85 protein-coding genes and 1 pseudogene are annotated in these 99,386 nt (G+C 70.8%); 47 read left to right on the top strand and 39 right to left on the bottom strand.

What is annotated here, in order from left to right; all coding sequences use genetic code 11:
- The 6 genes from ABZT06_RS39685 to ABZT06_RS39660 all read right to left on the bottom strand — a co-directional run.
- On the bottom strand, window positions 1-1,190 hold a 1,190-nt coding region (locus tag ABZT06_RS39685; RefSeq protein WP_355752424.1), incomplete at its 3' end, for a glycosyltransferase family 39 protein.
- A gap of 71 nt (window positions 1,191-1,261) precedes the next feature.
- Complete coding sequence (locus tag ABZT06_RS39680) at window positions 1,262-2,335, bottom strand: NlpC/P60 family protein (protein WP_355752422.1); 1,074 nt, start codon at window positions 2,333-2,335, stop codon at window positions 1,262-1,264.
- Between the two features lie 44 nt (window positions 2,336-2,379).
- Complete coding sequence (locus ABZT06_RS39675) at window positions 2,380-2,862, bottom strand: poly-gamma-glutamate biosynthesis protein PgsC/CapC (protein WP_355752420.1); 483 nt, start codon at window positions 2,860-2,862, stop codon at window positions 2,380-2,382.
- The gene (pgsB, locus tag ABZT06_RS39670) at window positions 2,859-4,349 is read right to left on the bottom strand and encodes a poly-gamma-glutamate synthase PgsB (RefSeq protein ID WP_355752418.1); all 1,491 of its coding nucleotides are present in this window, start codon (window positions 4,347-4,349) and stop codon (window positions 2,859-2,861) included. The genes ABZT06_RS39675 and pgsB overlap by 4 nt, the downstream gene beginning before the upstream one ends.
- 15 nt (window positions 4,350-4,364) lie before the next feature.
- Entirely contained in the window at window positions 4,365-6,629 is a 2,265-nt protein-coding gene (locus ABZT06_RS39665; RefSeq protein ID WP_355752416.1) for a HAMP domain-containing protein, read from the bottom strand.
- A 296-nt stretch (window positions 6,630-6,925) separates the two neighbouring features.
- Window positions 6,926-8,269 carry a hydrolase gene (locus ABZT06_RS39660; protein WP_355752414.1) on the bottom strand — a complete coding sequence of 448 codons (1,344 nt, stop codon included), beginning with the start codon at window positions 8,267-8,269 and terminating at the stop codon, window positions 6,926-6,928.
- A 794-nt stretch (window positions 8,270-9,063) separates the two neighbouring features.
- Between ABZT06_RS39660 and ABZT06_RS39655 the strand changes: the two are divergent.
- Window positions 9,064-9,809: pseudogene (locus ABZT06_RS39655) on the top strand (transposase); the annotation flags it as partial.
- A gap of 299 nt (window positions 9,810-10,108) precedes the next feature.
- On the top strand, window positions 10,109-10,387 hold the full coding sequence (locus ABZT06_RS39650; RefSeq protein ID WP_355752412.1) for a type II toxin-antitoxin system Phd/YefM family antitoxin: 279 nt from the start codon (window positions 10,109-10,111) through the stop codon (window positions 10,385-10,387).
- 66 nt (window positions 10,388-10,453) lie between these two features.
- Here ABZT06_RS39650 and ABZT06_RS39645 read toward each other — a convergent pair whose 3' ends face one another.
- A complete protein-coding gene (locus ABZT06_RS39645; protein WP_355752410.1) occupies window positions 10,454-11,440 on the bottom strand; it encodes an ABC transporter permease in 987 nt (328 codons plus the stop codon).
- 123 nt (window positions 11,441-11,563) lie between these two features.
- On the opposite strand from ABZT06_RS39645, the gene ABZT06_RS39640 reads away from it, so the two are divergent.
- The 8 genes from ABZT06_RS39640 (at window position 11,564) to ABZT06_RS39605 (ending at window position 18,620) form a co-directional block, all read left to right on the top strand.
- Entirely contained in the window at window positions 11,564-12,193 is a 630-nt protein-coding gene (locus tag ABZT06_RS39640) for a TetR/AcrR family transcriptional regulator (protein WP_355752408.1), read from the top strand.
- A gap of 132 nt (window positions 12,194-12,325) precedes the next feature.
- Window positions 12,326-12,628, top strand: a complete 303-nt coding sequence (locus ABZT06_RS39635; RefSeq protein ID WP_355752407.1) for an urease subunit gamma — start codon at window positions 12,326-12,328, stop codon at window positions 12,626-12,628.
- An 11-nt stretch (window positions 12,629-12,639) separates the two neighbouring features.
- The gene (locus tag ABZT06_RS39630) at window positions 12,640-12,951 is read left to right on the top strand and encodes an urease subunit beta (protein ID WP_055523895.1); all 312 of its coding nucleotides are present in this window, start codon (window positions 12,640-12,642) and stop codon (window positions 12,949-12,951) included.
- Window positions 12,944-14,665 (top strand): urease subunit alpha, encoded by a 1,722-nt coding sequence (locus tag ABZT06_RS39625; protein WP_355752404.1) that lies wholly within the window; start codon window positions 12,944-12,946, stop codon window positions 14,663-14,665. The genes ABZT06_RS39630 and ABZT06_RS39625 overlap by 8 nt, the downstream gene beginning before the upstream one ends.
- On the top strand, window positions 14,665-15,342 hold the full coding sequence (locus ABZT06_RS39620) for an urease accessory UreF family protein (protein WP_355752402.1): 678 nt from the start codon (window positions 14,665-14,667) through the stop codon (window positions 15,340-15,342). Before ABZT06_RS39625 ends, ABZT06_RS39620 begins: the two co-directional genes overlap by 1 nt.
- Window positions 15,343-15,436: 94 nt before the next feature.
- Window positions 15,437-16,114, top strand: a complete 678-nt coding sequence (ureG, locus tag ABZT06_RS39615) for an urease accessory protein UreG (RefSeq protein WP_355752400.1) — start codon at window positions 15,437-15,439, stop codon at window positions 16,112-16,114.
- The gene (locus ABZT06_RS39610) at window positions 16,102-16,929 is read left to right on the top strand and encodes an urease accessory protein UreD (protein ID WP_355752398.1); all 828 of its coding nucleotides are present in this window, start codon (window positions 16,102-16,104) and stop codon (window positions 16,927-16,929) included. Before ureG ends, ABZT06_RS39610 begins: the two co-directional genes overlap by 13 nt.
- A 77-nt stretch (window positions 16,930-17,006) precedes the next feature.
- Entirely contained in the window at window positions 17,007-18,620 is a 1,614-nt protein-coding gene (locus tag ABZT06_RS39605) for an alpha/beta hydrolase (protein ID WP_355752396.1), read from the top strand.
- A gap of 54 nt (window positions 18,621-18,674) precedes the next feature.
- Here ABZT06_RS39605 and ABZT06_RS39600 read toward each other — a convergent pair whose 3' ends face one another.
- The 7 genes from ABZT06_RS39600 to ABZT06_RS39570 all read right to left on the bottom strand — a co-directional run bounded on the left by ABZT06_RS39600 (window position 18,675) and on the right by ABZT06_RS39570 (window position 27,165).
- Complete coding sequence (locus ABZT06_RS39600; protein WP_355752431.1) at window positions 18,675-19,697, bottom strand: NAD(P)-dependent oxidoreductase; 1,023 nt, start codon at window positions 19,695-19,697, stop codon at window positions 18,675-18,677.
- 74 nt (window positions 19,698-19,771) lie between these two features.
- Window positions 19,772-20,491 carry a lysophospholipid acyltransferase family protein gene (locus ABZT06_RS39595; RefSeq protein ID WP_355752395.1) on the bottom strand — a complete coding sequence of 240 codons (720 nt, stop codon included), beginning with the start codon at window positions 20,489-20,491 and terminating at the stop codon, window positions 19,772-19,774.
- A 156-nt stretch (window positions 20,492-20,647) separates the two neighbouring features.
- A complete protein-coding gene (locus tag ABZT06_RS39590) occupies window positions 20,648-21,892 on the bottom strand; it encodes a SpoIIE family protein phosphatase (protein WP_355752393.1) in 1,245 nt (414 codons plus the stop codon).
- Window positions 21,893-21,950: 58 nt separating this feature from the next.
- Window positions 21,951-24,401 carry a SpoIIE family protein phosphatase gene (locus tag ABZT06_RS39585; protein ID WP_355752391.1) on the bottom strand — a complete coding sequence of 817 codons (2,451 nt, stop codon included), beginning with the start codon at window positions 24,399-24,401 and terminating at the stop codon, window positions 21,951-21,953.
- A 94-nt stretch (window positions 24,402-24,495) separates the two neighbouring features.
- A complete protein-coding gene (gene rocD / locus ABZT06_RS39580; protein ID WP_355752389.1) occupies window positions 24,496-25,716 on the bottom strand; it encodes an ornithine--oxo-acid transaminase in 1,221 nt (406 codons plus the stop codon).
- Complete coding sequence (gene ddaH, locus ABZT06_RS39575) at window positions 25,713-26,525, bottom strand: dimethylargininase (RefSeq protein WP_355752387.1); 813 nt, start codon at window positions 26,523-26,525, stop codon at window positions 25,713-25,715. The genes rocD and ddaH overlap by 4 nt, the downstream gene beginning before the upstream one ends.
- Before the next feature lie 154 nt (window positions 26,526-26,679).
- Window positions 26,680-27,165, bottom strand: coding sequence for an Lrp/AsnC family transcriptional regulator (locus tag ABZT06_RS39570; RefSeq protein WP_355752385.1), 486 nt, complete (start codon window positions 27,163-27,165; stop codon window positions 26,680-26,682).
- Window positions 27,166-27,243: 78 nt separating this feature from the next.
- Between ABZT06_RS39570 and ABZT06_RS39565 the strand changes: the two genes are divergently transcribed.
- The 4 genes from ABZT06_RS39565 to ABZT06_RS39550 are packed head-to-tail and all read left to right on the top strand — an operon-like array spanning window position 27,244 to window position 31,283.
- Window positions 27,244-27,993, top strand: a complete 750-nt coding sequence (locus tag ABZT06_RS39565) for a LytTR family transcriptional regulator DNA-binding domain-containing protein (protein ID WP_355752383.1) — start codon at window positions 27,244-27,246, stop codon at window positions 27,991-27,993.
- 2 nt (window positions 27,994-27,995) lie between these two features.
- Window positions 27,996-28,355 carry a hypothetical protein gene (locus ABZT06_RS39560; RefSeq protein ID WP_355752381.1) on the top strand — a complete coding sequence of 120 codons (360 nt, stop codon included), beginning with the start codon at window positions 27,996-27,998 and terminating at the stop codon, window positions 28,353-28,355.
- Between the two features lie 13 nt (window positions 28,356-28,368).
- The gene (locus tag ABZT06_RS39555; protein WP_355752379.1) at window positions 28,369-30,081 is read left to right on the top strand and encodes a cation acetate symporter; all 1,713 of its coding nucleotides are present in this window, start codon (window positions 28,369-28,371) and stop codon (window positions 30,079-30,081) included.
- The gene (locus ABZT06_RS39550) at window positions 30,078-31,283 is read left to right on the top strand and encodes a histidine kinase (RefSeq protein WP_355752377.1); all 1,206 of its coding nucleotides are present in this window, start codon (window positions 30,078-30,080) and stop codon (window positions 31,281-31,283) included. The genes ABZT06_RS39555 and ABZT06_RS39550 overlap by 4 nt, the downstream gene beginning before the upstream one ends.
- A 3-nt stretch (window positions 31,284-31,286) precedes the next feature.
- Here the strand turns inward: ABZT06_RS39550 and ABZT06_RS39545 are convergent, their stop codons facing one another.
- From ABZT06_RS39545 to ABZT06_RS39515, 7 genes are all read right to left on the bottom strand, one after another.
- Entirely contained in the window at window positions 31,287-31,463 is a 177-nt protein-coding gene (locus tag ABZT06_RS39545) for a membrane protein (protein WP_007380401.1), read from the bottom strand.
- Between the two features lie 13 nt (window positions 31,464-31,476).
- Window positions 31,477-33,282 carry a protein kinase gene (locus tag ABZT06_RS39540; RefSeq protein WP_355752375.1) on the bottom strand — a complete coding sequence of 602 codons (1,806 nt, stop codon included), beginning with the start codon at window positions 33,280-33,282 and terminating at the stop codon, window positions 31,477-31,479.
- 27 nt (window positions 33,283-33,309) lie between these two features.
- The gene (locus ABZT06_RS39535) at window positions 33,310-34,683 is read right to left on the bottom strand and encodes a PASTA domain-containing protein (RefSeq protein WP_355752373.1); all 1,374 of its coding nucleotides are present in this window, start codon (window positions 34,681-34,683) and stop codon (window positions 33,310-33,312) included.
- A gap of 68 nt (window positions 34,684-34,751) precedes the next feature.
- Complete coding sequence (locus tag ABZT06_RS39530; RefSeq protein ID WP_355752371.1) at window positions 34,752-35,702, bottom strand: cytochrome c oxidase assembly protein; 951 nt, start codon at window positions 35,700-35,702, stop codon at window positions 34,752-34,754.
- A 115-nt stretch (window positions 35,703-35,817) separates the two neighbouring features.
- Entirely contained in the window at window positions 35,818-36,843 is a 1,026-nt protein-coding gene (locus ABZT06_RS39525) for a 6-phosphofructokinase (protein WP_355752369.1), read from the bottom strand.
- 197 nt (window positions 36,844-37,040) lie between these two features.
- Window positions 37,041-37,769, bottom strand: coding sequence for a glutamine amidotransferase (locus ABZT06_RS39520; RefSeq protein ID WP_355752367.1), 729 nt, complete (start codon window positions 37,767-37,769; stop codon window positions 37,041-37,043).
- Window positions 37,770-37,785: 16 nt separating this feature from the next.
- Window positions 37,786-39,024, bottom strand: coding sequence for a MurT ligase domain-containing protein (locus ABZT06_RS39515; RefSeq protein WP_355752365.1), 1,239 nt, complete (start codon window positions 39,022-39,024; stop codon window positions 37,786-37,788).
- A 112-nt stretch (window positions 39,025-39,136) separates the two neighbouring features.
- Here ABZT06_RS39515 and def point away from each other — a divergent pair, with 112 nt between their 5' ends.
- A complete protein-coding gene (gene def, locus ABZT06_RS39510; protein WP_355752363.1) occupies window positions 39,137-39,682 on the top strand; it encodes a peptide deformylase in 546 nt (181 codons plus the stop codon).
- Window positions 39,683-39,746: 64 nt separating this feature from the next.
- Here def and ABZT06_RS39505 read toward each other — a convergent pair whose 3' ends face one another.
- Window positions 39,747-40,391 (bottom strand): TetR family transcriptional regulator, encoded by a 645-nt coding sequence (locus tag ABZT06_RS39505; protein WP_355752361.1) that lies wholly within the window; start codon window positions 40,389-40,391, stop codon window positions 39,747-39,749.
- A gap of 172 nt (window positions 40,392-40,563) precedes the next feature.
- On the opposite strand from ABZT06_RS39505, the gene ABZT06_RS39500 reads away from it, so the two are divergent.
- On the top strand, window positions 40,564-41,790 hold the full coding sequence (locus ABZT06_RS39500) for an acyl-CoA dehydrogenase family protein (protein WP_355752359.1): 1,227 nt from the start codon (window positions 40,564-40,566) through the stop codon (window positions 41,788-41,790).
- 93 nt (window positions 41,791-41,883) lie between these two features.
- On the opposite strand, the gene ABZT06_RS39495 is transcribed toward ABZT06_RS39500, so the two are convergent.
- From ABZT06_RS39495 to ABZT06_RS39475, 5 genes are all read right to left on the bottom strand, one after another.
- A complete protein-coding gene (locus ABZT06_RS39495) occupies window positions 41,884-42,120 on the bottom strand; it encodes a DUF6213 family protein (protein ID WP_355752358.1) in 237 nt (78 codons plus the stop codon).
- A 25-nt stretch (window positions 42,121-42,145) separates the two neighbouring features.
- A complete protein-coding gene (locus ABZT06_RS39490) occupies window positions 42,146-43,531 on the bottom strand; it encodes an NADP-dependent succinic semialdehyde dehydrogenase (protein WP_355752356.1) in 1,386 nt (461 codons plus the stop codon).
- Between the two features lie 71 nt (window positions 43,532-43,602).
- Window positions 43,603-44,061, bottom strand: coding sequence for an NUDIX domain-containing protein (locus ABZT06_RS39485; protein WP_355752355.1), 459 nt, complete (start codon window positions 44,059-44,061; stop codon window positions 43,603-43,605).
- Complete coding sequence (locus ABZT06_RS39480) at window positions 44,058-45,596, bottom strand: ATP-dependent DNA ligase (protein WP_355752353.1); 1,539 nt, start codon at window positions 45,594-45,596, stop codon at window positions 44,058-44,060. The genes ABZT06_RS39485 and ABZT06_RS39480 overlap by 4 nt, the downstream gene beginning before the upstream one ends.
- A 29-nt stretch (window positions 45,597-45,625) precedes the next feature.
- Window positions 45,626-46,561 carry an NAD(P)/FAD-dependent oxidoreductase gene (locus tag ABZT06_RS39475; RefSeq protein WP_355752351.1) on the bottom strand — a complete coding sequence of 312 codons (936 nt, stop codon included), beginning with the start codon at window positions 46,559-46,561 and terminating at the stop codon, window positions 45,626-45,628.
- Between the two features lie 64 nt (window positions 46,562-46,625).
- On the opposite strand from ABZT06_RS39475, the gene ABZT06_RS39470 reads away from it, so the two are divergent.
- The 3 genes from ABZT06_RS39470 (at window position 46,626) to ABZT06_RS39460 (ending at window position 49,850) form a co-directional block, all read left to right on the top strand.
- Window positions 46,626-47,198: an XRE family transcriptional regulator gene (locus ABZT06_RS39470; RefSeq protein WP_355752349.1), complete on the top strand. Its 573-nt coding sequence runs from the start codon at window positions 46,626-46,628 to the stop codon at window positions 47,196-47,198.
- A 92-nt stretch (window positions 47,199-47,290) separates the two neighbouring features.
- Window positions 47,291-48,952 carry a phospholipid carrier-dependent glycosyltransferase gene (locus ABZT06_RS39465; protein ID WP_355752347.1) on the top strand — a complete coding sequence of 554 codons (1,662 nt, stop codon included), beginning with the start codon at window positions 47,291-47,293 and terminating at the stop codon, window positions 48,950-48,952.
- A 61-nt stretch (window positions 48,953-49,013) separates the two neighbouring features.
- Window positions 49,014-49,850, top strand: coding sequence for a prephenate dehydratase (locus ABZT06_RS39460; RefSeq protein WP_355752346.1), 837 nt, complete (start codon window positions 49,014-49,016; stop codon window positions 49,848-49,850).
- Window positions 49,851-49,863: 13 nt separating this feature from the next.
- Here the strand turns inward: ABZT06_RS39460 and ABZT06_RS39455 are convergent, their stop codons facing one another.
- Window positions 49,864-50,352, bottom strand: coding sequence for a helix-turn-helix domain-containing protein (locus tag ABZT06_RS39455; protein ID WP_355752430.1), 489 nt, complete (start codon window positions 50,350-50,352; stop codon window positions 49,864-49,866).
- Window positions 50,353-50,575: 223 nt separating this feature from the next.
- Between ABZT06_RS39455 and ABZT06_RS39450 the strand changes: the two genes are divergently transcribed.
- Together ABZT06_RS39450 and ABZT06_RS39445 are read left to right on the top strand one after the other, a co-directional pair.
- Window positions 50,576-52,018: an aldehyde dehydrogenase gene (locus ABZT06_RS39450; protein ID WP_355752345.1), complete on the top strand. Its 1,443-nt coding sequence runs from the start codon at window positions 50,576-50,578 to the stop codon at window positions 52,016-52,018.
- Between the two features lie 117 nt (window positions 52,019-52,135).
- Window positions 52,136-52,330: a hypothetical protein gene (locus ABZT06_RS39445; RefSeq protein ID WP_355752343.1), complete on the top strand. Its 195-nt coding sequence runs from the start codon at window positions 52,136-52,138 to the stop codon at window positions 52,328-52,330.
- A gap of 163 nt (window positions 52,331-52,493) precedes the next feature.
- On the opposite strand, the gene ABZT06_RS39440 is transcribed toward ABZT06_RS39445, so the two are convergent.
- A complete protein-coding gene (locus ABZT06_RS39440) occupies window positions 52,494-52,922 on the bottom strand; it encodes a hypothetical protein (protein WP_355752341.1) in 429 nt (142 codons plus the stop codon).
- Window positions 52,923-53,013: 91 nt separating this feature from the next.
- Entirely contained in the window at window positions 53,014-53,487 is a 474-nt protein-coding gene (locus ABZT06_RS39435; protein WP_355752339.1) for a DNA starvation/stationary phase protection protein, read from the bottom strand.
- 255 nt (window positions 53,488-53,742) lie between these two features.
- On the opposite strand from ABZT06_RS39435, the gene ABZT06_RS39430 reads away from it, so the two are divergent.
- From ABZT06_RS39430 to ABZT06_RS39410, 5 genes are all read left to right on the top strand, one after another.
- Entirely contained in the window at window positions 53,743-54,711 is a 969-nt protein-coding gene (locus ABZT06_RS39430) for an NADPH:quinone oxidoreductase family protein (RefSeq protein WP_355752338.1), read from the top strand.
- The gene (locus ABZT06_RS39425) at window positions 54,708-55,889 is read left to right on the top strand and encodes an acyl-CoA dehydrogenase family protein (protein WP_355752336.1); all 1,182 of its coding nucleotides are present in this window, start codon (window positions 54,708-54,710) and stop codon (window positions 55,887-55,889) included. The genes ABZT06_RS39430 and ABZT06_RS39425 overlap by 4 nt, the downstream gene beginning before the upstream one ends.
- Window positions 55,886-56,968: an acyl-CoA dehydrogenase family protein gene (locus ABZT06_RS39420; RefSeq protein ID WP_355752334.1), complete on the top strand. Its 1,083-nt coding sequence runs from the start codon at window positions 55,886-55,888 to the stop codon at window positions 56,966-56,968. The genes ABZT06_RS39425 and ABZT06_RS39420 overlap by 4 nt, the downstream gene beginning before the upstream one ends.
- A gap of 181 nt (window positions 56,969-57,149) precedes the next feature.
- Window positions 57,150-58,007 carry a phosphatidylinositol-specific phospholipase C/glycerophosphodiester phosphodiesterase family protein gene (locus ABZT06_RS39415; RefSeq protein ID WP_355752332.1) on the top strand — a complete coding sequence of 286 codons (858 nt, stop codon included), beginning with the start codon at window positions 57,150-57,152 and terminating at the stop codon, window positions 58,005-58,007.
- A 131-nt stretch (window positions 58,008-58,138) separates the two neighbouring features.
- Window positions 58,139-58,333, top strand: coding sequence for a hypothetical protein (locus tag ABZT06_RS39410; protein WP_355752330.1), 195 nt, complete (start codon window positions 58,139-58,141; stop codon window positions 58,331-58,333).
- Window positions 58,334-58,335: 2 nt separating this feature from the next.
- On the opposite strand, the gene ABZT06_RS39405 is transcribed toward ABZT06_RS39410, so the two are convergent.
- The 4 genes from ABZT06_RS39405 to ABZT06_RS39390 all read right to left on the bottom strand — a co-directional run bounded on the left by ABZT06_RS39405 (window position 58,336) and on the right by ABZT06_RS39390 (window position 61,680).
- Window positions 58,336-59,574 (bottom strand): phosphodiester glycosidase family protein, encoded by a 1,239-nt coding sequence (locus ABZT06_RS39405; RefSeq protein WP_355752328.1) that lies wholly within the window; start codon window positions 59,572-59,574, stop codon window positions 58,336-58,338.
- A gap of 76 nt (window positions 59,575-59,650) precedes the next feature.
- Complete coding sequence (locus ABZT06_RS39400; protein WP_355752326.1) at window positions 59,651-60,034, bottom strand: DUF779 domain-containing protein; 384 nt, start codon at window positions 60,032-60,034, stop codon at window positions 59,651-59,653.
- A 67-nt stretch (window positions 60,035-60,101) separates the two neighbouring features.
- Window positions 60,102-60,248, bottom strand: a complete 147-nt coding sequence (locus tag ABZT06_RS39395) for a hypothetical protein (protein ID WP_355752324.1) — start codon at window positions 60,246-60,248, stop codon at window positions 60,102-60,104.
- A 265-nt stretch (window positions 60,249-60,513) separates the two neighbouring features.
- Window positions 60,514-61,680: a bifunctional class I SAM-dependent methyltransferase/NUDIX hydrolase gene (locus ABZT06_RS39390; protein ID WP_355752322.1), complete on the bottom strand. Its 1,167-nt coding sequence runs from the start codon at window positions 61,678-61,680 to the stop codon at window positions 60,514-60,516.
- 113 nt (window positions 61,681-61,793) lie between these two features.
- Between ABZT06_RS39390 and ABZT06_RS39385 the strand changes: the two genes are divergently transcribed.
- The 9 genes from ABZT06_RS39385 to ABZT06_RS39345 all read left to right on the top strand — a co-directional run bounded on the left by ABZT06_RS39385 (window position 61,794) and on the right by ABZT06_RS39345 (window position 73,403).
- Window positions 61,794-63,494, top strand: coding sequence for a cellulase family glycosylhydrolase (locus ABZT06_RS39385; protein ID WP_355752320.1), 1,701 nt, complete (start codon window positions 61,794-61,796; stop codon window positions 63,492-63,494).
- A gap of 158 nt (window positions 63,495-63,652) precedes the next feature.
- Entirely contained in the window at window positions 63,653-65,704 is a 2,052-nt protein-coding gene (locus tag ABZT06_RS39380) for a discoidin domain-containing protein (protein WP_355752318.1), read from the top strand.
- Window positions 65,705-65,729: 25 nt separating this feature from the next.
- Window positions 65,730-66,320 carry a TetR family transcriptional regulator gene (locus tag ABZT06_RS39375; protein ID WP_355752316.1) on the top strand — a complete coding sequence of 197 codons (591 nt, stop codon included), beginning with the start codon at window positions 65,730-65,732 and terminating at the stop codon, window positions 66,318-66,320.
- A gap of 63 nt (window positions 66,321-66,383) precedes the next feature.
- Window positions 66,384-66,731 (top strand): VOC family protein, encoded by a 348-nt coding sequence (locus tag ABZT06_RS39370; RefSeq protein ID WP_355752314.1) that lies wholly within the window; start codon window positions 66,384-66,386, stop codon window positions 66,729-66,731.
- Between the two features lie 54 nt (window positions 66,732-66,785).
- Window positions 66,786-69,161, top strand: coding sequence for an excinuclease ABC subunit UvrA (locus ABZT06_RS39365; RefSeq protein WP_355752312.1), 2,376 nt, complete (start codon window positions 66,786-66,788; stop codon window positions 69,159-69,161).
- Between the two features lie 218 nt (window positions 69,162-69,379).
- Window positions 69,380-70,465 carry an S-(hydroxymethyl)mycothiol dehydrogenase gene (locus ABZT06_RS39360; protein ID WP_355752310.1) on the top strand — a complete coding sequence of 362 codons (1,086 nt, stop codon included), beginning with the start codon at window positions 69,380-69,382 and terminating at the stop codon, window positions 70,463-70,465.
- Window positions 70,466-70,625: 160 nt separating this feature from the next.
- Window positions 70,626-70,988: a bifunctional 3-phenylpropionate/cinnamic acid dioxygenase ferredoxin subunit gene (locus ABZT06_RS39355; RefSeq protein WP_037710117.1), complete on the top strand. Its 363-nt coding sequence runs from the start codon at window positions 70,626-70,628 to the stop codon at window positions 70,986-70,988.
- Complete coding sequence (locus ABZT06_RS39350; RefSeq protein ID WP_355752308.1) at window positions 70,985-72,145, top strand: FAD-dependent oxidoreductase; 1,161 nt, start codon at window positions 70,985-70,987, stop codon at window positions 72,143-72,145. The genes ABZT06_RS39355 and ABZT06_RS39350 overlap by 4 nt, the downstream gene beginning before the upstream one ends.
- 109 nt (window positions 72,146-72,254) lie before the next feature.
- Entirely contained in the window at window positions 72,255-73,403 is a 1,149-nt protein-coding gene (locus ABZT06_RS39345; RefSeq protein ID WP_355752306.1) for an aromatic ring-hydroxylating dioxygenase subunit alpha, read from the top strand.
- Here the strand turns inward: ABZT06_RS39345 and ABZT06_RS39340 are convergent.
- Window positions 73,391-74,137 (bottom strand): IclR family transcriptional regulator, encoded by a 747-nt coding sequence (locus ABZT06_RS39340; protein WP_355752428.1) that lies wholly within the window; start codon window positions 74,135-74,137, stop codon window positions 73,391-73,393. The two genes, ABZT06_RS39345 and ABZT06_RS39340, sit on opposite strands and share 13 nt — an antisense overlap.
- A 208-nt stretch (window positions 74,138-74,345) precedes the next feature.
- Between ABZT06_RS39340 and betA the strand changes: the two genes are divergently transcribed.
- The 6 genes from betA (at window position 74,346) to ABZT06_RS39310 (ending at window position 84,411) form a co-directional block, all read left to right on the top strand.
- Window positions 74,346-76,016 carry a choline dehydrogenase gene (betA, locus tag ABZT06_RS39335; protein WP_355752303.1) on the top strand — a complete coding sequence of 557 codons (1,671 nt, stop codon included), beginning with the start codon at window positions 74,346-74,348 and terminating at the stop codon, window positions 76,014-76,016.
- 184 nt (window positions 76,017-76,200) lie between these two features.
- Entirely contained in the window at window positions 76,201-77,670 is a 1,470-nt protein-coding gene (locus ABZT06_RS39330) for an aldehyde dehydrogenase family protein (protein ID WP_355752301.1), read from the top strand.
- Window positions 77,671-77,690: 20 nt separating this feature from the next.
- Window positions 77,691-78,779 (top strand): glycine betaine/L-proline ABC transporter ATP-binding protein, encoded by a 1,089-nt coding sequence (locus tag ABZT06_RS39325; protein WP_355752299.1) that lies wholly within the window; start codon window positions 77,691-77,693, stop codon window positions 78,777-78,779.
- Window positions 78,779-80,788 carry an ABC transporter permease subunit gene (locus tag ABZT06_RS39320; protein ID WP_355752297.1) on the top strand — a complete coding sequence of 670 codons (2,010 nt, stop codon included), beginning with the start codon at window positions 78,779-78,781 and terminating at the stop codon, window positions 80,786-80,788. Before ABZT06_RS39325 ends, ABZT06_RS39320 begins: the two co-directional genes overlap by 1 nt.
- Before the next feature lie 13 nt (window positions 80,789-80,801).
- Window positions 80,802-81,767 carry an ABC transporter substrate-binding protein gene (locus ABZT06_RS39315; protein WP_355752295.1) on the top strand — a complete coding sequence of 322 codons (966 nt, stop codon included), beginning with the start codon at window positions 80,802-80,804 and terminating at the stop codon, window positions 81,765-81,767.
- Between the two features lie 205 nt (window positions 81,768-81,972).
- Window positions 81,973-84,411, top strand: coding sequence for an FAD-dependent oxidoreductase (locus ABZT06_RS39310; RefSeq protein WP_355752293.1), 2,439 nt, complete (start codon window positions 81,973-81,975; stop codon window positions 84,409-84,411).
- A gap of 29 nt (window positions 84,412-84,440) precedes the next feature.
- Here ABZT06_RS39310 and ABZT06_RS39305 read toward each other — a convergent pair whose 3' ends face one another.
- Complete coding sequence (locus ABZT06_RS39305) at window positions 84,441-85,232, bottom strand: IclR family transcriptional regulator (protein WP_355752291.1); 792 nt, start codon at window positions 85,230-85,232, stop codon at window positions 84,441-84,443.
- A gap of 32 nt (window positions 85,233-85,264) precedes the next feature.
- Complete coding sequence (purU, locus tag ABZT06_RS39300) at window positions 85,265-86,137, bottom strand: formyltetrahydrofolate deformylase (RefSeq protein WP_355752289.1); 873 nt, start codon at window positions 86,135-86,137, stop codon at window positions 85,265-85,267.
- Window positions 86,138-86,397: 260 nt separating this feature from the next.
- Between purU and ABZT06_RS39295 the strand changes: the two genes are divergently transcribed.
- Window positions 86,398-88,002: a metallophosphoesterase family protein gene (locus ABZT06_RS39295; RefSeq protein ID WP_355752287.1), complete on the top strand. Its 1,605-nt coding sequence runs from the start codon at window positions 86,398-86,400 to the stop codon at window positions 88,000-88,002.
- Between the two features lie 7 nt (window positions 88,003-88,009).
- Here the strand turns inward: ABZT06_RS39295 and ABZT06_RS39290 are convergent, their stop codons facing one another.
- A complete protein-coding gene (locus ABZT06_RS39290) occupies window positions 88,010-89,572 on the bottom strand; it encodes an FAD-dependent monooxygenase (protein WP_355752285.1) in 1,563 nt (520 codons plus the stop codon).
- 50 nt (window positions 89,573-89,622) lie between these two features.
- Between ABZT06_RS39290 and ABZT06_RS39285 the strand changes: the two genes are divergently transcribed.
- Window positions 89,623-90,345, top strand: a complete 723-nt coding sequence (locus tag ABZT06_RS39285; RefSeq protein ID WP_355752283.1) for a TetR/AcrR family transcriptional regulator C-terminal domain-containing protein — start codon at window positions 89,623-89,625, stop codon at window positions 90,343-90,345.
- 432 nt (window positions 90,346-90,777) lie between these two features.
- Window positions 90,778-91,875, top strand: a complete 1,098-nt coding sequence (locus ABZT06_RS39280) for a LacI family DNA-binding transcriptional regulator (RefSeq protein WP_355752281.1) — start codon at window positions 90,778-90,780, stop codon at window positions 91,873-91,875.
- 125 nt (window positions 91,876-92,000) lie between these two features.
- On the opposite strand, the gene ABZT06_RS39275 is transcribed toward ABZT06_RS39280, so the two are convergent.
- Window positions 92,001-95,600: a LamG-like jellyroll fold domain-containing protein gene (locus ABZT06_RS39275; RefSeq protein ID WP_355752426.1), complete on the bottom strand. Its 3,600-nt coding sequence runs from the start codon at window positions 95,598-95,600 to the stop codon at window positions 92,001-92,003.
- 397 nt (window positions 95,601-95,997) lie between these two features.
- Between ABZT06_RS39275 and ABZT06_RS39270 the strand changes: the two genes are divergently transcribed.
- The 3 genes from ABZT06_RS39270 to ABZT06_RS39260 all read left to right on the top strand — a co-directional run bounded on the left by ABZT06_RS39270 (window position 95,998) and on the right by ABZT06_RS39260 (window position 99,375).
- Complete coding sequence (locus ABZT06_RS39270) at window positions 95,998-97,017, top strand: LacI family DNA-binding transcriptional regulator (protein ID WP_355752279.1); 1,020 nt, start codon at window positions 95,998-96,000, stop codon at window positions 97,015-97,017.
- A 133-nt stretch (window positions 97,018-97,150) separates the two neighbouring features.
- A complete protein-coding gene (locus ABZT06_RS39265) occupies window positions 97,151-98,398 on the top strand; it encodes an extracellular solute-binding protein (RefSeq protein WP_355752277.1) in 1,248 nt (415 codons plus the stop codon).
- 20 nt (window positions 98,399-98,418) lie between these two features.
- Window positions 98,419-99,375 carry a sugar ABC transporter permease gene (locus ABZT06_RS39260; RefSeq protein WP_355752275.1) on the top strand — a complete coding sequence of 319 codons (957 nt, stop codon included), beginning with the start codon at window positions 98,419-98,421 and terminating at the stop codon, window positions 99,373-99,375.
- Window positions 99,376-99,386 lie beyond the last annotated feature (11 nt).

Here is a 99,386-nt window from a genome sequence, read left to right as displayed (position 1 = left end):
TACTCCGATCGGAAGAGCGCGAGCCCGCCGCCGGCCAGTGCGGCGAGTGCCGGGGCGACGACGGCCGTGTAGTAGGCGTGGTTGCCGTTGGAGACACCGAACACCAGGGCGTGCATGGCCAGCCAGCCACCCCACAGCGCAAAACCCGCGCGCGGCAGGTCGGTTCGCGGTTGCCCGGCGCGCCAGACGAAGCCCAGGACGGCGGCGAGCACAGCGAGCGGCAGGAACCAGGCGACCTGCGGGCCGACCGTGTGGTTGAACAGCATGTCCCAGCCGGTGTTGCCGGTGGTGCGGCTGGCCGCGGTGCCCGCGACGGCGCCGAACGCGGTGGCATCGCTGCTGAAGCGGCTCAGGCCGTTGTAGCCGAAGACCAGGGCGAACGGATTGTTGTCGGACGTTCCGTCGAGGTACGGCCGGTGGGCGGCCGGTGTCACCCAGGCGATCAGTATCCACGCGCAGGAGACCGCCAGCGCGACCGCACCACCCACCAGGAGCCGCACAGCCCGCTTCAACGCCGTGCCGGGCGCGGCGAGTTGGTACACGGCGGCAAAGACCGGCAGCACCAGCCACGCCTGCAGCATCTTCGTCTGGAAGGCGAGCCCGACCCAGATCCCGCAGGTGACCAGCGGCAGCAGCCGCTCGGTGCGCACCGCCTTCTGCAGCGCTCCGGCGGCCGCCACCAGGAGCAGGGTGAGCGCGGTGTCCGGGATGGTGGCACGGTTGAGGGCCACGGTGACCGGGGTGAGGGTGAGCGTCAGCGCGGCGATCAGCGCGGCGAACGGACCGGCCCAGGCCCGCACGATCCGGTGCAACAGCCATACGGTGAGCACCCCTTCGACCACATGCGGAAGCGCGGCCGCCCAGGTGTGCGGGCCGAAGAGCCAAACGGAGACGGCGTCGGGCCAGAAGGCGCCGGGCAGCTTGTCGATGCTGATCGAGCCACTGGCGTCGACACCGCCGAAGAAGAACGCCCGCCAGCCCCCGGCCATCGACCTTATCGCCGCACCGTAGTAGGGGTGGAGCGCGGCGTGCCCGATGCCCCAGGAGTACATCACGGTGGCGAGGGCCAGCACCGCGGCGAGCGCCGGGCGCTCCCAGCGCGGGGCGTCTTCCGGCCGGCCGGAGCGTCGGCTCGCCGCCCGGCGGCCTCGGTGCGCGCCGGTGGGCTGGACGGCGGGGATGGCGGTCATGGCGGTGGTCCTCGGATCAGCAGGTCAGGTGAGGCGGCGGTGCACAGGCGGCGGAATCACGGGCAGCCGGCTCACAGGCGGCGGGCCGCCCGGAAGCCGCGGGCGTAGAAGTCGGTGCCGTCCAGCAGCGCGTGGCCCGACAGATCGCCCATGGTCGGGCCGTTGGCGGCGGAGCGGCTGGAGTAGAAGCGGTGCCGGCCCTCCTCGTCGAGGCCCATGTACATGCCGACGTGGTCGATGAAGTCCGGCCGGTCCTTGATGATGGCGAAGAAGACCAGATCGCCGGGTTGCAGGGCGTCCAGGTCGGTGGCCTGCCGCGTGCCGGTGTGGGGGATCACCAGGTGGCCTGGACCGTCTGCGGCGATGGCGAAGGCACGGCGCGGCAGACCGGTGCCCTTGGTGTTGGTGTTGTGCAGGGGGATGCCCATGCGGTAACCCCACACCAGACGCTGGAAGCCGGAGCAGTCCACACAGCCGTAGCGGTCGTTCTCCGGCTGCACGCGCGTGCCGTCCGTGAAGGTCCAGCTGATGCCCAGATAGTCGTAGAAGTCGGACTTCTCGTCGTAGTAGGCGAAGTCCAGCGGGTTCTTGACCCCCTCGTTGCGCGGGCCGAAATGGGCGGTGCCCGCGACGCGCACGCCGGTGGCGTTGTGCTTGTCGGGCGCCCCGGCGCTGCTGTACTCGAACGCCACCGCGAAGACGTCCGGGCTGGTGTCGCCGAGCGCCTTGCGGAACCAGGCCTTGAACGAGGCGGACTTCTCCATGCCGCGCTGCCACTCGTGCGGCAGCAGCCGCACCCAGGCGTCCGTGGTCACCTTGGCCTCGGTGGTGCGCGGCTCGCTGAAGCTGCGGGTGGGCCCGGTGAGTACGGCCGTACGGGCGCCGTCGGTGAAGGTGGCCAGCGTGCCGCCGTCGGCGGCACGGACCACGGTGCGGTCGGGGTCGGACAGGCGCTCGAAGGTGTGGGCCCCGGTGGGCCGGGTGCTCGCGCCGTCGGCGGCCGTACTGGCGCTGTCGTCGCTGCCGTTTCCGAGGTGGTCCCAGGCGTACCCGCCCGCCACCCCGGCGGCCGCGACGCCCGCGATGGTCCCGAGCACGGCGCGGCGAGTCGGGCTGCTGCGTCTGCTGACGGGGTTGGAGTGCATGGCCGATCCTCCTGGAGGTGTGAGGTGAGAGGGGGTTGGGCAGGTCAGCCGGTGGGCAGTGCGCCCATCAACAGGCCGGAGACCAGCACCACGTACGTGGCCAGCGTCACCGCCGTGGTCGAGATGACCGTGGCCGATATGGGCTGCCGGACCATCTGGTAAGAGACCAGGCCGGGGACGATGAAGCCAAGGGTCTGTGACGTGTACAGCAACGGGAACTCGTGGTTGAGGGCGAGCATCACGGTGGTCTGGATCACCACCGCGCACAGCACCACGGCGGCGAACAGCCGCTTGCCGTAGAGAATCACCGTGCGCTGCAGCAGCTTCGTCATGAAATACGTGGCCGCCGCCACACCGACCATCAGCCCGGCCATCCGCACGTCGGTGACGAGTGTGAGGGCGATCCAGCCCGGGGTGATCATTCCCCCGGGGGAGAGGTTGGTGGTCAGATAGCAGATGAGCGAGAAGACCAGCCCGAGGGCGATCCCGAGTGCGGCGGTCTGTGCGTTGAGGTGGGCGGGGATCACGGGTTCCTCGTGGCCTGGGGCGAATCGTAGGAGTGGAGCGGGTCGTAGGAGTCGTGGGGGTGGTAGGGGTCATCCGCGGCGCTCTGGTCGTCGGACCTGCCGTGGCGGGTGGCGTACCGGCGGGCGAGGTCACGTTGTTCGGGGATGCGGAAGGCGTACGTCGGTGTCTCCAGCGGTGCCACCCAGTTGTACGGCTCAGGCTCGGGCGGCCGGGCCACCGAGACCCGCGGCCGGGGCAGCGCGATCTGCATGGTCTCCTGGTCCAGGCCGTCGCCGTCGGGAATGGCGTCGAACGGGTCCTCGGACTCGTCCAGCAGCAGCTCGGCGAGGCATTCCAGGAACCGCTCGCCCTGACCGTGGATGTTGCCGATCGCCACCAGCGAGGAGGACGGGCCGAGTTCCGCGAGCATCGCCGCGGTCAGCTCCTCGGGGTCCCGGCGGTCGCCGCCGAGATCCACGACTCGCCCGGTGAAGCCGTCCGGAATCGCGTCGCGGGCGCTCTTGGTCGGGTGGCCGATCAGGAACACCGTCTCGGCGCCGAGATCGGGGACGATCGTACCCATCTGACCGTTGCGCTCCACCCGGTCCGGGCGGCAGTTGATGACCACGCCGATCGGCCGTCTGATCGCGCCCAGATCCTCCAGCTGCTTCACGTTCATCAGCGTGGACTCGGGATCGTTGGCCGCGAAGACGTTGGCGAACCGCAGCCGCTTGCCCTCGGGGGTGATGTAGCGCTCCACCGACAGCACGCCCGGGTCGGGCGGTGCGTCCCACATGCCCTGCATCGCGGTCTGCCGCTCCACGCCGAGCAGTTCGGCGACGGCGAGTGCGATCGCCACGTTCTCCTTGAAGGTGAACCAGCTGAAACCGCGCAGTTCGGCGTCGGTCACCGACTCCGGATCGACCGCGATCAGACGGCAGTTCCGCTTGTCGGCCTCCTCCTGGAGGATGTGCAGCCGGTCCTTCTCCGCCGTCACGCACACCCCGCCCACCGGCATCGAGCGGGAGAGCGAGCGGGCGACATCGTCCAGCGTGGGCCCCATCTCCTCCAGATGGTCCTCGCGGACATTGCACAGCACGCCGATCGTGGAACGGATCAGCTTCTCCTGATTGATCTCCTGCAGCGCCGGCATCACCGCCATGCACTCGATCACCAAGGCGTCCGGCCGGTAGGTCGCCGCCCGCCGTACGATGCCGATCTGCTCGACGACGTTGGCGATGCCGAACTTGCGGTACACCGGTTCCTCGGTGGCGTCCGGATGGATGAACCGGGCCGCGGTGCCGGTCGTCTTGGCCACCGTGACCAGGCCGCCGCCGCGCAGCGCGCCCGCGCACAGCCGGGTGATGGAACTCTTGCCGCGGATGCCATTGACCAGCACCCGCGTCGGTATCTGCTCCAGCGACGCGAAGTGCCGCCGCTGCTCCAGGATTCCGGCGATCCACAGCCCGGCGCAGCACAGCACGACGATGACATAGAGGAAGAGCAAACCGATTCCGTCCTTCTACCGCTGGAGGGTGTTCTCGCGCAGGGGCCGGGCAGGCCCGGGGGCGTGGCGGGACCTGGCCGCCCGGTCGCGTTCCGCCAGTGCCTGGCGGATCAGCTCCAGGCTGCGGGTGACCGAGCCGATCTCGTCGTGGTTGACCGGATGCAGCACGGTACGGCGGTCTCCGCCGGCGAGCCGCTCGACGAGTACGGCAACCGCGCGCAGCGGCCGGATCACCACGACATGAAGCCAGCCCAGACAGGCCGCGCTCACGGCGAGGCCCAGGATGCCGGCGAGCATGGTGCGCTGTTCGGCCTGCACCGCGGGGATCTGGAGCGCTGCCGCGGGCTCCGCGGTCACCACGTGCCAGCCGAGGCGGGCCGTGGGGCCGCTCTGCGCCAGGGGCGCGGCGGCATCGACCGAGGGGCCGGAGGAGGTGAGGTGCACGGCCGAGGTCGCCGTGCCCGCGGTCCCCGGGGCGCTCTGGGTGGCGCGGGCGAGACGGGTCAGGCCGGCGTCGGGCAGCGACTGGAAGGCGCGGTAGCCCACGCTTGCCGCCAGCACCTTCTCCTCGCCGTCCGTCACCCAGACGCTGCCCAGTTTCGGCCTGGGCAGGATGGAGTTGAGCGCCTTCACGTCGATCTCGCCGAACAGGACCACCCCGGCCGCCTCGGCCTTGCCCTTGACGGGCCGGACCTGGGCGTAGGCGGCGATCGCCGGAATCCGGCCCGAGGTGTTGACGGTGGTGATCCCGCCGCCGACGGGCACATGGACGCGGGTGCGCCACGGGGTGCCGCCCACCCTCAGGGTGATGCCGCCCGAGCGGTCCAGGAGATACAGCGAGCGGTACTGCCTGTGGTCGGCGAGGGAGTGTCGCAGAGCCTCGGTCTGGGCGGCCCGGCTCCGGCCCGGCAGGCTCGCGGCCACGGTGCTCAGGTCGGTGTACGACTGGTCGAGGGACTGCCGGATCCGGTTCGCCACGATCTCGGTGCGCGCCTGTTGGTCGGCGAGGACCGCGGCCGGAACCGCGGTCTCGGCGTCCGCCCGGTTCAGCAGGAAGATCATCGGCAGCCCCCAGCAACCCACCACGACCACGCAGACCGCAGCCAGCACCCGGTAGCCCGGCCCGCGACGGGCCGGGAACTCCTGCGGGCCGCTCTCGCCGACCAGTTGCCGGCGCAGTGAGTCCAGTGCCCGCCCGATCCGGGCCAGTTCTCCGAAGCCGTGCACCGGAACCGGCCGGGACAGATCCGCCGACGCGGTCGACCCGTCCCCGGTCGCGCCCCGGGCCACGCGGCCGGCGGACAGATACAGCCGCAGCAGTGGCCGCTGCACGGACAGGTACAGCGTCAGCCCGAGCAGCAGCGCGACTCCGGCCAGCGCTCCGGCGGCCCCGAGCGCGAAGCGCGAGTAGTCGGCGGTGGAGGCCGTGGCGGGCACCGCTCGGGCAGTGAGCACCACCAGACCCAGGTCGTCGGTGTCGCCCGGACCGGTCGACGAGGCAACCTGGGCCCAGCCGGCCACGGTGTGCCGGCTGCCGGTGGTGGCTCCCCGCAGGCTTCCGGAGGCGTCGGTGCCGGCCCCGGATTCCCGCACCGCGCGGGCGGCCGCAGCGGACAGGCCGCTGTCGGCGGCTGCCTGCGACACCTTGCCATGGGCCGCGGTGGCGAGTGGCGTGCCGCTCGCGTCCACCACTTCGACGGTGCGTCCGTCGCCGTACGCGGCGAGGGGCGGGAGCGCTTCGGAGACCACCAGCAACCACTGCCGCTCGGGCCGGTCCGGGGCCTGGTACTGGTCCTGGTCGGGCTCCTCCTGCTGTGCGGGCAGCGTGATCCTGGCGAAGTACAGCAGTCGCCGGGTACCGCCCGACGTCACCAGACGGGGCGGGACTGTCCGGGACCCGGACGCCGTCCTGACGACGTCCACCGCGGCCAGTGGCACCGTCTGGCCGCCGGCCGCCAGTAGTTTGCCGGTGCGCCGGTCGAGCAGCGCACCGCCGAGGACCGACTTTCCGGCAGAGGTCAGCGCCTTGAGCGTGGTGGAGGGGGTCGATGCGCTCGTCGCCGGGTACCCGCTCGCGGTACGGCGAACCGTGCTCGCCTCGGTGTCGATCGCGGTGCGCAGCGACTGCGCGGTGTCCGCGGCGATCTGCTGCTCCTCGTCCGACACGGCCTGCGGGAGGCCCCCCGTGCGGAGACCGCCGAGGCCGATCACGGTCAGGACGGCGACCACCAGCAGGAGTACGACAAGTGAGGCTGTCGGCGGGCGAACCCCGCCAAGCATCGGCATATCGGCGCGGCGGCGAATGCGGTGTCGGCGCGGCGCCCGGGGTGCGGAGGGCAGGGGGAGGTCCTTCCTCAACTGGCGTCGAGCGCCCAAATGTTCGATAGAGCGAACATCCTAGCCGCCGCCTGTCACGTAACCATCACACTCTCACCTCATGTGACGTACATGTTAATTCGAATTCACGGGAACACCGGGCGGCGGCGACGCCTACCACCCCGGCATGCGGAAGGGCCGGCCCCGCAAGCAGACCCGGCCCTTCGAACGCGCGGTGAGCTGTCCGGTCAACTCTCCCGTCAGCGGACGAAAGAGATCTCCGGGTACTTGGAGGAAGGACCGTCGAGCAGGGTGCTGTGCTTGCGACGCAGCGTCTGGTCGAAGAAGGCGGCGAGATAGACGCGCTGGACCTGGACGGCCCGGGCCGGGTCGATCGTGCCGTACTGCTGCTCGATCTGAGACTTGGACAGCCCGAGCAGGCCCGCCTCCTGCGGCACCATCCACTCCTGGTCGCAGAACGACAGGTGCGCCGCGCCCTTGAGCTTGATGTCGACCCGGTACCCCTTCAGGTGCGACCACATCGTGCGCCACGATGCGTCGTTGTTGCGGTTGTGGGTGCCGGAGCTGAAGAGCATGAACGGGCGGTCCAGGTCCTTGCTCGGCGCCGTTCCGAAGAACTGGCCGTCCAGGTTGGCACCGGCGCCGATCCGCTTGTCGAGCTGCATGGCGGTCGGGACCGCCCCACCGCCCAGCGACCAGCCGAACATCCCGATACGGGACATGTCGACCGACTGCTTCAGCCCGGCGGGCAGCGTCGCGTGGCCCGCGTCCGGGTTGCCGCCAGTGCTGATCTTGCCGAGCTGGTTGATGACGAACTTGATGTCGGCCGCGCGTATCTTGAGCGTGTCGGAGGAGTGTGTGCCCGGCGGCATCCTGTTGAGCTCGAGCCGGTTGCCCGGGAACTGCACCTCGTTGGCGTCGTGGGTGTGGTCGACGGTGACGACGAGGTAGCCGCGGCTGGCGAGATCCTGGGCGAGCGCGGTGCCCTGTGCGCGGTCCGAGTGCAGCCCGGTCGAGTACAGCAGGACGGGCAGCTTGCCGAGCGAGGTCTTCACCGGGGCGAGGACATGGCCCGCGGTCTTGGGCAGGGTCACCTGCTGCGGCGACATCCCGTGCGTGGTGAGGTAGTGGGCCCCGGAGATCGACGGCATCCACGGCGCCTGATAGTGCCCGGACGTGGCGGTGGCCGGATACCACAGCGACACCATCACCTCGCGCTTGCCGCCCACGTACGGATCCGTACGGGACGAGTCGACGAGATGCAGGCCGACCATGCCCACGCTGTTCGGCCCGGTCGGGGCGGGCATCTTGAGCTGCAGAGCGGACGCGGCCGTGCGGCTGGAGGCGGCCGCCTCGGGGCGTACGGACTGCTTGGTCAGCGGCGCCTCGTCGTTCTCGGGCGCCCAGTTCGTGTCCGGGTCGGGCTCGTCGGGCGAGAACCCGGTGGCCGTAGGCGTGGCCGACGTCTTCCCGGCGGCCATCGCCGGCGTCATCCCCACACCCAGCGCGACGGCCAGCACACTCGCCGAACCGACCGCTCTTGCGACGGCTCTACGACGGGGCCGCGGACGGCGGTGTTTCATGAAACCCCCTTGTTGGTCGGCGATCGCAGAACGCGCGATCGACTGCCGCACACCGTATCGCTGCGGCGACGGGCGGACTCACGCACCCGGGATACGGACAGGGTGACCTCACATACGGCACGCGGGCGCCTGGGCGTACCTCAAGCTGATCTGCCGCAACAGCCCTGGTCCCCGCAAGCCCATCCCCGCCCGAGGTCCTCAACGACCACTCGTGCCTGAACCCACCGGGCAGCCTCGCCGACGTGAACGACGCCCCGAGCCGCGGCACGCGTGTACGACGGTTTCACACTGCTGGACCTGCGGCTGGCGATCTCCGCGTGGCTCTGACGAGTGCGCTTCGCACATACGCGGTCACGAGCTTCGACGGTGTTAGGTGACGTCGGCGGTCTTAACGCTCGCGCTCGTGCATACCGGACGCCTTGGCTTGTCCTTCGGCCTTCGTCAGTCCGGGTGCCTCTTCGTTTTGGCTTCGTGAGCCGAGAGTTCTTTCGGTGTGCCCAGGAAGTCAGGACCGCAGCCCACTGGAAGACGCTGGGCCACCATGGCGGACGGCCTCCTGTGCTGTAGCTGCCGCGCCAACTGTCTGGCTTTGGAGGGGACCGGAGACCCAGTAGGTACCCCCAGCGGCGGGCTGCATGCCAGGGGAACAGTTGCTGCAGGCAGGGCTCGGCATAGGCGGCTCCCAGCAACTCCAGCCCGCCGGATTGATCGAATGGTCCCTCGAGCTTGATCACTCGCGCCTTCGTTTGATCCTTTGCTCCGGCACAGAGGGGATCAGCGCGAAGGCCGTGGTCGTGAGTCTGGTGCATCAGGGTGTCCTACGGGATGCGTTCGCGGAACTGCCACGCTTCCGGACGGAGTTGTACGCGTGTCGGACCGCGCGGGGCGACCGCTGTTTCGAGTTGTGCGACGCGTTGCTGTGCATCGACGGGCCGGTGCGGACGCTGGCCGATCTGGCCCTCGCACCGGAACATCGCCGCGGGCACGGGGCTCTCTGAACGGCGGTCTCAACCAGGGGTGGATCGACGTGGCCGGCTGCGCCGCACACTGGCCTCGCTGCCGCTGCCGCTGCCGCTGCCGCTGCCGCTGCCGCTGCCGCTGCCGCTGCCGCGGACAGCGGACGGCCGGATCGTGCTGGCCGCGGACGTCTCGCCGTGGCTGCGGCCGGACGCCAACACCTGCCCTGACCGGACCTTTTGCCACACCTTCGGCCGTTGCGGGCAAAGCACCAGATGATCCCAGGCTGGCCCAACTCGGCGTCGCGGCGCTGGAAACCGGCCGAACCTCCTGGACGGCGTTGCTGGACGCGGTCCGCCTGGGCCCCGGCGCCGACGTCGCCGCCGTGACCACGGTCCGACTCCGCGAGGTTGTCGAACGGCTCGTCGCCGCCGGCCAATGGAAGCCCGGCGACCCCAACGTCCTGGTCGTGCTGGACGCCGGACACGACGCGCCCCGCATCGCCCACCTGCTGAGCGACCTGCCCGTCGAAGTCCTGGGCCGACTGCGGTCGGACCGAGTGATGCGCCGACCGACGCCCACGCAGGATGCCCACCACGGCTGCCGACATGGAGGCTGGGTGGAGATCCGCCCAGCCTCCGGTGCGTCGACGGGCAAGCACCCGCCCGGCCGGAGTTCTCCACGGGGCCGGTCGGAGGGGGGCGTTCCGCCGCACCGGAGACCTGCCAGGATTCAGTGCGACCGGATAGCTCTTCGTCTCACCTCGTCTCACACATTTCTCACGGACGAGAGCGCCCGGCAGCACACGAGAGCCCCTGACCTGGAACTTTGATGTCGTCACAGACCACGGTGAACCAGATGGACGCCCCGTAAGCTAGGGGTATGGCCTACGAGATTCCGGTGACGCAAGCCAGGGCTGAGCTCGCCGACCTGATCAACCGGGTGGTGTACGGCGGTGAGCGCGTCGTCGTCACACGGCACGGAAAGCCGCTGGTCGCCCTCGTCTCCGCCGCCGACCTCGAGCGGCTGGAGGAGTTGCGGGAGCACGTGGAGGAGCCGGTGATCAGCGCGGTCTCCACCGTGCGGGAGGTCGCGTCCGCTTCTCGCGAACAGCAGCGGTTCGGAATCGCGGCGCATCACCGGGGAACCGGCCCGGCGTAGCGGCCCCCGTGGAGACGCGTGTGCCCCCGGCCGTCGGGGCCAGGGGCACGGCAGATCGGGGGCCGGTCAGCCGACGGGGGCGAGTTCGCGCTCGTCGGCGGCGGACGTGGCGTTCTTCGCCCGCGACTTCAGTGCGTTCCCCAGCAGTACGGCACCCAGGCCCAGCACGGCCCACCAGGTGAGCGTCAGGGCGGGCCCGGTCGCCGCCGCGCCGTCGAAGAAGGACACCGAGCGCAGCAGGGTCGCGCTCGCGCCCGGCGGCAGCCACTGGCCGATCGTGCCCACCGGCACGGGCAGCAGCCGCGGGGCCGAGGTCGCTCCCGAGAACGGGTTGCCGAGGAACATCACGAGGAACGCCGCGACCCCGATCCCCGCGAAGCCGAACAGGGCGGCGAGTCCCGCGACGGCCGCGCTCACCGCCAGCGTCGCCAGGGCGAGCGTCCCCGCCTCCGCCCACCAGTTCCCGGTGAGGGCGCCGAGCCAGCTGTGCGCCAGGGCGGCCGCGATGACGCCCACCAGCGCGGCGCAGAGGACCAGCGCGGCCGCGGCCCGCAGACCGCGCAGTCCGAGCAGGGTCACCAGCGCGCCCGCGATGATGCCGCTCAGCGTCAGCGGCAGCACCGAGGAGCTCAGGACCGCGCCCCTCGGGTCGGAGGCCGGGGCCGGGACGACGTCCACGGTCCTCACTTCGGCGCCGCTCGCGGCGGCCTGCCGGGTCACGGCCTGCTGGAGGAGCTGGGCCACGACCGGGCTCGCGGCCGACGCGGTGAGCAGCTCGGAGCCCTGTGCGGTGACGACGACCGCGCCGTATACGGTCCGGTCCTCGATCGCCGCCCGAGCGGCCCTCTCGTCGGCGTAGCGGTGGATCTCGAAGGCGCCCTCGTGTTGCCGGAGCTGTTTCTCCACCTGAACGGTCGCGGCGGCCGGCCCGGCCACGCCGAGCGGCAGGTCGCGAGGGGCGGTGCGGGCGGCGGGCCAGGCGAAGGCCCACAGGGCCAGGGTGGCGAGCAGCGGCACGAGGACGACGACCGTGATCATGCGGCGGGTGGACATGGTGGTCCTCTCCGGAGCCGACGCGGCCCCGCTAAAAAGAAGGATCGTTCGTTTTTGTTCGCCCACACCGTCTCGCCGTCGTCCCGTCTTGTCAAGAAGGAATGTTCGTTTTACTTTGAGGGCATGGCTCGCGTATCCCAGGCACACCTCGACGCCAGGCGTCGGCAGATCCTCGACGGCGCTGCGGTCTGCTTCGCCCGCAACGGCTTCCACGCCACGTCCATGCAGGACGTCCTGAAGGAGGTCGACCTCTCGGCCGGGGCCGTGTACCGCTACTTCAGCGGCAAGGAGGAGTTGATCGGAGCGATCGTCGAGGAGGTGCTCGGCCAGGTCCACGAGAGCTTCGAGGAGGCGGCCCGCAACAGCCCGCCCCCGCCTCCGGACCGCCTGGTGGCGTCGGTGCTCGGCCGCGTCCTCGCCACCAAGGAGTCTCTGACCGTGGACGGGCGGCCGGCGTTCCCGCGGCTGGTCGTCCAGGTGTGGACCGAGACCCTCCGCAACGACGAGCTCGCGGCCGTCCTGCGCGAGGGCTACGGCGCCGTGCGGGAGGCCTGGACGCGGATCGTCGGGGCGTACCAGGACGCCGGGGTGATGCGGTCGGACGTGGCTCCGGAGTACGTGGCCCGCACGATGATGGCGGCCGCGATGGGCTTCCTCGCGCAGCAGGCCCTGTTCGGGCCGACCCCCGCCGGGGTGCTGGGCGACGGTCTGCGGGCACTGATGAGCATGCGGGACGAGGCCGACACACGCTGATGGATCACAGCTCGGTTAACGTGCCTGAAACCGGATCCAACTAGCCTGCGGATCCACGCCACCAGGGACTTTGCCCAGGGGCTGAGGCAACCGGGCCCCGCACGGTCCGGAGCGAGGACTGTGAGGTGGGACGTGCAACTGACCCCGCACGAGCAAGAGAGGCTGCTCATCCACGTGGCGGCCGACGTCGCGGAGAAGCGTCGGGCCCGCGGGCTCAGGCTCAACCACCCCGAGGTGGTCGCCCTCATCACGTCACACATCCTCGAAGGCGCGCGTGACGGCCGTACCGTCGCCGAACTCATGGCCTCCGGACGGACGTTGCTGACCCGCGACGACGTCATGGAGGGCATCCCCGAGATGATCCACGACGTCCAGGTCGAGGCGACCTTCCCGGACGGCACCAAGCTCGTCACCGTCCACGACCCGATCGTCTGACGGGGGCTGCCGTGATTCCCGGAGAGATCCTGTTCGCCGAGGACCCGATCGTCTACAACGAGGGCCGCGAGGTCACCCGGCTGACCGTCCTCAACGCCGCCGACCGGCCCGTCCAGGTCGGCTCCCACTACCACTTCGCCGAGGCCAACCCCGGCCTGGAGTTCGACCGCGCCGCGGCGCGCGGCAAGCGGCTGAACGTCGCCGCCGGCACCGCCGTGCGCTTCGAGCCCGGGATCCCGGTCGACGTGGAACTCGTCCCGCTCACCGGTGCCCGCGTGGTGCCGGGCCTGCGCGGGGAGACCGGAGGTGCCCTCGATGCCTGAGATCTCTCGTGCCGCCTATGCCGACCTGTTCGGCCCCACCACCGGCGACCGCATCCGGCTCGCCGACACCGATCTGCTGATCGAGGTCGAGGAGGACCGCAGCGGCGGTCCCGGGCTCGCCGGTGACGAGGCCGTGTTCGGCGGCGGCAAGGTCATCCGCGAGTCGATGGGCCAGTCGCGTGCTACGCGCGCAGACGGCACCCCCGACACCGTCATCACCGGCGTGGTCGTCGTCGACCACTGGGGTGTCGTCAAGGCCGACGTCGGCATCCGCGACGGCCGGATCACCGGGATCGGCAAGGCGGGCAACCCCGACACCATGGACGGGGTGCACCCCGACCTGGTGATCGGCCCCGAGACCGAGATCATCGCGGGGAACGGCCGGATCCTGACCGCCGGCGCCATCGACGCCCATGTGCACTTCATCTGCCCGCAGATCGCCGACGAGGCACTGGCGTCCGGGGTGACCACCCTGGTGGGCGGCGGCACCGGCCCCGCCGAAGGGTCCAAGGCCACCACCGTCACCCCCGGCCCCTGGCATCTCGCCCGGATGCTGGAGGCGATGGAGCAATACCCGCTCAACATCGGCTTCCTCGGCAAGGGCAACACCGTCTCCCACGAGGCGATGCTGTCCCAGATCCGCGGGGGCGCGCTCGGGCTGAAGCTGCACGAGGACTGGGGCTCGACCCCGGCCGTCATCGACGCCTCGCTGACCGTCGCCGAGCGGACCGGCATCCAGGTCGCCATCCACACCGACACCCTCAACGAGGCCGGATTCGTCGGCGACACCCTCGCCGCGATCGCCGGCCGGGGCATCCACGCCTACCACACCGAGGGTGCCGGCGGCGGGCACGCGCCGGACATCATGACCGTGGTCTCCCAGCCCCACGTGCTGCCGAGCTCGACCAACCCGACCCGGCCCTTCACCGTCAACACCGCCGAGGAACACCTCGACATGCTGATGGTGTGCCACCACCTCAACGCGGCGGTGCCGGAGGACCTCGCGTTCGCCGAGTCCCGTATCCGTCCCACGACCATCGGCGCCGAGGACATCCTGCACGACCTGGGCGCCATCTCGATCATCTCCTCGGACGCCCAGGCCATGGGACGCGTCGGCGAGGTCATCATGCGGACCTGGCAGACCGCGCACGTCATGAAGCGGCGCCGGGGTGCGCTGCCGGGAGACGGCCGGGCGGACAACCACCGGGTACGGCGCTATGTCGCCAAGTACACGATCAACCCCGCCGTCGCGCAGGGGCTCTCCCACGAGGTGGGGTCGGTGGAGACCGGCAAGCTGGCCGACCTGGTGCTGTGGGAGCCCGCGTTCTTCGGGGTCAAGCCGCATCTCGTGATCAAGGGCGGCCAGATCGCCTACGCGCAGATGGGCGACGCGAACGCGTCCATCCCGACCCCGCAGCCGATCCTTCCCCGGCCGATGTACGGGGCGATCGGACGGGCGCCCGCCGCGAACTCCTTCAACTTCGTGGCCCCCCTCGCCATCGAGGACGGGCTGCCGGAGCGGCTCCAGCTCGGGAAGCGGTTCGTGGCGATCGAGTCGACGCGCGCGGTCACCAAGGCCGACATGCGGGAGAACGACGCGCGGCCCGACGTACGGGTCGACCCCGACAGCTTCGCCGTGCACATCGACGGGGAGCTGGTGGAGGCCACACCCGCAGCCGAACTGCCCATGGCCCAGCGTTACTTCCTCTTCTGATGTCCAGGGCCGCACTTCTCGTCCTGGCCGACGGCCGGTTCCCCGCCGGAGGGCACGCGCACTCCGGCGGGGCCGAGGCGGCCGTCAAGGCGGGGCGCATCACGGGAGCGGAGAGCCTGGAGTCCTTCTGCCGGGGTCGGCTGCACACGGCGGGACTGGTGTCGGCGGCGCTGGCCGCGGCGGCGGTACTTGGCATGGACCCACGGCAGTTGGACGATGCCGCGGACGCCCGCACGCCGTCCCCCGCCCTGCGCACGGCCGCACGCAAGCTGGGCCGTCAGCTGATGAGGGCGGCCCGGGCGACCTGGCCTTCGTCCGAACTCGACGCGCTGGCAAGGGCGTTCCCCAAGGGCGCGCATCAGCCGGTGGTACTGGGACTGACGGCACGCGCGGCGGGCCTGGAGCCCGTGGACGCGGCGCACTGCGCGGCGTACGAGAGCGTGAGCGGCCCTGCGTCAGCGACGGTGCGGTTGCTGAGCCTGGACCCCTTCGACGCTACGGGTGTACTGGCGAGGCTGGCACCGGAGTTGGACCGGGTCGCGGACCGTGCGGTGGAAGCCGCGCGGCGCGCCGTCAGCGGAGAGGGGGCGGATGCCCTGCCGTCCGCGTCAGCGCCGTTGCTGGAAATCGCAGCGGAGACACATGCGGCCTGGCCGGTACGCCTGTTCGCGTCATAGGGAGCGCTCAGGTATCCCACCCAGGGGCGCGGGGAACTGCGCGACCGGCCCCCACAACACACCCGCACCCGACCACGAACCCGAGGAGCCGTAGATGCACTTGGACCACCACCACAACGGCCCCGCCGCAGTCAGCGTCGACGCCCACCGCCCGGACGGCTCCCACCGAGCCCTGCGTATCGGCCTGGGCGGTCCCGTCGGCTCCGGCAAGACAGCCACCGTCGCCGCCCTCTGCAGAGCCCTCCGCGACGAGCTGTCCCTCGCCGTCGTCACCAACGACATCTACACCCGCGAGGACGCCGAGTTCCTGCTCAGGGAAGCCGTGCTGCCCCCCGAGCGGATCACCGCCGTGGAGACCGGAGCCTGCCCGCACACCGCGATCAGGGACGACATCTCCGCCAACCTGGAAGCCGTCGAGGACCTGGAGGACGAGGTCGGCCCCTTGGACCTGATCCTCGTGGAGAGCGGCGGCGACAACCTCACCGCCACCTTCTCCAAGGGCCTGGTCGACGCCCAGATCTTCGTCATCGACGTGGCCGGAGGAGACGACATTCCGAGGAAGGGCGGCCCCGGCGTCACCACCGCCGACCTGCTCATCGTCAACAAGACCGACCTGGCCCCGTACGTCGGCTCCGACCTCGCGCGGATGGCCGCCGACGCCAAGGCCCAGCGCGCCGAACTGCCCGTCGTCTTCCAGTCGCTGCGGAGCGAGACCGGCGTCAAGGACACCGCCGCCTGGGTCCGGGCACAGCTCGCCGCGTGGACGGCGTGACCGCGGCCGTGGCGGGGGTGCGGGCCACCGCGCGGATGGTCGCGCGGGACGACGGGCGCGGCGGAACGGCCCTGCCCGTGCTGGAGAGCGACGGGCCGCTGGCGCTGCGGCGGACCCGGGGGAGCGGTGCGGAGACGCGCGTCATGCTCGTCGGCGCGATGAGCGGACCCCTCGGCGGCGACCACTTCACCGTGGAGGCCGACGTCCGCGAGGGCGCCCGGCTGCGTGTCGGATCGGCCGCCGCGACCATCGCCCTGCCGGGGCAGACCAAGGGAGAAGCCCGCTACGACGTCCGTCTCACCGTCGCCGACGGAGGCGAACTGCACTGGCTGCCCGAGCAGTTGATCTCCGTGGGCGGCAGTGACCTGTACGTCACCACGCGGATCGACCTCGCAGCGACGGGCCGGCTCGTGCTGCGGGAGGAGCAGGTCCTCGGGCGGGTGGGGGAGGAGCCCGGGCGGCTGAGCAGCCGGCTCGTGCTGCGGGTCGCGGGACGGACCGTACTCGATCAGGAGCTGGCCTGCGGGCCCGGGGCGCCCGGCGGCTGGGACGGCCCGGCCGTGCTCGCGGGACACCGGGCGGTCGGCCAGGTCCTCGTCGTACGGCCGGAGTTCGCCGACGAGCCGGTGTCGGCGCGGGCGCTCGGCGAGGGTGCCGCCGTCGTACCCCTCGCCGGACCTGCCGCGCTCGTCACCGCCGTGGCTCCGGACGCACTGCTGTTGCGTCGGGTGCTGGACGCGGCGCTGGTGGCGCTGGCTCCCTGGTCCGCCGAGCGAACAGGTTCTTCCGTTTATCGGATTGGCAAAGAAGCCTGACAAACCCTGTTCACAGTGACTTCACAACCACGAGGATCCCCGGAGGAATCGAAACGACGTACGGGGAGGGGTCCCTCTTGAGGGAGACGAGACCGAAGTGGCGCACGACGGCACTCGGTTCGGCCGGAGTGCTCATCACGGCCACGCTGATATCCGGTGCCGTCGCGGCACCCGCGTCCGGCGCCAACACGTTCGACCGGACGGGTCGGCACGGAACGGACCGCGAGGCCGTGGGCGCCTCGATCGCCGCCGACCGCGCCGCGAAGGCCGGTATCGACTGGGCGGACTGCCCCGCCGACTGGGGGATCGCGAAGCCGGTCCAGTGCGGCTGGGTCAGTGTGCCGCTGGACTACGCCAAGCCGAACGGCAAGCAGATCAAGCTCGCCGTCGACCACATCGGCAACACCGGCACGACGGCGGAGCGCCAGGGCGCCCTCGTCTACAACCCGGGCGGACCGGGTGGCTCGGGCATGCGCTTCCCGCTCCGCGTCACGAACAAGAACCCGATCTGGGCCAACGCGGCCAAGGCCTACGACTTCGTGGGCTTCGACCCGCGCGGCGTCGGCCACTCCGCGCCCATCTCCTGCATGGACCCGCAGGCGTTCGTGAAGGCGCCCAAGATGGACCCGGTGCCGGACAGCGAGGCCGACAAGCGCGCCCAGCGCAAGCTGGCCCGTGAGTACGCCGACGGCTGCGCCGAGCGCACCGGCAAGGCGATGCTCCAGCAGATGACCACGCCCAACACCGTGCGCGACCTGGACGTCATCCGTGCCGCGCTCGGCGAGAAGAAGCTCAACTACCTGGGCGTCTCCTACGGTACCTACATCGGCGCCGTCTACGGCACGATGTTCCCGGGCCACGTGCGCCGCATGGTCGTCGACAGTGTCGTCAACCCGTCCCGCCAGAACATCTGGTACGAGGCCAACCTCGACCAGGACATCGCCTTCGAGGGCCGCTGGAAGGACTGGGAGGACTGGGTCGCCGCCAACGACGCCGCCTTCCACCTCGGCACCACGCGGGCCGCGGTCGAGGCGAAGTGGCTCGAACTGCGGGCCACCGCCAAGAAGAACCCCATCGGCGGGGTCGTCGGCCCGGCCGAGCTGATCGGTTTCTTCCAGAGCGCGCCGTACTACGACTCCTCGTGGGTGCCGGTCGCCACCGTGTTCAGCAAGTACTTCGCCGGTGACACCCAGGCGCTGGTCGACGCGGCCGCCCCGGACCTGTCGGACACCGCGGGCAACATCTCCTCGGAGAACGGCAACGCGGTCTACACGGCCGTCGAGTGCACCGACGCCAAGTGGCCCACCAGCTGGAAGAAGTGGGACCGGGACAACACCGCGCTGAACAAGAAGTACCCGTTCATGACCTGGGCCAACGCCTGGCTCAACCTGCCCTGTGCCACCTGGCCGGTCAAGCAGCAGACCCCGGTCGAGGTCCGCACCGGCAAGGGCCTGCCCGGCGTGCTGATCGTGCAGTCCCAGCGTGACGCGGCCACCCCCTACGAGGGCGGCGTGGAACTGCACAAGCGCTTCAAGGGCTCCCGCCTGATCACCGAGAAGGACGCGGGCTCGCACGGCGTGACCGGCCTGGTCAACCCGTGCATCAACCCGCGGGTGGACGCCTACCTGCTCACCGGCGAGCTGGACAAGGCCGACGTGACGTGCGCCCCGCACGCCACGCCCAAGCCGTGAGCGGTACGCCGTAGGACCAAGGAGGGGCGGCCCGAGCCACGGGCCGCCCCTTCGTCATGCGCCGGGCGAGTCGAGATACGCGTCCTCCGCCGCGTAGTCGAAGAGGTCGCCGTAGGTCTGGAACATCTTCGGGTACGCCTCCCGCCAGTCCCGTCCGGCCAGCTGCCCCTCGATCCAGGCGACGGTCTCCGGCAGCCGGTCCGCGTACCGCACCACGGCGTGATAGCCCAACTCCCGTTCGGCGGCGCCCATGTCGCAGACGACGGGTACGGGCACCGACCACGGGGTGTCGCCCACGGCCGGCGACGGCGGCGGTCCGTCCAGCAGGACCGTCTCGGCCTCCACGCCCATGACGGCGTCGATCGCGGCGGCGATCTCCGCCACCGTCGGGGCGTCCGGGTCCACGGCGTTCAGGGCCCGTGTGCCCGGCCGCGCGGCCGCGAGCCGGATCAGCTCCGCGATGTTGTGGACGCTCGCGGGGTGGAAGCGGCTCCGCCCGCCGAAGGGGAGAACGCGCCGGGTCCTGCCGTCCAGGTTGCGCTTGACGAAGTAGAGCTCGCGCGGCGTCCGGCAGTGCGGTCCGTGGATCGCGCCGGCCCGCAGCAGCGTGGTCGGCAACCGCCCTCCGGCCGCGAGGAGTTCACGCTCGAGCCCGGCCTTGCGGGTGCTGTACGAGGTGTCGCCCGGGGTGACGGTCCGCTGGTCCTCGGTCAGGGGCACCGGGTACTCCGGGAAGCCGTCCGGCTCGCCCTGGGTGTCGAAGCTCCGGCCCTTGCCGTCCTCGTACACCGACACGCTGGAGATCACCACGGCCGAGCCCACCCGGTCGGCCAGCGACACCAACTGCCGTGCGTGCGCGGGGCCGTAGGCCACCATGTCCACCAGGACCTCGCAGCCGTCGCCCACCGCGGCGGCCAGGGCGGCGTGGTCCGCCCGGTCGGCCCGCGCGGTACGCACCTCGGCGGGCCAGCTCTCGTCCCGTCCGCCGCTCCGGGAGACGGCCGTCACCTCCCAGCCGTCCCCGGCCAGCGCGCCCACGGCCGCCCGCCCGATCTGTCCGGTCGCTCCGACCACCACAGCACGTCGTGTCATGCGGTGACCGTACGGCGCTCAGCCCCGGTTCCTCCAGGGGGTTCTGCCGACGGCAGACCTCAACTCAGCGGCAGCCGCCGGAACTTGCGCTCCTTCGCCGCGGCGGCCTCTTCCGCCTTCACCACGGCCGCGTACTGGTCGACGTACTCCTGGTCGGACAGTTTCAGGATGGCGTACATGATCTCGTCGGTGATGGCGCGCAGGATCGCCTTCTCGTTCTCCATCCCGGCGTAGCGGGAGAAGTCCAGCGGCTTGCCGAAACGGATCACCACGGGATGGATGTTGGGGATGACCTTGCCGGGCGGCTGTGCCTCGAAGGTGCCGATCATCGCGCAGGGGATGACCGGCGCCTGGGCCTTGAGAGCCATCACCGCGACGCCGACCTTGCCCTTGTAGAGGCGGCCGTCGTGGGAGCGGGTGCCCTCCGGGTAGATGCCGAGCAGTTCGTCCTTGCGCAGCACGCCGAGCCCCTCGCGGATGGCGGCCTGCCCCGCTTCCTTGCCGGACCGGTCGACCGGGATCTGCCCGGCGCTGCGGAAGAAGAAGGCGGTCAGCCGGCCCTTGAGGCCGGGGCCGGTGAAGTACTCGGCCTTCGCCAGGAAGGTGATGCGCCGCTTGAGCACCGCGGGCATCAGGAAGTGGTCGGAGAAGGACAGGTGGTTGCCCGCGACGATGGCCGCACCCGACTCCGGGATGTGCTCCAGACCCTCTATTCGAGGCCGGAAGACCAGTCTCAGCAACGGCCCCAACAGCACGTATTTGAGCAGGTAGTAGAACAAGAGGGGGCGCTCCTCGGTCGGGCGGACGGCTCAACTCCGCGTTCTGGCTGGTCAACCGGCGTGAGGCGGGGCTGTCAGTGTAGGCGCAGGGCGCGACCGCCGGAACAGGGCCGCGCACGGGCCCCGGCGGTGACCGCGTCCGCCACACGCCGGCGTTCACAGCCGCACGATGACCAGTGCCGTGTCGTCCGTGGCGCCCCCGGGCGGGAGGAGCTCCAGCAGGACCGCGTCGGCAAGGGTCTCGGGATCGTCCCCGCGGTGCCGGGCGAGGGAGTCGGCGAGCCGGGCGAGCCCGGTGTCGATGTCCTCGCTGCGCCGCTCCACCAGGCCATCGGTGTACAGGGCGAGGGTGGCGCCGCTGGTGAAGGTGGTCGCGGCCTGCGGCCGGCGCGTCGGCTCGGGGCGGGCGTCGAGCGGCGGGTCGGTCGCCTTGTCCAGGCACTCCACCCGGCCGTCGGGGTGCACCAGCATCGGCGGCGGGTGCCCGGCACTGCTGTAGGTGAGGGTGCCGTGGTCGAGGTCGATGAAGGTGGTGACCGCGGTGGCGGACTCGGCGCCGTCGACCACATGGGCGTACCGGCCCAGCACGTCCAGGGCCTGCGCCGGGCCCTCGGCCACCCGGGAGGCGGCGCTCAGGGCGCTGCGCAGCTGGCCCATCACCCCGGCGGCCGCGAGACCGTGGCCCACCACGTCACCGACCGAGACGCCGACGCGGTGGCCGCCGACCAGGTCCACCAGGTCGTACCAGTCGCCGCACACGTGCAGTGCGCCGACCGCCGGCCGGTAGCGTACGGCGGCCCCGTGCCGCAAGGTCTGGCGACCGGTGGGCAGCATGGCCTCCTGAAGGGCGAGGGCGACCTCGCGGTCACGGGCCTGGGCCCGCCGCAACCGCTCGTTGACCTCCTGGAGTTCACGGGCGCGGGTGTACAGCTCGGCCTCCAGGACGCGGTCCCGGTCGCCGCTCGCGCCGCCGCGGGCCCGGATCAGCTCGGTGACCTCCTCGACCCGGTGCACGAGCAGTTCGACCTTGCCGTCCGCGCCGAGCACCGGGGCGTTGCAGGGACTCCAGTAGCGCTCCTCCCACACCCCCGGCAGGCCCGGCACCTCGACGTCGTACCGCTGCAGGGCCATGGAGTCGCGCTCCCCGGTCTCCACCACCCGGCGCAGGGAGGCGGCCAGGTTGCGCATCCCGGTCGGCGAGGATTCGTTCGGGTTGTCCGGGAAGACGTCGAAGAGAAAGTGGCCCACGACCTCCTCGCGCCGGCGCCCGGCCATGCGCAGGAACTCCTCGTTGACGTCCGCGTACACCAGGTCGGGAGTGATCAGCGCGACCATGCCGGGCAGAGCCTGGAACACGGCTGGGTAGTCGATGGAGTCGGTGTCGCTGGGTGTGTCGCTCATGGCCGCTGCCTCCCCGCCGGGTTCGCACCATTTTCCCACGGTATGCGGGGTCCGGGGGTCAGTCCGGTGGATCCGCGAGGGACTGCTCGGCCCAGATGATCTTTCCCTCGGGCACGAACCGGGTGCCCCAGCGCCGGGCGAACTGGGAGACCAGCAGCAGCCCGCGGCCGCCCTCGTCGGTGGTGCGCGGGTGGCGCAGATGGGGGGCGGTGTCCCCGCTGTCGAACACCTCGCAGATCAGCGACCGCTCCCGGATCAGCCGGAGCCGGATCGGGCCGACGGCGTGCCGGATGGCGTTGGTGACCAGTTCGCTGACGACCAGCTCCGTGGTGAAGGCGAACTCCTCCAGGCCCCAGTCCGACAGCTGCCGGGACGCCGTCTTGCGGGCCTCGGCCACCCGGGCCGGGTCGACGGGCACGTCCCAGTCCGCGACCTGGTCGGGCCCCAGCAGCCGGGTGCGGGCCATGAGGAGGGCCACGTCGTCGTGCGGCCGGTCCGGGGCCAGGGCGTCGACCACGGCGCGGCAGCGCAGGTCGAGCGAGGACGCGGACCTCTCCAGGGCCTGGCGCAGCCGGCTGCGGCCGTCGTCCATGGCCCACTCCCCGGCGCGGGCGAGCAGCCCGTCGGTGTGCAGCGCCAGGGTGCTGCCCTCGGCGAGGGCCAGCTCGACCGACTCGAAGGGCGCACCGCCGACGCCGAGCGAGGGCCCCTGCGGAAGGTCCACGAAGGCGACCGTTCCGTCGGGCAGGATCACGGCGGGTACGGGATGGCCGGCGGTGGCCATCGTGCACTGCCCGTCGACCGGGTCGTAGACGACGTACACGCATCCGGAGCCCCGGGCGCTGTCGGTGTCCTCCGCCCCCGTCCCCACGCCCTCCTCGTGCGCCGACCGGGCGACCAGGTCGTCCAGGTGACCCAAAACCTCCTCGGGCGGAAGATCCAGCGCCGCCAGGGTCCGTACGGCGGTCCGCAGCCGGCCCATCGCCGCGGCGGCGCCGATCCCGTGCCCGGGCACCTCGCCGACCACGAGGGCGACCCGTGCGCCGGAGAGCGGGATGAGGTCGTACCAGTCCCCGCCCAGGCCCGTCAGCTCGTCGGCGGGCCGGTAGCAGGCGGTCACCTCCACGGCGTCCTGCTCCGGCAGCCGGTGGGGGAGAAGACTGCGCTGGAGGACGAGCGCGGCCTCGCGTTCACGGGTGTAGCGCCAGGCGTTGTCCACACAGACGGCGGCCCTGGAGACGAGGTCCTCGGCGAGGTTCAGGTCGCCGTCGTCGAAGGGTTCCTGGCGGCGCCGGCGGAAGAAGGTGGTGACGCCCAGGGTGACGCCCCGCGCGCGGATCGGCACGACCATCACGCTGTGCAGGCCCAGCTCCAGGAACGTGGCCTGCCGCCCGCCGGGTATGTCGGTCGCCCACTCCGCGGCCAGGGGGTCGAGCCGCTCCTCCCGCCAGGACGTGCCCTCGGCCAGACACCGCAGCGGGGGCGAACCCGGCCGGTAGGCGGCCACCTCACCGACCTCCACGACGGCCTCGGGGACGCCCTCGTTCACCGACGCCTGCCCGGCCCGCAGCAGCGTCTCCTGCATGGCGGGCTCCCCTCCCCGCAGCACCGACTCCAGCAGGTCCACGGTGATGTAGTCGGCCAGCGCCGGTACCGCCACGTCGGCCAGCTCCTGCGCGGTGCGCCGGATGTCCAGGCTGCGGCCGATGTACTCGCCGGCCCGGTCGAGCAGAGCGAGGCGCTGCTGAGCCCGGTGCCGCTCGGTCATGTCGACGACCGTGTAGTAGACGCCCATCGGGTGACCCCGGTCGTCGTCGATCCGGGTGAACGACATCGTGTGCGCGGTCTCGCGGTGCGGGGCGGAGCGGACCCGGCCGACGTGCTCGTACCCCACGACCCGCTCGCCGGTCTCCAGCACGTGCCGCATCTGCGCCTCGATCGCCTCGGCGTCCAGACCCGGCTGGATCTCCGCGAACCGCAGCCCCAGCCGCCGCTGGGCCGGTGCGCTGCCGAACTGCTCCAGCGCCGGGTTGGACCACACACAGCGCAGATCCGTGTCCACGACCGCGATGCCGATGGGGGAGCGGGTGACCAGCTGCTCCAGCACCTCGCGGCTCATGTCCCAGCCGGGGGCTTCCGCCATCTCGGACAGCAGGACCAGCCAGCGGGCGGAGCCGAGGGAGCCGCCGGAGCCGTCGGGGTCGTCGGCCACCGTGATCCGGACCATGACCCGCACCGACCGGCCGTGTTTGTGCACGGCGGTCAGCAGCCCCGCCCAGCTCCCGTCGGCCCGGCAGCGCGCGGTGATCTCCGGCAGCCGATGGGCGTCCTCGGGGGTGAGCAGGGCCGAGACGCTTCGTCCTACGGCTTCGGAGGCGGCGTAGTCCAGCAGGCGCTCGGCGTCCCTGGTCCAGCCGGTCACCGTGCCGTGGGCGTCGAGCAGCAGGGGAGCGGCATCGGCCACGTCGAACCAGTGCCGGGTGGTGTCGTGCTCCTCCTGAGCGCCCACGGACGGCCTCTCTGTCGCTGAGAGTGGTCTATCACCTCTTCGTCACATCTTCACCCGGTGTGGTGGAGTGCGCGGCCAGGGAGGGGCGGGTGAGCTACCGCCTCAGGACCCTTTCCAGCACTCCCAGCGCGGATTCCAGTTCCTCCGCCGTGATCGTCAGCGGAGGGGCCAGCCTGATCGTCGAGCCGTGGGTGTCCTTGACCAGGATTCCCTCGTGCATCAGGAGCTTGCTGACCTCCCGGCCTGTGCCGATCGTCGGGTCGATGTCCACGCCCGCCCACAGGCCCCTCGCGCGGAAGCCGACGACTCCCTTGCCGACCAGCCCGGTCAGTCCGTCCCGCAGGAGGGCGCCGAGCTCGGCCGCCCGGCGCTGGAACTCGCCCGTCTCCAGAAGCTCGACCACCGCCGTGCCCACCGCCGCCGCCAGCGGGTTGCCACCGAAGGTCGAGCCGTGTTCGCCCGGGCGCAGTACGCCGAGGACGTCACGGCGGGCGACCACCGCGGAGACCGGGACGATGCCACCGCCCAGGGCCTTGCCCAGGAGCAGGACGTCGGGGACGACCCCGTCGTGCTCGACGGCCAGTGTGCGGCCCGTGCGGCCGAGGCCGGACTGGATCTCGTCCGCGACGAACAGGCAGCCCTTGCGGCGCGTGATCTCGCGGACACCGCTCAGGTAGCCGTCATCCGGGATGACCACGCCCGCCTCGCCCTGGATGGGCTCCAGGAGCACCGCGGCCGTCGTCTCGTCGATCGCTGCCTCCAGCGCCGCCAGGTCGTTGTACGGCACGATCCGGAAACCCGGTGTGAAGGGCCCGAAGCCCGTCCTCGCCGTCTCGTCCGTGGAGAACGACACGATCGTCGTCGTACGGCCGTGGAAGTTCTCCGCCGCGACCACGATCGTGGCCCGGTCGGCGGGGACGCCCTTCACCTCGTACGCCCACTTGCGGGCCACCTTGATGCCGCTCTCCACCGCCTCCGCGCCGGTGTTCATCGGCAGCACCATGTCCAGGCCGGTCAGCTCGGCCAGGCGTTCCGCGAACTCGGCGAGCCGGTCGTTGTGGAAGGCCCGGGACGTGAGGGTGAGGCGGTCCAGCTGCCGGTGCGCGGCCTCGATCAGTGCCGGGTGGCGGTGGCCGAAGTTCAGCGCGGAGTACCCGGCGAGCATGTCCAGGTAGCGGCGGCCCTCCACGTCCTGGACCCAGGTGCCCTCGGCGCGGGCGACGACCACGGGCAGGGGATGGTAGTTGTGCGCGAGGACCGGCTCCTCGGCGCTGATGAGATCGGCGGAGGAACGCGTGCCTACGGGTGCGGTCATGAGCGGATCTCCTGGGTGCAGCACTTGATGCCGCCGCCGGCCTTGTGGAACTCGGAGAGGTCGACGGGGACGGGGACATAGCCGTGGTCGTCGAGGCGCAGGGCGAGGGCCTCGGCCTGCGGGGCGATGAAGACGTGCCGGCCGTCGGAGACGGAGTTCAGCCCGAACGCCATCGCGTCGTCGCGGGTCGCGAGCACCGCGTCCGGGTACAGCTGTGCGAGTACCGCGCGGCTGCCCGGCGAAAAGGCCTCCGGGTAATAAGCGATGTTGTTCTCGTCCAGGACGAACAGCGCGGTGTCCAGGTGGTAGAAGTGCGGGTCGACCAGCGTCAGGCTGATCACCGGGTGGCCGAAGAACTCCTGCACCTCGCGGTGCGCCTCCCGGGTCGTGCGGAACCCGGTGCCCGCCAGTACGTACCGGCCCGTCCAGACGAGATCGCCCTCGCCCTCGCAGACCGCCCGGGGGCGCCGGACGTCGTAGCCTGCCTTCTTGAACCACAGGTCGTAGTGCGTGGACTCGGGGCGCCGCTCCGGCGCGTGGAAGAGGGAGCCGAAGACACGGCCGCCGACGACGACCGCCGAGTTCGCGGCGAAGACCATGTCCGGGAGACCGGGGACCGGCTCCACGGCGTCGACGTTGTGACCGTGCGCCTCGTAGGCGCGGATCAGTGTCCGCCACTGCTCCTGCGCGAGGTCCACGTCGACATGGGTGTCGGGATGCATCCAGGGGTTGATCGCGTACTGCACGGCGAAGTGTCTGGGTTCGCAGACGAGAAAACGCCGCCGGCTCGGCACACGGGCGTCGGACACAGAGGGGTTCCTCCGCTTCCTGCGGTGTTCACTGAGGGTTGACACCAAGGTAGGAAGTGACGGGCACGCCCGACAAGGAACAGGAATTGCGTGTCCGCGCAGGAACGCTGCGTATTCGACGGATATGACGCACTACCGCTGCGTCCTCGGACGTTTATTCGGGAGCGGGCTGGGTCGCTCCCGCCTCGGGGCTTTCCGGGATGAGGTGGGACAGCACCATCACGCTGATCGTCTTCCGGATGAACGGCTCCACACGGATGCGCTCCAGCACCTCCTCGAAGTGCTCAACGTCCCGCGCCCGCACATGCAGTAGGGCGTCCGCGCCACCGGTCACCGTCATCGCCGCGGTGATCTCCGGATGGTTGCGGACCACCTCCGCGAGCCGCCGCGGCGGGGCCGCGCCCTCGCAGTACACCTCGACGTACGCCTCCGTGCGCCAGCCCAGCGCCGACGGCTCCACCGTGGCCGTGAACCCGGTGATCACCCCGGTCTCCCGCAGCCGGTCCACGCGCCGCTTCACCGCCGTGGAGGACAGCCCGATCGCCGAACCGATCTCCGCGAAGGAAGTCCGCGCGTTCGCCATCAACGCGGTGATGATCTTCCGGTCCAGCTCGTCGAACGCGACGGTCCTGCTGTTCATGTCGGCACTGTATCCAGCGGGGGCGTCCACACCTCCGCACGTGTCCAGTCGTACGAATTACTCCTACACTCCGGGTTCATGCTGCGCGCCCTGGCTGTCGACGACGAACGCCCCTCGCTGGAGGAACTGCTCTATCTGCTGAACGCCGACCCCCGGATCGGCAGTGTGGAGGGCGCCGGTGACGCCACCGAGGCGCTGCGCCGCATCAACCGCGCGCTGGAGTCCGGGCCGCACGGGCCCGAGGCGATCGACGTCGTCTTCCTCGACATCAACATGCCCGGTCTCGACGGCCTCGACCTCGCCCGGCTGCTCACCGGCTTCGCCAAACCGCCGCTCGTCGTCTTCGTCACCGCCCACGAGGACTTCGCCGTCCAGGCATTCGACCTCAAGGCCGTCGACTACGTCCTCAAACCGGTCCGCAAGGAACGCCTCGCGGAGGCCGTCCGCCGCGCCGCCGAACGCCTCGACAGCGCACCCCGCATACCCGTGCACGAACCGGACCCCGACCACATACCCGTCGAACTCGGCGGCGTGACCCGCTTCGTCGCCGTCGACGACATCACCCACGTCGAGGCCCAGGGCGACTACGCCCGGCTGCACACCGACAAGGGCAGTCACCTCGTACGGATCCCGCTGTCCACGCTGGAGGACCGCTGGCGCTCCCGCGGCTTCGTCCGCATCCACCGCCGCCATCTCGTCGCCCTGCGCCACGTCGGCGAACTCCGCCTGGACGCGGGCACGGTGAGCGTCCTGGTCGGCGGCGAGGAGCTCCAGGTCAGCCGCCGCCACACGCGCGAGCTGCGGGACCTGCTGATGAGGAGGCCGTAGCCGTGCCCCAGGACCCCGTCGAGCGGCGCGTCGTCGTCACCGGGCCGCCCCGCCGCGGCCGCCCCGCCTCCGGCTACTACCGGCCACGTACCGAGATCGACGAACAGACCACCCTCGGCCACACCTACGTCCGCTCCTTGATGCGCAGCCAACTGCGGGCCGCCCTCGCGGTGTTCGCCTTCCTCGGACTGCTCATCGGCCCGCTCCCGCTGCTCTTCGCGGCCATGCCGGACGCCCACCGCCTCGAATGGGGCGTCCTCGGCTTCGGCCTCTACGTCCCGATGGTCCTGCTGGCCCGCTGGTACGTGCGCCGCGCGGAGCGCAACGAACGGGACTTCGTGCGGCTGGTCGAGGACCGATGAACGCCGAGGTCCGATGAACTCCAGCTACTCGGTACCGGCCGTCGCGCTGGTCGTGGTCGCCACCGTCCTCGTCGGCGCCTTCGGTCTGCGCATCTCCCGCACCACCTCCGACTTCTACGTCGCCTCCCGCACCGTCGGCCCCCGCCTCAACGCGGCCGCCATCAGCGGCGAGTACCTCTCCGCCGCCTCCTTCCTGGGCATCGCGGGCCTGGTCCTCGTCCAGGGCCCCGACATGCTCTGGTACCCGGTCGGCTACACCGCCGGCTATCTCGTCCTGCTGCTGTTCGTCGCCGCCCCCCTGCGCCGCTCCGGCGCCTACACGCTCCCCGACTTCGCCGAGGCCCGGCTCGCCTCACAGGCCGTCAGACGGCTCGCGGGCGCCTTCGTCGTCGGCGTCGGGTGGCTCTACCTGCTGCCCCAACTCCAGGGCGCCGGACTGACGTTGACCGTGCTCACCGGCGCGCCCCAGTGGCTCGGCGGAGTCATCGTCGCCGCCGTCGTGGTCGCCACGGTTGCCGCGGGCGGCATGCGCAGCATCACCTTCGTGCAGGCCTTCCAGTACTGGCTCAAGCTCACCGCCCTGCTCGTCCCCGCCCTCTTCCTCATCCTCGCCTGGCAGGGCGACGGCGCCCCGAGCCACGCCTTCGACGAACCGGCCACCTTCCGCGAACAGCGGGTCGTCCGCGTCGACTCCACCCTCGACCTCAGGCTGGCGAGCCCCCTGACCGTCACGGTCAGCGGCACGGTCGACGGCCGCCGCCACGACGACCAACGGCTCGAACTGCCCATCGGCACGCACCACGTCGAACAGGGCACCCGTCTCACCTTCGCCCAGGGCACCACCGTCCCCGCCGCCGACCGCGGCACCAGCGACGGCATGTCGACCTCCCTCGCCGCGGGCCGCGAGGAACGGCCCCTGTACGCCACGTACGGACTGATCCTCGCCACCTTCCTCGGCACCATGGGCCTGCCGCACGTCGTCGTCCGCTTCTACACCAGCCCCCACGGCGTAGCCGCCCGCCGCACCACGGTCGCCGTCCTCGGCCTGATCGGCTGCTTCTACCTCCTGCCCCCGGTCTACGGCGCCCTCGGCCGCCTGTACGCCCCCGAACTCACCCTCAGCGGCGACGCCGACGCCGCCGTCCTGCTGCTCCCCGAGCGGATGATCGGCGGCCTCGGCGGCGACCTGCTGGGCGCGCTGGTCGCGGGCGGGGCCTTCGCCGCGTTCCTGTCCACGGCCTCGGGACTCACCATGGCCGTGGCGGGCGTGCTCACCCAGGACGTCCTGCCCTCGCGCGGCGTACGGCACTTCCGGCTCGGCACGGTCCTCGCGATGTGCGCCCCGCTCGCCGCGAGCGTCCTGGTCGGCGGACTGCCCGTCGCCGACGCGGTGGGGCTCGCCTTCGCCGTCTCCGCCTCCTCGTTCTGCCCGCTGCTCGTGCTCGGCATCTGGTGGCGGCGGCTCACCCCGCCCGGCGCCGCCGCCGGCATGCTGGTCGGCGGCGGCTCCGCCTTCCTCGCCGTGGCCGCGACCATGGCGGGTTTCCCGGCGACCGGAACGCTGCACTCCCTGCTCGCCTGGCCCGCGCTCTGGTCGGTGCCGCTCGGCTTCCTCACCATGGTGCTGGTGTCCCTGGCCACCGCGGGCCGGGTACCGGCGGGCACGGCGGCGATCCTGGCCCGCTTCCATCTGCCGGAGGAGCTCAGGGCCGAGGTGAAAGCATGAGCGGATTCCTGGCCGGCCTGTGCGTGGCGATCCTCCCGCTGCTGGCCGCCGGCTTCTGGCTCGGCCGGCGCACGGCCCGCCCGCAGACCCTGGGCGGCCTCGGCACCCCCGTCGAACACGCCACCTTCGAGACCCTGCACACCGCCTCCCTGGCGGCGCCCCCGCTGCGGGCCGGGCTGACGGAGGAGACCGCCCGCAAGTCGGCGCGCCGACTGCGCTCGCTGCTCGGCACGGACGCGCTGTGCCTCACCGACCAGAAGCAGGTCCTGGTCTGGGACGGCGTGGGTGGTCACCACCGCACCGAGATCATGGAACGCCTCGCGGGACCGCTGGAGACGGGACGCGGCGAGGCCTTCCCGCTCACCTGCGACACACCCGACTGCCCCGTCCGCTGGGCGATGGTCGCCCCGCTGACCGTCGACGACCGTGTCCACGGCGCCCTGGTCGCCTGCGCGCCCCGCGAGTCCGCGGTCCTGGTCCGCGCGGCCGGGGAGGTCGCCCGCTGGGTCAGCGTCCAGCTGGAGCTGGCGGACCTGGACCAGTCCCGGACCCGGCTGATCGAGGCCGAGATCAAGGCACTCCGGGCCCAGATCTCCCCGCACTTCATCTTCAACTCGCTCGCGGTGATCGCCTCGTTCGTCCGCACCGACCCCGAGCGCGCCCGCGAACTGCTCCTCGAATTCGCCGACTTCACCCGCTACTCGTTCCGCAGGCACGGCGACTTCACCACCCTCGCCGACGAACTCCACGCCATCGACCACTACTTGGCGCTGGTCAGGGCACGCTTCGGCGACCGCCTCTCCGTCACCCTCCAGATCGCCCCGGAGGTGCTGCCGGTCACCCTGCCGTTCCTGTGCCTGCAACCGCTGGTCGAGAACGCCATCAAGCACGGCCTGGAGGGCAAGACCGAGAAGTGCCGGCTCCAGATCACCGCCCAGGACGCCGGCGCCGAGGCCCTGGTCGTCATCGAGGACGACGGCGCCGGCATGGACCCGGTCCTTCTCCGCCGTATCCTCGCGGGCGAGGTCAGCCCCTCGGGCGGCATCGGACTGTCCAACGTCGACGACCGGCTCCGCCAGGTGTACGGCGACTCCTACGGCCTCGTCATCGAGACGGCCGTCGGAGCGGGCATGAGGATCACCGCCCGGCTGCCCAAGTACCAGCCGGGCGTGCACTCGGCGGGCCGTCTCGCGGACGGCTGAAGGTCAGGTACTGCGGGTGGCCACCATCCCGAGGGTGATCAGGCCCAGCACGACCCAGCCGAACCACAGCCAGCCGTTGCTGCCGAGCGCCACCGTGTAGGCCGTCACCGCGACGAGACCGCCGACGGTGAGCACCCCCATCGTTCTGGTCGAGCCATCCGTGGAACCGGAACCGGGCATCGCAACACCCTCCTCAGGATTCATCCCCCTCCATGGTGCCCCCGTTCTGCCTGCGGACGGTGCACACGACGAAATGTGTGCCGTTCTTCCAGGGACCCTCGCTGGTCCAGGAGCCCGCCGTGTAGACGGACGGATCGAAGCCGTAGTCGCCCGGCGGCACGTCACGCGCACATGCCGTGTCCGACTCGGTCCGTGCCTCGGACAGCGTGACGTCGGGGTCCAGACGGGTGAATCCGAGCACCTGCTCGTCGTGCGAGCCCGCGCAGGAGACCAGCCGGGCGTCCCGGTTGGTGCGCACGTCCAGACAGTCCCGCCGCTGCATGGTCGCCGTGTCCGCGAACCCCGAGCCCAGCCTGCGACGGGTGCCGATCGGCCCGTACACCGGCCCGTTCCCGCCCAGCACCAGACACGCGGTCCGCCGTCCCGCGGCCTCGAACCCACCCCCGGTCGGTACGACGGCCTGGCTGCGGACGTCCGCGAGCCGGTCCCGGATCTCCCGCGTCCGCTCCTCGCACTTCGCCGCCCCCGTCCGCCGCGCCCCGTCCGCCGAGGCGGCCGTGACGAACGCCACGACCTGGCCGTCCGGGGCCGTGCCGCAGGTGGGGTCCAGCCGCAGCCGGGGCGTCCCGCGGAACCGCTCCGACCCCGGCCAGTCGGCGATCACGCAGTCGCCGTCCCGCAGCGGCTTCGTGAGCCCGACCTTCTCGCCGTACGGCTGCCGCGAGCCCTGGAACGCGCCCCCGCCGCCCGACGACCGGTCGGCGGTGGCGTACCACACCCCGCCCAGGGCCAGCAGCAGCCCGAGGCCGCAGGCGAGGACGGCCCGCAGGGCGTGCGAGCGCTCCCGCCGGTGCCCGTTCTGGGGCGGTGGCCCGGGCGGCGGCGCCTGCACAGCCGCCCAGGGCGGCTGGGAACCCAGGTCGGTCTGCGTCCGGACGTACGGCTCGGCCTGCGGTGCCACGATCCGCGACAGCGCGGCCTCCGCCTCGGCCGCCGACAGCCGCCGCCCGGGGTCCTTCGCGAGCAGCGCCTGCAGTACGGGCCCCAGCGCACCGGCGCGCACGGCGGGCCGCGGCTCCTCCATGACCACCGCGGTCACCTCGGCGAGATGCGACTCCCGCTCGAAGGGGCCCACGCCCTCCACCGCGTGGTAGAGCGTGCAGCCCAGCGAGAACAGGTCGGCGGCCGGGGTGGGCGTCCCGCCCGTGGCCCGCTCAGGCGCCAGATAGCCCGCCGTGCCCACCAGCACCGACGCCAGCGTGTACCGGGTCTCCCCGGCGTCCGGCTGCACGGAGATGCCGTAGTCGGCGAGCAGGACGCGCCCGTACGGCGATCCCGCGCGGTCCGGCGCCAGCAGGATGTTCGCCGGCTTCACGTCCCGGTGCATCACGCCCCGCTGGTGCCCGGCGGTCAGCGCGTCGAGCACGGCGAGGCCGACGCGGGCGCACTCCGCCGGGGCGAGCGGCCCCCGGGAGTCGACCAGATCGCGCAGGTCCACCGCGTCCGCGACGTACTCCATGACGATCCACGGCAGCCCCTCGTGCTCCAGCACGTCGTGCACGGTCACCACGTGCGGGTGGCCGCGCAGCCCCGCCGCGTGCCGGGCCTCCGCGCGGGCCCGCGCCACCCGGGCCTCCCGCTCGTGGTCCGCCTCCGCCGGGTCACGGAACACGATCTCCTTGAGCGCGACCTCGCAGGCGAGTCTCTGGTCGTGGGCGAGCCACACATGGCCCATGCCGCCGCTGCCGAGCGGGTGCAGCAGCAGGTACCGGCCGGCGATGACCCGGCCCACTCCGGACGTGGGTGATCCTGAAGGCATCCGGTGCCCCTCCGGTTCTGCGGGACGCTACGTGGCGACGGCGGAGCTCGGCCCGCCGGTGGCGGGTTCGCTGGTCGCGGGTTCACTCGTCGCGGGTTCGCCGGTGGCCGGCCGGCTCGTGGCGGGCGCGCCGGTCGTCGAGGGAGGCGGAGGCGGCGGCGGTGGTGGAGGCGCCGGCGGCGAGGCCGCGCCGCCGGTGACCGGGGCGCTGGTCGGCGGCGGACCGGTCGAGGGCGGTGGGCTCGGCCGGCCGCTCGACTTCTGGGTCGACGCCGACGGCGAGGGCGACGGCGAGCCGGGAGCCGTACTCGACGACGGCGGTGACGACGAACTGCCCGGCTTGCCGCTCGACGACGACGGAGACGGCGAGGAGGACCTCCCCGGCCGGGGTGGCTTGGCCCCCGAGGAGGGCGGCGGGGGAGTGGTCGTCGGCCCGTTCCCCCCGCCGGAGGCACTCGTGCCGGCCCCGGCCACGGTCAGCGTCACGTACCCCCCGAAAGGCAGCTCCGTCCCCGCGGGCGGATCGCTCGACGTGACCTTCGCGCCGTCGGCCGGCGCCCCCTGACCGGCGTACCCGGCCGCCAGCCCGGCGTCGATCAGCTCCCGACCGGCCTGGGCGAAGGTCGTCCCGGCGAGGTCCGGCACCGTGCGCCGCTGCTGCGCGTCGAAGGTGGCGTCCTGCTCACCGGTGGTGCCGACCGGGCGGCTGATGCCGCGGGCGGGTTCCCGGACGTCGACGAGAGCGACCCGTTCCAGTTTCCGCGGCGCGGGCTTCACGGCCACCACCGACTCCTGCTCGTATCCCGCCCACTTCTTGTTGCCGTCCTGGAACCGGACAGAAATCCGGCCGGTGTCACCCTCGAAGGGCCGCAGTGGATTTCCACACGAGCACTTCACAGCCGGAAGCCCTTGTTCATCGACGAGAATCGCGATTCCCGCCTGGAGCAAGGAGTTGTACGGGACGGCCTTTTCCTTTTTGTAGTCGTGGTTCTCGACGAGAGTGTCGTGACGCAGCAGAACCGGTGTGAGCCGACCGAGATATTCCGGTATCCGGGCCGTGCCGATGTGCAGCACGTCGGCCCACGCCTGTGCCTTTTTGTGATTCCTGGGATCGGTGAGGAATCGTTCGAGTCTGGCGACGTCACAGATGGTGGGCTGCTTGCTGCCGCCGTACAGGCCGGGCGTGTCCCCCTGCTGGAGACCGCCCTGGACGGGCTGCGACCGGACGGTGGCGGTGTCCTCGCCCAGTCCGCTGTTCTCCTCGAAGAACGGCGCGAGCGAGGGCACACCGACGGCGACCGCCTTGACCGCCGTCAGTGGATTTCCCTTCTCACAGCCGCTCAGCAGCAGTGAGAAAATCGCCAGCACGGCGATCCTGTGCATAAATGCGCGAAGTGTCATGACCGCTCCCCCTGGCGGTTCCCCCAACGCGCTTCATGCTACTGAATGCTTCGGAAAGACGAAGCCTTTCAACGCTCGCGGGTGCTCAATGAGGCCAAATACGCGTTGTACGCCTCGAGTTCCTTGTCGCCGTCCCGGTCGGCGGCCCGGTCCGTGCGCTTGGCCTGTCGCTGTTCGGAGCCGTACCATTGGAACAGCAGTGCGATCAGGACCAGTACGGAGGGAATCTCACTGAACGCCCAGGCGATACCGCCGGCGTAGTTCTGGTCGGAGAGCGCGTCGATGCCGAGCGAGGCGGGCGGGTTCTTGAACGTCTCCACCATGGGCTCCGACGCCATCATCAGCGCGATGCCGAAGAACGCGTGGAACGGCATCCCGGCGAACAGCTCCAGCATCCGCATCAGGTACCCGGGCCGGTGGGGCCCCGGGTCCACGCCGATGATCGGCCAGAAGAAGACGACGCCGACGGCGAGGAAGTGCACCATCATCGCGATGTGCCCGGTCTTCGACCCCATCAGGAAGTCGAAGATCGGCGTGAAGTAGAGGCCGTACAGGCTCGCGATGAACAGCGGAATGGTGAACGCCGGATGCGTGACGATCCGCATGTACCGGCTGTGCAGCAGCGCGAGCAGCAGCTCACGGGGCCCCTTGCGCCCCTTGCCCGCGACTGGCAGCGCCCGGAGAGCCAGGGTGACCGGGGCGCCGAGCAGGATGAGGATCGGCGACAGCATGCTGATCACCATGTGCTGCACCATGTGCGCGCTGAACATGACCATCCCGTAGTCGTTCAGCTTCGTGCACATCATCAGGCCGATGGTCAGCACACCGGCCACGTAGGAGACGGTGCGCCCCGCGGACCACGAGTCCCCCCGGCGCCGCAGCCGCACGACTCCCCAGGCGTAGAGGCCGAGCGCGAGGAGGCAGGCGACGAGGAAGAAGGGATCGGCGGACCACTGCAGCCCTCGGCCCAGCGTGAACGGCGGCAGGTCGTGTGTCATGCCGTGCCCGCTGTGGTCCATCGCGGCGGCTCCTGATTCGTGGGGGTTGTACAAGTCTGTCCGCCACACAGACTAGAACCGCCCCCGGCCGCGGCTGCGACCGGGGGGCGGACTCCTCACTGCCGTACGACCTGATCTAGAGCACGCACTCCGCTTCCGCGTACCGGTCCTCAGGCACCGTCTTCAATGTCTCCACCGCCTCCGCCAGCGACACCATCACGATGTCCGTCCCCCGCAGAGCCGTCATGTGCCCGAACTCCCCCCGGTGCACGGCCTCCACCGCGTGCCAGCCGAACCGGGTGGCGAGCACCCGGTCGTACGCGGTCGGCGTACCACCGCGCTGCACATGCCCGAGGATGACCGGCCGGGCTTCCTTCCCCAGCCGCTCCTCCAGCTCGATCGACAGCTGGCGGGCGATCCCGGCGAAGCGCTCGTGCCCGTAGATGTCCTTGGCGCCCTCGTCGAAGGCCATGGAGCCGGGCGCAGGCTTGGCCCCCTCCGCCGCCACGACGATCGCGAACCGCTTGCCCGCCTCGAACCGCTCCCCGACCCGCCGGGCCAGCTCCTCGATGTCGAAGGGCCGCTCCGGCACGACGATGGCGTGCGCGCCGGCCGCCATCCCGGAGTGCAGCGCTATCCAGCCGGTATGCCGTCCCATGACCTCGACGACGAGCACCCGCTGGTGGGACTCGGCGGTGGTCTTGAGCCGGTCGAGCGCCTCGGTCGCGACACCGACGGCCGTGTCGAACCCGAAGGTGACGTCCGTGACCGCGATGTCGTTGTCGATCGTCTTCGGCACGCCCACGATCGGCAGCCCGGCGTCCGACATCAGCCGGGCCGCCTTGAGCGTGCCCTCGCCGCCGATGGGAATGATCGCGTCGAGCCCGAGCTCCTCGACATGCCCCTTGGCCCGCTCCACGCCGTCCCGCAGATGCGAGGGCTGGACCCGGGAGGAGCCGAGGATCGTGCCGCCGCGGGCCAGGATGCCGTTCACCGCGTCGAGGTCGAGCTTGAGGTAGTCGCACTCCAGGAGGCCCTTCCAGCCGTCCCGGAATCCGATGACCTCGTCGCCGTGGTCGGCGACGGCACGGTGCACCACGGACCGGATGACGGCGTTCAGGCCGGGGCAGTCGCCGCCGGACGTGAGGACACCAATGCGCATAGCCGCAGGAACCTTCTCAGCGAGTGAACGTGGCACGGGTCCGGACCACGCTGTCCGGTTCGAACCCCGCCACCCTAGCGGCAGGAGGGGGCGGGGCCGAAGAACGCGTCCGCCTACTGGACGTGTCCGCTCACCTGTGCGGACACCTCGTCATACGGGCTGGTGACAGCCGCCTGGAACCGAGGTGAACTCCCTGGTCAGGCGGGCTGCTGCGCGGCCGCGATGCGCTCATTGCGCAGCGCCTCGTACCAGCGGTCATCGGTCGGCGGCAGCGCGTTCACGTCGAGGGCCAGCTTCAGCAGCAGGTCCGCGATGAGCGGGTTGCGCGCGAGCACGGGTCCGTGCATGTACGTACCGAAGACCGTGTCGTTGTACGCCCCCTCCGTACCGTCCCCGGTGCCGTTGCCGTTGCCCAGCTTGACGTTGGCGAACGGGCGGGCGGTGGGGCCGAGATGGGTGACGCCCTGGTGGTTCTCGAAGCCGGTCAGCGGGGGCAGGCCGAGGCGCGGGTCGATGTCGGCGAGCACGTCACCGACGCAGCGCGCGCCCTCACCGCGCACGGAGACCACGTCGAGCAGGCCGAGGCCGGGCTCGCGCTGGCCAAGGTCGTTGATGAACTCGTGCCCGAGGATCTGGTAGCCGGCGCACACCGAGAAGACGATCGCGCCGTTGCCGACGGCCCGGTGCAGACCGCCGTCCCGGCGCAGCCGCTCGGCCGCCAGCCGCTGGGGCCGGTCCTCGCCGCCGCCGATCAGGTAGATGTCGCCGGAGGTCGGGATCGGCTGGTCGCTGCGCACGTCCAGGCGGGCCACGTCGAGGCCGCGCTGGCGGGCCCGGCGCTCGATGACCAGGGCGTTGCCCTGGTCGCCGTAGGTGCTGAGCAGGTCGGGGTAGATCCAGACGATCCGCAGTTGGTTGTCGCTCACAAAAGTCCCCTGTGTCTCAGTTGCCGACGCGGCGGCGCAGGTCCTGGAAGGCGGTGTAGTTCGCGATGACCTCGATGCGGCCGGGCGGGCTCATCGACACGGCCTGGTCGAGGTTGTCGCAGACCTGGAAGTTCTGGTTCGCGACCTCCAGACGTACCGCGAGGTCGAGCTTGCGGTCGCCGATCACGCAGATCGGGTGGCCGGTCAGCCGGGTGTAGTCGACGTCCCACAGCCAGGAGGTGTCGGTGCCGTCGGCGCCGCGGGCGTTGACGGAGAGGATCACCGGGGTGGGCGGCGGGTCGATCAGGCTGAACGTTTCGAGCCAGCCGGCCGGGTTCTTCGCGAGCAGCAGGCGCAGGTCGCGCTGCTGGAACTGGACGACGTCGTAGCGGCCGGCCACGGCCTGCACCTGGTACATGCGTTCCAGGGCGACCTGCGGCGGTACGCCGAAGACGGCGGCGACGGCGGCGGAGGAGGCGGCGTTGGCCTTGTTGGCGCGGCCCGGCAGCTGGAGGTGGATCGGCCAGGCGGAGCCGTGCGGGTCGAGCACGTGGTCGCCGGAGAGCGCCCAGCTGGGCGTGGGCCGGCGGAACCCGCACTCGCCGCAGAACCAGTCCTCGCCCGGCCGCTGCATCACGCCACCGCAGGACGGGCAGGACCAGGCGTCGTCCTTCCACATCTGCCCGGCGGCGACCCAGATGACGTTGGGCGAGGAGGAGGCGGCCCACACGACGAGCGGGTCGTCGGCGTTGGCGACGACCACGGCCTTCGAACCGGCGAGCCCCTCGCGCCAGTTCTCGGCGAGCATGCGGGTCTCGGCGGCACGGTCGAGCTGGTCGCGGGAGAGGTTCAGCAGGGCGATGCACTTGGGGTCGGTGTCCCGGGCCACGCCAGCGAGGTACTTCTCGTCGACCTCGATGACGCCGAACCGGGCGTCCGAACCACCGGCGAGCGCCGAGGTGATGCCGGCCGGCATGTTGGCGCCGAGGGCGTTGGAGACGACGGGCCCGGCGGCACCGAGCGCCTCCGCGATCAGCCGGGTCGTGGTGGTCTTCCCGTTGGTCGCCGAGACGAGCACGACATCCAGGTGCTGGGCGAGCCGGGCCAGGAGGTCGGGGTCGAGTTTGAGGGCCACCTTGCCGCCGATGACCGAACCGCTGCCGCGACCCGCGGCCCGGGATGCCGCCGCGACGGCCTTGCCCGCCGTCACGGCCAGCTTGGCCCGCGGCGAGAGCGGGTCCGAGTTGCCTGTCATCAGATCTCGATCCTCCTTGCGTACGCGCCGCGCCTCAGCCTCCGGCCACGTGGTGTGGACCTCAGCCTATCGAGATCCTTAGGCACTCCCGAATCGCCGTACCCTTGCGGCCATGCGAAACGGCTCCATTCCGGGCACCCGTGGCCGGGTCCGGCCCCTCACGCTGCTCGGCAGCCCCGTCCTGCACGAACCCTGCGGGGAGGTATCGGACTTCGGCCCGGAACTGGCGACGCTCGTGGAGGACCTGTTCGCGACGATGTACGCGCACGAGGGGGTGGGCCTCGCGGCGAACCAAGTCGGCGTCCCCCTGCGCGTGTTCGTCTACGACTGCCCCGACGATGAGGAAGTCCGCCACCTGGGCCACGTGGTCAACCCCCGCCTGGTGGAGACGGACGGCGTGGTGCTCAGGGGCCCGGAGGGCTGCCTGTCCTTGCCGGGCCTGGAAGCGGGAACGGAACGCTACGACCACGCGGTGGTGGAGGGCTTCACGATGACGGGTGAGCCGGTCACGGTCCATGGGACAGGGTTTTTCGCCCGCTGCCTTCAGCACGAGTGCGACCACCTGGAGGGCAAGGTCTACGCGGACCACCTGATGGGCTGGCGCAAGCGAAAGCTGATGCGACAAGTGACCAGATCTTCTTGGCACAGGGGCACCTGACTCACCCAGGGGCGCGGGGAACTGCGCGACCAGCCCCCACCGCGCCGCACCCGAAAGACGACCGTCAGAACCCGGGACCTCCCACCTTGTCCCCCGCCGCAGCCAGCCGCCCCCACAACAGGTCCGCCAGACTCCGCACCAACTCCGCCCGCGGGCAAGGCCGTTCGCCCAGCCACCAGTCACCCGCCGCGTACATCATCCCGACGATCCCATGCCCCCACACCCGAGCCAACAACTGACTCCCGGGCCCGAGATCCAGCCGGTCCTCGATGACCTGCCCCAACTCCTCGCCCATCCTGCGCAGCAAGGGCGCGGAGTGCTGACCGACGTCGAACCCCTGGTCCCCGACCTGGCCCCCCTCGGCGGGGTGCATCAGGAACCGGTACACCTGGGGCCGGGCCTCGATCGCGGCCAGGTACGTGTCCAGGGTGGCCTCGACCCGCTCACGCCGGTCCGCGGGAGCGTCCAGCGCCGCCCGCAGCGAGTCGAGCAGAGCGTCGGTGTGCCGCTTGGCGAGTGCGGCGTACAGTCCTCCCTTGTCACCGAAGTGCCGGTACAGAATCGGCTTGGTGATGCCTGCTTCCGCGGCGATGGCGTTCATCGAGGCATGTGGGCCGTCGCGCAGCACCACTCTGTCCGCGGCCTCCAGCAGCTCGCGTCGGCGGCGGTCGGCGGACCGCTGCTGATCGGTCCGCTGTGTGGTGTCCATGAGCTCTCCCCACCCGTGCTGAATCGGTAACGCCTGCGCAAACTAACACCCGGCAGGCGGTTGACATCGAACAGGCTGCTGACTGGTCATCGGGAGTTGACTTTTCCTACCCGTGGGTAACAGACTCGAGTTACCGCAAGTAACATGCACGTGCGTCGCCGCTGGAGGGGACATGGCCGAGTTCACCATGGAGCTCAACGACGAACAGAAGGAGGTCCGGGACTGGCTGCACGGCTTCGCGGCCGACGTCATCCGCCCCGCGGCCGCCGAATGGGACGAGCGTGAGGAGACTCCCTGGCCGGTCATCCAGGAGGCCGCGAAGGTAGGCATCTACTCCCTCGACTTCTACGCCCAGCAGTACTTCGACCCCACCGGGCTCGGTATCCCGATGGCGATGGAGGAGCTGTTCTGGGGCGACGCGGGCATCGCCCTGTCGATCGTAGGCACCGGTCTCGCCGCCGTGGGCGTTCTCGCCAACGGAACCGAGGAACAGATCGGCACCTGGATCCCCCAGATGTACGGCGACGCCAACGATGTCAAGGTCGCCGCGTTCTGCTCGTCCGAGCCGGACGCCGGTTCCGACGTGGCCTCCATGCGCACGCGTGCCGTGTACGACGAGGCCAAGGACGAGTGGGTGCTCAACGGCACGAAGACCTGGGCGACCAACGGCGGTATCGCCAACGTCCACGTGGTCGTCGCGGTCGTCGACGCGGAACTCGGCTCCAAGGGCCACGCGTCCTTCATCGTGCCGCCGAACACGCCGGGGCTGTCCCAGGGCCAGAAGTTCAAGAAGCACGGCATCCGCGCCTCGCACACGGCCGAGGTCGTGCTGGAGAACGTCCGGGTGCCCGGCTCCTGCCTCCTCGGCGGCAAAGAGAAGCTCGACCAGCGCCTCGCCCGGGCCCGGGAGCGGGCGAAGGCCGGCGGCGAGCGGGTGAAGAACGCGGCGATGGCCACGTTCGAGGCCTCGCGGCCCGCCGTGGGTGCCATGGCCGTGGGCACCGCGCGGGCCGCGTACGAGGTCGCCCTCGACTACGCCAAGACGCGCGAGCAGTTCGGGCGGCCGATCATCGACAACCAGGGCGTGGCCTTCCAGCTCGCGGACATGCGGACCTCCATCGACGCGGCCCGTCTCCTGGTCTGGCGTGCCTCCTGGATGGCGATCAACGGGAAGCAGTTCACCGCCGCCGAGGGCTCGATGTCGAAGCTGTTCGCGAGTGAGACGGCGAAGAAGGTCACGGCGCAGGCGGTCCAGATCCTGGGCGGCAACGGCTACACCCGGGAGTACCCGGTGGAGCGCATGCACCGGGACGCGGCGATCTACACGATCTTCGAAGGCACCAGCGAGATCCAGCGACTGGTCATCGCCCGGACCCTGTCCGGCATGTCCATCCGCTGACGATCCGGGCGGCCGGGAGTACGACGGTCACCGTTTCCGGTGATGCCCGTACCACCTGGTCGCCCGTCGCGGGCGGCACCGAACGGGCAACCCCTAGGGCGCCCCACCGCTACTGTGCGCAATGCATGCCACATCGATCCGGTCGGCAAGCTTCGCCAGCTCGATCGTCAGCGCGGCGACCGTATCCTCGTCCAGCCCCTCCGTCCCGGCCTCGACCAGGTGCAGCCACCGCCCGCCGAGACTGCGGAGCAGCTTGCTCACGTCGGCGGCGGCGACTTGCAGGGTTCCGCGGTCATCGACGATCAGAGGCAGAGTCACTTCGCGGTTCACACCCGGGATGTTAGCCGCGCAACTGTCACGCTCCGTGCCAAACCGTCGTGATGTTGCAGAACTCCCTGATTCCGTGCCCGGACAGCTCACGCCCGTACCCGGACCGCTTCACCCCGCCGAACGGGAACGCCGGATGCGAGGCGGTCATCCCGTTCACGAACACCCCGCCGGCCTCCAGATCCCGTACGAACCGGTCGATCTCGGCCTCGTCCCGGGTCCAGACGTTGGAACTCAGCCCGAACGCCGAGTCGTTGGCGATCAGCACCGCCTCGTCGAGGTCGGCCGCCCGGTACAGCGTGGCCACCGGACCGAAGGTCTCCTCGCGGTGGATGCGCATCTCACGGGTCACGTCGGCGACGACGGTCGGCGGGTAGTACCAGCCGGGCCCGTCGGGCCGCTGCCCGCCGCACAGCACGCTCGCGCCGCTGCGCCTGGCGTCGTCCACCAGTTCCTCCAGGTCGGCCTGCCCCTGCTCGCTCGACAGCGGCCCGACCTCGGTGTCCTCCTCCAGCGGGTCGCCCACCTTGAGGGCCTTCATGCCCGCCACGAACCGCTCGGCGAAACGTTCGTAGACGTCCGTGTGCACGATGAACCGCTTGGCGGCGATACAGGACTGCCCGTTGTTCTGCACGCGCGCGGTCACCGCGATCTCGGCGGCCCGGTCGACGTCCGCGGACGGCATGACGATGTACGGGTCGCTGCCGCCGAGCTCCAGCACGGTCTTCTTCACCATGTCCCCGGCGGTGGAGGCCACGGCCCGCCCCGCGGGCTCACTCCCCGTGAGCGTGGCCGCCTTCACGCGTTCGTCGCGCAGGATGTCGTCGATCGCGCCGGACCCGACGAGCAGGGTCTGGAAACAGCCCTCGGTGTAGCCCGCCTGGTGGAAGAGGTCCTCCAGGAACAGGGCGGTCTGCGGCACGTTCGAGGCGTGCTTGAGCAGGCCCACGTTGCCCGCCATCAGCGCGGGCGCGGCGAAGCGGATCACCTGCCACAGCGGGAAGTTCCACGGCATCACCGCGAGGACGGGCCCGAGCGGCCGGTAACGGACCAGGGCGCGAGAGCCGCCGGAGTCCTTGACGTCGTACTCGGCGGGCTCCTCGTCGGCCAGCAGCGACTCGGCGCGCTCGGCGTACCAGCGCATCGCCTTGGCACACTTGGCGGCCTCCGCGCGGGCCTGCTTGACCGGCTTGCCCATCTCGGTGGTCATGACCCTGGCGATGTCCTGCTGTCCCTCGTCGAGGAGATCCGCGGCCCGGTTCAGCAGACGGGCGCGCTCCGCGAAGGACGTCGTCCGCCAGGTGCGGAACGTCGCCTCGGCGAGCTGGAGCCTGCGCTCGATTTCCTCCTCGCCCATGGCCTGGTACGTCTTGAGCGTCTCGCCGTTCGCCGGGTTCACCGTCGCGATGGGCATGACCGACCTCCTGAAGAGCTGACTGTGCTTCGACCTTCCCGCGCGGCGGGGGCGACCGCAACGCGTGGACGTCAGGCCGGGTGCTCAGCCAGCCGGTCGAGAAACGCGGCCTGCGCCTTGACGATCACGGCCCGGGCCCGGTCCAGGCCGAACCACTCGACGCGGTCCAGCTCCGGGAATTCCTGTGTCCGCCCCGACTTCGGCGGCCACTCCATGGTGAAGACCCCCGGAACCACGGTCGCCGGATCGAGGTCCGCCTCGATCGCCCACACGGTGACGACCTTGCCGTTCGTCTGCCGCACCGCGCCCAGAGGCACGGCCTCCCCGTCGGGCGGCGGCAGCCCGAGCTCCTCCTGGAACTCCCGGCGGGCCGCGTCCCAGGCGGGCTCTTCGGGTTCGTACTCGCCCTTCGGGACGGTCCACGCTCCGGCGTCCCGCCGCGCGAAGAACGGACCGCCCATATGGCCCAGCAACACCTCCAGGCCGTCGCCGGTGTGCTGGAACAACAGCAGGCCCGCGCTCGTCCTCACGGCCTCACCTCGGGATGCGCGGCCAGCAGCGTCTCGACCGTGTCGGCTTCCTCCGGCCGCTTGTCCTCGCGGTAGCGGACCACGCGGGCGAAGCGGAGGGTGACCCCGGCCGGGTAGCGGGTCGACCGCTGGAGGCCGTCGTAGGCGATCTCGACGACGAGTTCGGGCCGTACGGTCACCACGTAACCGCTGCTCTCCACCGCCAGCACCTGGAGTCGCTCGGTCTGCCAGGTGAGCATCGCGTCGGTCATGCCCTTGAAGGTCTTGCCGAGCATGGCGAAGCCGCCGTCCGCCGTGCGGGCGCCGAGGTGCAGGTTGGAGAGCTTGCCGGTGCGGCGCCCGTGGCCCCACTCGGCGGCCAGTACGACCAGGTCGAGGGTGTGCACGGGTTTGACCTTCAGCCAGGAGGCGCCGCGCCGGCCCGCGCTGTAGGGGGCGTCGAGGGACTTCACGACGACGCCCTCGTGACCGCGCCTCAGCGTCTCGGCGAGGAAGTCCTCGGCCGCCGGGATCTCGTCCGTCCCCGACACCAGCGTGCGCCGCACCCGCATCGGTTCGGGCACCAACCGGGCCAGTTCCGCGTGCCGTTCGGCGAAGGGCAGGTCGAGAAGGTCGCGGTCGTCGACGGACAGGGCGTCGAAGAACACGGGGGAGACCGGGACCGCCTCGGCCGCCGTCGTCACGTCCACCCGGGAGCCGACCCGGCCCGCGGTCTCCTGGAAGGAACGCGGACGCCCGTCGCCGTCGAAGGCGATCACCTCGCCGTCCAGGATGAACCGCTCCCCCCGCAACTCCAGTGCGGCAGCCGTCAGTTCCGGCAGCCGGTCGGTGATGTCGTCGAGGGTGCGGGTGTACAGCCGTACGACATCGCCGTCCCGGTGGATCTGCACGCGGATGCCGTCCAGTTTCTCCTCGACCGCGCAGGTGCCGAGCTTCCCGACCGCCTCGGCCACCGAGGAGGCGCTGTGCGCCAGCATCGGCAGGACCGGGCGGCCGACGGTGAGGCGGAAGCGGTCCAGAGCGGGCGGGCCGTCGGTGAGCAGGGCCTCGGCCACCGTCTGCAGCGAGCCCGCGAGCATCACGGCACGGCGTACGTCGGCGGGAGGTGCCTGCGTCGCCTGGGCGAGCCCCTCGGTGGCGACCGCGTCCAGCGCGCCCTGCCGTACCTCGCCGCTGATCAGCCCGAACAGGAACCGCTGCTCTGTCTCGGTGGCCGCGCCCATCAACTCACCGACCAGCCGGGAGCGTTCGGCCTGCGAGCCCGCGCCCGCGACCTTGCCGAGCTCACTGAACAGGGCGTCCACCGCGCGCACGGTCAGGGTCGGCTCGGCGGCCGGGGCGACCGGGCGGCTCAACACCTTCCAGCCGACCCCGAGCCGGCCCTGCGGGAGCCGTCCCGCCAGGTACGGGATGACGATCGGGACGTCGTCCGCCTCGGCGTCGCGGAACAGCTCGGCGAGGAGCGCGATCTTCTTCGAGCGCGCCGAGGTCGCGGCGACGTCCTGGGACACCTGTGCCAGCCGGGCAAGCAACATGCTTCCAGGGTGTACCGGAGGCGGCGGGTCTACACCCCGGCCGCCGCGTCGAGGTCGCTCATCAGCAGCTCACCGTTGATCGTGGCGGCCGCCCGGTACCCGGCACTCGCCGCGTTGACCACCTGCTCGCCGAAGCCGGCCGCGTTGCCCACGGCGTACACGCCGGGCACGGTCGTCTGCCAGGTCCCGTCGACCACGGGGTAGCTGCCGAAGGGCGTCTCCTGGAACGCGGCCCCGAGCCGCTCCAGCAAACCGCTCTGCGGAACGGCCCTGGGCGCGGTGAAGACGACCTCGCGCGCGTGCGTCGTGCCGTCGGCGAGGCGTACGGCGGTGAGCCGGTCGTCGGTCACCACCAGCCCGGCGACCTCGCCCGGCACCACCCGGACGCCGGCCGCGGCCAGCCTGCGCAGGTCGTCGTCCGAGAGCGCGGACTCGGCGACCGTGTGCAGGAACAAGGTCACGTCCTTCGACCACTGGGAGACCATCAGCGCCTGGTGCACGCTGAGCGGGGTCGTGGCGAGCACGCCGAAGGCCTGGTCGCGGACCTCCCAGCCGTGGCAGTAGGGGCAGTGCAGGACGTCCTTGCCGAAGCGCTCGGCGACGCCGGGCACGTCGGGGAGCTCGTCCTTGAGGCCGGTCGCGACGACCAGGCGACGGGCCCGGACCACGCGTCCGCTCGCCAGGGTCACCGCGAAGCCCGGGGCGACCTCGGTCACCCGGTCCCGGACCAGCTCGACGCCGTAGCCCTTGATCTCCTCGCGGCCGATCGCCAGGAACTCGGCGGGCGGCATGCCGTCCCGGGTGAGGAAGCCCTGCATGTGCGCGGCGGGCGCGTTGCGTGGCTCGCCCGCGTCGACGACCAGGGTGCGACGCCGGGCCCGGCCGAGGACCAGGGCGGCGGACAGGCCCGCCGCGCCGCCACCGATCACGATCACTTCGTATGTCTCGTCGTAGGTCTGGGTCATGCCGACACGGTCGCTCCGCGGACGCGGGATTGACAAACGACTTTGCCGATTCTGCAATACGGGGATGAGTACCGACGACGTTCTCGCCGAAGTGGGACCAAGGCTCAGGCGGCTGCGCAAGGACCGGGAGGTGACCCTTGCGTCCCTCTCGGAGACCACCGGCATCTCCGTGAGCACGCTCTCCCGTCTGGAGTCCGGCCTGCGCAAGCCCAGCCTGGAGCTGCTGCTGCCGATCGCCCAGGCCCACCAGGTGCCGCTGGACGAACTCGTCGGCGCCCCGCCGGTCGGCGATCCCCGGGTGCGCTCCGCGCCGCTCGAACGGCACGGGCGCACCTTCTGGCCGCTCACCCGGCAGCCCGGCGGCCTCCAGGCCTTCAAGGTGCTGGTGCCGCAGCGCGAGGAGGAGCCGGAGCTGCGCACCCACGAGGGCTACGAGTGGCTGTACGTGCTGGCCGGCCGGCTGCGCGTGGTGCTGGGCGACCACGACGTGGTGATGACGGCGGGGGAGGCGGCGGAGTTCGACACCCGGGTGCCGCACTGGTTCGGGTCGACGGGGGAGGGGCCGGCGGAGTTCCTCAGTCTCTTCGGCCCGCAGGGGGAGCGCATGCACGTCCGGGCCCGTCCTCGGAAGGCGTGAGGAGCTGAGACAACCGGCCGACGGGCCAGGTAAGTTCACCGGATGGACGAGATATCGCCCCGGGCGCACTTCGCGGCACGGCAGGCCGCCCGGTGACGAGCAGTGACGTGACCAGTTCCCCCGCCGTCGACACCCGTCCGGCGGCGCCCCGGGACTGGCAGGAACGACTTCGCCGGTTCGGCTACACGCCCCGCCCGGAGACGGACCTCCACGAGCGTCTCGTCCCGCGGTTTCCGAAGCGGTCGGTGTGGGACTGGCTGGGGCCGGTTCTCATCGCCGTCCTGGCCGGGGCGATCCGCTTCTGGCACCTCGGCCGGCCGCGGGCCGTGATCTTCGACGAGACCTACTACGCCAAGGACGCCTGGTCCTTGCTGCGGCTCGGCTACGAGGGCACCTGGCCCGACCGCAAGATCGCCGACCCGCAGATCCTCGCCCACCCCCAGATCGTCTCGCTCTCCGACACCGGGGCGTTCGTCGCCCACCCGCCGACGGGCAAGTGGGTGATCGCCCTCGGCGAGTGGATGTTCGGCCTCACCCCGTTCGGCTGGCGCTTCATGACGGCGGCCCTGGGCACCCTGTCGGTGCTCATGCTGTGCCGCGTCGGACGCCGGCTGTTCCGTTCGACCCTGCTGGGCTGCCTGGCCGGCGCGCTGCTCGCGGTGGACGGTCTGCACGTGGTGATGAGCCGCACCGCCCTGCTGGACCTCGTGGTCATGTTCTTCGTCCTGGCGGCGTTCGGCTGCCTGCTGGCCGACCGGGACCACGCCCGGGCCCGGCTCGCGGCCGCGCTGCCGGTCGGCGAGGACGGCCGCGCGCGCCCGGACGGGCACACCGCCGACCACGCCGGAACCGGGCCGCGTCCCTGGCGGCTCGCGGCGGGCGTCTTCCTGGGGCTGGCGGCCTCCACCAAGTGGAACGGCCTGTACGTCCTGGTCTTCTTCGTCGTCCTGACCGTGCTGTGGGACGTCGCCTCCCGCCGCGTGGCCGGTTCCCCCCGCCCCTACCTGGCGGTGCTGAACAGGGATCTCGGCTGGTCCCTCCTGTCCCTGGTGCCGGTGGCCGTGCTGACCTATCTGGCGACCTGGACCGGCTGGTTCCTGTCCGACGACGGCTACGACCGCCACTGGGCCGACGGCCGCGGCGGCGCCTGGTCATGGATCCCCGCCCCGCTGCGCAGCCTGTGGCACTACGAGCAAGGGGTGTACGAGTTCAACGTGGGGCTGCACATCCCGCACAAGTACGAGTCCAACCCCTGGAGTTGGCTGGTGCAGGGCCGCCCCGTGCTGTTCGACTACCAGTCGCCGGAACCCGGCCGGGACGGCTGCAACACGGCGGTCGACTGCTCCCGGACGGTCCTCGCCCTCGGCACCCCGCTCCTGTGGTGGTCGGCGTGCGCCGCCCTGCTCTACCTGCTCTTCCGCTGGGCGCTGCGCCGCGACTGGCGGGCCGGCGCCGTCCTGTGCGCGGTGGGCGCCGGTTACCTGCCCTGGTTCCTGTACCAGGACCGCACGATCTTCTCCTTCTACGCGGTCGTCTTCGTGCCGTACCTGTGCCTGGCCGTGACGATGATGCTGGGCGCGATACTCGGCCCACCGGGAGCAGATCGCCGGCGGCGGACACGGGGCGCGGTGGCCGCGGGCACCCTCGTCCTGCTCATCGCCTGGAACTTCGTCTACTTCTTCCCGCTCTACACCGGGGAGACGATCCCGTACGCCGACTGGCACTCCAGGATGTGGCTGGACACCTGGATCTGAGGGCGGCGGATCCTGATACGTTACGGAGCTTCCGCCGCCCGACGACAAGAGACCGAGCCCAGTGACGACCGTCGCTTACCAAGGTGAACCCGGATCCAACTCGGCGACCGCCGCGCACACCCTGTACCCCGGGTGCGCCGAGCAGCCCTGCACGGGTTTCGAGCAGGCGCTGGACGCGGTGACGCTCGGCACGGCCGACGTCGCGGTGATCCCGGTCGACAACTCCGCCGCGGGCCGGGTGGCGGACGTACACCATCTGCTGCCCGAGTCGGGGCTCTTCATCGTCGCCGAGCACTTCCTCGCCATCCGCTTCGACCTGATGGGCGTGCCCGGGGCGACAGCGGACCAGGTGGAGTGCGTCCGCAGCCATGTGCACGCGCTCGGGCAGTGCCGCAAGGTCCTGCGGGACGGCGGCTGGCGCACCCTCGTCACCGACGACACGGCCGGAGCGGCGCGCGAGGTGGCCGAACTGGGGGATCCGCGGCACGCGGCGCTCGCCCCGCCCGCCGCGGCCGGGCTGTACGGCCTCGACGTGCTCCGCCCCGGGGTCGAGGACGACCCCGACAACACCACCCGTTTCGTCGTCCTGTCCCGGGAGGCCGTCGTGGCCCCGGACACCGGGGAGCCGACGATGACGAGCCTGTTCTTCTCCGTGCGCAACATCCCCAGCGCCCTCTTCAAGGCGCTCGGCGGCTTCGCCACCAGCGGGGTGAACCTCACGAAGATCGAGAGCTACCAGATCGGCGCGGGGCTGAACGCCAGCCGCTTCTACGTCGAGATCGAGGGCCACCCCGACGAGCGGCACGTCGCCCTCGCCCTGCACGAACTGCGGTTCTTCTCCACCGAGGTACGCATCCTCGGTGTCTACCCGGCCCACCCGCACCGGCTGGAGCACTGACACCCTCGCGGTGTCAGGACGCGCCGACGCCGTTCAGCAGGGTGTCGACGACGACGTCCGCCGCCCGCGCCGGGCTCAGCCGGGGCAGTTGCCGTGAGACCAGGTGCATGAGCTGGGGGAGGAGCGCGCCGGCCCACCCGTCCGGGAGGCCGGGCCGTAGGAGCCCCTCGTCGGTGGCGCGTCGCAGGAACAGTTCGACCTCGGCGATGCCGGCGTCGCGGCGCGCGTGGACCGAGTCGTCGGCGAGCATGCGGGTGAGGTCGACGGGCCAGGTGCGGTTGACGGTGATGATGTTCTCGACATACCGGTGCAGCGCGACGGTGACCGGCGCCTCCCGCAGCCGCGCGTCCTCGATGGCCCGCTCGATGGCGGTCAGCCGGGCTTCGTAGACGGCGGCGAGCAGTTCCTCGCGGGAGGCGAAGCGCCGGTAGACGGTGCGCCGGTCCACGCCCGCCTCGGCGGCGATGGCGGCGATGCTCACACCCGGGTCGGCCGCGAGCATGCGTGCACCAGTGGTCAGAACGGCTTCCAGATTGCGCGCGGCGTCGGCTCTCATCGCGCCGAGTCTAGCGGGCGCTTGCGGAACCTGACCCGTCTAATGCCTCCCTTGAATGGCTTATCTATCACTAGATGCATCTTTGCTGTGGAGCTAAATGCATCAAGTGCTACAGTGAAGTGACAGTTCAAGATCTGGTGTGGCCGAAGCCTTCGAGGGAGAAAAACGCGTGATCACCTATGACCGGCTCTTCATCGGCGGTGCCTGGGTCGAGCCGAGCGACCCGGAACCGCTCGACATCCCCTCGCCCCACGACCGGTCGGTGATCGGCCGTGCGGTACAGGCGCGGCCGGCCGATGTGGACCGGGCGGTCGCCGCGGCACGTGAGTCGTTCGACGCGGGTGTGTGGCACCTGACCCCGCCGGCCGAGCGGATCGCGGTTCTACGACGGTTCAACGCGCTGCGCGAGGAGAACGCCGAGCACGTCGCGCAGCTGATCTCGCGGGAGAACGGTTCCGCGACCTGGTTCACCCGAGCCGGCCAGCCCGGCCTGACACGGCAGGCGAATGCCTACCTGAAGGCGGCGGAGGAGTTCGGCTGGGAGGAGACGCTCGTACCCTCCGACCCGGAGTCCCCGGTGCGCAGCGTGGTGCGCCGTGAGGCGGTCGGCGTCGTGGCCGCCGTGATTCCGTGGAACTCGCCCTTCTCCTCGGCCACTTCGAAGATCATTCCCGCCCTGCTCGCCGGCAACTCCGTGATCCTCAAGGTGTCTCCGGAGAACTCGCTCAGCATGGGCTTCCTGGCCGAGCTGCTGGAGCGGGTCGGCCTGCCCGAGGGCGTGATCAGCGTCCTGCCCGCCGACCGCGAGACCAGTGAGCACCTGGTGTCCCACCCGGACGTCGACAAGATCGCCTTCACCGGGTCGACGCGGGCCGGCCGCCGTATCGCCGCGATCGCGGGCGAGCAGCTCAAGCGGGTCAGCCTGGAGCTGGGCGGCAAGTCCGCCGCGATCATCCTGCCGGACGCCGACGTCGACAGGGCCGTGGCAGGCCTTAAGTTCGGCTCCCTGCTCAACAACGGCGAGTCCTGCATCGCCCAGACCCGCGTCCTGGCCCCCCGTGACCGGTACGAGGAGGTCGTGGCCGCGCTGAAGGACCTGGTGGAGTCGCTGAAGGTCGGCGACCCGAGCGATCCCGGCACCTTCATCGGCCCGATGATCCGCCCCGACCAGCAGGAGCGGGTGCGCGCCTATGTCCGGCTCGGCATCGAGGAGGGTGCCCGCCTGGTCACCGGCGGCCCGCACGTCCCCGAGGGCCTGGAGAAGGGCAACTACGTCACCCCGACCGTCTTCGCCGACGTCGACAACTCCATGCGCATCGCACAGGAGGAGATCTTCGGTCCGGTCCTGGTGGTCATCGCCTACGAGGACGAGGACGAGGCCGTGCGCATCGCCAACGACTCGGAGTACGGCCTGTCCGGCGGTGTCTGGTCCGCCGACGAGGCCCACGCCCTGGCGGTGGCCCGCCGCATCCGCACCGGCACGGTCACGGTCAACGGCGCGTCCGTGGCCTTCGACGGCCCGTTCGGCGGCTTCAAGTCGAGCGGGATCGGCCGGGAGTACGGGGCGGTCGGCCTCGGCGCCTACACCGAGTACAAGACCATCACCGTCTGACTCCAGGGCCCCCGCGCAGGATTGCGTCACCGTCTTGACAGGTGATGTGTGAGGCGTGCACGCTGGTGCTCGTCCAGGCCAATGGGCCGGGCGCGGTCCATGAAGGGGAGAACGGTCATGCGCAAGGACCTCACCGCGGATGTCGACACCGCAACGCGCCAGGCACGCTTCGGCAGGCTCCCGGAACGCATCCGCTTCGAGGACATGACCGAAGAGGTGGAGGCCGCCCCCGGCGGCGGGGCGAACGCCTCGTACGACCCCGAGGGCAACTGGAAGTACTACTCCTGCCTGGCGCTTGACCTGGGGCTGTAGGGGGTGCGTCCCACTGCCGGGCGGAGGGGGCCGCGCTCCCTCCGCCCGGCAGTACCGCGCGGAAGCGTCGGCACTGGCCGGCCCGCGCGCCGACACGACCGAGGGGCACGCGCATCGCGCGTGCCCCTCGGTCGCTGCTCCTGGCCGGTGACGAGGAGACCGGTCACCCCGACCGCAGGGGGCCCGCGAACGACCTGCGCAGGGATCCGGGGGCGGCCACCGGCAGCAGCGCGGCCAGCATCCTGCCCTTGAGGGTGCTCGGTTGCCGGGTCAGTTCGACGTCGACCCGGGTGCCCGTGCCCTCCGGGGTCATCCGGAAGACCCAGCCGCCGCCGGCCCCGAAGAGCTTGGAGTCGAGCGTGGTGATCGTGACCCTGTCGCCGCTCGGCTCCCACTCGTAGCGAGCCCGCTCCCAGGCGGCGGCGGTGCCCTCGGTGACCTCCGCCCAGGTGTCACCGAGTTCGTGCACCGTGAAGTGCTCGGCGTCGATCGTGGGCCAGATCTCGGCGCGCGCGGGGCTGAAGTCGGTCAGCACCTCCAGCACGTCCTTCGGACCGAGCGTGGAGACGAGACGGAACCGTACGACTGCCATGGGTTTCCTCACCAAGAAGTAACTGCTCTGACCGGTGACGAAAATCTCCCACGAGGGCTCGTCACCTGTCAAGGTGGTTACTTCTGGAGTTTCAGCCCTGGTGCTCGGCCTGGAACATCCAGCTCTGCTTCTCCAGGTCGGCGGTGAGACCGATCAGCAGGTCCTGGGTCACGGCGTCCGCCGGGCCGGTCTGCTCGATGCGTTCCCGCACGCGTTCGACGACCGCGGAGAAGGTCCGCACCAGCGCGCCGACGGCGTCCACGTCCTTCGTCCAACCGGGTGAGAACTCAGGTACTCCGCTGGTGGCCGCGATGGTGGAGGCCCGTCCGTCCGGGCTGACCCCCAGTGCCGCGGCGCGTTCGGCCACCGTGTCGGCGTACTCGCGGGCGGTCGTGACCACCTCGTCGAGCTGGAGGTGGATGGATCGGAAGCGCGGCCCGTACAGGTTCCAGTGCGCCTGCTTCGCGACCAGGGAGAGGTCGAGCAGATCGACCAAGGTGGCCTGGAGGGCGCTTCCGGCGATCTCACGTTCCTTCTCCGGCAGCGGGCTGTTGATGATCGTCATGTGCGCGGGTCCTTTCCGGGGGTCGTCGGCGTCCGCCCCTGCCACCCTGTTCAGGCCGCGCCGGGTCGCGCAACCGCTGCGCGACCCTCCTCGGCCGGGCTGCGCGTGTGTGCCGCCCGCCTGTGTGCCGCCGGCCTCTGTGCGGATGCCGACAGTTTCCCCGCGGGCTGTTCCCTGATCGACAAGCGACCGCTTAGTATGCGGAGGACCCCGGTCAGACCCCGGCATGACGACGCAGTCCCGTGGAGGCCCCCCATGCAGGCTTGGCAAGTGCACGAGAACGGCGAGCCGAGCGAGGTGATGCGCCTCGCGGACGTGGCGCAGCCCGTACCCGGCGACGGCCAGGTCCTGCTGAAGGTGCGCGCCGCGAACATCAACTTCCCGGACGTGCTGATGTGCCGCGGCCACTACCAGGTCCGCCCGCCGCTGCCCTTCACGCCGGGCGTGGAGATCTGCGGCGAGACCGAGGACGGGCGGCGTGTGATCGCCAACCCCGCGCTGCCGTACGGCGGTTTCGCCGAGTACGCCGTCGCGGACGCCGCAGCTCTGCTGTCCGCGCCGGACTCGCTGGACGACGCCGAGGCCGCCGCGCTGCACATCGGCTACCAGACGGGCTGGTTCGGTCTGCACCGGCGGGCGCACCTGGAAGCGGGTGAGACGCTGCTCGTCCACGCTGCCGCCGGAGGGGTCGGCAGCGCGGCCGTGCAGCTCGGGAAGGCGGCCGGGGCCACCGTCATCGGTGTCGTCGGCGGTCCCGAGAAGGCCGCCGTGGCCCGGGAGCTGGGCTGTGACGTGGTGATCGACCGGCGCGGCGAGGACGTCGTCGCCGCCGTGAAGGCGGCCACCGCGGGCCGGGGCGCTGACGTGATCTACGACCCGGTGGGCGGCGAGGCCTACACGCAGTCGACCAAGGTCGTCGCCTTCGAGGGACGGATCGTGGTCGTCGGCTTCGCCAGCGGGACCATCCCGAGCCCCGGCCTGAACCACGCCCTGGTGAAGAACTACGCGATCCTGGGCCTGCACTGGGGTCTGTACAACACCAAGAACCCGAAGCTGGTCCAGCACTGCCACGAGCAGCTCACCGAACTGGCCGCCCGGGGTGCGATCAAGCCGCTGGTGAGTGAGCGGGTGCCGCTGGCCGGTGCCGCGGACGCCGTGCAGCGCCTCGGCGACGGGGTGACCACGGGCCGGATCGCCGTCGTACCCACGGGAGCACAGGCATGACCGACGCAGCCGAACTCAAGCGCCGCACCGCCGAGTTGCTGGCCGCACACCCGCCGGCGTCCACAGACCGGCTGGAGTTCCTGAGGGCCCGCTTCGACGCGGGGCTCGCCTGGGTGCACTACCCGGAGGGCCTTGGTGGACTGAACGCGCCCCGTTCCCTCCAGGTCGTCGTGGACGCCGAGTTGGAGGCTGCGGGCGCTCCGGACAACGACCCGCGGCGCAACGGCATCGGCCTCGGCATGGCCGCGCCGACGATCCTCAGGTACGGCACCGAGGAGCAGAAGCAGCGCTATCTGCGGCCCCTGTGGGTGGGGGAGGAGGTCTGGTGCCAGCTGTTCAGCGAGCCAGGTGCCGGATCCGACCTCGCCGCGCTCGGCACCCGGGCCGTTCGCGAGGGCGACAACTGGGTGGTCAACGGGCAGAAGGTGTGGACGTCCGGCGCCCACAACTCCCGCTGGGCCATCCTCATCGCCCGCACCGACCCGGACGTGCCCAAGCACGCGGGCATCACCTATTTCCTCTGCGACATGACGGACCCCGGCGTCGATGTCCGCCCGCTGCGGCAGATCACCGGCGAGGCCGAGTTCAACGAGGTGTTCCTCACCGACGTCCGCATCCCCGACTCCCGCAGGCTCGGCGAGATCGGCGACGGCTGGCGGGTCGCGCAGACCACGCTGAACAACGAGCGCGTCGCCATCGGCGGCATGCGGCTGCCCCGCGAGGGCGGCATGATCGGCCCGGTCTCGAAGACCTGGCGCGAGCGCCCCGAACTGCGCACCCAGGACCTGCACCAGCGACTGCTGAGGCTCTGGGTCGACTCCGAGGTCGCCCGCCTCACCGCCGAGCGCCTGCGCCAGCAGCTCGTCGCCGGACAGCCCGGTCCCGAGGGCGCGGGCATGAAGCTCGCCTTCGCCCGCCTCAACCAGGAGATCAGCGGCCTGGAGGTCGAACTCCGTGGCGAGGAAGGCCTGTTGTACGACGACTGGACCATGCGCCGGCCCGAGCTGGTGGACTTCACCGGCCGTGACGCCGGCTACCGCTACCTGCGTTCCAAGGGCAACAGCATCGAGGGCGGGACCACTGAGGTCCTGCTGAACATCGTCGCCGAGCGCGTCCTGGGCCTCCCGGCCGAGCCGCGTACCGACAAGGACGTCGCGTGGAAGGACCTGGCCCGATGAGCGCACAGCCCGACCTGCTGTACTCGGAGGAGGAAGAGGCGCTGCGGGCCGCCGTACGGGACCTGCTCGCCGATCACTGCGACGCCCCGGGCGTGATCGCCCGCACCGAGTCGGACACCCCGCACGACCTCGCTGCCTGGAAGGCCCTCACCGACGGCATGGGCCTCGCGGGACTCCTGGTCCCGGAGGAAAAGGGCGGTCAGGGCGCCTCGCACCGCGAAGTCGCCGTCGTCCTGGAGGAGTTGGGCCGGGCGGTCGCTCCCGTGCCCTACCTCACCAGTGCGGTCGTCGCCACCGAGGCCCTGCTCGCCTGCGACGCCGACGACCTGCTCGCCGAGCTCGCGTCCGGACGGCGGATCGGCGCCCTCGCCGTCGCCCTGAACATCGCGCCGGGCGGCGCCTACAAGGTCGTACGCCACGAAGGCGGGGAGCTGCACGGGGAGTTGGCGGCGATCGCGGACGCCGCCGCAGCCGATGTGCTGCTGATCCCGGCGGACGACGGCGGGCTGTACGCGGTGGACGCCTCCTCCGTGACCGTCACCCCGCAGGTCTCCTTCGACCTGACCCGGCCGCTCGCGACCGTCACCCTCGACGGGGCTCCGGGCCGCCTGCTGGGCGACGCCGAACTCGCCGTGCACCGCGCCCTGCGGGCCGGGGCCGGACAGCTCGCCTCCGAGCAACTCGGGCTCGCCGAATGGACGTTGACCGAGACCGTGCGCTATCTCAAGGAGCGCAAGCAGTTCAACCGGCCCGTCGGTGGCTTCCAGGCGCTCAAGCACCGGCTCGCCCAGTTGTGGCTGGAGGTCGTCAACCTCCGTGCCGCGGCCCGCAACGCCGCCGACGCGCTGGCCACCGGTGAGGACGCCGACGTGGCGGTCGCCGTCGCGCAGGCCTATGCGGCGTCCGTCGCCGTGCACGCCGCCGAGGAGGCGCTGCAACTGCACGCCGGGATCGGCATGACGTGGGAGCACCCGATCCACCTGTATCTCAAGCGGGCCAAGGCCGACTCGATCGCCTACGGCTCGGCGGGCGCGCACCGCGCCCGGTTGGCCGAACTGGTAGACCTCCAGGCGCCTTGAGCGTCGCCCGGTGAACGCCGGTGAAGCCCGCCCCACCTGGGGCGGGCTTTTCCGTGCGCCTGCGCGGAAGGAGTGAACGGGCGGCGGCAGTCCGGCCAACTCCTCGCACGTACAGCTTCATTGAGGGTCGAAGGGCCCCATACTCCCTGTGGTTCCGACCCGCCCCACAGGGAGGCAGAACATGGCCCTCATCACCCGCCGCAGAGCCCTCACCACCGTCGGCGCCGCGGTCGCGGCGACCCTCGCCCCGCCCGTCGGCAGCGCGTGGGCCGACGGACAGAAGCACCGGCCCCGCCCGTTGTGGCGCGCCCACGCCCACAACGACTACGAGCACCCGCGCCCCCTCCTCGACGCCCTCGACCACCGTTTCGGCAGTGTCGAGGCCGACATCTTCCTCGTCGGCGACCAGCTCCTCATCGGCCACACGGTCGACGACCTCGACCCGACGCGCACCCTGGAGTCCCTGTACCTCGACCCGCTGGCCAGGATCGTCAGGGCCAACCACGGGTCGGTGTACCGGGGTCACCGCCGGCCCCTCCAGCTGCTCGTCGACATCAAGACCGAGGGCTCCTCGACCTATCTCGAACTCGACCGGCATCTGCGGCGCTACAGGCACCTGTTCACGACGTACGTCCACGGCAAGGTCGTCCCCGGCCCCGTGACCGCGGTGATCTCCGGCGACCGCGCCGCACGCGTCCCGATGGAGGCCCAGACCGTGCGCCGGGCCTTCTACGACGGCCGGCTCGCCGATCTCGGCACCTCGGCGCCCGCCTCCCTCATCCCGCTGATCAGCGACAACTGGATGCTCAACTTCACCTGGCTCGGTGAGGGCGTCTTCCCCGACGCCGAGCGGCAGAAGCTGCGGAGCATCGTCCAGCGGGCTCACGCGCGCGGGCAGAAGGTGCGGTTCTGGGCCACCCCGGACCTTGCCGGGCCTGCCCGGGACGCGCTGTGGACCGAGCTTCTCGCCGCCGACGTCGACTACTTCAACACCGACGACCTGGCGGGCCTCGAGGCCTTCCTGGACGCCCACCGGTAGGCGCCTTCGAGCGAGTGCGGACACCACTCGTTCGGAGGACACCGCAGCCGCCCGGACGAACCCTCCGCTACGCCACACTTGCGGCCGAACGCCGTGAAACGGACCTGGCGGCGTGGCGGAGGAGGCTGTTCATGGTGATTTCCCTTTCCGTGCTGGTGCTGCTGCTGATCCTGGCGGTGATCTTCCTGCGCAGCGGCGGACTCAAGGTCTCCCACGCGCTGGTGTGCGCGCTGCTCGGCTTCTGTCTCGCCGGCACGAGCATCGCGCCCACCATCCACAGCGGCATGACCGCGACCGCGGACATCGTCAGCAGCCTGCACCCCTGACCTCAACGGGTGGAGAAGACCCCGATGCCGTTCGGTACGGGCCGTTCGGCGCCGCCCGAGGGGTGGTTGAGGGCGGCGACGGCGCTGGTGCCCGGCGTACGGGCGGCCATGGTCGTGGAACCCCCGCCGTCCAGGCTGAAGGCGTCGACCGAGCCCAACCTCCGCATGGTGTCCGCGACTTCGGCGATCGTCAGCCCGCTGCGATAGGCGGGCGCACCGTCCAGCGCGAGGAGATACAGCCGCCGTCCGCCGTCCGCGATGCCCACGGCCGTGCGCACCGCCGACGTCGTGTCGTCGAGGCCGGGCAGCGGGCGGCCGTCGTCGAGCACCGGATAGCCCCCGAGCGCGAAGCGGTACGCGATTCCCGCCGAGGCCGCGACCAGTCGGTGCCGCACCGTCACCGCCGAGCCGACCGAGAGCTTGCGCAGTTGCTGCGCGCCCGCCTCCCGGCCCACGAGCACCGTGGTGCCGCCGGCGATCGTCCCGCTGCCCGGGCTGTCGGCCGTGGCGACGACGTGCCCGTCACGGACCGTCACCTCATGGGTGTCCGTGCTGCACGGGGCGGCGCGGTCCGTGTCCGTCCCGCAGGTCGCCCGCACCCGGGACGCGCCGCCCCAGTCCGAGGTGAACGCGCCGACCGAACCGACGGGCAGCGCGTACTGGTTCAGCCCGCCGAGCGGCAGTCGCCCCTCGGGCGTCCGCACCGACCCGTCGAGCCTGAGGTCGTCGAGGCGGGCCCGGCGGTCGGTGCCCACGCCGAACACGTCCCTGGTGCTCGTGCCGGGCGGCAGCGCGGGTCCGAAGCGCTGACCGCCCGGCACCGCGGCCTTGAGCACGCGGCCCCGCGCGATCGCCGGGCCCACGCTCGCGCCGGTCGCCTCGACGCCGGGGTGCTGGGTCTCCGAGATGTTGAAGAAGTCGCCGTTCACCCCCGCGAGGGCGCCCTGCGAGGTGGCCAGCCGGGACACCGTGGCCCGCGCGGCCAGAGCCCCCGGATACAACAACTCCACCCGCACCCGTGGCTCGCGCAGGTCCACGCGGATCACATGGGCATGCGTCACCCCCGCGGCCGCGGCGATGTCGAACTGCTCGTACCGCACACCCGTGGCGAGCCGCGTCCACCCCGGCGCGGCGCCGGCCGGTGCCGCCCCCACCAGGGCCGCACCGGCCAGTGTGCCGAGTGCCGCGAGTAACGTCAGTACCGGTCTGCCTGCGCCGAAACGCCTTTGACGGTGCGTCACAACTCTCCCTGATGTCTCGTCAACTGTCCCAGGACTCAGGGGAAGTGCATCAGAAAGGCGATGGCCGGGGGGAGGTCTAGGCGCCGACCACACGCGAACGGATGAGGAAACGCACCCCCTCGGGTGCCTCCAGCGAGAACCCGCTGCCCCGGCCCTCGACGACGTCGACGATCAGCCGGGTGTGACTCCAGACCTCGTACTGGCTCCTCGACATCCAGAACGTCACCGGCTCCCCGACCCCCGGCACGTCCAGTTCGGCCAGCAGCACGTCCGAGCCACCGGTGCGGAACTCGCCCGCCGGGTAGCACATCGGCGCGCTCCCGTCACAACAGCCGCCGGACTGATGGAACATCAACGGCCCGTGCGCCTCGCGCAACCGGCGCAGCAACTCGGCGGCAGCGGTCGTGACCTCGACACGCGGTACCTCGTCGGACACGGCATGTGCGGAATCCTCGTCCATGGTCGTCGAGTGCAGCACGGGGAAGGTTGCGAGGGGGTTGCACCGGGCCGTGCTTCGGCGTGCGGCCTCAGGACAGGTCGACGGGAGCCGGGTTCCATTTGTACCGCGCGTCGTCCTCGTCCTTGAGCGGAACTCCGGCCTTCGCCATCCGGTCAAGGATGTCCAACAGCATGTCCCCCAGGGGAAATCCGTCGATCCAGAACATCCGCTTCACCGAGGAGAACCTCTAATCACGCGGAAAGACGCCCAGAAAGACCCCGAGCCGCGGGCCACAGGACCGCAGCTGCGACGAGACACACCGCCGTCCGGCGTTGCCGCTTGCGGCCGAGCTGCCGCAGGCGGTTCGGGTCCTCGCCCTGTGCCACGGCCGGCTGCCTCCACAAGGCCGCCACCGGCGAAGAGCACGGGCCGAGTGCAGGTCTCTGCTCCGTGAGCGCAGGGGGCGGGCCGCGACGGGGCGAGCGTCGCCCGTCGCGGCGTCAGTGGGCGTACCGCGTGAAGTGGGCCGGAGTGTGGTCGATCGGCAGGTCCGGGCGCCAGGCGGTCAGGCCCTGGGCGCTGCACACGAACAGGTTCTCCGGAAGCCGGTCCAGGGCGAACCACCGCCAGTCGCCGACGCGTTCGCCGGGCTGGTCCGAGGGTTCACCCCGCCAGGCGGTGACCTCACTGGCCACCGTCATCCGCACCACCCCGGCCACATCGTCGAGGAGCGTGCCCAACAGCCGGACGTCGGCAGGGCGGGCCTCGATCCCGGTCTCCTCCCGGAGTTCGCGCACGACCGTCTCCGCCAGCGACTCACCGGGCTCCACCGTGCCACCGGGCAACTCCCAGGTGCCGCGCCGGTGCCGGCCGAGCAGCAGTCCCCGGGGGCCGCACAGGATGGCGCCGACCCCGATGGCCGCGTGCGGCACCGGACCGCGATCGCTGCGTGGGCGGGAGGAGACCCGGACGGGACGGGTCGCGCGGAAGATCCGGTACGAGGCGTGGTTGCCCTCCTCCGGCGCGTCGAGGACGTCGATCCCCTCGACCCGCAGCCCGTGGTCGCCGAGCAGGTCCGTCCAGAGCTCGGGGGTGAGCACCCACATCCGGACGTCGGTCTCCCCGCCCCCGGCGAGCCGCAGGATCTCGGACCGGGGCTCGACCACGGAGGAAGGGCCGTCGCCGCGCGAGTTGGTGTGCAGCACGGTGAAGCACAGTGTCCCGCCGGGCCGCAGCGCCCCGGCGAGGGCGGGCAGCAGCCTGCGGGGGTCGATGTAGGGCACCGCGTTGACGGAGTACACGACGTCGTACGGTTCCGCCGAGCCCAGGTGTTCGACGGCGTCGGCCCTGATCAGGTGCAGGCCGGGCAGGGAGCCGTAGTGGGCGCGGGCCCGTTCGTGCTGCGTGGGGGAGGAGTCGACCGCGTCCACCGAGGCGCCGTACACGCGGACCAGGTGGGCCGCGTGCCGGGCGGGGCCGCAGCCGAGGTCCAGCACGCGCCGCCCGGGGAGTGCGCCGAGGATCTCGGCGCCCGGCCCTGTGTCCCTGAGGCCCCAGTCGAACGGCTCCAGCTCCGGCAGCAGGGTGCCGCGCCGCAGATGGTGGTCGCCGTAGGCGTGCCAGGCCTCGGCATTGACCGAGTGGGGGTCGAGGGGTCGTGTGGTCAACGTGCCTCCCAGGCGCGGTGGTCGAGGCTCGGAACCCTATGCGCGGTCAGCGCCCTTTGCCGTCCCGCATCTTGACGTGTACTTGACGGAGTGGCTTCTATGGGAGCGCTCCCATGCCCCTTCCGACTGCCTCACCCACCCCTGGAGCCGCAGTGAGAAGAACAGGAAAGAGCCCCTTAAGTGCCCTCCTGGCCAGGTTGGCCGCCCTCGTCGGCCTGGTGCTGCTCGGCGCCCTGTGTCCCGGTACGGCCCAGGCCGCCGGGGCCGCCGAGGATGCCGGCACCCAGGCCGCCACCGGTCTGCACATCAGCAACGGCCGCCTGGTCGAGGGCAACGGCAACGACTTCGTGATGCGCGGCGTCAACCACGCCCATACCTGGTACCCGAACGAGCTCGGCTCGCTGGCCGACATCAAGGCGCAGGGCGCCAACACCGTCCGGGTGGTCCTCGCCGACGGCCATCGCTGGACCGCCAACAGTGCCGCCGACGTGACCAACGTGATCGCCCAGTGCAAGGCCAACCGGCTGATCTGTGTCCTGGAGGTGCATGACACCACCGGCTACGGCGAGGACAGCGCGGCCGGCACCCTCGACCAGGCCGCCGACTACTGGATCGGCCTGAAGAGCGTCCTCGCCGGCCAGGAGGACTACATCGTCATCAACATCGGCAACGAGCCCTGGGGCAACACCGACCCCGCCGGCTGGACCGCCCCGACGATCGCCGCGATCCAGAAGCTCCGCAACGCCGGGTTCCAGCACACGATCATGGTGGACGCGCCCAACTGGGGCCAGGACTGGCAGCAGGTCATGCGCACCAACGCCCAGTCCGTGTACGCCGCCGACACCACCGGCAACCTGATCTTCTCGATCCACATGTACAGCGTCTTCGACACCGCGGCGGAGGTCACCGACTACCTGAACGCCTTCGTGAGCGCCAAACTGCCCATCCTGATTGGGGAGTTCGGCGGTCCCGCCGACCAGTGGGGCGATCCGGACGAGGACACCATGATGGCCACCGCCGAGCAACTGCACATCGGCTATCTGGCCTGGTCCTGGAGCGGCAACACCGACCCGGTCCTCGACCTCGTCCTCAACTTCGACCCGGCGCAGATGACGTCATGGGGAAAGCGGATCTTCAACGGCGCCAACGGCATCGCGCAGACCGCCAAGGAGGCCACCGTCTTCGGCGGCGGTTCCGGTGACACCCAGGCCCCCACCGCCCCCGGCACGCCGACCGCCTCCGCGGTGACGGCGACCTCCGCCCACCTGACCTGGACGGCCTCCAGTGACAACGTTGGCGTCGCCGGGTACGACGTCGTGCGGATCAGCGGTGGCACCGAGACGAAGGTCGCGGCCTCGACGACGAACTCGGTGACCGTGACCGGTCTGTCCGCCGACACGGCCTACTCCTTCGCCGTCTACGCCCGTGACGCGGCCGGGAACCGGTCGGCCCGCTCGGCGACGGTGAGCGTCACCACCGCCACCACGCCCGCCGGAAGCTGCTCCGTGGGCTACCGGGTGGTCGGTGAGTGGCAGGGCGGCTTCCAGGGCGAGATCGTCATCCGCAACACCGGCACCGCCCCGGTCAGCGGCTGGAAACTCGGCTTCGCCTTCGCCGACGGGCAGACAGTCTCCACCATGTGGGGCGGCACTGCGGCACAGAGCGGGGGCTCGGTGACCGTCACCCCGGCCTCGTACACCAACACCATCGCGGCCGGAGGTTCGGTCACCGTGGGCTTCATCGGCAGCAAGGGCGCCAAGAACACCGCGCCCACCGCTTTCACTCTCAACGGAGCGGTCTGCGTGAACGGTTGATGTACCCCAGGTATCAGGTCAACTGTCCCGGACTCTTGACTCGGAACGTGCCCGGTCGCGATCCTCGACGCATCTATTGCGCCGGTCATGACAAATCCAAGGGCAGTCAAAACGCCCTCGGTCGACGGCGCTCTCCCGCCGACCGAGGGACGTGGGCCATGGCCGGACGCACCTGCCGCAGACGCAAGAACATCACCGTCACCACCCTGCTCCTCCTGGTGCTGGCAGTGATCCTCGGCCCCACCCAGAGCTCGGCGGCCACCGACTGGTGGACACCGACGGCCAGACCCGCCCCCGACGCCCAGGTCAACGTGACCGGGGCGCCCTTCACCGGCACCAACTCCGCGGGCGAGGTGCGGGGGTTCATCGACGCCCACAACCACCTCTTCTCCAACGAGGCCTTCGGTGGGCGGCTGATCTGCGGCAAGGTGTTCTCCGAGTCCGGAGTCGCCGACGCGCTCAAGGACTGCCCCGAGCACTACCCCGACGGCAGCCTCGCGCTCTTCGACTACATCACCCACGGCGGCGACGGCAAGCACGACCCGGTCGGCTGGCCGACCTTCAAGGACTGGCCGGCGTACGACTCGATGACCCACCAGGCGAACTACTACGCCTGGGTGGAGCGGGCCTGGCGCGGTGGCCAGCGGGTGCTCGTCAACGACCTCGTCACCAACGGGATGATCTGCTCCATCTACCCGTTCAAGGACCGCAGTTGTGACGAGATGACCTCGATCCGCCTGCAGGCCAGAATGACGTACGACCTCCAGGCCTTCATCGACAAGATGTACGGCGGCACCGGCAAGGGCTGGTTCCGGATCGTCACCGACAGCGCGCAGGCCCGACAGGTCATCCAGCAGGGCAAGTTGGCGGTCGTCCTCGGCGTCGAGACCTCCGAGCCGTTCGGCTGCAAGCAGATCCTCGACATCGGGCAGTGCAGCAAGGCGGACATCGACAAGGGCCTCGACGAGCTGTACGGCCTCGGCGTGCGCTCGATGTTCCTGTGCCACAAGTTCGACAACGCACTGTGCGGTGTCCGCTTCGACGAGGGCGGCCTCGGCACCGCCATCAACGTCGGGCAGTTCCTGTCGACCGGCACCTTCTGGAAGACCGAGACCTGCAAGGGCCCGCAGCACGACAACCCCATCGGCACGGCGGCCTCCGCGGCGGAGAAGGACCTGCCGGCCGGTACGGAGGTCCCGGAGTACGACAAGGCCGCGCAGTGCAACGTCCGCGGGCTCACCGACCTCGGCGAGTACGCCGTGCGCGGCATGATGAAACGCAAGATGATGCTCGAGATCGACCACATGAGCGTCAAGGCCACCGGCCAGGTCCTCGACATCTTCGAGGCCGCCAACTATCCCGGCGTGCTGTCCTCGCACAGCTGGATGGATCTCAACTGGACCGAGCGGGTCTACTCCCTGGGCGGTTTCGTCGCCCAGTACATGCACGGCTCGGAGGGGTTCGCCGCGGAGGCGAAGCGCACCGACGCGCTGCGGGACAAGTACCACGTCGGCTACGGCTACGGCACCGACTTCAACGGCATCGGCGACCACCCCGCACCGCGCGGAGCGGACGCCCCGAACAAGGTGACGTACCCCTTCAAGAGCGTCGACGGCGGCTCGGTCATCGACAAGCAGACCTCCGGGCAGCGCACCTTCGACTTCAACACCGACGGAGCAGCCCACGTCGGCATGATCCCGGACTGGATCGAGGACATCCGGCTCGTCGGCGGCCAGGGCGTGGTCGACGACCTCTTCCGGGGCGCGGAGTCCTACCTCGACACCTGGGGCGCCTCCGAGCAGCACCAGGCGTCGGTCGACCTCGCCGACGGGCGGACGGCGACGGCCAGTTCGTCCGAGTCGAACCCCTTCACCAGCTACCAGCCGGGGCGGGCGGTGGACGGCGACGACTCCAGCCGCTGGGCCAGCGACTGGAGCGACGACCAGTGGTGGCAGGTCGACCTCGGCGCGACCAACCTGGTCTCCAAGGTCACGCTCGACTGGGAGCGGGCCTACGGGAAGTCGTACCGGATCGAGTTGTCGACGGACGGTACGAACTGGACGACCGCCTGGGCGACGACCTCCGGTGACGGCGGGCTCGACACGGCCAAGTTCACCGGCACACCGGCCCGTTACGTCCGGGTCCACGGTCTCGCCCGCGGCACCGACTGGGGATACTCGCTCTACCAGGTGGGCGTTCACAGCGGCTGATTCACTCGACAGCGGGGGGACACGTATGGCACGCATGCCGTCGGCCGAGCGGCGCAGACAGCTGACGGAAGCGGCCATCAGGGCGATGGCCCGGGACGGCGTCGCGAAGACGACGACCCGGTCCATCGCCGCCGAGGCCGGCGTCTCCCTCAGCGTCTTCCACTACTGCTTCGACTCCAAGCAGGCCCTGATCGAGGCCGTGATCACCACGCTCACCGATCACTCGGTGAGCGTGGTCCAGGAGGCGCTGCGCCCGAGGGACACCCTGGAGGAGACCGTCGCCGCCGGTTTCCGGGCGTACTGGGACCACGTCCGCGCCAACCCCGAGGCGCACATGCTCACCTACGAGCTCACCCAGTACGCCCTGCGCCAGCCGGGGTTCGAGCACCTGGCCAGACGCCAGTACGAGCTGTACGGCGAGGCGTACGCCGAGCTCATCGAGCAGCTGCGCAAGGACATGGACCTGGAGCTGCGGGTGCCGGTCTCCGTCCTGGCCCGCTACCTCGCCGCCATGACCGACGGGCTGACCCTGAACTACCTCGTCCTCGGCGACGCGGCCGCCTGGGCGGACATCCTCGACACGGTCACGGCGCACATCGCGGGGCTGGTGCGCTGAGACCGGTCAGGATGGTCAGGATTCGAGAAGCGCGGTCCTGGGGCCGTGGCTAGCGTGACGGACATGGACATCCGGATTCGGGCGAGCTTCCTCCCGCACCACGACCCGGAGGCCTCCCTGGCCTTCTACCGGGACGTGCTGGGCTTCGTGGTGCGCGGTGACGTGCGCCGCGGCAGGGTGCGGTGGATCACCGTCGGCCCCGCGGGCCGGGCCGGTCCTTCGGTCGTGCTGCGCCCGGTGGGCGACGACCCCGAGCTCCTCCTCGCCACCCCCGACCTCGACTCCGTCTTCGAGCGGCTCCAGGCCCGCGCCGAGGTGATCCAGGAGCCGATCGAGCAGCCGGACGGCGTCAAGGACTGCGCCTTCCTCGACCCCGCGGGCAACATGATCCGCGTCCAGGAGCTGCGCTGAGGCGTGTGCGTCGACATAGTGTGCCAAGTTGTCGGAACGGGAGGACGAAAGATCATGAGCCAGGCCACTCCAGGCGACCGGCATGCCGCTGACAGCCACGACCTGATCCGCGTGCACGGGGCGCGCGAGAACAATCTCAAGGACGTCAGCATCGAGATCCCGAAGCGCCGGCTCACGGTCTTCACCGGAGTTTCCGGCTCCGGCAAGAGCTCGCTGGTGTTCGACACCATCGCCGCGGAGTCGCAGCGGCTGATCAACGAGACCTACAGCGCCTTCGTGCAGGGTTTCATGCCGACCCTGGCCCGGCCCGAGGTCGACGTCCTCGACGGCCTGACCACCGCGATCACCGTCGACCAGCAGCGCCTCGGCGGCGACCCGCGCTCCACCGTCGGCACCGTCACCGACACCAACGCGATGCTCCGCATCCTGTTCAGCAGACTCGGCACCCCGCACATCGGCTCGCCCAAGGCGTTCTCCTTCAACGTCGCCTCGATCAGCGGGGCGGGCGCGGTGACCGTGGAGCGCGGCGGGCAGACCGTGAAGGAGCGCCGCAGCTTCAGCATCGTCGGCGGCATGTGCCCGCGCTGCGAGGGCCGGGGCACGGTCAACGACATCGACCTCACCCAGCTCTACGACGACTCCAAGTCGCTGAGCGAGGGCGCCATGACCATCCCCGGCTACAAGGCCGGCGGCTGGAACTACCGCCTCTACAGCGAGTCCGGCTTCTTCGACGCGGACAAGCCGATCCAAAAGTTCACCAAGAAGGAACTCCAGGACTTCCTGTACCGCGAACCGGTCCGGATGAAGATCGCGGGCATCAACATGACCTACGAGGGTCTCGTCCCGCGGATCCAGAAGTCGATGCTCGCCAAGGACCGCGAGTCGATGCAGCCGCACATCCGTGAGTTCGTGGACCGTGCGATCACCTTCATGGTCTGCCCCGAGTGCGAGGGCACCCGGCTGAGCGAGGGCGCCCGGTCCTCGAAGATCAAGGGCATCAGCATCGCCGACGCCTGCGCGATGCAGATCAGCGACCTGGCCGAGTGGGTCCGCGCGCTGGACGAGCCGTCGGTCGGGCCGCTGCTGACGGCGTTGGGGGAGACCCTCGACTCCTTCGTGGAGATCGGGCTCGGCTATCTCTCCCTCGACCGCTCCTCGGGCACACTGTCCGGCGGCGAGGCCCAGCGCACCAAGATGATCCGCCACCTCGGCTCCTCCCTCACCGACGTCACCTACGTCTTCGACGAGCCGACCATCGGGCTGCACCCCCATGACATCCAGCGCATGAACAACCTGCTGCTGCGCCTGCGGGACAAGGGCAACACGGTGCTCGTGGTGGAGCACAAGCCGGAGACGATCGTCATCGCCGACCACGTGGTGGACCTGGGGCCGGGTGCCGGTACGGCGGGCGGTTCGGTCTGCTTCGAGGGCACCGTGGAGGGGCTGCGGACCAGCGGCACCGTCACCGGCCGCCACTTCGACGACCGGGCCGGGCTCAAGGACACGGTCCGCAAGGGGACCGGTGCGCTGGAGATCCGGGGGGCGAGCACCCACAACCTCCAGGACGTCGACGTCGACATCCCGCTCGGCGTGCTGACCGTGATCACCGGGGTCGCGGGGTCCGGCAAGAGCTCGCTGGTGCACGGGTCGATCCCGGCCGGGGAGGGGATCGTCTCCGTCGACCAGGGCGCCATCCGCGGTTCCAGGCGCAGCAACCCGGCGACGTACACCGGACTGCTCGAACCGATCCGGAAGGCGTTCGCGAAGGCCAACGGGGTGAAGCCGGCGCTGTTCAGCGCCAACTCCGAGGGGGCCTGTCCCACCTGCAACGGCGCGGGGGTCGTCTACACCGACCTCGCGATGATGGCCGGGGTCGCCACGACCTGCGAGGAGTGCGAGGGGAAGCGGTTCCAGGCCTCCGTGCTGGAGTACCACCTCGGGGGGCGGGACATCAGCGAGGTGCTCGCGATGCCGGTGACGGAGGCGGAGGAGTTCTTCAACACCGGTCAGGCGCGTACCCCGGCCGCCCACAGGATTCTGGAGCGGCTCTCGGACGTCGGGCTCGGCTATCTCACCCTCGGGCAGCCGCTCACCACGCTGTCCGGCGGTGAGCGGCAGCGGCTGAAGCTGGCGACCCACATGGGCGAGAAGGGCGGCGTCTACATCCTCGACGAGCCGACCACCGGACTCCACCTCGCCGATGTCGAGCAACTCCTCGGTCTGCTGGACCGGCTCGTCGACTCCGGCAAGTCCGTCATCGTCGTCGAGCACCACCAGGCGGTCATGGCCCACGCCGACTGGATCATCGACCTCGGCCCGGGCGCGGGTCATGACGGCGGACGGATCGTGTTCGAGGGGACTCCGGCGGAGCTCGTCGCCGCGGGGGGCACGCTCACCGCGGAGCATCTGGCGGCCTACGTGGGGGAGTGACGGGGCGCTTCCGGTCCCCCGTCCCTGGACGGCGTGGCTCACGGCATCGGCCTGGGTCACGCCGTCCTGCCGTCACGGCGCGTCCCCCGGTCCACCGCCGCTGCCGTCCGACCGGATCCGGGCTCTTGACCCGTGGCTCACCCTCCCCGATGCTCGGTTGCGCATGGTGATGCGTGTACCGGATAAGGCAACCCGCTGGTCTGTCGGAGGAGTGACCCATGGCTCATGAGGTTCGTGCTGTCGTCGCCCGGGCGAAGGGCGCCCCCGTCTCCGTGGAGACGATCGTGGTCCCCGACCCGGGGCCCGGCGAGGCGCTGGTGAAGGTGGAGGCGTGCGGGGTCTGTCACACCGACCTCCACTACCGGGAGGGCGGGATCAACGACGACTTCCCCTTCCTGCTGGGCCACGAGGCGGCCGGCCGCGTCGAGGCCGTGGGGGAGGGTGTCACCGGTGTCGAGCCGGGCGACTTCGTCATCCTCAACTGGCGTGCGGTCTGCGGTGAGTGCCGGGCGTGCAGCAAGGGCAAACCCTGGTACTGCTTCGCCACCCACAACGCGACACAGCCGATGACCCTGCTCGACGGCACCCCGCTCGCTCCCGCCCTCGGTATCGGCGCCTTCGCGGAGAAGACCCTGGTCGCCGCCGGGCAGTGCACCAAGGTGGACCCGGCGGCCCCGGCGACCGCCGCGGGACTGCTCGGCTGCGGTGTCATGGCGGGATTCGGCGCGGCCGTGAACACCGGCGCCGTCGGCCGCGGGGACTCCGTCGCCGTCATCGGCTGCGGCGGGGTCGGCATGGCCGCCGTCGCGGGGGCGCGGCTCGCCGGCGCGACCAAGGTCATCGCCGTCGACGTCGACCCGCGCAAGCTGGAGCGGGCCCGGGGGATGGGCGCCACCCACACCGTCGACGGCTCGGCCGCGGACGTCGTGGCGGCGGTGCGCGAACTGACCGGCGGCTTCGGCGCCGACGTGGTCGTCGAGGCGGTCGGCCGCCCCGAGACCTACCGGCAGGCCTTCTACGCCCGCGACCTCGCCGGCACCGTCGTCCTGGTCGGTGTGCCGACCCCGGAGATGAAGCTGGAGCTGCCGCTGCTCGACGTCTTCGGACGCGGCGGCGCCCTGAAGTCCAGCTGGTACGGCGACTGTCTGCCCTCCCGGGACTTCCCGGCGCTCATCGACCTCTACCTGGACGGGCGCTTCGACCTGGACGCGTTCGTCTCCGAGACCATCGGCCTCGGGGACGTGGAGAAGGCGTTCGAGAAGATGCACCGCGGCGAGGTGCTGCGCTCCGTGGTGGTGCTGTGAAAGACCACTCGATGTTGCCCCATGCGCATGATGTTGCATATGGAGCAACAGAGGTTCCCGTGTGTGTCCGCCCTCTGGACTCCTTGACAAGGGTTTATGGGCGCCCGCAAACTGACGTTGCGTTCACCGCAATCCGTTTCGTTATACGCACCGAGGTGTCATGATGATTCCCGCGTGCCGTCTCGTGGATCTTCCCCGAGGCGAGGCCTACCGGCTCGACATCGATCCGCCGGTCTCGGTGTTCCACACCGACGACGGCGAGGTCTTCGCCATCGACGACACCTGCACCCATCAGGACGCCTCGCTCGCCGACGGCTGGCTGGAGGGCTGCGAGGTCGAATGCCCGCTGCACGCCTCGAAGTTCGACCTGCGCACGGGTGCCGTCGACGCCCCGCCGGCCAAGCGTCCGGTCCGCACCCACGAGGTCCACGTCGAGGACGGCATGATCTACGTCCGGCTGTCCCTGGACGCGCCCAACCTGCCGCCCTGCGTCGCGGCCAGGCTCGCCGGCGGACCCGCGTGAGGACGGTCGCCGTCGTCGGCGCCTCGCTCGCCGGTCTGTCGGCGGCGCGCTCGCTCCGCAAGCAGGGCTACGACGGGCGGCTCGTCGTCATCGGCGACGAACTCCACCGCCCGTACGACAGGCCCCCGTTGTCCAAGGAGTTCCTGGCCGGCTCCCTGGGCGAGGCCGATCTCGCACTGGAGCCGGACGACGAGGACCTGCGGGTGGAGTGGCTGCTCGGCGTACGCGCCGTAGGTCTCGACGGCCCGCAGCGCGCCGTACGGCTCGCCGACGGCAGCGAGGTACGGGCGGACGGCGTCGTCATCGCGACCGGCGCCGCCGCCCGGACCCTGCCCGGCACCGGCGGCCTGGCCGGGGTGCACACCCTGCGCACCCTGGACGACGCCCGCGCCCTGCGCGACGAACTGGCCCTCGGGGGACGGCTGGTGGTGATCGGCGGCGGCTTCATCGGCGCCGAGGTCGCCTCCACCGCGTACGCCCTCGGACTCGACGTGACCGTCGTGGAGGCGGCCCCGACCCCGCTGGCCGGACCGCTCGGCGAGACGATGGGCGGGATCGTCTCCGCCCTCCACGCGGACCACGGGGTACGGCTGTTGTGCGGGGTGGGCGTCAGGGGGCTGCGCGGCGGGAGCCGTGTCGACACCGTCCTGCTGGCGGACGGGCGCAGCCTCCCCGCCGACATCGTGGTCGTGGGGGTCGGCGCACGTCCGTGCGTCGAGTGGCTGGCGGACTCGGGCATCGATCTCGACGACGGCGTCAGGTGCGGCGCCGACGGCCGCACCAGCCTGGCCGGCGTGGTCGCGGTCGGGGACTGCGCCTCCTGGTACGACCCGCGGGCGGGCCTGCACCGCCGCGTCGAGCACTGGACCGGCGCCCGCGAGCGGCCCGACGCGGCGGTGACCGCACTGCTGGCGGGCGGCGCGGTGGAACCGGGCGCGCCGAGGCCGCCGTACTTCTGGTCCGACCAGTACGGCGTGAAGATCCAGTTCGCCGGTCACGCGGCCGCCGCCGACAGCGTGACGATCGAGGAAGGCGCCAGGGCCGACCGCAACGTCCTGGCCGTCTACCGGCGTTCGGGCCATCCGGTCGCCGTGCTCGGGATGAACCAGCCGCGGCTGTTCACACGCTGGCGCAAGCAGCTCGCCGCCGCGGCCTGACAGCACCGACGCTGTCGCTCCGTTCAGAACGCCGTCCGCTCTTCGGCGTGCACCACCGGTACACGAACGCGTGCATCACCGGTCCCCGACGTTCCCCGAGGAGTGCACTGTGACCTCGACCAGCCTGCCGGACAGCCTGATCGCCACCCTGCCCGGCGTCTCCTACACCGATCCCGGGATCTTCGCCCAGGAGCAGGAGCGCATCTTCGAAGCGATGTGGTTCTGCGCCGTCCGCGCTTCCGACCTGCCCAGGCCCGGCGCCTTCAAGACCGTGGAGGTGGGCCGCGAGAGCATCCTGATCACGCGTGCGCGGGACGCCTCGGTGCGCGCCTACTTCAACGTCTGCCGGCATCGGGGCGCCCGGCTGTGCACCGAGGAGTCGGGGGAGGTGAAGCGGGCGTTCCAGTGTCCGTACCACGCCTGGACGTACGACCTGACGGGCAAGCTCGTGGCCGCGCCGAACCTGACGAAGATGCCGGACGTGGGCCGGACCGAGTACGGCCTGGCGAGCGTGGCGGTGCGCGAGTGGCTGGGCTATGTGTGGGTGTGCCTCGCCGAGGACCCGCCGCCCTTCGACGAGGTCGTCCAGGACGTGATCACCCGCCTCGGCGACACCGAGTCGATCGAGCGCTACGACATCGGGGGGCTGGAGGTCGGCCGGCGGATCGTCTACGACGTGAAGGCCAACTGGAAGCTGATCGTCGAGAACTTCATGGAGTGCTACCACTGCGCGACCATCCATCCCGAACTCACCGAGGTGCTCCCGGAGTTCGCCGACGGATACGCGGCGCAGTACTACGTGGGGCACGGTGCGGAGTTCGGTGCGGACGTCAGGGGGTTCACCGTCGACGGCTCGGAGGGCCTGGACCGCATCCCGGGTGTCTCCGAGGATCAGGACCGCCGCTACTACGCGATCACCGTCCGGCCGCAGGTGTTCGTCAACCTCGTGCCCGACCATGTGATCTTCCACCGGATGTATCCGGTCGCCGCCGACCGCACGATCGTCGAGTGCGACTGGCTGTACCTTCCGCATGTCGTCGAGAGCGGTCGGGACGTCAGCAGGTCGGTCGAGCTCTTCGACCGGGTCAACCGGCAGGACTTCGACGCCTGCGAGCGCACCCAGCCCGGGATGAGCTCACGGCTGTACGCCAAGGGCGGTGTGCTGGTGCCCAGCGAGCACCACATCGGCGAGTTCCACGACTGGGTCCAGGCCCGGCTGGGGGCCCGGCCCGGGCCGGGGGCGGCTCAGCCCAGGTAGCCCATGCGGTGGCTGATCTCCTCGGCGCCCTTGACCAGGACCGGGGCGAGCTCGTGAAGGCGCTCCTCGGAGAGCCGGTACGCGGGCCCCGAGGCGCTGAGCGCCGCGATGACCTCTCCGTCCCGGTCGCGGACCGGGGCGGCCATGGCGTGCAGGCCGAGCTCCAGCTCCTCCAGCGCCCAGGCGTAACCGCGCTCCCGGGCCTCGGCGAGGTTCTTCTCGAGCTTCGTCTTCGCGGTGATGGTGCGCGGGGTGACCTTCTTCAGGCCGGCCTCCGTCAGCAGCGCGGCGCGCTCCTTGGCGGACAGGTGGGCCAGCAGGATCTTGCCGCTGGACGTGGCGTGCAGCGGGGTCAGCTGGCCGACCCAGTTCTGCGCGGTGACGGCACCCGGGCCGCGCACCTGGTAGAGGTTGACCGCGTAGCGCTCCTGCATCACGGCGAGGTTCACGGTCTCGCCGAGCTCCTCGGCGAGGTCCTCGCAGACCGGACGGCTCTGCTGGGTGATGTCGATGCGTCCGGTGACCGCGCCGGCCAGGCGCACGATGCCGAAACCGAGACGGTACTTGCCGCGCTCGCCCGCCTGTTCCACCAGGCCGCGCGCTTCCAAAGCGCCGAGGAGCCGGAACGCCGTGGACTTGTGAACGTCGATCTCGGCGGCCACCTCGCTGACGCCGGCCTCGCCCCGCTGGGCCAGGATTTCCATCACGTGAATGGCCCGGTCGACGGACTGCACTCCACCGTTCGACGACCCTGTCGTTTCGTTATCCGGGTTGTAGTTGCTCACAACGCAACTATACGGCCGGTAAACAACATGGACGTGAGTCTGTTTCGCGGACCTCGTGCATGTGTCGTGGAAGTTGCGTGGTTCGCAACCTGGTGCGTATCACGCTACCCGTACTAGCATGCCGCGCGTATCTACGGCGCGAGCGAGACGAGGCACCATGGCTCCCCAGCAGTACGACTTCGTCATCGTCGGCGGTGGATCGGCCGGCAGCGCACTGGCCAACCGGCTCTCCGCGGACCCGGGCAACCGGGTGCTGGTCCTGGAGGCCGGCCGGCCCGACTACCCGTGGGACGTCTTCATCCACATGCCCGCGGCGCTGACCTACCCGATCGGCAGCCGCTTCTACGACTGGAAGTACGAGTCCGAGCCCGAGCCGCACATGGGCGGACGGCGGGTCTACCACGCCCGCGGCAAGGTGCTGGGCGGCTCCAGCAGCATCAACGGCATGATCTTCCAGCGCGGCAACCCCCTGGACTACGAGCGCTGGGCCGCCGATCCCGGTATGGAGAGCTGGGACTACGCGCACTGTCTGCCGTACTTCAAGCGGATGGAGAACTGCCTCGCGGCCGACCCGGACGACGAGTTCCGCGGCCACGACGGCCCGCTCGTCCTGGAGCGAGGCCCGGCCACCAACCCGCTCTTCACCGCCTTCCAGAAGGCCACCGAGGAGGCCGGGTACGCGCCCACGGACGACGTCAACGGCTACCGGCAGGAGGGCTTCGCCAAGTTCGACCGCAACGTCCACCGCGGTCGCCGGCTCTCGGCCTCGAAGGCCTATCTGAAGCCCGTCAGGAAGCGCCCCAACCTCACGGTCAGAACCCGCGCCCTCGTCACCCGCGTCCTGTTCGAGGGAAAGCGGGCCGTCGGCGTCGAGTACCGCCGCGGGAAGGGTGCGCTCCAGCAGGTGCGGGCGGCTGAGGTCATCCTCTGCGGCGGCGCGATCAACTCCCCGCAGCTCCTCCAGCTGTCCGGCGTCGGCAACGCCGGGGAACTGCGCGCGCTCGGCATCGACGTCGTCCACGACCTGCCGGGCGTCGGCGAGAACATGCAGGACCACCTGGAGGTGTACATCCAGTACGCCTGCAAGCAGCCCGTCTCCATGCAGCCGTACCTGGCGAAATGGCGGGCCCCCTTCATCGGCCTGCAGTGGCTCTTCCGCAAGGGCCCCGCCGCGACCAACCACTTCGAGGCCGGCGGGTTCGCCCGCAGCAACGAGGATGTGGACTACCCCAATCTGATGTTCCACTTCCTGCCCATCGCGGTCCGCTACGACGGTTCGGTGCCCGCCGGGGGACACGGCTACCAGGTGCACGTCGGTCCCATGTACTCCGACGCCATCGGCTCCGTGAAGATCAAGAGCAGGGACCCGGAGGAGCACCCGGCGCTGCGCTTCAACTACCTGTCCACCGAACAGGACCGCCGCGAGTGGGTCGAGGCGATCCGCGTCGCGCGCAGGCTGCTCAACCAGCCCGCCCTGGCTCCCTACAACGACGGGGAGGTCTCGCCGGGCCCGTCCGTCGAGACCGACGAGGAGATCCTCGCCTGGGTCGCCAAGGACGGCGAGACCGCCCTGCACCCCTCCTGCACCTGCAAGATGGGCACAGACGAGATGGCCGTCGTGGACCCCGCCAGCATGCGGGTGCACGGCGTCGAGGGGCTGCGGGTCGTCGACGCCTCGGTGATGCCCTACGTCACCAACGGCAACATCTACGCGCCGGTGATGATGATCGCGGAGAAGGCGGCCGACCTCATCCTCGGCAAGGAGCCGCTCGCGCCCTCCGATGCCGCGTACTACCGGCACCGGGACGCCCGGACGCAGGCGGGGTAACGCGGATTTTTCCCGGGACCGCTTGTACCGGAAACCCGCCGGGTTGGAGCGGCGCGCAACGCGCCCGCGTGCCCAAACCGTCATCCCCCAACCCCTTGACGTGGGTTGCCGCAGTACCCAGAGTGTTCCACCACAAGCAATGCGATGCGTCATGCGCAACGAAATCGCTCGAAGGGCTCCCGACGTGGCAGACCTGTACGTGGACGGTGAATGGCGGGATCCGGTGGCCGGAGGCCATCGGGAGATCCGTTGCCCCGCTGACGGCACGCTCTCCGCGACCGTGTCCGAGGGGACCCGCCCCGACAGCGAGGCGGCCGTCGCCGCCGCCCGCCGGGCCTTCGACGAAGGGCCCTGGCCGCACACCCCCGAGCGCGAGCGGGGCGCCCTGCTGCTGCGCACCGCCGACCTGATCGAGCGCGACGCCAAGGAGTTCGCCCGCGCCGAGTCGCTGGACAGCGGCAAGCGGCTGGTGGAGAGCGAGTACGACATCGCGGACGTCGTCTCCTGCTTCCGCTACTACGGCGGGCTCGGCGGCACCGACGCCGGCCGCGTGATCGACACCGGCCGGGACGACGCCGTCAGCCGTGTGGTCTACGAGCCGATCGGTGTGTGCGGACTGATCACACCGTGGAACTACCCTCTTCTGCAAGCGAGTTGGAAGGTCGCCCCAGCCCTTCTCGCCGGGAACACGATCGTCCTCAAGCCCAGCGAGCTCACCCCCTCCACCTCGATCCTGCTGATGAGGGCGCTGGCGGAGGCCGGACTTCCCGCCGGTGCCGCCAACCTCGTCCTCGGCACCGGGCCCGAGGTGGGCGCCCCGCTCTCCGAGGACCCCCGCGTCGACATGGTGTCCTTCACCGGGGGCGTGGAGACCGGAAAACGGATCATGGCGACCGCCGCCGCGACCGTGAAGAAGGTCGCGCTGGAACTCGGCGGCAAGAACCCCAACGTCGTCTTCGCCGACGCCGACTTCGAGACGGCCGTGGACTTCGCGCTCACGGCCGTCTTCCTGCACTCGGGGCAGGTCTGCTCGGCCGGTGCCCGGCTGATCGTCGAGGACTCGCTGCACGACCGCTTCGTCGACGAGGTGGTCCGCAGGGCCCGGCGGATCCGCCTCGGCGGGCCCTTCGACCCCGAGGCCGAGACCGGGGCGCTGATCTCGGCGCAGCACCTGGAGAAGGTCGAGGCGTACGTCGCCGCGGGTGTCGCCGAGGGCGCCGTACTGCGCTGCGGCGGCGAACGGCCCGCCGACCCGGCCCTCGCCAAGGGCCACTACTACCCGCCCACCGTGCTCGACGAGTGCCGGCAGGACATGCGGGTGGTGCACGAGGAGTCCTTCGGACCGGTGCTCACCGTGGAGCGCTTCCTGGACGAGGACGACGCCGTACGCATCGCGAACGACACCGAGTACGGGCTCGCCGGGGCGGTCTGGACGCAGGACGCCGGGAAGGCCCAGCGGGTCGCCCGCCGGCTGCGGCACGGCACGGTGTGGATCAACGACTACCACCCCTATGTGCCGCAGGCCGAGTGGGGTGGCTTCGGGCACTCCGGTGTGGGCCGGGAACTGGGACCGACCGGCCTCGACGAGTACCGCGAGCCCAAGCACATCTGGCAGAACATCCAACCCCGGCCGCAACACTGGTTCCGCGGCTGAACGCCGAGAAGAGGTCGACCATGACCCCAACCCAGACCGAGGTGCCGCCGCGCCGCGGCACCCCCGAGGACGCGGCGCCCACGCCCGTCATATCCGTACGCGGGCTGTGGAAGGTGTTCGGGCCGAAGGCGGACCAGGTACCGGACTCCGAGGAGCTGCGCGGCCTCACCCGCCGCGAACTCATGGACCGCACCGGCTGTACCGCCGCCGTGCGGGACGTCAGCTTCGACGTCGCGCCCGGCGAGGTCTTCGTCGTCATGGGACTGTCCGGCTCCGGCAAGTCCACCCTGGTGCGCTGTCTGACCCGCCTGATCGAACCCACCGCCGGTGAGATCGTCTTCGAGGGCGAGGACATCCGGGACGCCGACGAACGGCGGCTGCGGGAACTGCGGCGCAGCAAGTTCTCCATGGTCTTCCAGCACTTCGGTCTGCTGCCCCACCGCCGCGTCGTCGACAACGTGGCGTTCGGCCTGGAGATCCGCGGCATGGGCCGGGCCGAGCGCACCAGGCGGGCGCTGGAGGTCGTCGAACTCGTGGGCCTCGCGGGCTACGAGAACTCCTACCCCGACCAGCTCTCCGGCGGCATGCAGCAACGCGTGGGCCTGGCCAGGGCGTTGGCCGGAGATCCGGACGTCCTTCTGTTCGACGAGCCGTTCTCGGCGCTCGACCCGCTGATCCGCCGTGACATGCAGAACGAGGTCATCCGGCTGCACCACGAGGTCGGCAAGACGATGGTGTTCATCACCCACGACCTCTCCGAGGCGCTGAAGCTCGGCGACCGCATCCTCATCATGCGCGACGGCAAGACGGTCCAGTGCGGCACCGGCGACGAACTCGTCGGCGCCCCCGCCGACGACTACGTACGCGACTTCGTGAAGGACGTGCCGCGTGGCGATGTGCTGACGCTGCGCTGGATCATGCGCCCGGCCACCCCTGAAGACCCCCTGGACGGACCGGAGTTGGGCCCCGACGTCGTGGTGAAGGAGGCCACCCGGGCGGTGCTCGCGGCCGACAAGCCCGTCAAGGTCGTCGAGAACGGCAAGCTGATCGGCATCGTCGGCGACGAGGAGATCCTCGCGGTGGTCGCCGGGCAGGAAGGCGACGCGTGATGACCGTCGCCATCGAGAAACCCGGGAAGCCGGGGCGGACGGAGCAGGCCGAACCGCCTCCGGCCGCGGCCCCCGTACGCAGGATCAGCCGGTCCATGGTGGTCGCCGCGATCCTGGTCGTCTGGCTCGTCCTGTTCGCCGTACTGCGCGGAAGGCAGACCCTGTCGCTGGCCGCGGCCGACCTCACCGATCTGCACCGCTGGCTCAACGACGTCAACGACTCCATCGGCGCCAACCGCAACTCCAACCCGCTGTTCCTGTACTTCTTCAACGAGATCCGGCTGGTCATCGACAACCTGGTGACCTTCGTCCAGGACCTCATCTCCCAGCCGTCCGGTGACCGCCCGCTCCCGCAGATCGGCTGGCTCGGCGTGGTCGGCCTCGCCGGCTATGTCTCCTGGGCGGTGGCCAACTGGCGGGTCGCGCTGCTGGCCGTGGCCGGCTTCACCTTCCTCGGGCTCCAGGGCCTGTGGCAGGAGAGCATGGACACCCTGGCCCTGACCCTCTCCGCGGTCCTGGTGGCGCTGCTGTTCGCCATCCCGCTGGGCGTCTGGGCGGGCCTGTCCTCACGCGGCAACCGGATCGTCACTCCGTTCCTGGACTTCATGCAGACGATGCCGACCTTCGTCTACCTGGCGCCGCTGACCCTGTTCTTCCTGATCGGCGGGGCCTCCGCCACCATCACCACCGTCATCTACGCGGCACCGCCGGCCATCCGCATCTCCGCGCACGCCATCCGTTCCGTGCCCGCGACGACGGTCGAGGCCGCCGCCTCCATGGGAGCCACCCGCAGACAGTCGTTGCTGAAGGTCCTGCTGCCGATGTCCAAGCGGACCGTGGTGATGGGCGTCAACCAGACCATCATGGCCGCCCTGGCCATGGTGACCATCGCGGCCCTCATCGACGCCCCCGGGCTCGGCAAGACCGTCGTACAGGCCCTGCAGTCCCTCGACGTGGGTACGGCCTTCAACGCGGGCCTCGCCATCGTCGTCATGGCGATCGTCCTGGACCGGGTCACCACCGCGGCGAGCGGACGCGCGGAGGCCGCCCGGCGGTCCGGCAACCCGCTGCTCAAGTGGCGGCGGCACCTGCTGGCCGCCGGGGGAGTGGTGGCGGCCGTACTCGTGTATCTGTCGCACACCTACGTGTGGGCGGCCGAGTTCCCCGGCGAGGGCACCACCGGCAGCAACATCGCCAAGGCCGCCGACGACGTGACCACCTGGGCGCAGGACAACCTGTCGGGGCTGACCAACGGCTTCCGCGACGCCCTCACCAACGGCCTGCTCAACCCCTTCCAGACGCTGCTCACCGACTCCCCGTGGTGGCTCGTCGGCGCCGCCCTGATCGGGATCGCCGTGGTGCTGGGCGGCTGGCGCGCCGGGATCACCACCGCCGTGTGCGTGGGACTCCTGGTCGCCACCGGCCTGTGGTCGGACAGCATGACCACGATGGCCTCGACCATGGTGGCGACCGTGCTGGTCATGCTGCTGGGCATGGTCTTCGGGGTGTGGATGGGGCGCAGCGCCCTGGTGGACCGGCTGGTGCGGCCCACCCTCGACGCCGCCCAGGTCATGCCGCCGTTCGTCTATCTCGTGCCGTTCCTCGCCCTGTTCGGCGCGACCCGGTTCACGGCCATCGTCGCCGCGATCGTCTACGCGGCACCGGTCGCCATCAAGATCATCGCCGACGGGGTGCGGACCGTGCCCGCGACCACCGTCGAGGCGGCCACCTCCACCGGGTGCAACACGTGGCAGATCATCACCAAGGTCCAGCTGCCGATGGCCCGCGGCGCCCTGACACTCGCGACCAACCAGGGCCTCATCTACGTGCTGTCCATGGTCGTCGTCGGCGGCCTGGTGGGCGCGGGCGCACTCGGCTACGACGTGGTGGCCGGCTTCTCGCAGGGACAGCTGTACGGCAAGGGCCTGGCGGCCGGGCTCGCCATCGTCCTGCTCGGCGTCATGTTCGACCGGATCACTCAGGCTGCGGCTCGCCGCACCAGCGCATAAGGAGCACCACACCATGGCAAGACACTGGCGGGCCGGCGCGGCCGGCATGGCCGTCCTCGGCCTCACCCTCACCGCCTGCGGTGGCGCGAAGGTCGGTGACTCCTCGGAGGCCGGCGGTTCGGGCAGCTCCGGCAAGTGCGGCACCTTCAACCTCGCGGTCAACCCGTGGGTGGGCTACGAGGCCGACGCGGCGGTCGTCGCGTACGTCGCCGAGCACGACCTGAAATGCAAGGTCACCAAGAAGGACCTCAAGGAGGAGATCGCCTGGCAGGGCTTCGGCACCGGTGAGGTCGACGCCGTCCTGGAGAACTGGGGCCACGACGACCTGAAGAAGAAGTACATCACCCAGCAGAAGACCGCCGTGGAGTCCGGCTCGACCGGCAACAAGGGCATCATCGGCTGGTACGTACCGCCGTGGCTGGCCAAGGCCCACCCGGACATCACCGACTGGAAGAACCTCAACAAGTACGCCGCGAAGTTCAAGACCTCGGAGTCCGGCGGCAAAGGCCAGCTCCTGGACGGCGACCCGTCGTACGTCACCAACGACGAGGCGCTGGTGAAGAACCTGAAGCTGGACTTCAAGGTGGTGTACGCGGGCAGTGAGACCGCGCTGATCCAGGCGTACCGCAACGCCGAGAAGAACAAGCAGTGGGTCATCGGCTACTTCTACGAGCCGCAGTGGTTCCTGTCCGAGGTGCCGCTCGTCAAGGTCGACCTGCCCGCGTACAAGACGGGCTGCGACGCGGACCCGGCCAAGGTCGCGTGCGACTACCCGGTGTACGACCTCGACAAGATAGTCAGCGCGAAGTTCGCCAAGTCGGGCAGCCCGGCCTACGACCTGGTGAAGAAGTTCAACTGGACCAACGACGACCAGAACACCGTGGCCAAGTACATCGCGGTGGACAAGATGACGCCGGACGCGGCGGCCAAGAAGTGGGTCGACGCCAACCGCGCCAAGGTGGACGCCTGGGTCAAGTAGGCGGTCGGGTAATCCGGTCCGACAAGCCCGGTGGGCGGTGCGTGTGGGTGCGCGCCGCCCACCGGGCGTTGCCGTTCCCGGGGCCGTTCCCCCGGCTGTTCTTCCACGTCACACGGCCCCTTGACACCCACCCGCACGGCGGGCACATTGAGTTGCGCAGACTGAATCGTGTTGCGTACAAAGCAACTTAACCGGAGGTGCGGCGATGGCGGGACCCCGAGTGGTCATCATCGGAGCGGGCGTCGTCGGCGCGGCACTCGCCGACGAGATCTCCGCACGCGGCTGGACCGAGGTGACCGTGGTCGACCAGGGCCCGCTCCCGGCCACCGGGGGATCGTCCTCGCACGCCCCCGGCCTCGTCTTCCAGGCCAACCCCTCCAAGACCATGACCGAGCTGGCCCGCTACACGGTCGAGAAGTTCTGCTCCCTCGACGTCGACGGACAGCCCTGCTTCCTCCAGGTCGGCGGCCTGGAGGTGGCGACCACGCCCGAGCGCGTCACCGAACTCCACCGCCGCCAGGGCTGGCTCACCTCCTGGGGCGTCGAGTCGCGGATCCTCACCGCCGACGAGTGCGTCGAGAAGCACCCCCTGGTCAACCGCGACCGGGTCCTCGCCGGCCTGCACATCCCGACCGACGGCCTCGCCAAGGCCGTCCTCGCCGTCGAGGCGCAGATCCGCCGCGCCACCGAGCGCGGTGTGACCTTCCTGGCCCGCCACGAGGTCCTCGACGTCCTCCAGGCCGACGGCGAGGTGACGGGCGTCCGCACCGACCAGGGCGACCTTCAGGCCGACATCGTCGTGTGCTGCGCCGGCATCTGGGGCCCGCGCATCGCTCGCATGGCGGGCATGAACCTCCCGCTCACCCCGCTCGGCCACCAGCTCGCCTGGACCGGCCCGGTCCCAGCGCTCGCCGGCCAGGCGGAGGAGGCGGTGCGCCCGATCCTGCGCCACCAGGACGCCGACCTCTACTACCGCGACCGCTACGACACCCTCGGCATCGGCTACTACGGCCACCGCCCCATGCCCATCACCGCCGACGAGATCCTCTCCGTCGACGAGGCCGACGCGATGCCGTCGGTCCTGAAGTTCACCGAGGACGACTTCGCGGACGCCTGGACCGAGACGCAGTCACTGCTCCCCGCCACCCGCGAGGCCAAGGTCGAGGAGGGCATCAACGGCCTGTTCTCCTTCACCACCGACGGCCTGCCGCTCCTCGGTGAGTCCCCGGACGTCAAGGGCTTCTGGGTCGCCGAGGCCGTCTGGGTCACCCACTCCGCCGGTGTCGGACGGGCCGTCGCCGAGTGGCTGGTCGACGGCCACTGCTCCTCGTTCGACCTGCACGAATGCGACGTCAACCGTTTCGAGCCGCACCAGCTCTCCCCGGAGTACGTCCTGGCCCGCGACTGCCAGAACTTCGTAGAGGTCTACGACATCCTGCACCCGCTGGAGCCGTCCGGTGACCCGCGCCCGATCCGCACCAGCCCCTTCCACACGCGCCAACAGGAGCTGGGCGCCTTCTTCCTGGAGGCGAACGGCTGGGAGCGCCCGCAGTGGTACGAGGCCAACGCGGGCCTGGTCGAGGGCCGTTCGATCGTCACCCCCAACGACTGGGCCGCGCGGTACTGGTCGCCGATCGTCGGCGCGGAGGCCCAGACCACCCGCGAAACCGTCGCGATGTACGACATGACGGCCCTCAAGCGCCTCGAGGTGAGCGGGCGGGGAGCCGCCGACTTCCTGGAGCGGCTGTGCACCGGCAAGGTCGCCAAGTCCGTCGGCTCGGTGACGTACACCCTGCTCCTGGACCACGACGGCGGCATCCGCAGCGACGTCACCGTCGCCCGGCTGGCCCCGGACCTCTTCCAGGTCGGCGCCAACGGCAACCTCGACCTCGACTGGTTCACCCGCCACCTCCCCGCCGACGGCACGGTCCAGGTCCGTGACATCACCCCCGGCACCTGCTGCATCGGCCTGTGGGGACCGCTCGCCCGGGACGTCCTCCAGCCGCTCACCGAAGAGGACTTCTCGGCCGCGGGCCTGAAGTACTTCCGCGCCAAGCGCGCCCACATCGGATCCGTCCCGGTGACGGCCATGCGCCTGTCGTACGTCGGTGAGCTCGGCTGGGAGCTGTACACCACGGCCGACCTGGGCCAGAAGCTGTGGGACACGCTGTGGCGGGCAGCCCGGCCGCTGGGCGGGATCGCCGCCGGGCGGGGCGCCTTCAACAGCCTCCGCCTGGAGAAGGGCTACCGCTCCTTCGGCACCGACATGACCTACGAGCACGACCCCTACGAGGCCGGGGTCGGATTCGCCGTCAGGGCCGACAAGGAGGACTTCGTCGGCAAGGCGGCGCTGGAGCGGCGCGGGGCCGACGTGCGGCGGAAGCTGACCTGCCTGACCATCGAGGACCCGCGGGCCGTGGTCATGGGCAAGGAGCCGGTGTACGACGGACAGCGCGCGGTCGGCTACGTGACCAGCGCCGCCTTCGGCTACACGATCGGCAAGGGCATCGCGTACGCCTGGCTGCCGGCGGAGCTCGCGGTGACCGGCCGTGCGCTGCACATCGGTTACTTCGACCAGCGGGTCGAGGCGGTCGTGGCCGAGGAGCCGCTGTTCGACCCGACGATGTCCCGGCTTCGGGGTTAGGAGGGGCCGCCGCCCTAGCGCAGCGGCCCTCAGCCCACGTAGCCGAGCCGGTGGCTGAGTTCGTCGGCGCCCTCGACCAGTACCGGTGCCAGTTCGTGCATCCGCTCCTCGGTGAGACGGAAGGCGGGGCCCGAGGCGGTGAGGGCGGCGACGACCTTGCCGTCGCCGGCACGCACCGGCGCCGCCATGGCGTTGAGGCCCTCCTCGTACTCCTCCACCGTCATGGCGTAACCCTGCTCGCGCACCCGGACCAGCTCCGCCTCCAGCTTCTGCCGGGAGGTCAGGGTGCGGGCCGTCATCCGTTCGAGCCCGGCCGCGGCGACGAGTTCGTCCCGGCGCTTGTCGGTGAGATGGGCGAGCAGGACCTTGCCGCTCGACGTGCAGTGCATCGGCGTCAGCCGGCCGACCCAGTTCTGCGCGGTGATGGCGGACCGGCCGCGCACCTGGTCGAGGTTGATCACATGGTGGGACTCCAGGACCGCGATGTTCATCGTCTCGCCCAGTTTGTCGGCGAGGCGCTCGCAGATCCCGCGGCCGTACTTGGTGACGTCGATGCGCCCCGTGACCGCGCCGGCCAGCCGCACGATGCCGAAGCCGAGGCGGTACTTGCCGCGCTCGCCCTCCTGCTCCACCATCCCGTGCGCCTCCAGCGCGCCGAGCAGACGGAACGCGGTGGACTTGTGGACGTCGATCGCCTCGGCCACTTCACTGACGCCTGCCTCGCCGCGCTGGGCGAGGATCTCCAGCACGGTGACAGCCCGGTCGACGGACTGCACCCCGCCGCCGGACGTGCCACCGGACTCGGTGCCGTTGCTGCTCATGGCGGAACCCTATGCGAACAGGTCAACACCGGTCAGCGGAAGACCACCGTGCGATGACCGTTGATCATGACGCGGCTCTGACTGTGCCACTCCACGGCCCTCGCGAGGACCTGCGCCTCGACGTCCCGCCCCAGGGTGACCAGACTCTCGGCGCTCTGGGCGTGGTTCACGCGGATGACGTCCTGCTCGATGATGGGCCCCTCGTCGAGGTCCGGGGTGACGTAGTGGGCCGTGGCCCCGACGAGCTTCACACCTCGCTCGTGCGCCTGGACGTAGGGCCGCGCGCCCTTGAAGCTCGGCAGGAACGAGTGGTGGATGTTGATGGCCCGGCCCTCGAGCTGCTTGCACAGGTCGTTCGAGAGGATCTGCATGTAGCGGGCGAGGACGACGAGGTCGATGTCCAGCCGGTCGACCAGGTCGAGCAGCCGCGCCTCCGCGTCCGCCTTCGTCTCCGGGGTCACCGGGAGGTGGTGGAAGGGGATGCCGTAGCTCTCGGCGAGCGGGGCGAAGTCCTGGTGGTTGGAGACGATCGCCGGCACCTCGATGCCGAGCGCGCCGGTGCGCTGCCGGAAGAGCAGGTCGTTCAGGCAGTGGCCGAACTTCGACACCATGATCAGGGTGCGGGTGGGCGTGGCCGCGTTCCGCAGCTGCCAGGTGATCCGGTACGCCTCGGCGACCGGCGCGAAGCCGGAGCGCAGCTCCTCCAGGGTGGTGCTCGGGTCCGAGACGTCGAAGTGGACGCGCATGAAGAAGCGGTCCTGGAGCCGGTCGTCGAACTGCTGGCTCTCCTGGATGTTCCCGGAGTGCCGGACCAGGAAGCCGGTGACGGCGTGGACGAGGCCGGAGCGGTCCGGGCAGGACAGGGTGAGGACGAACTCGCGGTCGGGTTGCGGTCGAAGAGACACGGAGTCCTCCCGGTGGCTGCGCATTACGCAACAGTGTGACTGATACGCAACATGGTCCCGGCTGGGGCGGCTCTCGGTCAAGGGCTCACCGCAGAAGCGGCCCGTGATCCGGTGGGCGTCAACGGACGGCCCGCCCCCGGCAAAGGCAGGGGCAAGATGTGCCGCCCCTCCCGGCTCGATGACCATCTGGCAACGCGGAGTTCACTCATGTGCCGCCGAGGCGCGCCAGGGTGCGGTCGTCGTCAGCCAGGGAGGGCATCATGACCGCACAGCCGGGTCCGGGTACGTCGGACGGGTCGACGCAGGCTTCCGAGGGGGTCAGCCGGCGCCACGCGCTGGGCCTGTTCGGTACGGCGGGGGCGGGCGCCGCCGTCACCCCGTTGCTCGGGGCGGGAACGGCCCAGGCCGCCCCGGCGCTTCATCTCACCACGGACTCCTCCGGCGCACCCCCGGTCCAGGGGCTGCACCTGACCTTCGGCGCGGACCCGCGCACCCAGATGACGGTCTCATGGCTCACCGACCGCCCGGTGACCAGACCGGTGGTGCGCTACGGAACCCTGGAGCATGGCTTCGGCTCCAGCGCGGAGGCCCGGACCGTCACCTACCTCGACGGCACGTCCAGCCGCACCGTGTACGTCCACCACGCCCGGCTGGAGCGGCTGAGGCCGGGCACCGAGTACATCTACCTCGCCACGCACGAGGGGGCCACGCCCGACAGCGGTACGTTCCGCACCGCGCCGCGCGGACGAAGGCCGTTCACCTTCACCAGCTTCGGCGACCAGTCCGCACCGCAGGTGACCTGGGCGGCGGGCGGCACCCCGGCGCTGGACGCCAACTCCACCCCCGCGACCAAGGACATCGTCACCGGCGTCGAGCAGGTGGCCCCGCTCTTCCACCTCCTCAACGGCGACCTGTGCTACGCCAACCTCGACGTCGACCGCGTGCGCACCTGGAACAACTTCTTCACCAACAACACCCGTTCGGCGCGCTTCCGCCCCTGGATGCCGGCGGCCGGCAACCACGAGATCGAGAAGGCCAACGGCCCGCTCGGACTCGGCGCCTACCAGACCTACTTCGACCTCCCCTCCACCGAGACGGACACCGAACTCGCGAACCTGTGGTACGCGTTCACGGTCGGCTCGGTCCGCGTGATCGTCCTCCAGAACGACGACAACTGCCTCCAGGACGGCGGCGACCACTACATCAGCGGCTACTCCGGAGGCCGCCAACTCGCCTTCCTGGAAAGGGAACTGAAGGCGGCGCGGTCCTCCCACGACATCGACTGGGTGGTCGTGGCGATGCACCAGGTCATGATCAGCTCCTCCGACGCCAACGGCGCCGACCTGGGCCTGCGCCAGAAGTACGGCCCCCTGTTCGACAGGTACGGCGTGGACCTGGTCCTGTGCGGCCACGAGCACAACTACGAGCGCTCACTGGCCGTCCGCGGAGTCGTCACCGGCAGCGAGACGCTCACCCCGAACCCGGTCTCCGCGGCCACGGACTCCATCGACACCGGCCTCGGCACCGTCCACATGATCCTCGGTGGCGGAGGTGTCTCGGGCACCACCAACCAGAACTTCTTCAAGGACGGCACCGCCAAGGTGATCACCTCGGTGTCGGCGACGGCCGGCGCCAACGGCAAGCGGACGTCCACGTACACCAAGGAGCAGGCCGTCTGGACGGGGGTCCGGGACATCGAGCACCCCTACGGCTTCGCCGCCTTCACCGTCGACCCCGGACGGCACGCCGGCGACACCACCCGGATGCACGTGACCTACTACAACGTGAACAAGCCGGGGGGCGAACTGTCGGTCTTCGAGACGTTCACGCTGCACCGCCGCCGCTCCGACGGCCAGGGCGAGTAGCCGCGTCTCACCGCAGGACGGACGGGGCGCCGGCCCAGCGGCGCAGGGCGGCTTCGAGACCGCTGACATCGGCGGTGCCGGGGCCGGTGTCAGCGGTGCCGTCGGACGCCCAGGCGACGACACCGTCCGGGCGTACCAGCACCCCGGTCGGCGTGCCGGGCTCGTCGCGCAGGCTGCTCACGCGCCCCTCCCAGCCCACGGCGAGCTGGGCGAACGCGCCGTCCGCGGTGCGGTCGAGCAGCAGGAACCCGCCGCCGTGGCCGTGGTCGGCCAGCCGGGAGCCGTCCCGCAGCCACAGGTCGGGGACGAACCGGCCGACCAGCGGATGGCCGCCCGGCAGGTCGAGGCGCTGGGTGACCCCGGAGATCTTCTTGACCGCGTACGTCGTGCCGTCCCGGGTGCTCAGCAGATCGGCGACGATCGCCCGCAGCGCACCCGACTTGGCGTCCCCGCGCAGCACCCCGATCTGGGCCCGCGTCCAGTCCAGCACCCAGGCGCCGAGGGGCCGGCGCTCCGCGTCGTAGGTGTCGAGCAGCCCTTCGGGCGCCCATCCGGCGAGCACGGCACCGAGCTTCCAGCCGAGGTTCGTGGCGTCGCCGACGCCGAGGTTCAGTCCCTGGCCGCCGAACGGCGGGTGCACGTGCGCGGCGTCACCGGCCAGCAGCACCCGCCCCGACCGGTAGGCCGCGGCCTGACGGGTGTTGTCGGTCCAGCGGGTCGGCGTGGCGCGCAGCGCGGTGAGCGTGACCTCGGTGCCCGAGATCCGGCGCAGACTGGCCTGCACCGCCTCCAGGGTGACGGGGGTCGAGCGGTCGGCGGGAGGGCTGTCGAACTCCAGGGTGGCCACCCGTCCCGGCTGCGGCCCGTAGCGGTACGCCCCCCGGGCCGACCATGTCCATCCGTCGGTGAGCATCGAGGGGTCGGCGATGTCGACGACCGCCTGGTAGCCGGTGAGTTCGGGGTCGGTGCCGGGGAAGCCGATGCCCGCGAGGCGGCGCACGGTGCTGTGCCCGCCGTCGCAGCCGACCAGCCACCGGGTGCGCACCGGCCCCGCGGTGGTGCCGACGAGTACGCCCTCGCCGGTGTCGTCGAGCGCGGTGACCTCCACCCCGCGCTGCACCGTGACGCCGAGGCGTGCGGCATGGCCGGCGAGGAGCGCCTCCAGCTGTGGCTGCGGCACCATCCGCGCCCCGGCGGCGGCGGTGTGTGCGGCGAGGTCGGGATCGGACCAGTCCACGAGGTCGGGGTCGAGGGCCATGCCGGCGAAGTGCCCGGTGAACCGTGCCTCGGGTGCACGCCCGCCCCCTCCGGCCGCCGGGGCGAAGGACCCCACCCGCTCGAGGGTCTGCCGCTGCACCTGTTCGGCGGCGGGCAGCAGACCGCGGCGGTCGAGTGCCTCGGCCGTCGGCACGTTGACGGACTGCGCTTTCAACGCCGGGTCCGGCTCGGCCCGGCGTTCGAGTATCTGCACCGACGCCCCGGAGAGGGTCAGCTCCGCGGCGAGCACGAGGCCCACCGGCCCGGCTCCCACCACGGTCACGTCCACGTCCTGCTTCAGGTCATGTGTCACGAACGATGTTCTATGATGGAACAGTGTTCGTGTCAAGTTATGATGTTCCGGTGAACCCGAGAGAGCGACGCGCGGCCCGTCACCGGCCGCCGAATCCCGAGACCGGCACCGACCCCAGGCCGCGGCGCCGCACGGTCCCGATCACCGTGGAGCAGGTCGTCGACACCGCTCTGGGCCTCATCGCCACCGAGGGCTACGAGGCCCTGACCATGCGCCGACTGGCCGGCGCACTCGAGACCGGGCCCGCCTCGCTCTACGCCCACGTCGTCAACAAGGCGGACCTCGACGAACTGCTCATCGGACGGCTGTGCTCCGAACTCGTCCTGCCCGAACCCGACCCCGCGGCCTGGCGGGAGCAGATCCGGAGTGTGTGCGCACAGATCCGCGACCAGTACCTGAAATACCCCGGTATCTCCCGCGCCGCGCTCGCCATGGCCCCCACCGACCTCGAGATCGTCCGGGTCAGCGAGGGGATGCTGGGCATCCTGCTCGCCGGCGGTGTCGCCCCGCAGTCCGCCGCCTGGGCCGTCGACGCCCTCCTGCTGTACGTGGCCGCGTACACCCTCGAGACGTCGATCGCGCGCCGGCGGTCGGCACACGAGGATTCCGAGTGGGTCCTCGACCGCGACGAACTGCTGCGCCGGTTCACCGCCCTGCCCGCCGAGAGCTTCCCCCACACCACCCGCCACGCCGCCGAACTCACGGCCGGCGAGGGCCACGACCGGTTCGACTTCACCCTCGGCCTGATGATCTACGGCCTCGCACACGGGTGACCGGGCTGGGCCGGAGATCATCCTGGCCGTGCTGCCCCGGGTGGCGGTTCGGCGCGGCGGGTGTCGAACGGCCGTTATGGGGCCGGGGGAGCCCTCGGCCTTCCTCGACCACGACGGTGACCGCGGCAGACTCACATACCCCGTCCCAACCACCCGTAGTGGCAAGTGAGTTGAGGGACCACCTCGTCAGCTCCTCCTCGGCGCCACCGCCCCGCCGAGCAGCCCGCGCGTGATCGGCGTCAGGCGCCGAACCTTGTCGCCCGAGCGTGAGCGACCCCCGCTCGCCCCCGCCGCCCCCTTCCCGATCCTGCGCGAACCCTTGACACGTCCCGGCCGACTGCGTAGATATGACTGCGCAGTCATAGAGGGCGGACAAGCCCCCGACCGACCGCACTGGCTAGGATCTGAGCCGCCGGACATCGGGAGACGTCAATGACGCCAGTGGGAGGACAGGGCGCGAGCCCTGGCGCGGCCCGTGCCGTGGATGTGGCCCGGCTGGCCGGCGTCTCGCAGAAGACCGTCTCCCGGGTGTTCAACGGCGAGCGGTACGTGTCCGAGGACGTGCGCGGGCGAGTGCTCCGAGCCGCGGAGGAACTCGGTTACCGGCTGAACGGCGCCGCCCGGGCCCTGGCCTCGGGACGCACCCGTTCGATCGGCGTGGTCACCCTCGGCACCGCCCTGTACGGACCCGCCTCCCTGCTCATCGGCATCGAGCGGGCCGCCCGGGACGCGGGATACGCGCTCCGGGTCGTCAACACGCTGGAGGGTGATCCGGCGGGCGTCGCCGGGGCCGCGGAGTCACTCCTCGAACAGGGCGTGGACGGCATCGTCCTGTCCGAACCGATCGACGAGGGTTCGGTGTCGCTCAGCGTCGACGTCCCGGTCCTGGTCCTCGGGGCGCCCGCCGCCTTCGGCGGTCCACGAGCCGTGGCCGCGGGCGTCGGCGCCGAGTCACTGGCCCGAGCCGCCACCGAACACCTGCTGGACCTCGGTCACATGACGGTCCATCACCTGGCCGGTCCGCAAAGGTGGTTCGCCGCCCGGGACCGTCTCCAGGGCTGGCGGGCGGCGCTCGCGGCCCGCGACAGGAGACAGCCGCCCGTCATCGAGGGCGACTGGTCGGCCACCTCCGGCTACACGGCGGGCCACGAACTCGCCGCCGCCGGTGACGTCACCGCGGTGTTCGCCGCCAACGACGACATGGCCGTCGGCCTGATCCGCGCCCTCCTGGAAGCGGGACTGCGCGTGCCGGAGGACGTGAGTGTCGTCGGCTTCGACGACATCCCCGTCTCCGCCTACGTCACCCCGCCACTGACCACCGTGCGCCAGCCCTTCGACGCCGTCGCCCACGAAGGCCTCCGGCTCCTGGTGCAGGCCATCGAAAAACCGGATGCCGAGCCGGCACCGGCGGGCGACCCACCGGTCGAGCTCGTCGTACGCGCCTCGACGGCACCCCCGCCGACGGGCGGACGGCGTCCGGCCTCCGGCTCGCGCGACTCGGCGCACGCGCCCCCGGCCACCACCGACTGACCGACGCCTCCCGCCCGGGAGGCAGCCACTCCAGTACGACGTCGACAGGACTGGCGGCTCGTCCGGTAGCCCACCGCGGCGGAGGGACCGGCGGCGCCTCACGACGCCGCCGGTCCGGCATCACCTCACCGCACCTCCCGCGCGTACGGCGCCACGGCGATCCGGTCGATCAGCGGCGCGTACCGGGAGCGCAGCAGCACTCCGGGGAACGTGTCCGAGGCGTACGTCGTGCCGTCGAAGTTCGGCAGCTCCTCGGAGCGGAAGGCGATCGTGTTCTTCCCCTTCTTCAGGGTGACCGGCACGGTCAGCTCCCAGAAGTTGTTCTCGTGGAAGGTGTGCGGGAAGCCGACCCGCTGGATCGCGCCGCCGTTGACGGAGAGGTCCGCGTGTCGGGCGAGCGGGTCCGGGTTGTAGTGGGTGGCCTCGGACTGCTCGGGGTTGGAGTACCGGATGCGCAGCGCGTACAGGCCGGCCTTGTCCGCGGTGACCGTGAACGTGGCGGTGTTGCCGTTGCCCGGGTCGCCGCCGACACCGGTGATCGCCGTACCGTCGGTGGCGAGTGACAGCGGGGTGAGCGTGGCCGAGCCCGCGAGTACCGCGTCCTGTGCCTCGTAGGTACGCGTCTTGAGCGCGCCCTCGGTCGGCGTGACCGTGAGACGGTCGACGAGGGTCGTGGACGAACCGCCCGTCACCGTCACCTTGTTGACGCCGCCGGAGAGGGAGATCGCGACGCGGCTGCGGTCCTTGGCCAGGCGCAGGACGTCGTGTCCGTTGACGGTGAGCCGGGCGCCGCTGCCGCCGAGGGTGTCGACGTCGAGGGTTGCCTCACGGTCGGCGGGGGAGTAGACCCAGAACGTGGCGCTCTGGCCCTTGGTGAGCCGGGCCCCGCCCGACCCCGAGCCCGGCACGTTGTAGACGGCCTGTGCTCCACCGCCCAGCCAGGCCAACTCACCTTCGTACACCTGCGTGTTGGCCGAGGCGCTCGGCAGGGACAGGGTGAGGCGGTCGACGATCGCGTCACCCTTCGTGACCCGCTTGCCGTCGAGGCTCTTGGCGGCGAGCGTCAGGGTGTGCTTGCCCTTGGTGAGCTTCACCTTGGTGTCGGTGTGGTCCCACACCACCCACTTGTAGCCGAGCGGCATGTACAGCTCCTGCTCGCCGGCGGCCTGGCCGTCCACGCGCAGGAAGACATTGGTGGGGCCCTGCTCCTTCACCTTGTCGAAGGTGTTGAGGGAGTTGGCGAAGACGCTCAGGTCGTACGTGCCGTCCTCGGGCACGTCCACGGGGAAGTCGAGCGTGACGTCCGAGCCGGTGCGCAGCCCGCCCACGTCGTAGCCGCCGGAGGTGTAGAACTTCGACACGTCGGAGGTGGAGCCCTCCGGGCCGTTCTTCGAGTAGCCGGACCCGGTGTGCGCGGCGTCCTCCGCCTCGTAGGAACCCTGCCAACGCACCGGCGGGGACTGGGTCTTCGCCGCCTTGCCCGCCGGGCTGAGGACGATCTCGTACGCCGAGGACTCCTTCAGCTTCGGCAGCGCGCCGTCACCGAAGTCGACCGTGACCGAGCCGTCGTCCGCGACCTTCAGGTTCGTCTCGGTGAGCAGCTTGGGGCCGGAGTTGTCGCCGACCTGTCCGCTCCACTCGATCTCCCGCACCCAGGCGTGCACGTTCTTCCCGAAGAGCTTCTTCGGGACGCCCGCGAAGGTGATGTGCCCCTTGCCGGTGGAGCCACCGAAGAGCAGCCGGGCCTGCTTCTTCTTCTGGTCCAGCGTGGCCACACCCTGCATCGTGTAGTTCTCGCCCGGGAACGGCGGGGTCACGGTCACGGTGTGCCCGCTCATCGAGGCGTACGAATTGAGCAGCCACCACTGGCCGTTGCCGCGGTTCGACTGCACCGCGGAGTCGGAGAGGTTGCCGTCGATGTTCCAGTAGGCGATGTCGGCGTCCACCTTGGACTCCTCGATCGCGGAGACCCACTGGATCATCTGGCCGGGGACGGAGGTGTGGTAGTTGAAGGCGTACTCGTTGATGTTGACGGGCAGTTGGGTGCCCTCACGAGAGGTCCCCTTGAACAGGTCCTTCTCCCACACCCGGTACTTGGCGACGCTCGCGCGCACCGCCTCCGGGTGGCTCAGCTCGTGCCAGGTGATCACGTCCGGGAGGGTGCCAGCGGCCAGGGCGTGGGTGAGGAAGCCCTTCACCTGGTCGTAGAGGACGCTGGTGTTGGGGCCGGCGATCCGGGCGTCGGGCATCTTGCCCTTGATGAGCTGGTACGCGGAGTCCCAGGCGGCGAAGTAGTCGTCCGGGTCGTTCAGCCAGCTGACCTTGTCGTAGCTCCACTCACCGGTGCCGAACATGTTGCCCTCGGGCTCGTTGAACGGCACGAAGACGATGTTGTCCTGGTACTGCTTCGGCAGCTTGAGGACCTGGTCGACCTGCTTGGCGATCTTCTCCTCGTAGAGCTTGAGCTTCTCCTGCGGGGTGCTGCCGGGCCACTCGTACGGGAAGCCGCGGTGGATGTCGGTCATGTAGATGTACACATCGCCGTCGGTGGAGTCGGCGAGCGGCTTCACCACGTCCAGCGCGTCGGCACCGGGGTGCTGCGGGCCGTCCTGGGCCTTGGTGGAGACCGTGCGCAGGCCCATGCCCTCGATCAGGTTGTTGGTGGGGACGTCCGGTCCGTACACGCCGTAGAGGGTGCCGGAGGCGCCGCCGTGGAACGCGCCGGTGTCCGAGCCGAGATCGACGGTGAGCTGTCCTTCGCGGACCACGGTGACGTTCGCCTTCACGCCGCGTCCGGCCGCCGTGCCGGCCACCGTGAAGGTCCCGGGCTGGGCGTACTTCTCGGGCGGCACCGCGTCCCAGACGACGGGTGTGTCGCGGTCGTAGCCGTCGGAGAAGGTGGAGCGGACGGTGGCCGGGAGGGTCGGGGCGGTCCCGTCGGTCGTACGGACGTCGAAGGAGGTCTGCGACAGGTCCTGGAGGGTCGGCACGGTCCCGACCAGGCCGGCCACCTGCTCGGCACTGAGCGCCGAGTGCCACACGGCGAAGTCGTCGACGGCGCCCTTGAGCAGCGGGTCGGGGTAGAGGGACTTGCCTATGTAGCCCGCGGCGGTCGCCGAACCGCTCAGCAGATCCTTGGCCTTGATGGCGGTCGCGGCGGAGGACACCGCCACCCCGTCGAGGTAGGTGGTGAGCCGGCCCGCGGAGGTGTCGAGGGTGACGGTGACCGTCCGCCACGCGTCCGCGGGCAGCGGCGCGTAGCCGCGGATCTGGTTCTCCGCGCCGCCTCCGCCGGTGGTCACGGAGGTCTGGAACAGCCCGTTGCCGTTGTACGGGGTGCTGAAGAGGTACCTGCTGGTGTCGGTGCCCAGATCGAAGATCCGTTGCCAGGACGACTTGTCGCCGCTCCACTTCACCACGGCGGAGACGGTCAGGTCGCTCGCGTCGCCGACCACTTCGCGGGGCAGTCGGACGTAGGCACCGTCGGAGGTGGGGGCCCCGCCGGGCAGGGCCAGTGCCTTGCCGCCGTCCGGGCCCGCCACGGACTGGGCCGTCGCGGCGTTCACCAGGCTCGCCGTCAGACCGTTGCCGGAACTGTCCGTGATCCTTCCGGAGGCCAGGTCGTCCTGGTCGAACGTGTAGCGGGCGGCGGGCCCGGGCGTCTCGACCGCGTGCGCGGGCACGGCGGGCGCGGCCAGCAGGCCCGCGCCGAGGGCCAGCGCCATGGAGGCCGGCGCCCGGCGGCGCGTGGATCTGTCAGCGGATGACATGGATACGTCCTCAATCGTCGAGTAACGGGTGCGGGTCGGACCGCCTCAGGTCGCCGTCGAACCGATTCGATCCAGGCGGGTGCAGGGGGAGGTGGTGTGTGTAGGGGAGGGGGGCGGGGCGGCTCTGCGGCGGCGCGCGGCGAGAGAGCCGCGATGGGCGACCGCGCCGAACCGGTTCGGCGAAGCTAGCACCGGGACATCCGGCCAGCAATCCCTTCGACACAGGGATCTCGCTTCCCTCTCGGGCCTCGTCAAGGATTACGGCAGGGGTATTGACAGGTGTCCGGGCAGTTTCTACGTTCAGTCCACGCGAACCGGTTCGACAGCCGGTCGCCCGTCCCAAGGAGTCGCCGTGAACATCGGTGAGATCGCCCGGCGGGCCGGTGTCTCGCGCAGCACCGTGTCCTACGCGCTGAGCGGCAAGCGCCCCGTGTCCGAGGACACGCGCCGGAAGATCCAGCGGATCGTCGACGAACTGGGCTACCAGCCCAGCGCCAGTGCGCGAGCCCTGGCCAACGGCCGGACCAGCACCCTCGGTCTGGTCTTCCCGCCCGCCGGGAACCACTACACGGGCATGCAGCTGGACTTCATCGGCAGCGTGGTGGAGGCCGCCGCGGCCTACGACTACGACGTGCTGCTGTCGCCCAGCGGCGTCGACAGCGACCGTTCCTTCCAGCGGCTGCTGGGGGAGCGACGGGTCGACGGCGCGATCCTGATGGAGATCCGGCTGGAGGACGACCGGGCCGATCACCTGGCCGCGCTCGGCTTCCCCTCGGTGGCCATCGGCCGCACCGCCCATCCGGAGGACAGCTGGTACGTCGCCCTTGACCACACCGCGCTGGCAGCGGCCTGCGTCCATCACCTCGCGGACCTCGGCCACCGGCGGGTCGCCTTCGTCAACCGGCCCGAACAACTCCTGAGGACCGGCTACGAGTCCGCGCACCGCGGCCTGGACGGCTTCACCAAGGCCGCGGCCGAACGCGGGCTCACCGTCCGCACCTACTGCTGCGCGGACGACGCCGCCGCGGGCCAGGCCTGCCTGGAACGAATCCTGCACGACGACCCGGCCACCACGGCCCTGGTCACGCTGAACGAGGCCGCACTCGGCGGTCTCTACCGGGGGCTCGCCCACGCGGGCCGCCATGTACCGCGCGACTTCTCCGTCACCGGGGTCGTCGCCAACCGCTGGGCGGAGACCGTGACCCCGCAGCTCACCGCGGCGGACGTACCGGCGGCCGAGATGGGCCGGCTCGCCGTCGACCTGCTCGTGGAGCGGCTGGACCACGCCGACGCGCCGCCCCGGCAGCACCTCCTCATCCCACCGATCTCGCTGCGGGCCAGCACCGGGCCCGCGGGGGTCCCGCAGACCTGATCAGTCGTCCCGAGCACCCGTCCCACCGCTTCCCGCCCGAACACCCGGTACCCGACGGCGTGTTCGCGGTGCCCTTTTCTCCGCGCGACCCACCGCCGCGGCACCCGCATGCCACAAACCGAAGGAACCTGCCATGAACAGCTTCTCCAGACGACGCCGTCCGACCGCCGCGGTCCTGATCTCCCTGGCCGTCGCCACCGCCGTCACCGCCTGCGGCTCAGGCTCCGGCAGCAGCGGCTCCGAGGGCGCCGACAGCAAGACGTACACCGTCTGGGACCCCTACCCGCAGTTCGCCAAGGGCTCGGCGTGGACGAAGCTGCTGGACAAGTGCGGCACCCAGGCGGGCGTGAAGGTCAAGCGGACCGGCTTCGACACCAGCGACCTGACCAACAAGGCCCTGCTGGCAGCCCAGCAGGGCAACTCCCCGGACATCCTCATCGTCGACAACCCGGTCGTCTCGACCCTGGCCGAGGCGGGCGTGCTCACCACGACCGACGACAACAAGCTGGACACCTCGAAGGTCGATCCCAACCTCCTCGCGGCCGGTCAGTCGGGCGGCAAGACCTACGGCACCCCGATCGGCGCCAACACCCTGGCCCTCTACTACAACAAGAAGGTCCTGAAGGAAGCCGGCGTGGACATTGCCTCGGTCAAGGACTGGGCCTCGCTGACGGCGGCCCTGGAGAAGGTGAAGAAGGCCGGCAAGAAAGGCATCACGTTCTCCGCGATCGGCACCGAGGAGGGCAGCTTCCAGTTCCTGCCCTGGTTCTGGGGCGCGGATGCCAAGCTGACCCAACTCGACTCCGCCCAGGGCGTGTCGGCGCTCTCCCTCTGGAAGAACTGGCTGGGGAGCGGTTACGCCCCCAACTCGGTGATCAACAACACCCAGACGACCAGCTGGCAGGAGTTCGCCACCGGCGACTACGCCTTCGCGGAGAACGGCACCTGGCAGCTCGCCAACGCCAAGAAGGCCGGCTTCGAGTACGGCGTGCTCCCGATCCCCGGCGCCTCCGGCGGCAGCGCGGCCGCACCGACCGGCGGCGAGTTCGTCACCCTCCCGGTCCAGGACGACACCGGCCGCTACACCACCGCCCAGAAGCTGGCGACCTGCCTGACCAGCACGCAGAACCTGTACGACACCGACACCACCCTGTCCTACGTCGCCCCCACCACCGAGGTCCAGGACAAGCAGGTGGCCGCGAACGCCGAGCTGAAGCCGTGGGTCGACGCGGTCAAGGCCGCCAAGGGACGCACCAGTGACGACCTGGGCACCAAGTACCCCAAGATCTCCGAGCAGATGTGGAAGGCCGTCCAGTCCGCACTCAGCGGCTCCAAGTCCCCGAAGGACGCGATGGCCGACGCGCAGTCCGCCGTCAAGTGAGCACACCACAGGGCCAGTTGATGAGCCAGACGACACAAGTACCGCGCCCGCGAGAGGACTTTGAAGGCGCCGCCCCCGAGGAGCGGCGCCGCCGTCCCGCCTCCCCGCAGTGGGCCGCCTGGGCGTTCCTCGCCCCGGTCACTCTCTACCTCGCTCTCTTCTACGCCTATCCCCTGTACCGCAACCTTGATCTGAGCCTGCGCAATTACACGGTGCGCTCGTTCGTGCGGGGCGATGCGCCGTTCACGGGCCTGGCGAACTACCGGAAGGTCTTCGAGGACCCGACCTTCGCCCCGGCCCTGTGGCACACCGCCGTCTTCACTGCCGTGTGCCTGCTCTTCCAGTACGCGATCGGTCTGGCGCTGGCGGTCTTCTTCCACCAGAACTTCCGGCTCTCGGCCACCCTGCGGGCCCTGTTCCTGGTGCCGTGGCTGCTGCCGCTGATCGTGTCGGCCTCCACCTGGTCGTGGATGCTCAACAGCGATTCGGGCATCGTCAACGCCGTCCTGCACGCGGTGGGGATAGGGCCGGTGAACTGGCTGACCTCGCCGTCCTGGTCGCTCGCCTCGGTGATCATCGCGAACATCTGGATCGGCGTCCCCTTCAACCTGGTCGTCCTCTACAGCGGCCTGCAGTCCATTCCCGCCTCGCTGTACGAGGCCGCCGCCCTGGACGGGGCGAACGCCTGGCAGCGCTTTTGGCGGATCACCTTCCCGCTGCTGCGCCCGGTCTCCGCGATCACCCTGCTGCTGGGCCTGGTCTACACGCTCAAGGTCTTCGACATCATCTGGATCATGACCAAGGGCGGTCCCGCGGACTCCTCCACCACCTTCGCCACCTGGTCCTACCAGCTCGGCTTCGGCAACCTGCTGCCCGCCTTCGGCCCCGGCGCGGCCGTCGGCAACCTGCTGGTGGTCGCCGCCCTGGTCTTCGGACTGATCTACCTGAAGGTCCAGCGAAAGCAGGCCCTGTCATGAGCAAAGGCTTC

Origin of the sequence: Streptomyces sp. NPDC005483, assembly GCF_040606035.1 — a bacterium.
Taxonomy (GTDB): Bacteria; Actinomycetota; Actinomycetes; order Streptomycetales; family Streptomycetaceae; genus Streptomyces.
Note: the sequence above shows the minus strand (reverse complement) of the source record. Positions and strands in the feature narration are given on the sequence as shown.

Excerpts from the sequence above, each read along its gene's own strand:
- ABZT06_RS39680 (WP_355752422.1), bottom strand. The coding sequence starts at position 2,335 with ATGCACTCCAACCCCGTCAGCAGACGCAGCAGCCCGACTCGCCGCGCC.
- ABZT06_RS39665 (WP_355752416.1), bottom strand. The coding sequence starts at position 6,629 with ATGCTTGGCGGGGTTCGCCCGCCGACAGCCTCACTTGTCGTACTCCTG.
- ABZT06_RS39660 (WP_355752414.1), bottom strand. The coding sequence starts at position 8,269 with ATGAAACACCGCCGTCCGCGGCCCCGTCGTAGAGCCGTCGCAAGAGCG.
- ABZT06_RS39650 (WP_355752412.1), top strand. The coding sequence starts at position 10,109 with ATGGCCTACGAGATTCCGGTGACGCAAGCCAGGGCTGAGCTCGCCGAC.
- ABZT06_RS39645 (WP_355752410.1), bottom strand. The coding sequence starts at position 11,440 with ATGTCCACCCGCCGCATGATCACGGTCGTCGTCCTCGTGCCGCTGCTC.
- ABZT06_RS39640 (WP_355752408.1), top strand. The coding sequence starts at position 11,564 with ATGGCTCGCGTATCCCAGGCACACCTCGACGCCAGGCGTCGGCAGATC.
- ABZT06_RS39625 (WP_355752404.1), top strand. The coding sequence starts at position 12,944 with ATGCCTGAGATCTCTCGTGCCGCCTATGCCGACCTGTTCGGCCCCACC.
- ABZT06_RS39620 (WP_355752402.1), top strand. The coding sequence starts at position 14,665 with ATGTCCAGGGCCGCACTTCTCGTCCTGGCCGACGGCCGGTTCCCCGCC.
- ureG (WP_355752400.1), top strand. The coding sequence starts at position 15,437 with ATGCACTTGGACCACCACCACAACGGCCCCGCCGCAGTCAGCGTCGAC.
- ABZT06_RS39590 (WP_355752393.1), bottom strand. The coding sequence starts at position 21,892 with ATGAGCGACACACCCAGCGACACCGACTCCATCGACTACCCAGCCGTG.
- rocD (WP_355752389.1), bottom strand. The coding sequence starts at position 25,716 with ATGACCGCACCCGTAGGCACGCGTTCCTCCGCCGATCTCATCAGCGCC.
- ABZT06_RS39570 (WP_355752385.1), bottom strand. The coding sequence starts at position 27,165 with ATGAACAGCAGGACCGTCGCGTTCGACGAGCTGGACCGGAAGATCATC.
- ABZT06_RS39565 (WP_355752383.1), top strand. The coding sequence starts at position 27,244 with ATGCTGCGCGCCCTGGCTGTCGACGACGAACGCCCCTCGCTGGAGGAA.
- ABZT06_RS39555 (WP_355752379.1), top strand. The coding sequence starts at position 28,369 with ATGAACTCCAGCTACTCGGTACCGGCCGTCGCGCTGGTCGTGGTCGCC.
- ABZT06_RS39550 (WP_355752377.1), top strand. The coding sequence starts at position 30,078 with ATGAGCGGATTCCTGGCCGGCCTGTGCGTGGCGATCCTCCCGCTGCTG.
- ABZT06_RS39545 (WP_007380401.1), bottom strand. The coding sequence starts at position 31,463 with ATGCCCGGTTCCGGTTCCACGGATGGCTCGACCAGAACGATGGGGGTG.
- ABZT06_RS39540 (WP_355752375.1), bottom strand. The coding sequence starts at position 33,282 with ATGCCTTCAGGATCACCCACGTCCGGAGTGGGCCGGGTCATCGCCGGC.
- ABZT06_RS39535 (WP_355752373.1), bottom strand. The coding sequence starts at position 34,683 with ATGACACTTCGCGCATTTATGCACAGGATCGCCGTGCTGGCGATTTTC.
- ABZT06_RS39530 (WP_355752371.1), bottom strand. The coding sequence starts at position 35,702 with ATGGACCACAGCGGGCACGGCATGACACACGACCTGCCGCCGTTCACG.
- ABZT06_RS39525 (WP_355752369.1), bottom strand. The coding sequence starts at position 36,843 with ATGCGCATTGGTGTCCTCACGTCCGGCGGCGACTGCCCCGGCCTGAAC.
- ABZT06_RS39515 (WP_355752365.1), bottom strand. The coding sequence starts at position 39,024 with ATGACAGGCAACTCGGACCCGCTCTCGCCGCGGGCCAAGCTGGCCGTG.
- def (WP_355752363.1), top strand. The coding sequence starts at position 39,137 with ATGCGAAACGGCTCCATTCCGGGCACCCGTGGCCGGGTCCGGCCCCTC.
- ABZT06_RS39505 (WP_355752361.1), bottom strand. The coding sequence starts at position 40,391 with ATGGACACCACACAGCGGACCGATCAGCAGCGGTCCGCCGACCGCCGC.
- ABZT06_RS39500 (WP_355752359.1), top strand. The coding sequence starts at position 40,564 with ATGGCCGAGTTCACCATGGAGCTCAACGACGAACAGAAGGAGGTCCGG.
- ABZT06_RS39490 (WP_355752356.1), bottom strand. The coding sequence starts at position 43,531 with ATGCCCATCGCGACGGTGAACCCGGCGAACGGCGAGACGCTCAAGACG.
- ABZT06_RS39480 (WP_355752353.1), bottom strand. The coding sequence starts at position 45,596 with ATGTTGCTTGCCCGGCTGGCACAGGTGTCCCAGGACGTCGCCGCGACC.
- ABZT06_RS39475 (WP_355752351.1), bottom strand. The coding sequence starts at position 46,561 with ATGACCCAGACCTACGACGAGACATACGAAGTGATCGTGATCGGTGGC.
- ABZT06_RS39470 (WP_355752349.1), top strand. The coding sequence starts at position 46,626 with ATGAGTACCGACGACGTTCTCGCCGAAGTGGGACCAAGGCTCAGGCGG.
- ABZT06_RS39455 (WP_355752430.1), bottom strand. The coding sequence starts at position 50,352 with ATGCTCGCGGCCGACCCGGGTGTGAGCATCGCCGCCATCGCCGCCGAG.
- ABZT06_RS39445 (WP_355752343.1), top strand. The coding sequence starts at position 52,136 with ATGCGCAAGGACCTCACCGCGGATGTCGACACCGCAACGCGCCAGGCA.
- ABZT06_RS39440 (WP_355752341.1), bottom strand. The coding sequence starts at position 52,922 with ATGGCAGTCGTACGGTTCCGTCTCGTCTCCACGCTCGGTCCGAAGGAC.
- ABZT06_RS39435 (WP_355752339.1), bottom strand. The coding sequence starts at position 53,487 with ATGACGATCATCAACAGCCCGCTGCCGGAGAAGGAACGTGAGATCGCC.
- ABZT06_RS39430 (WP_355752338.1), top strand. The coding sequence starts at position 53,743 with ATGCAGGCTTGGCAAGTGCACGAGAACGGCGAGCCGAGCGAGGTGATG.
- ABZT06_RS39425 (WP_355752336.1), top strand. The coding sequence starts at position 54,708 with ATGACCGACGCAGCCGAACTCAAGCGCCGCACCGCCGAGTTGCTGGCC.
- ABZT06_RS39420 (WP_355752334.1), top strand. The coding sequence starts at position 55,886 with ATGAGCGCACAGCCCGACCTGCTGTACTCGGAGGAGGAAGAGGCGCTG.
- ABZT06_RS39415 (WP_355752332.1), top strand. The coding sequence starts at position 57,150 with ATGGCCCTCATCACCCGCCGCAGAGCCCTCACCACCGTCGGCGCCGCG.
- ABZT06_RS39410 (WP_355752330.1), top strand. The coding sequence starts at position 58,139 with ATGGTGATTTCCCTTTCCGTGCTGGTGCTGCTGCTGATCCTGGCGGTG.
- ABZT06_RS39400 (WP_355752326.1), bottom strand. The coding sequence starts at position 60,034 with ATGGACGAGGATTCCGCACATGCCGTGTCCGACGAGGTACCGCGTGTC.
- ABZT06_RS39385 (WP_355752320.1), top strand. The coding sequence starts at position 61,794 with ATGCCCCTTCCGACTGCCTCACCCACCCCTGGAGCCGCAGTGAGAAGA.
- ABZT06_RS39380 (WP_355752318.1), top strand. The coding sequence starts at position 63,653 with ATGGCCGGACGCACCTGCCGCAGACGCAAGAACATCACCGTCACCACC.
- ABZT06_RS39375 (WP_355752316.1), top strand. The coding sequence starts at position 65,730 with ATGGCACGCATGCCGTCGGCCGAGCGGCGCAGACAGCTGACGGAAGCG.
- ABZT06_RS39370 (WP_355752314.1), top strand. The coding sequence starts at position 66,384 with ATGGACATCCGGATTCGGGCGAGCTTCCTCCCGCACCACGACCCGGAG.
- ABZT06_RS39365 (WP_355752312.1), top strand. The coding sequence starts at position 66,786 with ATGAGCCAGGCCACTCCAGGCGACCGGCATGCCGCTGACAGCCACGAC.
- ABZT06_RS39360 (WP_355752310.1), top strand. The coding sequence starts at position 69,380 with ATGGCTCATGAGGTTCGTGCTGTCGTCGCCCGGGCGAAGGGCGCCCCC.
- ABZT06_RS39355 (WP_037710117.1), top strand. The coding sequence starts at position 70,626 with ATGATGATTCCCGCGTGCCGTCTCGTGGATCTTCCCCGAGGCGAGGCC.
- betA (WP_355752303.1), top strand. The coding sequence starts at position 74,346 with ATGGCTCCCCAGCAGTACGACTTCGTCATCGTCGGCGGTGGATCGGCC.
- ABZT06_RS39325 (WP_355752299.1), top strand. The coding sequence starts at position 77,691 with ATGACCCCAACCCAGACCGAGGTGCCGCCGCGCCGCGGCACCCCCGAG.
- ABZT06_RS39320 (WP_355752297.1), top strand. The coding sequence starts at position 78,779 with ATGACCGTCGCCATCGAGAAACCCGGGAAGCCGGGGCGGACGGAGCAG.
- ABZT06_RS39315 (WP_355752295.1), top strand. The coding sequence starts at position 80,802 with ATGGCAAGACACTGGCGGGCCGGCGCGGCCGGCATGGCCGTCCTCGGC.
- ABZT06_RS39310 (WP_355752293.1), top strand. The coding sequence starts at position 81,973 with ATGGCGGGACCCCGAGTGGTCATCATCGGAGCGGGCGTCGTCGGCGCG.
- ABZT06_RS39305 (WP_355752291.1), bottom strand. The coding sequence starts at position 85,232 with ATGAGCAGCAACGGCACCGAGTCCGGTGGCACGTCCGGCGGCGGGGTG.
- ABZT06_RS39295 (WP_355752287.1), top strand. The coding sequence starts at position 86,398 with ATGACCGCACAGCCGGGTCCGGGTACGTCGGACGGGTCGACGCAGGCT.
- ABZT06_RS39280 (WP_355752281.1), top strand. The coding sequence starts at position 90,778 with ATGACGCCAGTGGGAGGACAGGGCGCGAGCCCTGGCGCGGCCCGTGCC.
- ABZT06_RS39275 (WP_355752426.1), bottom strand. The coding sequence starts at position 95,600 with ATGGCGCTGGCCCTCGGCGCGGGCCTGCTGGCCGCGCCCGCCGTGCCC.
- ABZT06_RS39265 (WP_355752277.1), top strand. The coding sequence starts at position 97,151 with ATGAACAGCTTCTCCAGACGACGCCGTCCGACCGCCGCGGTCCTGATC.
- ABZT06_RS39260 (WP_355752275.1), top strand. The coding sequence starts at position 98,419 with ATGAGCCAGACGACACAAGTACCGCGCCCGCGAGAGGACTTTGAAGGC.